Genomic DNA, 115,343 nt, shown 5'->3' with positions numbered 1-115,343 from the left:
AACCAGGCTCCATCGGATCGGGAGCGGTAGAATCAGCCGTCAAGCAGATAGGTACAAGGCTAAAAATTTCATTCTTCACAGTAGAAATCTGAAAGTGTTTCGCAAATGTTACAACTGCGTTGTGCCTACTTGAATGGTTAATTTGCAGTCTAATATTTTTGCAAAATCGGGATGCTCCCGCGAAGCCTTCTTGTTAGAAGGATTATAGAGCAATACGGTTCAGTTAAGGAAAATTGTAGCGAAAATGTTGGGCGGAGTGAAACGGAGGGTTCGTTCCACGGGCCCAACCTACGCACGATCTGTTTTTTAGCACTAACCCAAGCGTATTGGATTATAGAGAAAGTCTTCCACTTTGTCATATTCGCAAAGACATATCCATTCTAAACGATCGCCCCCACCCTCCAAACCCATCAAAAGCCCCTCTCCCCATTTGTCATCAAATCCTGACCTTTGCTTCAACACCGATCCCGCAAATCTCCCAAATGTCAAGATTCCCTGACAAAGTGATCCCCAAAATCACGAAAATGCGTATAAGTACCCAGGATTGAGGGAAAAGACCCCTTGACCCGATCGCAACTTGTCTGCAACATTAAGTCATGACAAAGCGATCCCAAAGAAATGCTTGGATTAAGCAGCCCTGGGAGTCGAATAGCGCGTGTGCTGCCAGCACAGCGTTGCTAGCAGCACCGGTCGCACTCACAAAATCGATCTTGTCAATCAAGAATCGACAGATAAAGCTTTATTTAGATCGAACGGTGCGCGCAGAAGCCCAGAAGTCACAACCCTCGATCGCATGGGGGATAAGACAAGCTAAAAACAAGCAAGGCTTCAAAGGTTGGAGAGATTTGGAAGCTCGATCATATTTGCATTTAAAAGAGTTTCTAACTCAAAAAATCAACACATTTGTGTTGAGAGGAAAAATCTAACCCGCCATCCCAAATTAGTGGAGAACAAACTCATGGCAAAAGAACGCCCACCATTAGAAGAGATGACTTTGCGACAACTCCGCAGAGTTGCTAGCGAATGTGGAGTCTCTCGCTACAGCCGGATGCGGAAATCGCAACTTCTGGCATCAATTCAAGAAATTCAGCGCACAAAATTTTCATACAGTCCATCTCGCAAACTAGAGGCACAAGAAGCAGTGGAAGCAGCAAAGTTTGAACTCGGCCAAGAAGATAGAACCGGCGGTTCTTTGTCATCTGTAGATGAAGGTTTAGCAGATTTGCCCAACGGCTACGGCGAAAGCCGGGTTGTTTTAATGCCCCGCGACCCAGAATGGGCCTACACTTACTGGGACATCCCCAACGATCGCAAAGAAGAATTGCGCCGCCAAGGAGGACAGCAACTCGCCCTGCGGATCTACGACGTTACAGATGTTAACCTCGACAACCAAAGCCCGCACAGCATTCAAGAATATCCCTGCGACGAACTGGCGCGGGAATGGTACGTGCCAATCCCCGTGAGCGATCGCGACTACGCGATCGACATCGGCTACCGCTGTGCAGACGGCCGCTGGCTGGTATTAGCTCGATCGGCCCAAGTTCGCGTTCCTCCCGTCTATCCCAGCGACTGGATTGAAGATCAATTCATCACCCTCGACTGGGAAGAAGAATTGCAAGGCAAAACCTTCGCGGAACTGGTTCCTCCGGCCAAGAAAGTCGCACAAGCAGCCAATGGCTTCGGTTACAGCACCAGCAACGCCATCTACGAACAAATCTTCGGCATGGCAGAATCTGCCGAATCCCTGCGGGTAGCGGGTTCTGTCTTCGGTTCCATGCAGCACGTCGCCGGTTCCGTCCAGCAAGTGGGCATCCACGAACAAGCTCTCAGTTCCTACGTGTTCCCCTCCGGCGTCGGAATGTGGGCGGCTCCCACCATGTCCGGCCTCACCGCGTCGGGTGTCGGTATGTCCGGCCTCACCGCGTCGGGTGTCGGTATGTCCGGCCTCACCATGTCGGGTGTCGGTATGTCCGGCCTCACGATGTCCGGTTTCGGTATGTCAGGTGTTGGTATGTCGGGAGTTGGCTTCGCCGCCCCGATGCGCCCCCGCCAGTTCTGGTTAGTTGCTGATGCCGAACTGATCGTTTACGGTGCCACCGAACCCGACGCTACCGTCTACGTAGGCGGACAGCCGATTAAACTCAATGCTGACGGCACTTTCCGCTTCCAGATGTCCTTCCAAGACGGCTTAATCGACTATCCGATTTTTGCAGTAGCAGCAGACGGCGAGCAAAACCGCGCCATCCACTTGAAATTCAACCGCGAAACCCCAGAACGGCGCACCAATACCAAGCAAGATGCCGTTGTGGAATGGTTGGGCTAATCCCAAAGGTCGATCGAGCGGCGGGCGCTCATGCAGGTTTGTGCCAATTTTTGAACCATCACAAGGCATAGCCCCAGCCGATCGTGATTTGTTAAGGTTAATCCCAGACAACAACCCATAACACCCCCTATACACCGTTCTCCTGTTTTGAGGAGCGGTGTTTTTTGTATTTAGAAGCAAGAAGGAAGAAGGAAGAAGGAAGAAGGAAGAAGGAAGAAGGAAGAAGGAAGGAGGAAGAGGGAAGAAGGAAGGAGGAAGAGGGAAGAAGGAAGAAGGAAGAAAATTTTAGTTATCTAGGAGAGAAGTTTTAGTTATCTAGGAGAGAAGGAAGAATCAATCTACTGCATGGGTTTTAGCAATTAAGAATGTCCTCACCATCAGGGCGGTTGCTATATGGCAAAATACCTGGCAAGTGGGCGATCGACCGAAGCTATACCAATTCTTAAAAGTAGGGATAAAGATAGATTGTATGCGAGCATTCGTAGAAAATTAGGCCTTGCCTAAGTCCCTACTTTATTTCATGCGATTGACAACGGCTATCTTACTTATATCGTTTCCGGTTGCATCAATATTGTTCAAATGTCCAAAAAGTCTGTTGGCGCGAAAGCATAATTTTAGTCAACAGCAAACAGTCAACAATCATGAGGAGGGCAACCGGAATTGATATCAGACAATTTTATTAATATCTATCTGTAGATAGATGTTTACTTAAATCCCGTTGTTGCTAGTTAAATCAAAATTTGCACTCTTCACTCAAGCATTATTAAGTAAGCTAAAGTTTACTTAAATTTTTATTGCACAAACTCGGTAAATCCAGCGAAACAAAAGAAAGCGAGTTATGAGAGAAAGAAGGCGATCGCACAGCCACTTCTCAAAAACAAATGCAAAAAATCAATTCCCCGCCGCAACGGAGGCAGAAGCCTCGCCTTTTAGCCTTATTCGCTGTCACATTAGCCACCGTCTTGCTTTTATTTATTCTGCCGGCACTGACTCAACAGCCAGTCGTGCTCACCATGTTAATGCAAGGCCAAGACATTGTTAACTGGAGACCCTTTGTCAAAGAATTTGAACAGAAAAACCCCGACATTCGCATCAACCTCATAGAAGGGCCTTTTGACACCAACCTCATAGAAAATCTTTACACATCTGCCTTTCTTTTAGGCGAATCGCCCTACGACATCATCAACATGGATATTGTCTGGGTTCCCAAATTTGCAGCCGCAGGTTGGGTAAGCGATTTGACAGACAGAATTTCCCCCGAACAACTATCAAAATTCATCCAAGGTAACGTCGAAGGCGGGCGGTATCGAGGCAAACTTTACCGAATTCCCCACGCTTCCGATGCCGGAATGCTTTACTACCGCAAAGACATTTTAGAACAAGCGAAAATTCCAGCGCCGAAAACCTTTGAAGAGATGGTAAAAATCTCTCAAAACTTGCAGAAACAGGGAAAAGCAACTTGGGGTTATCTGTGGCAAGGCAAACAATACGAGGGAGTATCTGCGATGTTTGTCGAGGTGCTCTCCGGTTTTGGCGGCTTTTGGGCAAACCCTCAAACTTTTGAAGTTGGGTTAGATAAACCCGAGGCAATTAAAGCAGTAGAATTTCTCAAAAAAACGATCGCCTCCGGCATTTCTCCTCCGGGTGTCACCACCTACGGCGAAGAAGAAACCCGGCTGTTGTTTCAAAATGGCAAAGCGCTGTTTTTGCGAAACTGGCCGTATGTTTGGAAGCTTGCAAATGCCGAAGGATCGAATGTTAGAGGCAAAATTGCGATCGAGCCAATGCTCAGCAGTACGGGTAAAACAGGCGGTTCCTGCTTGGGTGGCTGGGGCTGGGGAATTGCCAAAACCTCAAAACATCCAGAACAAGCCTGGAAAGCAATTCAGTATCTTACCAGCGAGGAAACCCAGCGCAAATTTATTTTAGAAACTGGTTTAATTCCCAGTTACAAATCGCTGTTTACCAACAAAGAAATAGTCGCCAAATATCCTCACTACCCGCAACTGCTAAAAGTAGTGGAACGGCCAGCTTTGCGGCCGCCCCTGGCACAATACGCTCAAGCTTCTGATATTTTGCAGCGCTATTTGAGTTCAGCTTTTACCGGGAGAATGAGTGCAGAACAAGCAATGAAAGCAGCAGCTAGCGAAACTCGTAATTTATTAGGCAGTTTAAAACAACCCCAAGCTTCGTAAAACTGACATCTTGGTTTTCTGTTAGAAACAGGCCAGATGCCTGTTCCACAAAGAGTTGGAAACAGGCAAGATGCCTGTTCCACAAAAAGTTAATTCAATTCTGGGGTGGGCTTCTATCCGGCCCAAAAATAAATTAAAGGTGAACAATATGCAATTAGACAAGATGCGACAGCGCGAACAAAAAACCGGATGGATATTAGTAGCACCAGCTTTGATAATTCTGATGCTAGTATTTGCTTACCCAATATTGCGCGCTTTTTGGCTGAGTTTATTCACCCAAAACCTCGGTACAGAATTAAAACTGGTTTTTTCCGGTTTTGCTAACTACAGTCGAATGTTAGGGGACGGGCGTTTCTGGCAAACTTTAGGCAACACCACTGTATTTACAGTCGTCTCTGTTTTGCTGGAATTAATTCTCGGTATGGGTATTGCCTTAGTCTTAAATCAATCTTTCACAGGGCGTGGCATTGTTCGCACAATTTCCCTCCTACCTTGGGCACTGCCCACTGCATTGATGGGAGTAGCTTGGGCGTGGATTTTTAACGACCAATACGGCGTAATTAACGACATTTTAAGGCGATTAGGATTGATTCAAAATAGCATTAGCTGGCTGGGAGATCCGACGTTGGCAATGATGGCAGTGATTACAGCAGATGTGTGGAAAACGACGCCCTTTGTCAGCTTGCTTTTGCTAGCGGGATTGCAGTCAATTCCAGGTGATTTGTACGAAGCCCACGCCATTGACGGCGCGAGTAGCTGGCAGAGTTTCCGTCAAGTTACTGTGCCCCTGCTGATGCCCCAAATTGTGATTGCTTTGCTGTTTCGATTTGCCCAGTCTTTCGGCATTTTTGACTTGATTCAGGTGATGACGGGAGGGGGGCCGGCGGGAGCAACGGAGACGGTTTCTATCTACATTTACAGCACGGTGATGAGGTATTTAGACTTTGGCTACGGGGCGGCTTTGGTGGTGTGTACTTTTTTGATGTTAGTGGCAGCAGTTGCGATCGCCGCTTACCTGTTATCGAGAGCCCGCACCAATGCAGCAGGAGGAAACTAAGATTATTTTAGATTTGGGATTTGAGATTTTAGATAACCAACAGTTGCACTTTTATTTCAGTGGTATAAATTATGTCGATCGCCCGCGAACAACCCACCAAAAAAACCTTTGACATCCGCCAATTAATCTTGCCAATCTCAGCACTCTTAATCGTCGCATATTTCCTCGCACCTATTATCTGGCAGGTGCTAACTTCTTTCAAAGTAAATGCAGATATTTCAGCGATTCCCAACGTCTACATTCCCAAACGAATTACTTTCGAGCATTACCTGTCCCTATTCCAGCGCCGCCCGTTTGCACTTTACATTTTAAATAGCGCTTTTGTTTCGATTACTTCCACATTGCTGTGTTTGGCTGTAGGAGCTCCCGCAGCTTACGCTTTAGCCCGGTTGCGGTTGTGGGGGGAGAGAATCATCCTGGCAACTGTGACGATAGTTACCCTATTTCCGGCGGTGCTGCTATTTTTAGGACTTCTAGAAATTGTCAAAGCTTTGGGTTTAGGGAATAATTATTTAGCATTAATTATTCCTTACACCGCTATCAATCTACCGCTGACAATTTTGGTGATGCGGAGTTTCTTTCAACAGTTGCCAAAAGATTTGGAAGATGCGGCTAAAGTAGACGGATACAACACTTTTCAAATGCTGTGGCAAATCGTGCTACCGATGACATTTCCAGCTTTAGTCACAACTGGAATTTTGACATTTATTTCAGCTTGGAACGAGTTTATATTTGCACTAACATTTATGACTCGCGAATCTCTAAAAACCATTCCCGTCGCAACGGCTCAACTTAGCGGGGTGTCAGTATTTGAGATTCCTTACGGCCCGATCGCCGCAGCCACCGTTTTGGGAACATTACCCTTAGTTTTCCTGGTTTTAGTATTCCAGCGGCGCATCGTTCAAGGTTTAACTGCGGGGGCGGTAAAAGGATAGTTTAGAACTCGTTCCTAGGCTCTGCCTCGGAACCGATATCTAGAGGCTCTGCCTCGCTTTTTAAACAGGAAAATTGGAGGCAGAGCCTCCGGATCTGCGTTACCAGGCAGAGCCTGGTAACGAGTAAACATCAACAGTCAACAGTCAACAGTCAACAGTTTAAAAATCATGGCAAAATTGCAACTCAAAAACCTCAATAAAACCTACAGCCCTAAAGTAGTTCCCGTAAAAGACATTAGTTTGGATGTCAGCGAAGGGGAATTTCTGACTTTGTTGGGGCCGTCGGGGTGCGGCAAATCTACGACGCTCAGGTTAATTGCAGGGTTGGAACAGCCGACTAGAGGCGAGATTAGAATTGGCGATCGCAATGTCACTTATCTCAGACCGGGCGATCGTGATATTGCAATGGTTTTTCAAAGTTACGCGCTTTATCCGCACATGACAGTATACGAGAATATGGCGTCGAGCCTGAAACTTCGCAAAATCCCCTCCAGCGAAATCAACCGATTAGTGACAGAAGTTGCAACATCCCTCGGATTGACGGAATTAATCGATCGCAAACCCGGAAAACTATCAGGCGGACAGCGGCAGCGAGTCGCCCTCGGCCGCGCATTAGTGCGCCAACCGGAAGTATTTTTGCTAGACGAACCTTTGAGCAATCTCGACGCATTATTGCGGGAAAAAGTTAGGGCCGAACTCAAACAATTATTTTCCTCCCAAAAAGCTCCTGTAGTTTACGTAACTCACGACCAAACCGAAGCAATGACGCTTTCTACAAAGGTCGCAGTTCTCAACAGCGGCAACGTGCAGCAACTAGACCCGCCACACTTAATTTATACTCGTCCTGCAAATCGGTTTGTAGCGGGTTTTGTGGGCAGCCCGCAAATGAATTTGCTCGAGCTTAAATGCCAGGGCAATTTTGCTGTGTTGGGGGATTTTCGAGTTCGACTACCATATATGCCGACTGTGCCGCCAGAAATTGTGTTGGGAATTCGCCCTGAACACGTCGGCTTGGCAGATGCTGAGGCCGGCAATATGCCGGGTCCAGACGCCATTAAAGGTGAGGTTTATTTAGTGGAAAACTTGGGAATGCAAAATTTAGTTAGCGTCCGAGTTAAAGGCGTGGACTCAGTAACGGTGCGGGCTTTGCTGCCCAATGACCGCCACTGGAATTCAGAAATTGTAGAGCTGGTTTTCCCGCCTCAGTTGCTGCACTGGTTTGACGTGAAAACGGGCGATCGCTTGCAATAAGAATTTGCCCTGCATAGCATGATTGATTAGAAATGGTCTAACCCTGTGCTGAAAAATATTTTTTTTGCTTATAACTAAGTTATGACTTTAGTTAGAGGTAGAACTCTTTGGCTGCTGTTAAGGTGATATTCATGTGTGAAAAAGCTAATTGGCTGACACATAGGTTGCGTGTTTACCAGATTTTATCGCTAACCTATAACTCTATTATTTAGGTGGTTAATGGCAAGTTGAAGCTAAGTTGGCTTTCCCTCGCGTTAGCTGCTGATTTTGGAGCAAGTCAATTAGTAGATGAAAAAATGTTGAAAATTATCACCAATCAACTTAGGGAGTATGACCGAGATGAATTTGATTTCCACAGCCATTGCTCGCATTAGTTCCCTGCTTAAGGGCTTTCAAATCAAGAGTTTTTTGAGTGTTGTCCTAGTCGGTTTTCTGCTTCTGACAACAAATGTTGATTCGGCGCGCAGTAACCAAGGTATTGGCGGGCAAGCCAGCTCAAAGGCCGATCTAAACAATTCTGAAAGACCCCAAACAACGCGGGAATGGAGGCAAGAAGCTCGCGAAACGTCAGACTCTCCGGGCGAACGAGTTCAGAAGATTGGTCAAGAGGCAGGAGCAGCCGTGAAAGAATTCGGTGAAATGTACCAAGACACTGCTAAGAGAAGTGTCCGCGAATTAAAGGATAAGTAGGTCCAGCTAAAAAAATCTAACACAGAGAAACCTGATTGCTGTAGGGGCAGCCTAAAGAGTGTTCGCCCTTGCGGGTTTCTCAACACCTGAACAGTTTGACGTTTAAATAGGTTGAGCTACTTAATACGGCAGAGAAAATCAAGTAGGCTAGCATAAATAAACTAAGACTGACGCTCATAAACCCGGTTTCTCTTATGAAACTGGGTTTTTGGCTTGGAAGCGCTTTATGTTAAATCAAATCTATTGTGACTTAGCTAGCCTCTGGAATACGAGTTCGAGGTCAAACTACGCAAACTTCGTCTCTTTCGCTTTAGACTAATAAATAAGCGGTAAGGCGCTTAGGTTGCACCTCACATCTTGCACCATTCTCAGGAACAGGCAAGATGCCTGTTCCACAAAGAGTGAATTTTCTTGTGGAACAGGCATCTTGCCTGTTCATACAAAGCTTATTGAGAATGGTGCAACATCTCAGTTGCACCCTACATATAGAAGTTCCAGGTAATTCCTGATGAATAAACATTTTAACAGTCTTTGCTTGACCGGCCTGCTGTTCATCCTGCCCGTTTGTCCGGCAACAATTGCCCGCGCTCAACTTCCCGAAACTTCGGATACTAACGCCAAGCAAACAAATCTCCTCAAAGATGAACTGTATTTTGGGTTAACTAAACCGGGAGGCGAGCCAGTTTCTGAAGCAGAATGGCAGGAGTTTGTCAGCGCAGTTATTACCCCTCGCTTTCGGGAAGGGCTAACGGTATTAGACGGATCGGGGCAATTTCTCAACAGTTCGGGAATTCTGATTCGAGAAAAATCTAAAATAGTTATTTTGATTTATGAAAGTAGCCAGGAAAAAAATCAAGCTATTAATGAAATTATCGAAACTTACAAGCGCACTTTCCAGCAAGAATCTGTGTTGCGGGCTACCAGCGAAGTTAAGGTTTCTTTCTGATGCGGTTATCCAATCAGTGTATTTATGATATTATTTGTGCTGAGCAAGGTCATACCCTCAAAGATGAGTAGGGTGCTGGTGCAAGAAAAATCATAATTTTTGGGTATCGATCGCACACTGCAACAAGTCGTTAGAAAAACCTGCCCGGGAGAAAACAAAAACATGACGAACGACGGCAACCCAAAAGCTGAACCGCCGGAAAGCGATGATTCAAAAGATTTGGACGGTATGGCGAAAGCTTTTCTTGTGAGCGTGGCTTGGTCTTACGCAGAGGCATTGGAGCGAACGAAACGATCGCAAAATCCACAGGAACCAGCGCCGGAATCTTCGACAGAACAAGTCGAACGCGATCCTGAAAAAAATTAATGAAAGACTATTAATGCGATCGATTGGCCCAACTATCTGTGCGATCGAATGCAATAGTCAGTTCGCTGTTTTGAGTTAAGAACAATCAACTCAGAACAGCGAACTGTGCAGCTAAAAGCTGATTTGTATTGGATTTTACAAGAAAAAACTGAAAGCTCCGTGACCCTTCAACAAGCTCAGGAAAAGCTTTAGTTCGGTGATGACAACTGCGTTGCAGGTGTGAACCTCAAGCTATATCTATTCTTAAAAGAGATTTAAACTAAACAAAGTACGGTTTTACCGCTACAGTGTACAAAACAAATAACTAATTTTTAGATCGGTCTCATGTCTAATTCAAAAATGATTGGCAAAGCGATCGCAGGTGGCCTTTGCTTCGGCATCCTCGCCAGCTTCAACGCTTCACACGGCCCCGCATCCGCAGCAGCACCAATAATTGCCCAAGAAACAGCAGCCCCGGCCGCTAGCAGCATCGACAAGCAACTCCTAGGCCAATGGCAAGGCACAGTCCCCTCCGGTCAGTCTTTCACCTTCGTCTTTGCCCCAGAAGGCAAATTGTTTCTCATGGCTAAAGGCCCGGACGGAGCAGCCCGGGCCAAAGAAATGAGGTACAAAGTTAATCTCGGTGAAAAACCGATGCACATTGATGTCGGTCTCAGCAGCACAGAAACCGTTCAGACTGTTTTTGAGTTGACTCCCGAAGGTCAAATGCGCCTTCAGTTGCAAGGCACCAATCCCGGAGAGGCGAGACCTAATTCCTTAAACGAACAGGCAACCGTGTTTAAAAAGGTCTCCGAGGCCACTGCACTGCCTGCTGACACTCAAGTCATCGGTTTTTGAGGAAAATTATTGGCAGCCAGAAGGCACTCCAGTAGTTCTGAGTTTTGAGTTTTAAGTTATAAACCATTTAAAATTCAAAACTCATCCACGGCGAAGCGTTGCGAAGAATGTTAGCTTTCGCCGTCGGTTATCCAAAGCAATCTTAAAATCTTCCTACTGCCTTCTGCCTTGAACAGGCCCTGCTACAATCCACTTAATCTCCATTTAACTGCCATAGACCTCCATGAGTGAAACCGTCCTAGAAGTTCGCAACCTGCGGGTTCAATTTCAATCTGCGGACGCAGGCGATGCGTCTGCAACTGTCAAAGCGGTTGACGGCATTTCGTTTGAGGTCAAGCGAGGGCAAACTCTGGGCATCGTGGGAGAGTCGGGGTCGGGAAAATCGGTAACATCCCTGGCTGTTATGGGTTTGCTTTCGAGTTCGTCAACGAAAATTGACGGCGAAATTTGGTTTTATTCGACAAAAGACGGTGCTAGCAAGGGGCCTGTGAATCTGCTGGAAATGCCGGACAGGGAAAAACAAACATACCGGGGCAGCCAGATTGCGACGATTTTTCAAGAGCCGATGAGTTCGCTAAATCCAGTTTATACGATCGGATTTCAACTCACAGAAGCCATTTGTTTGCACCAACAGGTGTCGCAGACAGAAGCGCGGCGCCAAGCTGCTTCTCTGCTGCAAGAAGTGAAGCTGCTACCGGGCGACGATGAGATCAGGCAGCGGTGTTTGGCTTTGCGGCAAGAGCATTCCCGGGCTGCTGGGGGGAATCAAGCAGTTATAGAGGACGATCGCGATTTGATGCAGCTCGTCAACGGCCAAAAACAAGCTATGCTCGATCGCTACCCCCACGAACTCTCAGGCGGTCAAATCCAGCGCGTGATGATTGCAATGGCCATTTCTTGCAATCCAACTTTATTAATTGCTGATGAACCTACCACGGCTTTGGACGTAACCGTGCAGGCAACAATCTTAGCTTTGCTGCGGGAGTTGCGGGACTCTAGAGGCATGGCAATGATTTTTATTACCCACGATTTGGGCGTCATTGCTGAAATTGGCGATAGGGTGGCGGTGATGTACCGAGGCAAGATTGTTGAGTGCGGTGCGATCGAACAAATTTTCAGCAATCCCCAACATCCTTACACAAAAGGTTTATTAGCTTGCCGCCCCACTCTCGATCGGCAACTGCGCCGCTTGCCGACAGTTTCCGATTTTATGGATGTCACCACAAATGCTAGCGGCGAATTAGTAATTGTCGAGAAAAATGCTGATTTAGACGGCGACAGCAGCGGGGGAAATCCTGCTTTTGCAACAGGAAAACCGCCTCGGCTGCCGCATATTTCCGGCCCTTTGCTAGCTGTTAATAACTTGCGAGTCGGTTTTCCGGTGCAGGGAATGTTTGGCGAAACTAAACGCTTGTTTATGGCGGTAAACGATATTTCTTTTGAGGTTTACCCGGGCGAGACTTTGGGTTTGGTGGGCGAGTCTGGCTGCGGCAAATCAACTTTGGCGAGAGCTTTGCTGCAATTAATTCCGGCGGCCAGCGGTAAAGTGTTTTTTGAAGGTCAAGAAATTACGCCTCCTGCGAAAGGTAGTTCGGCAGCGCAGTGGATGGCTAATTATCGGATGCAAAAAGAGTACGATCGCAAATTGCGGTGGCTGCGGCGCGATATGCAAATTATTTTTCAAGACCCTTTTAGTTCTCTCGATCCGCGCCTAAATGTTGGGGATGCGGTGATGGAACCGATGGTGATTCACCGCTTTGGTAAGAACCAGAAAGAACAGCGCGATCGCGCTGCTTATTTGTTGGATAGAGTGGGTTTAAACCCCGATTTTATGCGGCGCTACCCTCACGAGTTTTCAGGCGGACAGCGGCAGAGAATTTGTATTGCTAGAGCTTTGGCTTTGAATCCTAAGTTTATTATTTGCGATGAGTCCGTTTCCGCATTAGATGTGTCGGTGCAGGCGCAAGTTTTAAATTTGCTGAAGGAGTTGCAAACAGAGTTTGGACTAACTTATATTTTTATTTCTCACGATTTAAGCGTGGTCAAGTTTATGAGCGATCGCGCGATCGTCATGAACAAAGGTAAAATCGAGGAAATTGGCACTGCCGAGCGCATTTACCGCCAACCGCAGCAAGCTTACACGCGACAACTTATAGCTTCTATTCCAGCAGGGAATTTGGAGCGAATTCGGCAACAGCAACTAGGTCGCCAAGCTGCTTGGCCCCCATCGCCTGCAGATGAATCGAAACACGTTTGATCTCTAGTGTTTGATTTAAACTGGTATCAATTACCCATTGCCCGTTACCAATTACCCATTAGTAATTAGCCTTTACGCGCGAACCTCTCGGTCAACGAAAAACTGCTACGAAGATTTTTTTAATTTTATCTTCACAAATTAGCAGTTTATTTTTATTTTAAATTCATAATTTATGGTCAAATTCAACCTGCTTGAACTTGATTCATATTCCGGGTTTTTCAACCCACAGCCAGGGCGATCCGCGCAGTCTTTTCCTAAATCAAACCCAGTTATTTCTACACGAAAAAAGTGGGGTATAACACGCTAGTATAACGCGGTAAGCAGCTTCAGGGGCAGCCTACATAATTAGGTTGTGCACCTAGGAGTGCGAGTTTCTGCGCTCAGGACTAGCTAAATTAGGCCAAATGTCCAATGCCTAACAGCAATATCTAAGGCAGTATTATAGATAAACTCTCTCTCTGAGTCGGAAAAATTATAAAATGTGCACCCCAGCTAAAAAGAGATTGCTCGCTACTGCCGTAAATACACTTAGTTCTCGGGTGGTTTTGCGTAAATTTACGTATATTATTAAATGCTAGAGCTTGCCAAGAAGGAAATTTTTACAATATTTCAACCTGTTTATTGTAATTTTTAAATCAGGAAAAGTCAAAGTTAATATCGAGTCAAAAAATGAAACACTCACTTCAACTCGAAGCCTCAAAAAACGCTAAAGTGTTTAACTTACTGCCAGGGTTTTTAATAAAAATCCGAGAAGCCTTCACTAGAATACAAAAGGTAGAAAGCAGAAAGCAGGATGAAAAAACCAGATTAGCGACGATCGCCCCTGGCAGTGTCTTCTCAATTTTGATAATTGTACTGCTTGTCTTAAACGGGTTGCTCGTAGCTGGCAGCGCTGATAATTTCTACGATAGCCAACTCGCCCTGGGATTTTTGGGAGTAGCAAATATTGTCTTTTTGGGGGTATCGGCGCGCTCAAACGCCTCTTGGGTCCTAGCGCGCAACGATCGCCCTTCCAGCGAACCCAACGTAAGCGATAGCTTTTTTAGCCTCTCGCTAGATATGCTGTGCGTCCTTAGTTTTGACGGTTATGTAACACTCATCAACCCAGCAGCAGAAAAAATGCTCGGCTATGCACCAAGAGAAATGGTTGGCCAACTCTTCATTGAATTCGTGCATCCAGACGATCGCGAAGCTACTTTAAAAGAAGCTGAAAGTATTGCTGCGGGGAATAATACCGTTGGGTTTGAAAACCGCTGGCGCTGTCGAAACGGGTCTTACAGGTGGATAGCCTGGACTGCTACCCGTTTCTGCGAGGAAGAATTGATCTATGGTGTCGGCCGCGACATTACCGCTCAAAAACAAGCAGAAGCAGCGCTGCAAGAGAGCCAGCGTTTTGTTGAGCGAATTGCCAATACCAGTCCGAATCTTCTCTTTGTTTACGACGAAAGCGAGCAGCGAAATGTCTACAGCAACCGCGAAATCACTGACATCCTCGGCTATACCAGCGCAGAAGTTGAAAACATGGGCAGCAATCTGCTGCCCACCATCATCCACCCTGAGGACTTAGCTAAATTTCCCGAATATTTTCAGCAATTAGAAAATGCTCCCGACGGCGAGGTTGTTGAGTACGAATTTCGGGTACGCGATCGACAGAATTGTTGGCACTGGTTAGTCAGCCGGAATATTGTATTTAGCAGAACAGAGGAGGGAAAAATTCAGCAGCGTCTCGGTGCTGCTACGGACATTACAGAGCGCAAAAGAGCAGAACAAGCTTTAGCAGAACAATTGAAACTTTCTCTATTCACAGCAGATGTGGGAATTGCTCTAACTCAAAACCAGACTTTGCTTGCAACTTTGCAATATTGCACCGATGCAGTTGTGCGCCATTTGGATGCTGCCTTTGCTCGGATTTGGACGCTGAATGAAGAGGAGAATGTATTGGAACTGGAAGCAAGCGCGGGGATATATACTGGCATTGACGGCGCTCACACCCGCATTCCTGTCGGCGAGTTCAAGATTGGTTTAATCGCCCTGGAGCGAAAACCTTACATCACTAATTCTGTGCAAGAAGATCCCCGACTCCACGACAAAGAATGGGCCTCACGAGAAGGAATGGTGGCTTTTGCTGGATACCCGCTAATTGTTGACAATCAGTTGCTGGGAGTAATAGCGATGTTTGCTCGCCAGGAGTTGAATGAATCAACGCTGGTTGCTTTAGCCTCTGTAGCAGATGCGATCGCCCTGGGAATTAAGCGCAAACAAACAGAAGAAGCTCTCGCCAGACAAAAGCAAACTTTGAGGGCAATTATTGACAACGCTCCGATCTGGGTATGGATGGTAAATGCTAGCGGGCGGATGTTATTAGTTAACAAAACTTTCTGCGAAGATGTGGCTATTCCAGAGTCAAGATTTTTAGCAGCGTCTCACTATTCCGAAGTTTTGGGATTAGAACAATCTGCTAACTGCATGGCATCTGACGCGCAAGCGTGGAGCCAAGATATTCCATATTATTCTGAAGAAATTCTTCAGCTTACTGATGGTGAATATCACCAGTTGGACACAATTAAAACTCAGGTCAAAGATGATTGCGGTAACGCGATCGGCTTAATTGGCTTGGGTTTGGACGTTACACAACAAAAAGAAGCTCAACGAAAATTGCAAGCTTCGGAAGCGCGGTTCCGCAAGTTAGCGGAGCAGGAAGCGCTGCTGAACCAGCTAGCTAGCAATATCCGGGAATCTCTGGACTTAGATACTATTTTAGCCACAACCGTGCAGCAAATTCGCGAGTTGCTGCAACTCGATAGGTGTCTGTTTTTTTGGTATTTGCCCCACGAGTCATCACCAGTTTGGGATGTGATATCCGAGGCAAAAAATACCGATTTACACTCGCTCTTGGGTTTATATTCTGTCAATCCAACTGCTTCTCTCGCTCAGCAGATTTGGAATTTAGAAATAATTCGTATCGACGATGTTGAGGCATTAACCGATGCAGCAGAACGGGAATTTTTAAGGTATGTAGGCCTCAATTCTCTGCTGGACATTCCCGTTCAAACACAGTCGGGTAAAATTGGCGCAATCCTCTGCGGTGCTTGCAGCGGGGTGCGGCTGTGGAGAGACGAAGAAGTGGAATTATTAATGGCAGTAGGAACTCAATTGGCGATCGCAATTAATCAAGCCGAACTTTACGAAAAATCTCGCCTCGCCGCCGCCGAATCAAAAGCAGCAGCACTGCAGCAAAAATTGCTCAACCAGCTAGGCAGTCAAATCCGCGCTTCTCTCGATTTAGATACTATCTTGGCGACAACTGTGCAGCAGATTCGCCACTTGCTGCAACTCGATCGCTGTCTGTTTATGTGGTATACGTCCGATGCCGAGACGGCTGCTTGGGATGTCGTCCACGAAGCTAAAAATGATGACTTGCTCCCGCTTTTGGGTTATTACCCTGCTGAGGTAACGGGGACGCTGGCGCAAAAAATCGCTAATTTGGAAATCTATCAAATAGATGATGTTGCAGCTTTCAGCGATCCAGTAGAAAGGGAATTCTTTTTGCAGGTGGGTTACAAATCTGTCTTGAATTTGCCGGTTAAGAGTGCAGGGGGTTTAACTGGAGTTGTTGGCTGCACTTCTTGTCGCGAGGTGCACAGGTGGACAACAGACGAAGTGGATTTGCTATCGGCAATTTGCGATCAATTGTCGATCGCCATCAGTCAATCTGAACTTTACACTAAAAGCGTCGATTCAGCTCGGATAGCGCAAGAACAAGCTGCAAAACTCGAAGTAACTCTGTGCGAACTCCAGCAAGCTCAAACTCAGCTCGTGCAGGCAGAAAAAATGTCGAGTCTCGGTCAGATGGTAGCAGGAATTGCCCACGAAATCAATAACCCGGTCAGCTTTATTTTCGGCAATCTTACCTACACAGAAGAATACGCCAGAAACCTGATGAAACTGGTGAAAATGTATCGAGATGAATACCCGGAACCTTCTCCAGCGATTCAGGAGGAAATAGAAGTTTTAGAGCTGGATTTTGTGCTAGACGACTTGCCGAAAATGCTGTCTTCTATGCAGATGGGAGCTACTCGCATCCGGGATATCGTGCGGAGTTTGCGGAATTTCTCTCGCCTCGATGAATCTGACATGAAAAAGGTTGACATTCACGAAGGCATCGACAGCACATTGATGATTTTAGAACACCGCCTGAAAGTTCAGCCGGATCGCTCAGCAATTCAACTCGTTAAAGAATACGGAAAATTGCCACTGGTGGAGTGCTACGCTGGACTGTTGAATCAGGTGTTTATGAATATTATTGCTAACGCTATTGACGTTTTACAAGAATCGCTCGAAAATCCGGGAATTATCCGCATTCGTACAGAGGTAGAAGGTACTCTCGCTGTGATTAGAATTTCTGATAACGGTGCAGGTATGACCGATCAAGTCAAGCAGCGGATATTTGACCCGTTCTATACTACAAAACGGGTCGGTTCGGGAACGGGGATGGGTTTAGCGATTTCCCATTCAATTATTGTCGAAAAACATAAAGGTGAAATCAAGTGTTTCTCGGTGGTGGGGAAAGGCACTGAATTTATAATCGAGATTCCGATTAAAAGGAGAGAAAATTAAATTGGTTTGTTGGTCAAAATACTAAGGTGCGTCAGTTGGAAAAACCAGATTTTTTTGTACTAACCTTAAAACTGACGCACCCTACAGGGTACAAACAGAGAAAAGTTATTTTACCAGAAATTTGTCTGGTGCGTATTGCCTACCCTCCAACTAAAATTGATATGATATTAAAAATCTAAAATCTAAAATCTAAAATCTAAAATGGCATTACCTCCCGGCAGTTTCGGTTTACCCCTAATTGGCGATACCATCAACTTTTTGCAAGATGCCCAATTCGCCAAAAAACGCCACCAGCAATACGGGCCCATTTTCAAAAGCAGCATTTTCGGACAGCCTACCGTGTTTATGTCTGGCCAAGAGGCTAATTTGTTTGTTTTAAGCAATGACAACCAATATTTTGTTGCGACTTGGCCTGCCAGTACGAGAGCGCTTTTAGGGCCGCTTTCCTTGTCGCTGCAAACGGGTGCTAACCACCAAAATCGGCGCAAGTTGCTGTACCAAGCGTTTCAGCCGCGAGCTCTGGTCGGCTACGTCGGCGCGATGGAAAATATCACTCAGCGCTATTTGGATAAATGGGCAAAAATGGAAACCATGACTTGGTATCCTGAACTGAGAAATTATACTTTTGATGTGGCGGCTAAGTTGTTAGTTGGGATTGATAATGGTTCGGAAACGGCCCTAGGACATAATTTTGAAACTTGGTGCTATGGTTTATTTTCGATTGCTTTAGATCTGCCTTGGACAAGGTTTGGCAAAGCTAAAAAGGGCAGGAAATTACTGTTAGCAGAACTGGAAAATATTATTCGCGATCGCCAACAAGGAACCCCTAGTGGCAATGATGCTTTGAGTTTGCTGATTTCGGCTCGCGATGACGAGGGAAATAGTTTGAGTTTGGATGAGTTAAAAGATCAAGTGCTGTTGCTGCTGTTTGCGGGACACGACACTTTAACTTCGGCGATCGCCACTTTTTGCCTTCTCCTAGCTCAAAATCCCGATGTGATGGCAAAAGTGCGGGCAGAACAGCAGCAGTTCCCCGCAACTGAACCCCTAACATTGGAACAGCTCAAACAAATGACTTATTTAGAACAGGTTATGCGAGAAGTGCTGCGTTTAGTTCCACCGGTGGCAGTTATTTTTCGGACGGCAATTAATGCTTGTGAGTTCGGCGGTTATGAAATTCCCAAGGGTTGGAGCGTGCTTTCTGGGATTACTCAAACCCATCAGGATAGTCAACTTTATCCTGAACCCGATCGATTTGACCCCGAGCGATTTAGCTCCGAGCGATCGGCTAAACCTTTTAGTTACGTGCCCTTTGGCGGCGGTTTGCGAGAATGTTTGGGCAAAGAATTTGCCCGATTAGAGATGAAGTTGTTTGCGGCAAAGATTGTTCGGGAGTTGGAATGGGAGCTTTTACCCGATCAAGATTTGAATTTAATCGCAGTACCGACTCCGCGTCCCCGCGACGGTTTGCGAGTAAAATTTCGTCGCACAACAATGAAATAAGTAGAAGATTCAGTTCTACATCCTCCTGATTTTCCTCTTCTTCTTGAGAACAGGCAAGATGCCTGTTCCACAATAGGTAAATTTTTTTGTGGGGTGGGCTTCTAGCCCGCCCTGAAAGCTTGATTGATAATGGTGCAAGATCTCAGCCTCAATCAACATCCAATTGCATCGGCCCCAAATACTTAGTTAAATAAGGAGAAAAAACCTCATAAATCAGAGTCAATGGCTTCCCGTGATGCCAAAACAAATAGTGTCGCCCCCAAAAAGGGCCCGACTCTTCAAACGCTGATTCCAAAGCAGCCGAATCACCGCAATAAATGCCCTGCACATCGCGATACAATTCTGTCCGCAGTCTCGCTAAACTGGCCCAAATTGGCAAAGATTTATTTTGTAAATATTCGTCTACGTGGCTCGCTTCCCACCAAGAAGTTGCATAGGCTAAGCGCTGTCCCGAAGCAGTCCGCAGCCACACTTGGCGGCGCAGCCGCGGCCCCGGAACCGCGACAATTTGCTCTGGTGCGCCGTCTGCATCTTCACCGACTAAGGACATATCGATGACATCAACTTCTGTGGGTTCCCCTGTCAGCAGTTGCAGGTGACGGGTGGGGGAACCGTCGCCCAAGAGCAGTATTTGCCACGCCGGTGCGAGCTTGGTGTGGGGCAAACCCTTTTGTACTGCGTCTTCTGCTCCTTCCCACAGGGGGTTGAGAGCGTGCCAGGTTCGGCTGTTTTTAGGTGTGAATGTTGCAGTCAAGGGTCTTTACAAAACTTAATTTTTTGTTTATTATAACGCTTCTTCAATTATCCACTCAAAAATTAAAAATTGATCGACCGAGGACGATCGCCCATAGGATGTCCGGTTAAATAGTTATAATACTTCTGTTCGGGATTTTTATTCTTCCTTCTTCCTTCTTCCTTCTTCCTTCCACTATATGTTACGAATAACCGAAATAAAACTCCCCCTCGATCATCCTGAAGATGCGATCGCCAGTGCGATTCTCAAAAAGCTGCAAATTCCCCCCGAAGAATTGCTCAGCTATTCCATCTTCAAGCGCAGCTACGATGCTCGTAAAAAAGCAGAAATCCTCCTTGTCTATATTGTGGATGTAGAGACGACACAGGAAAAGCAACTTCTCCAACGCTTCAAAAAAGATCCTCATGTAATGGTGACACCAGACACGATTTATCGCTATGTAGCGCAAGCCCCCAACAATTTGACGATTCGCCCCATTGTGATTGGTACAGGGCCGTGCGGTATGTTTGCGGGTCTGATGCTGGCACAAATGGGGTTTCGCCCCATCCTTTTAGAACGCGGAAAAGCAGTGCGCGATCGCACGGTTGATACCTTTGGATTTTGGAAGAAAAAAACAGAATTCAACCCAGAATCTAACGCCCAGTTTGGCGAAGGTGGTGCGGGTACTTTTTCCGATGGCAAGCTCTACAGCCAAGTTAAAGATCCTCAGCATTATGGACGGAAGGTGCTGACGGAACTTGTGAATGCAGGAGCTTCACCGGAAATTTTATATATTAATAAACCGCATATTGGCACGTTCAAACTGGTGGGAATTGTCCAAAGCCTACGCGCCCAAATTGAAGCATTAGGCGGAGAAATTCGGTTTCAAAGTCGTGTGGAAGATATCCACATCGAAAATGGAAAAGTGCAGGGACTTACCCTCGCCAGCGGAGAATATATTGCTAGTAATTATATAGTTCTGGCGGTGGGACACAGCGCCCGCGATACTTTTGAAATGTTGTTTTCGCGCGGGGTTTACATCGAACCTAAACCTTTTTCCATTGGTTTTCGGGTGGAACATCCCCAAACTATTATCGATCGCTGTCGTTTTGGCGATCGGGCGGGCCATAAGCTTTTGGGCGCCGCCGATTACAAACTGGTTCACCATTGCCAAAACAATCGTTCTGTATATAGTTTCTGTATGTGTCCCGGTGGTTTGGTAGTGGCGGCTGCGTCAGAACCGGGGCGACTTGTCACTAATGGGATGAGTCAATATTCTCGCAATGAACGCAATGCTAACAGCGGGATTGTGGTGGGTATCACGCCGGAAGATTATCCGGGTCATCCCTTAGCCGGAATTGAGTTTCAACGTCGCTTAGAAGAACGGGCATTTGAGTTAGGAGGTAGCACTTACAACGCCCCGGGGCAGCTTGTGGGTGATTTTTTGGCGAATCGCCCTTCCAGGGCGCTAGGCAGTGTGCAGCCGTCTTATACGCCGGGAGTTGTGATGACTGATTTGAGCGAAAGTTTGCCAGATTATGCGATCGCAGCTATCCGCGAAGCACTTCCGGCTTTTGACAAGCAGATTAAAGGATTTGCGATGGATGATGCGGTTTTAACTGGGGTGGAAACGCGCACTTCTTCACCGATTCGGATTAAACGCAAGGAAGATTATCAGAGTTTGAATACAGAAGGCCTTTATCCTGCTGGGGAAGGTGCAGGATATGCGGGTGGAATCCTGTCGGCGGGGATTGATGGGATTAAGGTGGCGGAGGCGGTTGCTTTGAGTATATTGCAATCTTCAAACCACAAAATTTGAGGCTGGATTTGAGGATTTTTAGATGGTTTGAAGATTGCCGTCAACTGTCAACTGTCAACAGCCCACTCTGTTCAAACAGCAGCTAAACGCGATCGAATTTCCGTATCGGTATACTCCGGCGTCCAGCCTTCTTTGGTGGTAAAATAGCGCACCGCTTTAACTTTCCGGGCTGCTGTCAAATAAAACCAGTGTTCTGTATTCGCCGGCACGTTGATAAATTCTTCCGGCTGCACTGTGAGTTCGACTTGGCTGCCGTCGGGCCGCACGAAGCCGAAAATGCCCTCACCTGCTACGATATAGCGGACTTCATCATCGGCGTGGATGTGGCACTTGTTGAATTTGGACAGCATGGTGTCCAGGTTGGGAATGTCTGGGTGCAGTACAATTAAGTCGCGATCCTGATAGCCTGCACTTTCCGACAACTGGTGAAAGTAGCCGTCGAGGGCTTGCAGCACTTGCTCTTTTTGATTGTCGTCAAGAGCATCTTTAGCTAACAAATTTTGAATTTCAGCGCTGTCACCCACTGGCCAGCGGTTGAGTTGAATGTTTAAGGAAGCGAGTTCTCGGGTAATGTCGCTTTGTTGAGTGTAGGTTGTACCGTTTTCGAGTCGCAGGATAGCCATTTTTGCACGTTCCAATTTTTGGGTGAGGCGATACACAGGCACTGTGAAAGATGTTTGTCGATCGCGCCTGTACCAGAATCACAATTTTAACGCTAATTTGAACAGGCAAGGTGCCTGTTCCACAACAGTTCAATATTTGTCGCGATAACATTGATAAGTCAGGCGCCAGCTAGCACCAGCAGCGATCTGCAACACTGAAATATTTTAGATGTAATTTTTGCAACAACCATGCCTACTTATACTGGAATTTCTAGCGAAGCTTTTCAACATCCCCTCGATCGCCAAGCCGAGGCAGCATTGCGGAGCGTGCCTGGATTTGACTTAATTGCCAGCAAATTTGTAGAATTTGTCTACGAACGACCGCAATTCGTTTACCTAATGGGAAATAGCATTCAAGTCGGCCCACGCCAATATGCCAGCATTTATCATATATTTCGCGAGTGCGTGCAGGCTTTAGATGTTTTTCCAGAACCAGGTTTGTTTGTTTCTCAGAATCCCTCAGTTAACAGCTATGCCCTGGGAAAAAACCAGCCTTATGTAGTATTAAACACTGGTCTTTTAGACTTGTTGGACGAGGCGGAACTGCGGGTAGTCTTGGCTCACGAGTTGGGACACATTAAATGCGGCCATCCAACTTTAAATCAAATGGCGATGTGGGCGATGAGCGTCGCATCGACAATTGGCGAGATGACTTTCGGTTTAGGAAATATGGTCGGTAGCGGTTTAATTTTCGCTTTTTATGAGTGGCGGCGCAAGGCTGAATTGTCGGCGGATCGGGCGGCTTTGTTGGTGACAGATGACTTAAACAGTGTGATGAAGACGATGATGCAACTGGCGGGAGTTAGCAGTAAATATGCCGATCAATGCAGTTTGCAAGAATTTATCCGCCAGTCTGACAACTATCAAGAGCTCGATCGAGACAATCTCAACCAAGTGTATAAATTTTTACTTTACAACGGCGGCCAAGGCGTGATGCTGAGTCACCCTTTCCCGGTGGAACGCCTGCGGTATTTGCGAGACTGGGCAAGTTCCGAGGAATACCGCCAAATTAAGCTAGGGAACTACAAGCGGGCTGTAGCTGAGGGTGCGGTTGATGTGAAGTCGCAAACGCCTAACAGCGAGACGGAGGCTTTGCGCCGTCAGATTGAAGAGTTGCAGCGGGAGATCGATCGGCAAAAATCAAAGCGAAACTAAGTTTAAATTCCTCGTCCCCAGGCTGTGCCTGGGAACCAGCTAAATGTTTTGTTGAAGATTTACCGGATTTGAGGGAGGGGGAAACGTAAAAGGAAGGTAAACCAGTGAGAGACTTACTCGCAACTGGCCTCCAATCTAAAAACTGTCCCCTCCTTTCGGAAATCTGTTTCTGAGGAGGTGTAGTTTAAATCAAGAGAAGCTTATAAATCAACGGGGCTAAAAAAAATGAATATTGATAACGCAATGAATACTAACAAGCCAACTTCTAATTTTTTCGGCAATGTGGGAAAAGTCGCGATGGCTCTGACTCTTCTGGCGGCCGGCATGGCATTTACAAATCCTGGGAGAGACAAATACCTAACTTATGCTTCCGGCGTACTCCAAACCGAGTTGGAAAGCACTGTGTGCAAAGATTCTCGCGTGCCGAAAGCTTTGAGCGGCATTACAGATACTTTGATCGGCAGTTGCAAGAATTTGCTGACTTCGCAGCGGGACACGATAGAAAGCTTGCTCGACAATACAACGCAGCGTCAAAATTTAGGTGTGGTCAGTATTTACACAACTGAATTAGGTAAAAAAAGCTATCAAACGGTTGGAGCTTTTGGTAATTTTGTGACGCTGCCACCTAGTTCTGAAAATACTCAAAATTAGACTCTAATTAAGTTCAATTGTTGAAACCGGGTTTTGTAGAAAGCCCGGTTTTTGCTTACGTAATTCTCTCAGTAAATCTCAATAAATTCGGAGAGCGATAGCACCTATTTTTAATGAGGCCCGCTAATAGAGAGAAAATATTAAGTTTTATTAAATAAGAAAAGTTATTGTCTCACTTAATATTAACATAAACGCTATAGCAATCCTAAATCATTTGTGTAATTCTTGTAGGGGCAAACCCCCCGTGGTTGCCCCATGAAGCCGGGGTAGGCAAAGAAAGGCACTACCCCTACATCTTTTTACGATTCATTTAGGATTGCTATATAAAGTTTGATGTTTAACAAATAAGCAGATGGCAATGCAATTAAGTAAGGGTGAGAGATTTAATATCTCTAAAGAAGCGCCCGGTTTAAAAAAAATGGCGATCGCCCTAGGTTGGCAGGTGACAGGGGCAGGAGAAAGCTACGAGATTGATGTCTCTGCCTTTATGCTAGGTGCTGACGGCAAAATCCCTAACGATAAATATTTTATCTTTTACAATAATCTGCAATCCGGTGACAGTTCGGTACTGCAATTGATTCGGGATAAAAACAACCGAAGTCAAGAGAATAAAACGATTTACGGCGTTATCTTAAAAAGAGTTAATCCTGAAATTGAGGAAATAACTTTTGTTGTCACTATTGACGAAGCAGAAAAAATTAATGCAAATTTTAGCAATATAAAAAATGCTTTTATCAAGATTTACAATTTGGATACAGAAAAAGAACTTGTTCGTTATGAATTAAAAGAGAATTTTTCGCGAGAGACTGCTGTTGAATTTGGTCGCTTGTATAGAAAGAATGGAGAGTGGAGATTTCAAGCGGTAGGAGCAGGATATCAGGCAGGATTGCAGAGTTTTGTGGATAAGTATTGCAGCTAATGTAGTAATAATATTGCTCTAATTCCTCACGAGTTGGCCGCGGTAACTGCCGATGATTTGCAGTTTCCGGCTGGGGAGTTGGAGGTGGAGTCAGAACCGGAAGCGGAACAGTCTCGTCTGGAGGTTTTGGTAAATTTGTTACCTTGTTACCTAGTTCTTAAAATGCTCAAAAGTAGGGTCAAATTAAGTTTAATTGTAGAAACCGGTTTTGGAGAAAGCTAGGTTTTTAATTACGTAATTGTACTTAAGTAAATCTCAATAAATTTCAGATACAGGCAGCACATATTTTTAATCAAGCCCGCTATTAAAAGCAAAATATTAAGTTTTATTGAATAGCAAAAATTATCCGGGGACTTAATATTAACATGAACACTATAAAGTTTGATGTTTAACAAATAAGCAGATGGCAATGCAATTAAGTAAGGGTGAGAGATTTAATCTTTCTAAAGAAGCGCCCGGTTTGAAAAAAATCGCGATCGCCCTCGGTTGGCAGGTGACAGAGGCAGGACAAAGCTACGAGATTGATGTCTCTGCTTTTATGCTAAGTGCTGACGGCAAACTACCTAACGATAAATATTTTATCTTTTACAATAATCTTCAATCCTGTGACGGTTCGGTACTGCAATCGATTCCTGACAAAAACAACCGAGGTCAAGAAAAGAAGACTATTTACGGCGTTATTTTAGAAAAAATTAATGCTGAAATTGAGGAAATAACTTTTGCGGTCACTATTCACGAAGCAGATAAAATCAAGGCAAGTTTTAGCAATATCAAAAAGAGTTTTATCAAAATTACCAATTTGGATACGGGAAGCGAACTGGTTCGCTATGAATTAAAAGAGAATTTTTCGCTAGAGACTGCTGTAGAGTTTGGTCGTTTGTATAGAAAGAATGGAGAGTGGAGATTTCAGGCAGTAGGAGAAGGATATCAAGCCGGATTGCAGAGTTTGGTTGACAAGTATGACAGCGGAAATACCAATAATATTTCTCCAATTACTCACGAGTTGGCAGCGGGAACAGCAGCAGATGATTTGCAGTTACCGGCTTGGGAGTTGGAGGTGGAACCCGAACCGGAAGCGGAACAATCTCGTCAGACTCGAAGGGTACAGCCATCACGAATTAACAATCAAGTTAATAACTCGCGAAGCCGCAAAATACCCGCAGCTTTATTAGCAAGTTTAGGGGTTTTGATGTTGGGGGCAGGTGCAGGGATGAGCGCCTTTATGCGATCGGGAAATGAAACGCTCAAGCAAGCGCAAATACTGGCTGTTGAAACGCAGAATGCAGGGAAAGTGACCGATGTCAATTTGCTCAGAAGTTTCGATAAACGACTTAAAGAAACGATCGCCAATTTAGACAAAATTCCTAACTTCCCTGGCTTTGGGTATCAACAAGCTAGAGCTGATTTGCTGAAACTGCGCCCGAGCTTGGTTCCCGTAGCGCAAAATTTACAGGCCGCAGAAAGTCTAGAAAAAGCTCAACAATTGGCAATGGAAGCTGCTGTGGTTGTGCAAAAACCGCCTCATCCGATGGAAGTTTGGCATCAGTCGCAAAGTAAATGGCAACAGGCGATCGCACTTTTAGAAGCGATCGATTCACGTACACCTGTCTATAATCTAGCTCAAAATAAGTTATCTAATTACCGGACCAATCGCGCTGTTATCAGTCAAAGAGTGGCGATCGCTCAAAAAGCTGCAAATTTTAGCAACCAAGGTTCTTTGAAAGTTCAAAAAGGAGATGTTCCGGGGGCGATCGCCAATTTTACTCAGGCTTTAGCGCTGAATCCGAATATACCTCAAGCTTACCTCGGATTGGGTATTGCTACTGGCCAACAGGGAAACAAGCAGCAGGCAATTTACAATTACGATCGAGCGCTGCAATTTAATCCTAACTTGGCAGAAGCTTATTTCGGTCGCGGTCAAGCATACTATGAATTGGGAAACAAACAAAAGGCGATCGGGGATTACGAACAAGCTATTCGCGTTAATCCTAATTATGGTTTGGCTTATTTGGAACGAGGTGCTATTCGCTGTATGTTGGGAACAAAATCGCAAGCAGTAGCAGATTTTAACCAAGCTGGAGAACTTTTCTCAAAGCAGGGAGACGGCAAGAATTACCAATTAGCCCAAAGCTTTATTAATGATTGTCAAGAACCGATTGCAGAGGCTGCAATCTGCGATTATCGAAGGAAGATAGACTCCTTCGGCCGACCTTGCGGTCGCTCTCTTAATGTTCCGATTATAATTAGAAGAAAATCGGTCATTGATGCCTCAAACTCTGACTCTACTAATATTAAAAGCAATAGCAGCGTTGAAAAAATCTCACCTGCAAATTCTGATAGCAGCGGCACAATAACTCGCAGCAGGCGAAGAAGCAGAAGGTAAACTGCTGTGGCATTAGTTAGTAGACGACAAAATCTGCTGGTAAGCATCGATGGTTTGCTGGGCGATCGCATCCCAGTTATAATGCTTTTTGGCATACTCTTTGCCGTTCAATCCCCGCCGTTGGCGTTCCTGTGGATTCAGAAGTGCAGATTTAATTGAATCGGCGATCGCCCCTACTTCCAAAGGTTCCACCCAACCAGCTTCTGCTTGCTGTATGTCTTCCGCAATATGTATGCGATCGGAAATGGCGACAGGTACACCCGCGGCCATCGCTTCTGCTACAGCAATGCCAAAGTTTTCGTAATAAGAAGGCAAGACAAATAAGTCGGCGTTTGTCAACAGTTCACTTTTTAAATCGCCGCTCACAAAGCCAGTTATTGTTGTGTATTGTGCTAAGATTGAATTCTGAATTTGGACTTTGATTCTTGTTTCATAACCAGCATCTTGGGGATTTGAACCGGCTAAAATAAACTTAAAATTTATTCCCGATGCCAAAATACTTTCTAATGCTGTAATTAGCAAATCAAGCCCTTTTTTAGGTTCAATTCGCGACATAAATAAGATGATTGGCACTTGAGATTCTGGCAATCTCTTAGGAAACAAACCTGCTGTCACCCCCAATGGAATCACCAAATCCCGTGCCACAGGCATCTGGCCTGTGCAGTTCAAACCAAATCTTTCTGAGATTTTAGCTTCTTCTTTACTTGTGAAATGAATGGCGGCCGCCCCTGCTAAATTAGGGCGTTCTAAAACTGCTGCATAAATCTGTTTTAAGCGCTTTTTTTTCTGCAAATCGGCGGGGTCAAGCATACCGCAGGGACGGATAATATACGGTAAGTGGCGATATCTAGCAATTGTGGCAGCAAAGGTAGTTACCGGTGAGAAAAGAGCGTGAATGTGGGCCAGGTCAAATTGTCGCGCATTTTCATTCAACCACTGCAATAACGAGAATGAAAATTTATATCTGCGCCAGGGATAACAGCGGAAATAAATAATCTGATAGCCGTTTTGTTGTATTGGTTGATTTAAGGGGACATCTAAGGGATGTTGACCGATATCTCCGTTAGAATCTGTGGTGATAATTGTGAGCTCAATACCTCGGGAAGCGAGGGCGTCCGAAAGTCCGAGTACCATTTGACTCGGCCCGCCGTAGACGAGGGAAATGGAGGGGATAATTTGGAGAATTCGCATGGTTAGCACTTGGTGTTAGCTGAGGTAGCTGGTTGTGTTATCATAGAAAGAATTGCAAAATTTGCACGTTATACTAATTTAGGCGATCGGAGGCAAGTTATGCTGATTGGATTCAGCGTCGGCAACTACAAATCTTTTAAAGAAACTGTCACCCTTAGCATGGTAGCCTCGTCAATTAATGAGGAAGAAAAAGAGCTTAACGAAAATAATGTATTCCCAATTAATGATAAGTTAAGCTTACTCAAAAATGCTGCTATTTATGGAGCTAATGCAAGCGGCAAAAGCAATCTAATCGCTGCTATTAACTTTATGAAATGGTTTGTACTCAACTCATCCAAAGAAACGCAAGTTTCAGAGGCGATCGATATTGAAGCATTCAGGCTAAGTACGGAGACAGAAAAAGAGCCGTCTTTCTTTGAAATCGTTTTTCTACTTGAAGGCAAAACTTTTAGGTATGGTTTTGAGGTGAACGCGCGGGAAGTTGTTTCTGAGTGGCTATTTCAAGCTGATGACAGTGAAGAAAAAATGCTTTTTGAACGGGATTTTGATAATTATATATTAGATGATTTCCCAGAGGGACAAGGCATTAGCGATAAAACCCGAAGTAATGCTTTATTTCTTTCTGTAGTCGCACAATTTAATGGTAAAATTTCTGGTAAAATATTGCTGTGGTTCAGTAAAAATTTGCAATTGATATCAGGCTTGCAAGATACACAATACCGCAAGGAAACTTTAGAGTCTTTTGAGAACGATCGCCACAGACATGATATTATTGAATTTATCAAGAAATTAGACTTAGGGATTGCTGATATTCAAATCAAAAAGTATATTTCCCAGAAAACCGCTCTGTTCGGTATATATGAAGTAGGCGTGAAAACAGTTCACCGGAAATATGATGCTGATGGGAAACAGACTGCTATAGAATTATTTGATATCGAAACGCACGAATCCGAGGGAACAAACAAACTGTTTGCCTTAGCAGGCCTTCTTCTGGATACTTTAAGGACAGGAAAGATTTTATTAATTGATGAACTTGATGCCAGACTGCATCCACTGATTACTCGCGAATTAATCTGCTTATTCAATTCTAACGAGACTAATCCGCACAACGCACAGCTTATATTCACGACACACGACACAAACTTGCTCAGCAGCAAGACTTTTCGCAAGGATCAAATATGGTTTACCGAAAAGGACAACAAGGGCGCTACGGATTTGTACTCTTTGGTAGAGTATAAACTAGGAAAAGATGCCTCACTTGAGAGCGATTACATTATCGGCAAATATAGCGCTATCCCTTTTATTGGTAATTTCAAAGAACTAATAGGTGAACTTCATGAATAAAAAAAGTTCGTCTAGAAGAACAAATATTGATTACTACAATAGAAAGGTTAAAACTAGAAGATGGTTTTTAATCGTGTGTGAAGGCGAGAAAACTGAACCCAACTATTTTAGAAGTTTCCCGGTAGACACAAAGGTAATTAAGCTGGATATCAAAGGAGAAGGAAAAAATACGAAGAGTTTAGTAGAAAAAGCTATTGAGTTAAAAAACGACTCCGAATCCGACGAAACAGACCGATTTTGGTGTGTGTTCGATCGCGATAAAAACCCTAAAAATCCTAACGACTCGCCAAATTTTAATTCAGCCATAACTATGGCCAGAAATAACGGCATTGACGTAGCTTATTCAAATGATGCTTTTGAATTGTGGTATTTGCTGCACTTCCATTTTTATAATACGGGAATTTCTCGCCAGGATTATCAAAATATGCTAACCAAGTTATTGGGACACGAGTATAAGAAAAACAGCGAGACGATTTATGAGGAACTAAAAGACAAACAGCAGGATGCAATTAAACACGCAAAACGGCTTTTACAGGAATACGAACCCCCCAATCCTGAAACTGACAATCCTTCAACAACAGTACATTTGCTAGTCGAAGAACTTAACAGTTTTATTCCTGATTGATGAGGAATTTTGGCAGTACATACATCTGATAATCAAAAGACCTCAAACACCCGGTTTCTTCCTATATTTCTCCTGACTCGTCGCACAACTCGTAGAAAGGGGGTTTCTAGCCGCCCCATGCGTAAGCCCTGCAACTTTCACTGCAATAACCAGAGTGAAAATTTATATCTGCGCCAGGGATAACAGCGGAAATAAATAATCTGATAGCCGTTTTGTTGTATTGGTTGATTTAAGGGGACATCTAATACCAGTTTCCTAAAATAGTGCTACAGTTAATAGATGCACTATTTGTAAATGAACACTGAAATATAAGGAGGAAAAATGTCAGGAGTCGTTAAGATTGAGATTCAGGAAACAGCAGAAGAACTGAAAGCTCTTCTGGCTCAACAGAAAGATGCTGTGTGCCACGAAAAACTGCAAGCTCTGTATTGGCTCAAAACCAAAATGGCAGATAGCGTATTGTCTGTTGCGGTGCGGCTAGGTAAACATCGTACCACAATCCAAAGATGGTTGTCTAGTTATCGTTCGGGAGGCATCGCAGAATTGTTATATCAAAAACCCCGATCGGGAAGACCAAGAATTATGACAGCAGAAACTGTAGATAGATTATCAAAAGAATTGCTCGATCCCGAAGGATTCAGTAGTTACAAAGAAGTACATAAATGGCTGACAACCTGCTGCGAAGTTCCTGTGGCATATCGGACAGTACATCAATGGACAAAATCTCGTCTCAAAGGAAAATTAAAAGTGCCACGAAGGCGTGAGTGAAAAACAGAAAGCAGGGGCAGTAGAAGAGTTTAAAAAAAACTCCCAGTTCTCATCAAAGCCAGTCTGACACAAAGTGAGAGCTTTTTAAAACAGTGGAAAAAACTGCGCTATTGGAGTCAAGATGAAAGCCGGATGGGTTTGCATACAGTTCAAAGAAGAAAGTTAACTGGTTACGGAGTAAAACCACAAGGAAAAGTGCAATGGGAATTTACTTATTTGTGGCTTTATGGGGCAGTAGAACCGCTAACGGGAGCCAGCTTTTTTTATGAATTTACTCACTTAGACACAGTTTGCTTTGAGAAATTTTTAGAGCTATTTGCCAGTGAGTATCCGGAGGATTTACATATAATTCAACTAGATAATGGAGGATTTCATAACTCTTTAAATCTTAGCATACCAGAAAATGTTATTTTACTGTTTCAACCCGCATACAGTCCGGAAGTAAACCCAATAGAAAGACTGTGGGGATATATAAAAGAACAATTGAAATGGTTGAGATTTGATCAAATAGAAGAGTTGAGAGTGGCGGTGAAAAAAGAGTTAAATAAGTTGACGTTGGAAGTTATTAGTTCTTTGACGGGATGGAAATTTATTTTAGAGGCTCTATATGTAGCAGGACTTTAGGAAATTGGTATAAGGGATGTTGACCGATATCTCCGTTAGAATCTGTGGTGATAATTGTGAGCTCAATACCTCGCGAAGCGAGGGCGTCCGAAAGTCCGAGTACCATTTGACTCGGCCCGCCGTAGACGAGGGAAATGGAGGGGATAATTTGGAGAATTCGCATGGGGGATAGTTCTTTCAATCAAAATATCAACATCTCCCATGACAAATTTAATTATCTGGAAAAGGCTGCCCGTCTAGCTGTTCAGCTTCCTCTCTCTTTGTCGCTGTAATTTGGGTATTGTGAGCCATTGTCTTGGAAAATTCATACATTTCACTGGCTTTGGCTTCCGCAGCTTTCACAATTTCAAGGATTTCCAGGAGTTGGCTTTCATCTGGTAATTGTTTCATGGTAATGCTTCTAATCTCTCAATTACTTGGTCTATCATAATTCTCGCTTCAGGAGCCATACGTAGCAATGCTGCTAAATAATCTCCTGCTTTTTGAACATCTTCATCGGGCACACTAGCCATCAATACATTGCCCACAATGTGCTCTGCTTGTAAGCGAACACCTGATACGCAGAATTGAAAATTACTGATCGAAGAAAAGTATTGCATCAGTATTTCATTTTCTGGAAAAAGAGACATTGCTCTTCTAAGTGCAAAAAGTCCCTGGGTGGCTTGGCGTTCGGTCTCGTGTAGTACCTGGTAGAGTTCGTCAACCAAAGAGCGTAGGTCGGAAGGAATAGACATTTACTACAGCTTTTATTTAACACTTGCATTATACTGCTAAAAGTTACAACAATTCTTTGTAAAATTCCAACAACTGCTCAGCTAAAGCTTGATTGGTATAATTGCTCATCGCTCTCTGATAACCCCGATCGCCCAAATCAGCAGCCAACTGCCGCCGCTGCATCAATTGCTGCAAACACTCGCGCAAAACCCCTGCATTTCCCTCCGGGAATACTAACCCCGCATCGCCGATGACATGGGGAATTTCCCCGCAGTCGGAACCGATAACCGGAATTTTACAGGCCATCGCTTCAATTAAAACGTGACCGAATTGTTCTTTCCAGCCCACAGTGGTCAAAGTTTTGAATTTATAGCTCGTTTGCGAGGGCAATACCAAACAGTTCATTAAGTTAATGTAGGGGGGAATTTCTTCGTGGGAAACGCTTTCTACCCAGATTATTCGGTCGCTGATTCCCCATTCAATACATTTTTCGGCGAGGCGCGTCCGCAATTTTCCTTGTCCTACTAACAGCCACTTCCAAGGGATTTTTTTCAACCCTGCCAAAGCTTCAGCTAAAGTCAACAGTCCTTTTTCTTCTACAAATCGCCCTACAAATCCTACCACAAAATCGGTCGGCTCAATGCCGAACCTGCGCGAGAAATCAGCGTCTTTACCAGTGCGGCGAAACAAAGTTTCATCTACTCCGAGTTGTGGCATTACTTTTACCGCACCTTGATAGCCCCGCTGCCGCAAAATTTTAGCCCCATCTAAGTTGCCTGCAATAATTCCGTCGGTGTGCTGAAGATTGTAATTTTCTAAGACTGAAACAGGCCAATTCAATTGATAAGGCAGATTCCACCAAGTAAATAGTATATTTTTTGCTTTTAATTTGAGCAGTTTATTTAATAAAATTAATTGAGCGCAAGCAAGGGATTTTGAACCTTGTTCAACTTGGATGATCTGGGGTCTAAAGTTTTGCAAAACTTTAATTAAATCAAAACCAAAGGCTAGCAATCCTTGATTGTTTTGACTAAAGTTAGACACGGGGATTACTTTAAAGGAACCCTTTTGATAAAATTCCGTTTCTATAATTTTATTTTGAACCCCTCCGGGTTTCCAACGCTGCGGCACTACAACTGTTACTTCAATATCGGGTTCTAGGTTGGCTAATATCTTGAATTTTTCCCGGTTAATGTCCACAATATAGGTGTGACTGGCAACGAGAATTCTCATTTAGGGGAAGGGGGAAGGAATAGGGAATTATTGAGCGTTAATGTTGTCTTGATGGCTGTAAATTTGTCCATCATTCCACAGAGATTGAATTACTGTATTTATAGCACTGAGAAAACCCAAGATATAAAAAGCAAATCTAGTTATAATTTTAATGGGCGAGTGGCTTTTATAACAAGGCGGATTTCCCAAAACGTGGCAGTCAAAGAGTTTGGCAAAAAATCGCAGGCATTGAAAAGCTGTTAAATTTTTCAATCCCATTAGAAAGTGATTGTGATAAAATGTGATTTGATATTCGATCGATCGCGTGCTGACATCGTGACACCCGCCGCTCTCTTCCCCCAAGTGAACTAAACAGGCATTGGGATCGTACCAAATTTTCATGCCCGTCGATCGCAATCTCAAACAAAAATCCGACTCCTCCCGCACCGCACTCCCTGCAAACCGCTCGTCAAACCTCAGCCCCCATTCAGCAAAAACCTGCCTGCGAAATGACATATTGCAGCCTCTAGCCGAGAGCACCTGCTGCGGTTTTACTGTATGCACCAAATCGATAAAATACCAGGCAATGCCCGCATCCATCGCTTCTGAGGGCAAATATTCGATCGCCAAATCGCCTCCAGAATTATCCAGTTTCATTCTGTCAAAAACCCTGCCCGCCACACATCCCACATCGGGTTTTTCTAAATAATTGCCAGCGTGAGCCGCCAAAAAACCATCTGGCAATTGTACATCATCATCAATAAATAAAATAATCTCTCCAACCGCGCGCCGCACTGCATAATTTCGAGCACCAGGCAAACTCGCCCAATCTACCCGAAACCACCTAATTTTGTCAGCATTTGCCAATTCCTCTAAATAAACTTGAGTTTCCGAGTCGTGGGTGCGAGTTTGATCGATTACCAGCACTTCAAAATTCGGGTAATTTTGCCGAATCGCATCAGCCAATGTCTCTCGCAGAGATTGCTCGCGGTTGTAGGTAGGTATCACAACAGAAATCATCATTTGCAGTTGCCACTTTCATTATTTCTCTACACGCCAAAGCCAGACTTCGCCCGGTGTGTAAATTGGTGTGATTTTATATTTTTGCACTTTTTCTAGTTCAAATTGCAATGCTTCTGTAGCTCGGTAGAGAAATACATCGCTAAAACCGTCAGGAATTTTAACTCGATCGGGTTTTACTGCCAGCAAAAGCTGTACTTGCGGCTTCAGCAGATAGCTAAGAGACAGTATTTTTCCTGTGATGTTATTGCCTCCGTGACTAATTACTAAAGGTTTTTGGGCTTGATTGACAATCGCTGCTACTTGGGGATTGTATTGAGTGCTAGAAGGATACTTGTTCCACCAAAGTTGCGACTGTGAGCTGACGGCACAAGAAACTATTCCACTCGATATTAGGGCTATTAAACCGAGCTGCCACAGCTTTTGTTGTCGGGGATTGGTGGCGGCTGCTGTTTTAGCGGTGAATAGATAGGCAACAGCTATCTGGATTGCTAAAATATAGGGAACCAGATAGCGATCGGCAACTCCTCGCACTGCTATCAATACTATCGCTGTAATTCCGATCGCTGTCAATAGAAACAGCCAAACTCGTTTGGGAGTTGAGCAGCAGAGCGAGTATATTGAATGTGCGATCGCTAACAGCAATACGACCATTACAATCAGTCTGATTAAATCTGTAGCCATATTGCTCGCACCCCATTTGATAATCCCGCCCGCCCAATGCGTGTCGATAAACATTCTGCAGGTGATTATAATTAAAGGTTTAAGTGAAGATATGAAAGACAGGTAAATGTGGGGTAAGCCTACTGTAGCCTCGATTCTTTGCGCGTTATAAAATAATACCCAAATCCAAGGAGCAAAAATAATTATTGCAGCCGATGCAGCTAGTAAATAAGCAATTAATGTTTTGCTAAAACGCCAATTTTCTGTGATAAGTAGATAGATGCCGTGGGCGAATACTACTAAAAAAAATAATAAACTAGAATAGAGTCCGAAAGTCAGGGCGATCGCATAAATAAACCAAACAGCCTTGCTCAATTTAGATGTGGTGGGAGAATTTTGTAGGGCGAGCGCCCGCAGCAGAATTGCATTCGACAGCAAGACGAGGACTGCAAACATCATGTAGGGTCTTGCCTCTTGCGCGTACAAGACGTGAAAGGGTGAAACAGCAACGATTGTAACAGCCATCCATCCCACAGACGCCGAGCGAAATAATTCCCAGCACAGCCAATAAATGCTGGGAAAAACTAACAAACTAATCAAAGCTGAAAGACTTCTGACAGTCCCTACTTGCGGGCCGAACAACTGCACCCAAAATCTGGCTAAAATAAAATACAGCGGCGACAGTTGAGGTTCTTCTGTAGCTAAACCTTTAACAGTATCCAACCAAGTCTTTTCGGAATTTATCTGCTGGTATTTCCGCTGCAAATCTGCGAGGCTAATTGTTTGGCCTTGAAAATCTTGCTGCACCATTTCCGTCCAAGTGTAGCCCGAAATTCGCAGCGAGGTGATAGATTCGTCGAACGAGTAGACTTTGCGATCTAGGTTAGTAAAGCGAAAAAATATCCCCGTTATTAATATGACGACAATTAAAACTTTTAACGAAATTAGATGCAGGCGCCCATTTTGAATTGATTTGCTGTTCATACAATCAGAAATGGGGAAATGAAGAAAGAAGGATTTAGTTATTTAGGACAGAGGGAATAAGCAAGAGGGAATAAAGAATGAGAAATTGGTTTCAATAGCCCCTATATTTATCTAGAGGCTTCTTCCTTCTTCCTTCTTCCTTCTTCCTTCTTCCTTCTTCCTTCTTCCTTCAGATTAATTCCCCATTTCCATCAGATAGCTATGTGTTGCTGAACGGCTAAAACTAAATTTTCAGTCCAGAAATTAGCCAATTCGGCGCTGGCAGCTTCCACCATAACTCGGATTAGGGGTTCAGTGCCAGAAGCGCGCACCAAAACCCGTCCCTGTTCGCCCATTGCTGTTGTAGCACGTTCGATCGCCTTTTGCATTGCCTCGCACTCGTGCCATTTCAGGCGTTTTTCGCGATCGTCCACCCGAATATTTCGCAGCAACTGCGGATAAGTTTGGAAACTGCCACTTACCAATTGTGCCAAAGATTGCCCGGACTGGCGCACCAGCGAAGCCAAATGCAAAGCTGTCAGCAAACCGTCGCCGCTGACACCGTAATGCGGACAAAGAATGTGGCCCGACTGTTCGCCGCCCAACATCGCACCGGTGCGCTGCATTTCAGCGTGAACGTACTGATCTCCCACGTCGGTTCTAGTTAGTTTGCCCCCCAATTCTTCCCAAGCTCGCTCGAAGCCGAGGTTAGCCATTACAGTAGAAATAATTAAATTGGATGGTAACTGTTGGGAGTCGCGCAACTGCCGGCCCCACAGATAAAGAATGTAATCGCCGTCAATCGTTCGACCTTCGTTGTCAACACACAAAACTCGATCGGCATCGCCGTCAAAAGCAAATCCCAAATCGGCATTGTGTTCCAAAACTGCCGCTTGCAAACTGTCTAGATGAGTAGAACCGCAGTTAACATTAATGCGATCGCCATCCGGAGAGTCGTGCAAACAGATCACATCCGCCCCCATTTGCGCGAACACCGCCGGCCCCAAACCCGCGGCCGCCCCCCAAGCCAAATCCAAAACTATCCGCATTCCCTCCAAATTCATCTGTTGCAGCGAATCACAGAGCGAAGTGGCATAATCTTTAACCAACTCAGACCGATGGTAGTGGTGTCCCCAACCCAAGCTAGCAATTGGAACCTTTGCTCCCCGGATTCCCGCTTCGATTTGTTCCTGCAACTGCTGCGACAGCTTCGAGCCGTTTGAGCCGAAAAACTTAATGCCGTTGTCTTCTGGGGGATTGTGAGAAGCCGAAATCATCACTCCGCCGACCGACTCCGAAACGCTTGCCAGATAAGCAACGCAGGGAGTGGGACACAAGCCCAAATTCCAAACTTCTAACCCGGCGGCTGTCAAACCCGCTGACAGTGCCATTGCCAGCATATCGCTGGAATTCCTACTGTCTTGCCCCAAAATCACAGGCCCCTGGTTGGGGGAATGTTGCCGTAAAACTTGTCCAGCCCAGAAGCCCACTTGCAGGGCTAGGGGTGCATTCAGCAATTCTCCAACTTTCCCGCGAATGCCGTCTGTGCCGAAGAGTTTGGTATTTGGCAGGGAGAGGCTATTTCCCAGCAGAATCGTATCCAGTTTGGCTGGCTGTACCGAGTTAACAGCCGGAAACTCGCTGCCACGAGGGCGCGAAGGTGTCTGAACCATATTCACTCCTTTAGGAATATTCACACTCACACTTTGGGTTCATGTTACAACTGAAAGTATTTATTTTCAGCCTAAACTCCATTTATTTCGTCGATCGCTCAAGCAACTTGCTTTGACAACCTACGCACAAAGCTTAACTTCATCGGAAAAATTTGTATTGTACCCAAAGGAAAAACTTTTAGTCCCGGGGGCGCCAACGCCATGAAACCCGGTTTCTTTCTGCCTCCCGGAGTGACGCTGCTGCGGTTTGAGCCGATCAGTAACTGCGGGTATAGAAGGTTAATGCTGTATTGCCGTATACTTTGTGGCGGCAAATTTCTAGGCCGGAAATCGCTTGTGCCGATCGCTCCGGGCTGTGTTCGATCGCGATTTCGCCGTTTGGTGCTAGCATTTCTTGGCTGGCGATCGTGTTTAACACAGGTTCGTACAAGTCGCTGGCGTAGGGCGGATCGAAGTAAATGCGATCGAACTGCTGCCCCGCTAGTGCCGCCAATTTCGCCGTTGCGTTTCCCCGCAGTATTTGGAATGTTTGGGACGAGTCTGCTACTTGCTCCCAGTTTTCGCGGATAATCGCACAAGCTTTCGCCGACTGTTCGATGCCAGTGACACTCGCGGCTTGCCGACACAAAGCTTCTGCACCCATCGAACCGCTGCCGGTACAAATGTCAAGCCATCTGCAATCTGCGATCGTCCCTTGCCAAATATTAAATAAAGCTTCTCTGACTCGCGAAGGTGTAGGGCGAGTTGCGAGTCCCGGCAGGGTTTTTATTTGGCGGTTGCCAGAGATTCTTAAACTCATTTAGGAACAAAAAATAAGAAAGAAGGAATAAGGAATCAGACTGTTAAAAATGTCAAACCCGGTTTCGGCAATCTACCGGGTTTTTCAAGATTCATGCCACCTAAGCGGGTACTTTTTCCCTCACCAGACTGACAAAATTTGACAGCATTTGCAATCCCGTACTCGAAGACTTTTCCGGGTGAAACTGCACGGCCATCAGATTGTCTTTAGCTATTGCCGCCGTCACGTTTTGATTGCCGTGAGTCACCATTGCAGATCGCACTTCCCAATCAACGGGATCGACATAATAAGAATGCACGAAATAAACCCAAGGATCGGACGGTAAATTTTGCCACAGCGGCAAATTCTGCTGAGTAAGTTCCAATTGATTCCATCCCATGTGCGGAATTGTCAAACCCGGTTCCGAGCGAAATCGGCGCACTTTTCCGGCAATAACGCCCAATCCCGGTTCTACACCTTCTTCGGAACTTTCAAACAGAATTTGCAAACCCAAACAAATGCCTAAAAAAGGTTTCCCCGAGGCGATCGCCCTTTTTATCGGTTCTATCAAATTGCGCGATCGTAAATTCTGCATTGCCGGGTCAAACGAACCAACTCCCGGCAAAACCACCGCATCAGCCTGCTCGATTATAGCAGGAGAATCTGTAATTTTTGGCACTGCACCCACATTTTCCAAGCCTTTACAGACCGAGTGCAGATTGCCCATGTCATAGTCCACTACTGCAATGACAGACATTGACTTACTTGCCTTATATTATCAATATCAGTATTATTGCACAAATATGACGGCGAAAATCCTGCTAACCTCATTTGATACTTGGCTTCCCCATCAGAAATCCAACTCTTCGGACGACTTATTAGCCAAGATTTCTCAGATAAAATCTTTGCCTGATTCCCTGACTTTTTTGAGGAAACTGCCAGTAGATTTTCAGCTAGCACCTAATTTAGCGATCGCCAAAATCAACCAACTCCAACCCGATACTATTATCTGCTGCGGCATGGCTGAAAGTCGGCAAAAATTAACCGTAGAATCCTGCGCTTGCTGCGAGAGCGACATTCTGAAAACAGCAGTTAATCTCGAACCGCTAGTCGCTGATTTAGCTGCAACAGAAATCAGTCACGAAGCAGGAAAATTTGTTTGCGAAGCCCTATATTATGCGGTTTTAAAACATATTTGCGATTCTCAAATCGCCGCTCAATGTATTTTCGTCCACGTACCAATTTTAACTGATGAAAATCTTAACCAGATTGTCGCCGATTTTTTATTAGTTATGCGACGCCTAACTCTCGCAAGTAATAAATAGGTCGCTGGAATTCAACTTAAAAATGTGTTTAGTATTCAGAAACCCGGACTTTTAAAGAAACCGGGTTTCTCAGTGTTAGTTTTTTTTACTAACAACTGCCAATTGCCAAGTCTTTAGCCGCCGTAATTCCAACCCGTGCTTTCTAGCAGCAACGGATTGCCTTCTCGGTGGACGCCGGCCGCCAAAACTTCTCCCACATAAACCGTGTGATCCCCGTGTTCCACAGCACCGACAACTTTGCACTCGACGTAACCCAGAGAATCCGAGATAATCGGACAACCAGTTTCCGCGCCAGGATAAAATTCTACATCCTCAAATTTATTGCCAACGCGGCGCTGCTGCTTAAAGAATTTCTGGGCTAACTCTTTTTGCCCTGCTTCTAGGAAACTCAAAGCAAAGACACCGCTGGCTTTGATCATGCCGTGGGATTTGGAGTCTTGTTTGACGCAGTTGACAACTAAGGGAGGGGTAAAGGAAGATTGCATCACCCAGCTAGCGGTGAAACCGTTGACTTCCTCCCCGTCTTTTACACCGCAGATGTACAATCCATGAGGGATTTTCCGCAAAATGGTCTTTTTAGCTTGTTCGTCTAGCACGGGCTTACCTGTTCGATCGATAATTCTACACAGCCCAGTTTACCAATGTCGCGCCCCCAAACCCAACTGTCTTAAGGGCTATTCGCTAATATTGACTTTTTCCATCCCAAAATAGACACCAGTTTTAAGTGAAAATTAACAACTTACAACTATTATGAAACTCCATACTTTTTAAACCAATCTTGCATCCGTTTCCAAGCATCCTTAGCTTCTTTTTCCCGGTAACTGGGGCGATAGTCGGCGTTAAAAGCGTGCGGCGCATCTGGATAAAGCACAATTTCCGAACCACTGCTGCCAGTTTTGAGAACTTCCTGCATTTTCTCAACTGTATCGTTGGGAATTGACTGGTCTTTGCCTCCGTAAAGCCCCAATACAGGCACTTTCAAACTGGCTGCAATGTCGATCGGCTGTTTGGGAGTTAAATCCGTAGAATTGCCAACCACACGCCCGTACCAAGCCACTCCTGCTTTGACTTTCGGGTTGTGAGAAGAGTACAGCCAAACAATTCTGCCACCCCAGCAAAATCCTGTAATTCCCAACTTATTAGTATTGCCTTTTCCTGACTTTTGTGCCCACTCTACGGTAGCATCTAAATCAGACATAACTTGAGCGTCAGGAACTTTCGAGACAACTTTACTAATAATTTCTTGAACCTCGGTGAGTTTAGAAACATCACCTTGACGGGCAAACATTTCCGGGGCGATCGCTAAATAACCTAATTTGGCCAAACGGCGGCAAATATCTTGAAGGTGCGCGTGAACTCCGAAGATTTCTTGAATTACTAAAATTACTGGAAAATTGCTGCCGCTGGCTGGCATTGCTCTGTATGCTGGAATTGAGCCGTCTTTGACGGGAATTTTTACCTCACCTGCAACTAAACCAGCAGCATCCGTATTGATAACGGCAGCCGCAATAGGATGAACTGCTAAGGTAAATCCGGCGCTTAATGCGGTGACAATGATAAATTGTCTGCGAGTTAAATCAGTCATGGGGATTTTAGATTTTAGATTTTAGATTTTAGATTGGGGAATTGAGAATTGGGAATTGGTAATTGGTTATTTCATAATTGCTCCTTCTTCCCTCTTCCTTCTTGCATCGGACTGACATCCGTTACATCCGTTACATCCGTTACACAATCCGTTGCCGAACTTCCTTCGATGCTCGGAAAAGCCGATCGTGCTCTGGATGGTACAAGCGCGATCGTCCTTCTGCTGATTTTCCCAACGCCGGACTAATCACATACATTGTCGTTCTGATCAAATTATTTTCGCGCGTAGCAACGGCCATTTTGTCAAGGGGAACTAGCACAATTTTTTCATCCGGCCAGCCCAACCGATAACAAATCGCTACAGGCAAATCCGATGGGTAATATTCCATCAATTTAGCTTGAGCCTGTTCGACATGGCGGGCGCTCAAATACAGGCACAAACTCGCTTGATGAGCCGCTAAACTCGCCAATTCTTCGCGTTCTGGTACTTCTGTTCTGCCGCTAATTCGCGTCAAAATAATTGTCTGCACAACTCCCGGAACTGTCAACTCAATTTTAAGTTTAGCTGCGGCAAGTTGGAAAGCGCTAATTCCCGGGATTACCTCAAAAGCAATTCCCTCCGAGGCCAAAGCTTGCATTTGTTCGCCGACAGCCCCGTAGAGACAGGGATCACCCGAATGGAGACGGACGACGCTTTTCCCGCCGCGCACTCGCTCCACCATCAAAGGTACAATCTCTTCGAGGGTCTTATCCGCAGTTTGGATCACTTCAGCATCCGCGCGCACACCCTGCAAAATTTGCTCTGGAACTAGCGAATCAGCAAATAATATGACATCGGCCGCAGCCAGTAATTTTTGAGCCTTAACAGTCAACAAATCCGGGTCTCCCGGGCCTGCACCTACAATGTATACCCCTGGAATTAGGGCTTCAATCTCTGTCAAACTCATTGCTGCTAAAAAATTTGCTAAATTTACGGACGTTTCCGGATGTACCTATTTTGGTTGGAAGTAAGAGATGGTAGATGCACCCTGGTTTTGAACCCTAGAGACTAACCTCTCTGGGGTTTTTTATTGATCCTCTGGGGATTTATGAGTGATATGTGCCCGATCGTTATTGGGGGAGACAACATCGGGTAAAGGTCGATCGAGCAAATAAAGCCAAGCTAACCCACCCAAGCCTAAAACAATCCCAGTCAAGCTTACCATTTGTGCCGTCCGCAGCGGCCCCAACATCAAACTATCAGTCCGCAACCCTTCAATCCAGACTCGACCGGAACTGTAAGCTGCGATATAAACCAAAAATAAAGCACCAGTTTTTAAGCGAATTTTGCCCTGCAAATCTCGGAAAAATAAAGTCAGAAGCAACCCAAATACTGTCAAATTCCACAGAGATTCGTAGAGAAATGTGGGGTGGAAGTATTCAAAATTAGCGTAGGCGGGCGGGCGGCTGTTTGGCGGAATATAGAGTTTCCAAGGCAAATCCGTAGGACTGCCAAAAGCTTCCGAGTTAAAGAAATTTCCCCAGCGTCCGATCGCCTGACCGAGAATTGCCGAGGGCGCGATTAAATCTGCCAATTGCCAAAAAGAAACTCGCTGGATTTTCGCAAAAATTAAAGCTGCGATCGTGCCGCCCAAAATCGCCCCGTGAATGGCAATTCCGCCTTTCCAAATCGCAATAATATCTTCAGGCCTCTGGGCGTATTGCTGCCACTCGAAAGCCACGTAATAAATTCGAGCACAGGGAATAGCGCCCAGAACCAGCCAAATTGCCAAATCACCCAATAATTCCGGGTTGACGCGGCGTTTTTGGGCCAAGTATTGGGACAGACTGACCCCAATCAAGACGGCAGAAGCTATCAACAGCCCGTACCAGCGAATGGCTACGGGGCCGAGTTGAAAGATAATTGGGCCCGGCGATGTAAATTGAAACGCTAAGGGCAGCGCAAGAATATTTAGCACCATAAAAGTTGCATTAATTGTGATGGAAAGCTGTCAAATTTGCATACCCTTTAACAAACTCCAGAGTTTATTTTAGGTGGCTGCGGTCATTTACACGCAATATTTGGGGAATTTTACCAAAAATTAACTGGATTCTTGATTGTGCAGATTTCTGTTTTGAGTTTTCTTTGTGAGTCCACAATAAGAGCCCCCTAACCCCCCTTTTTAAAGGGGGGAACCGGATTATTCTTAAAGTCTCCCTGATTAAGGGGGATTTAGGGCGATCGAGATTCCGCCTTCTGCATAAGTACCTTCAGGAGGATTAACGGCAGCTTTGGTCGAGAAGTTTTAAGATAGAGGGTGGCTTTAAATTTTCTAATGACTTATGTCTCCTACTTCCGTTTCTCAGGTGTACTCTTCTGGTAATTCCAGGGGCGCGAATCAGTCTCGCAAGACTGCTGCTTTGGCTGTTGAGTCGGGTAAAATTCCGCCCTTGCTGGGGGCGAGTTTAGCTGAGTTAACGGAGTGGGTGCAGCAGCAGGGACAACCGGCTTATCGGGGAAAGCAGTTGTACCAGTGGATTTATGAGAAAGGTGCGCGATCGATCTCTGATATTTCTGTATTCTCGAAACAGTGGCGCGAGACTGTTGCTAAAATTCCGATCGGGCGATCGACCATTCACTATCGATCGGTCGCACCAGACGCCACCGTAAAATATCTCTTAAAATTGGCAGACGGTCAAATCATTGAAACAGTCGGCATTCCTACCGATAAACGGCTGACTGTGTGCGTCTCAGCCCAAGTTGGCTGCGCGATGGGCTGCGACTTTTGCGCTACTGGGAAAGGCGGTTTCAAGCGCAATTTAGAAAAACACGAAATCGTCGATCAAGTCTTGACAGTACAGCAAGATTTCGGCCGCCGAGTCAGCCACATCGTATTTATGGGCATGGGCGAACCCCTGCTGAATTTCGATAATGTTGTAGCTGCTGTCAAGTGTTTGAATCAAGACGTAGGGATTGGACAGCGAAACATCACCATTTCCACAGTAGGAATTCGCAATCGCATCAGCCAACTAGCCGAACATCAACTGCAAGTTACCCTCGCCGTCAGCCTCCACGCTTCCAATCAAAGATTGCGCGAAGAGTTAATTCCTAGCGCCCGCCCTTATCCTTTGGGTGAGTTAATCGCAGAATGTCGGGAATATGTGCGCTCGACGGGGCGCAGATTAAGTTTTGAATACGTGCTTTTAGCAGGTGTGAATGACTTGCCGGAACACGCAGCCGAGTTAGCAACTCACTTGCGCGGTTTTCAGTGTCACGTCAATTTGATTCCTTACAATCCGATTCAGGAAGCTGAATATAAGCGACCGACTCCCAATCGAATTAACAGTTTTGTATCGGTTTTGAAGGAAAAGAAAATTGCAGTTAGCGTCCGGTATTCTCGCGGGTTAGAGGCAGATGCAGCCTGCGGACAATTGCGGGCATCCGAGGTTTAGGATGGGATTTTAACCGCTAAAATTTGTTGTAGGGTGCGTTAGACCTGAGATGTTGCACCATTCTCAATTAGCCTTTTGCGGGCGGGCAGGATGCCCACCATACAAGAAAACTCCATCTTTGTGGAACAGGCATCTTGCCTGTTCTTGAGAATGGTGCAAGATGTGAGTTAGACCGCGTTATTTTATCAATCATCGATAAACTACTTTGTGACGCACCATACTAAACTCTTTAAGCTGTTCTGCCTTTAAATTGTCGGTCAAAAAAAAATCAAAGTCTTGTGGGGTGGGCGTCTCGCCCGCCCTGAATATACAATTTAAATGTGCGACAGCTTACAAGCGTTTAACAAGTATCCACCGCAACTCTAACGGCGGTGTTTGTTGCACAGAAAATAAATCGCGCCCGCTAGCCCAACTCACAAACCAAGGTGTCGGCGGCCACGCAGAATCAGGCAAATGTTTTGGTTCGTATTCAATCACAGATTCATCAGAAATAATTTCTAACGGCAAACCCTCTATTGCGGCTTGCAATTCTTCTCTGGTAATCAGATAAGACCAACACAATTCAGACATTTGTTTTGCCATCTCGTCGGGTTCGTACCCCTCTACAGCTAAGAAAGCACTGAATAATATAAACCCGCCGCTTAAAACAGCATCTGACATTTTGCCGAGGAAAAGACGAATTTGTTCGGGGTAGCGGAAATGAGAGAGAACTTCGGTAGCAATGGCTAATTTGTACCGATAAGTTTTCATCCTCAATAATGGGTCTAAAACGTCGCCTTGGGTGACATTTATCGGCAAGTTTTCGGCGGTTGCTGCAACTGATAGTTTTTCGGCAAATATCGGTGTTAGTTCGATCGCATCTACGGGATGACCTAACCTTGCTAAAGGCAGACTATTGCGCCCTGGGCCCGCACCAACATCTAAAATAGGTGCTTTTCCCGGTTCGCCTAAGTCGGCGGCAATGGCGATGACTTTGGCATCGGGATGGCTGCCGAATAAAGGTTCGGGGCGAATATCCGGCCAGCTATGATATTTCTGGGCCATCGATTCGACTTGAATCTTGGTATTCAGAGTAATGCCGCCGGCTAAACCGGTTTGGGAATTGGCGGGAAAGTATGAGACTATTAAATTAGCGTGGGGAGAATTTTTGAATCCTTCTGCTAAGGCGTTGGCAATTAATGTTCGCAAGTTTTCGGCTTGGGCAGCGTCGATGTTTTGTCCGAGAATGTTTAAGAAGTCGGACAGTAATTTAAGATAGTCGTCTAGCATCGATGGCAAGCAAGGGAGATAGAATTCTCCCTTGATGCCGATGTTCTTTTTGAGCCTTTCTTTGAGAATTAATTTCAGGCGATTCGAGTCTGTCAGCGGCGGGCTTGTTGCGGGTGATTCGCTGAGGGGCAATTGGGGGATAGATGCGGCACTGGTGAGGTTTTTAGTCACAATAGTTTCGATTAGATTCGGCAATAAGTGCGATCGCACCGAGCATAATCTTGTGCTCTTGCACCTGAATTCTCGCGTGCAGCGTTTCTGCGGTATCATCAGGCAATACCGGCACCGCAGCCTGCATTAAAATCGGCCCGCTGTCTACTTCTAAACGGGCGATATGCACCGTACATCCGGTGATTTTAACCTTAGCGGCCAGTGCTTGCTCGACGGCGCGAATTCCTGGGAAACTCGGCAGTAAGCTGGGGTGAATGTTAATTACTCGATCGGGAAAAGCATCAAACAAAACTTTGGTAACAATTCGCATCCAACCCGCCATCACTACCCATTCTACATCATATTCTTGAAAAGTTTTGACAATTTTTGTATCTAATTCTTCGCGACTTTTGCAGTCGCGGTGATTGAGAAGAATTGAGGGAATGCCGTATTTTTCGGCTCTGGCTGCCGCTTTGGCTTCGGGGTTGTTGTAAATTAATACTGGGATTTGAGCGTTGAGCTGTTGGTTTTGGATGGCTTGGGCAATTACCTCGAAGTTGCTGCCGCTTCCTGATGCTAAAACTCCTAATTTTAAGGGAGGATGGGCCGGAGCGATCCTCTTCGAGGGCTTCGCTAACGCACTTTTGCCAATCTCAGGAGAAATCAGGCAGGCATTGGAATTAACAGATACTGGATTAGCGGTCATAAAGATAAAAACTATTCACTCGTCTTCTACAATACAGGTAAAGGGTAAGGTGTGCTTCGGCGCACTCTACATGGAGATATTGCGTAAGTCGTAAGTATATTATTTTTTCCGCTGACCTACTGCTTCACTCCTATTCTACAATATTCTCAAAAAACTCTTCCCTGAGAATCGAATAAATTTTTAGATCCCAATATCTGTCTTTCACAAATAGGTGCTGTCGCAATATCCCTTCCCTTTGCATCCCCACTTTTTCCATCACCCGAGCCGAAGCAATATTGTTAACTTCACATCGAGCCATAATTCGATTCAGCGACATCTCCCGAAAGCCAAATTCAATAACTGCATTAACAGCCTCGCTCATGTATCCTTCTCCCCAATATCTCCTAGAAAGTGCGTAGCCAATTTCCGCGCGGCTGTGTGTCATGCTCCATTCCACAAATCCGCAAGTCCCGATAAACTTTTTCTCGGCTTTGTGGACGAGACCCCAATCTACAAGCTCTCGTCTTTTGTACATTTTTGTAAGGGACTGGAGAAAGTATTTAGTGTCTTCGATGGAGGTGTGAGTGGACCACATTGTGTATTGTGATACTTCGGGGTTTGAGGCATACTCAAACATATCGTTGGCATCGTTTAAAGTTATTTTTCGGAGCAGGAGCCTTTCAGTCTCTATAGTGGGTAAATGGGCTAATATATCGAGAAGATTCATTTTAAAATTGACCTATATTGTGATACCATTTAAAACTAAAAGCTAAAAATTACAAGCCAATGGTTCCGATTAAATTTGGGCGTTTTAACTGGTTGGACAATGAATCGATCGCAGCTTGGACTTTTCTGACCCCGGCTTTGCTGTTTTTGGGTACTTTTTTGATTTGGCCGATCGCCTATTTATTTTACCTCAGCTTTACCAGCGGCAGCTTTACCCAGTCGGGAGTGCGTTTGATTGGCTTCAACAACTACTGGCGCCTATTCACTAACCCGGATTTTTGGCAAGTTCTCCAAAACACGATCTATTTTACTACTGCTACAGTCATTCCCTGTTTAGTAATTCCTTTGGCTTTGGCAGTTTTGCTAAATCGCTCGTTTGCTTGGCGAGGAGCTCTCCGCACCGCTTATTTTATTCCTTCGATTACCTCTCTAGTTGCCGTTGGCTTGGGTTGGCGGTGGTTGTTTCAAACCGAAGGCCCGGTGAATAATGCGCTAATGGCGATCGGCTTAAATCAAATTCCTTGGCTTAGCAGCACAGTGTGGGCAATGCCAGTGATAATTCTGCTCAGTGTTTGGAAACAATTAGGCTTTAATATGGTAGTATTTTTAGCAGGATTGCAAGCAATTCCGGTAAATCGTTACGAAGCCGCAGAATTGGATGGAGCTAATGCTTGGCAGCAATTTTTGTACATCACTTTACCCGGTTTGCGGCCGACTTTAGTATTTGCTACTGTCACTACTGCTATTTTTACCCTGCGAAGTTTCGAGCAAGTTTACGTCATCACCGGCGGCGGCCCTTTGAACTCTACTAATTTGCTAGTTTATTATATTTACGAGCAAGCTTTTTCGCAATTTGATTTTGGCTATGCAGCCGCAGCAGCAACTTTCCTGATGGCTGTAGCTTTGATATTAGTTTATGTTCAGCTTCGAGTTTGGGGCGAAGATGCTTGATATCACATCCGGTAGCATCCTTCGTGTATGGGCTGGTTTACGGGATTGTTTGTTTTAGGCAATTATTATTGGTAAAGCCCGCCCATACGATCGCGCAAATTATACAATTAACCATCCCCAAGGGTAGGGAATCGCCCTTATTTAATTCTGATGTCACCGAAAACACTTCAAAAAAGCCTGCAAAGTCGAGTACCTCGACATCATCGAACATTAAAATAGCTACCTTCCTAGTTGCCATAAGACATATAAGCTGTTACGCATTTAAATTGAAAATTCGGGACAGGCTAGAAGCCCGTCCCACAAGAGTTTTATGGATTTTTGACACACAGTTTAAATGTAAAACAGCTTAGCAATCCTCCCATCATTTGTGAATTTGTTACTCCCTCCCCGAACTCGCGCGGAGGGTTGGGGTGGGGTAAAAATCTTTACGACTCCTGCAAGGATTGCTATACTTCTGATAGAGACCAAAAATATTGGCGATTTGTTATCGTAGAACTGGTATAATTTAAATCATTAAAGCTATGCCGAAAAATATTCGCCATCGCGCCCTGAAACTCTGTGTTTTGTGTCTGGCTTGTGCCTTAGCAATTGCTGTTGCGCCAATTTTTACGCCCGCTCAATCCACAAGTCAATTAGAATTTCGTATTACTCAATTAGAACGTCAAATTTCTGAACTCAGAGGACAAATCTACAGTTTGCAGAATCAAGGTTCTAGAGTTAACCGGCCTCAGTCTGCTTCCCCTTCAGGTTCTGATCGCAAAAATCCTAGAACGCAGTCGGGAGACCCAATGTTTGACAATTTAGCAACTTTGGCAATTGAAACTAAGCAAGATGTTATTAAAATTCAAGAGCGCTTGTCAAAGCTAGAAGCGTCGAGAAATCGGTAGAGAAGGAAGAAGGAAGGCACGACACGGATTTGGACACGGATACACGGATTAATTATTGAGCAAAAGTCGGGATTCAGGAGTCAGGAGTCAGAAGGAAGAGGGAAAAAGTCAGTAGTCATTCGTTAGAAGAATGAAGTCATATTCTCCCCTACTCACAACTCCAAACTCTTCCCCTCTCCCTCTCTGCCATTCTCCGACGTTGAGGTCGAGAACAGCAGGGTCTGCTAAAACTTAACTTGCAGAACTATTCAATGATATGGAAATAAAAGGCTGCAACCACAAAATTGATGGCTAACAACAACAGAAACCAGCCTGCGCGAAATGTGTAAGGGAATTTGCCCGTTTTCATCACGGAGTCGGATTTTAATTGGTTCTTCGCTATCTCTGGCATAGGTAAAGCTCCTAATTGATAATGTCACTCTCTTTACAAATAGCAGAGAGCGTCGCACTTATGCACAATCCTCTAGAGTTATTTTTTTTGACACTCCCCTGCCTGAAGGCGAGGGGATTCTTGGTTCTGCGACATACCTTAAAACTATCTATCCTTGCGGCAGTGTTTAAACCTGGTATCCGTTCAAAAGAACCAAATATCGAGCTTAATTTAGATAGCCTCGCGAGGGTTTGTCTCCCCAAGCTTTCGAGAATTGCTTCTCTTGTTTCTGTGTGCCCCACAGTACATTTTAGACAGTACATTTTAGAAATAAAAAGTTTAGTCTCTGATTTTGGCTTACATTAGTTAGCCCAGCTATGTTTTTCGTGGTTGTCGCTACCCACTAACCATTATTGTTTTCCGACCCGTCGTTTGAGCGTGGTGTCTCATGTGTATCGGCGGTTATTCTACCTGTAGTCTAGTTATTGTACTCTACAATGAACACAATGCAAGAAAGTTCAAGAAAACAATTAACAAAAGTTGATAATTAATTAAAGCCGTCCTAGAAGGACGGGGCTTTATACCCAATTTCTTGGTAACAAGTTTATACCGAGTTGAATTCAAATTAGTTTCAATCGCTCTCTCCGGCGTGGTAGGAACTGCGGACGAGAGGCCCCGATCGCACGCGCTCAAACCCCATCTCCCGCGCGATCGACCCAAAACGGTCAAATTCGGCCGGCGTCCAGTATTTACGCACTGGGAGGTGCTCTAGAGATGGTCTCATGTATTGACCGAGGGTGAGTCGATCGCACTTGGCGTCCCGCAAATCAGTCATCGCTTCGACTATCTCGGCTTCGGTTTCCCCGTGCCCCAACATCAAACCGGATTTGGTGGGAATAGTTGGGTCATATTGCTTAACAATACGCAGAACGTCGATCGAGCGATCGTACTTGGCCCCCCTCCGCACCGGCCCTTGCAACCGGCGCACCGTCTCAATATTGTGGTTGTAACAAGCAGGTTTAGCCTCCACCACAGTCCGAATCCGAGCTCGCTGCAACTCATCGATCCCGGAATTCTCCCCGTCGGGGGCGGGCACGGTTCGGGCGGGCACGGGGGCACCGCCCCTACCTGTTCCCCCCCAAAAATCCGGCGTCAGTACCTCAACTTCAGTATCCGGGTTTAGAAGGCGGATTTGGGCGATCGTCCTGGCAAACCAACCCGCACCCCCATCCGGCAAATCATCCCTCGCCACCGAAGTCAGCACCGCATAGCGCAAACCCAACAACTGCACAGCCTCTGCCACCTTTTGCGGTTCTTCCGGGTCGAGGGGCATCGGAGAATGACCTTTATCTACTTGACAAAAAGCACAAGCACGGGTGCAAGTCGGCCCCATCAACAAAAAAGTCGCCGTTTTTTGGGCGTAGCACTCGCCCCGGTTGGGACATCTCCCCTCCTCACAAATCGTGTGAATTTGCCGCTGTTTGATAATTTTTTGGACTTGGGAAAGTTCGCTAGCTTTGCCAACGGGCCTACGCAACCACTCCGGCATCGCCTCAATTTCACCCCGCATTTGGGCAGCAACTGCTGTGACAGTAGGAGTTTTAGGAGTTTGGGGCGACATAAAATTAAGTGGCGATTGAGTTAATTCCTTCGATCCTATCCGAAATCTCAGCCCCTGAACTTGTAGGAATATCACCCGAAATCAGGATCGCGCCGAGGTGCAACAAAACTAAACTCGCCCAGAATTATGGGTAGAATTCTGTTAGGGATATACTGAAGGTTGCAAATCATCACTCATTCATTACTGAAGGAGTCAGTCGTGGCTGGTCAAAAAATCTTGGTAATCGATGACAGTAAAGTCATCCGCGTCCGAGTCCGAGAGATGTTGCCTCAGGGTAACTTTGAAGTTCTAGAAGCAAAAGACGGCGAAGAGGGACTCAAACTGATCCGTCAAGCCCGGCCAAATCTAATTATGTTAGATTTCCTACTGCCCAAAGTCAGCGGTTGGGAAGTGTATCAAAAAGTGCAAGCCCATCCTGAGCTTTCTAAAATACCTTTGGTGATCATGTCGGGCCGCGAAGAAGAGGTGATGGAAAAAATTCCGAAACCCTTTGAGAAGCATTTTTTTGCATTCATCGCCAAACCGTTTGAGAAGAAGCAGCTAACCGAGGCAATCAAATCGGCGATGGTACTGGCCAAAAAGAAACCAGTGCCGGAAGCCCCAGCAGCCGCCGCTGCACCCAGCTCTGGAGCGGACGCCGCCGAAATTCAGGCGATGACTGCGAAAATGGCGAAAATGCAAGCGGAAATTGATGCACTCAAAAAACAAATGAGTCAGGTGATTACGATCATCAAGCAGAAATTGAAATAATTCTGCTGTTTTTTGAAGGCACTTATGTAGAAGGAAACTTCCACACCGTGCAACTTTCAGTTGAGTCTCAAGGGCGGCGATTTTATCGGCATTTTTTTGCCCAATTGTTTGAGCGAATGCGATCGCCAATAGCCTGCAACTGGTTTCTCAAAATCCCAGTGAGAAAATCAATTAAAAGTTAAAAATAAAACAAGGGAGGAAATTAATTATTAATTAATATTAGGATTTTTAATTCCCGCTCGTTCCACACTCAATTATTAACTCCTCAGTCTCATTTTTTTGGTTAATGACTAACGACTATTCCGATTTTTTGCCTCAACTGCGTGCCTCCACAGAGCAATTATTGAAAAGATTAGACTGCTTCGATCGAGCGCAGGTATTAGCGATCGGAGATTTGACCTTGGACGAGTTTCTTACCGGACAAGTAGAGCGAATTTCCCGCGAAGCACCTGTGTTGATTTTGCGCTACGAAAATACTCAGCAAGTACCCGGAGGTGGCGCAAATGCTGTCTATAATTTAGCCAAACTGGGAGGCAAAGTAAAAGTTGCTGGTTTGGTGGGAAAAGACGACCAGGGAAAGGCTTTGTGCGGTATTTTTGAGGCGGCGGGAATTGATACGGGTGGGATTTTAATCGATTCGCAGCGTCCAACTGTCACCAAAACTCGAATTTCCGGGCACGCGCGGCAGTCAGTGACTCAGCAAATTGTCCGAGTCGATCGCAAATCGGACGAGTTGCCGGATTTAGATTTGCAGTTGCAACTGGCAGACTACATCCGGCAGCAAATACCGACAGTAGATGCAGTGGTTTGTTCCGACTACGGCGACGGAGTTTTGACGAACTTGGCGATCGAATCGGCAGTGGTTCCCGGCAAAACAATTGTAGACGCTCAAACAAATTTGCAGCGATATTCTGGAGCAATGTTATTTACTCCCAACTTGCCAGAAGCCGAGCAAGCCGTCGGATATGCTATCAAAAACCCTCAAACTTTAATGCAAGCAGGACGCGATTTGTTGAACTTAACTCAAGCTCAAAAAATCCTGATTACTCGCGGCGAAGAAGGGATGACTTTGTTTGAAAGGGCGAACGGCGAAGAAATCAAAAATTCACCCCCTCCAACATCCATTTGTGAAAAGGGGGAATTTGCCATTCAAAGTTGGGATATTCCCCCTTTTAACAAGACTGATGTATTCGACGTAACCGGTGCTGGAGATACAGTTGTAGCAGCAATGACTTTAGCTTTGTGCGTCGGTGCATCTGGTTGGGAAGCGGCAGTTTTGGGCAATTTGGCGGCTAGTATTGTCGTGCGTCAGTTCGGTACGGCAACGACGACAGCAGACGAAATGAAAGAAGCTTTGAAAACGATGATTGCACTATAGGGGCGGCTAAGCTGTATAGCATTTAAATTGCATATTTCGGACGTTGATTAGAGCAACGGGCCACAATAGTTTTATTACTGGTTCCCAGCCCAAGCCTGGGAACCAGTTATTGTTGAGGGCGACACACCCTACTCACTTACTCTTTTTCAAAATTTGTCCCTTGTCATCAATTGTCAAACCGCTATTGGGAAAATCGCTCTTTGTCAAACGGTCAATTAACCCCACAGTCCTAAAATTGTTATCAACAGCCGGCACACCTCGCCCGTCAAGTTGGACGGGGATAATCTTACCAGAAACAAAATCCCCTTGCGGAGTCATTTTCACATCCAAAATTAGAGATTTACCGAGTGCTCCTGCTGAGGACAAAGTGCGATAACCCAAAAAATTGCCCAGCGAATAAGCAACCAATTTCCCTTTATAAAGTTCCATAGCTCTGGGAACGTGCGGGCCATGTCCCAAAATCAAATCTGCTCCCGCATCAATCATCGTCCGCGAAAACAAAACCATATTTCCCCGGTTTTCTCCGTAAAAGAACTCAGTTTTATTTCTCACATTCAGAGCTCCCGTTCCTTCAGAACCAGCATGAACTGATATCACTACAATATCAGCATTTTGTTTGGCTTTTTTGACAACTTCTGCTCCTGCTTTCAGTTCCAGCAAAGAATTGTGAACGTCGCCGTAGTTGCTGAAACCGATAAAGGCAAAATTCACGCCCTTGACATTTTTATAAACAATTTGATCTCTTTTACCAACAGCCTTCATGCCATTGCTGTCGATGTTTTTAATCGTGTCATTAAATCCCTGCTCGTGAAAATCGTAAGAGTGATTGTTGGCAATACTCAAAATATCAAAACCAACATCTTTGAAGATTTTGGCATAACTCGGAGGCGTCCGAAAGGCAATCAGCATTCGTCCGCCGCCTGCTTTGGAACTGTAAGGATAATCGGTCATCGTGCTTTCAAAATTGCCAAACAGAATATCAGCTCCTTTGAGGTACGGTTTTACCGACTCTAATAACATCTCTTTTTTTGCCGGCAGTTTGTTGTAGGGATAATTTGTACCGGGAACCATGTCGCCAACTGCTTTGATGCTGACAGTTGCGGGCACAGTGGCAGGTTTTTTGGCAGCCGGGGAGGGCGATTTTGGATCTGGAAGGGGTTTGGCTGCGGCTGCTGGTGCTGGTGTCGAGATCACTTCTTGTACCGCAGGCTTGGACGTTAGAGGGTTATTAGTAGCGGTGGTTGAGGGTTTGTAAAATTGAGAAGCCAGAACAAAGCCGCATATCGGCACGAGAATTAGACTCAGAGCACCGAGTGACAGCCCAGATTTTTTAGTTTTAGTGCGGGCTAACTCTGGCTGGGGTGATTGCTTTTGCTGCCTTTGATTTGGGGGTTTTGGAGTGGGGATTTTAGGGGGTTGGGGCGGAGATTTTTCTGGTGTTTGAGGGGGCGCAGTTGTGACATTTTGAGGTTTTTCTAGCTTGGGCAAAGTCACAGGAATGGGAGAAGCGGGTAGACTCGCGGCTACTGCTGCACTAGCGGCTACTGCTGCATTCACGGCAACTAATGGACTCACGGGTTCGGAAGTCAAGCGTTTTTTTAATTCTACCGTCTGAGTCCAAGCGGGTAATTGCTGGCCGCCCTGCCGCCCGTAAATTGTCACTGAGTAAAGGTTATTTGGTTGCAGCCGCTGCAACCCTTTGATTGTGACTCGGAGACAGGCTTCTTCTGCGGGCAATTGTTCTGCTTCCAGCAGCAGGTGCAGGGTGTCATTTTCCCGGCTGGCTTTAGCCGTGACGCCGAAGCTTTGGAGTGCTTGGCCGATCAGAAATGCGATCGCCCTAGCATCGCCTTCTTTTGCTAAATTTAAAATATCTTGTTGGCTCACAAACGCCTCTACTCTCACACTAAAAATTTAGTTCGATCTTATATCAAATTTGGCGGCACAGCATTAAATACCGATTGATTTAACTTAAATAAGTGGGTAGAAATAAACAAAACGTTGGCATAGGACGCCTGCGTGAAAGGGTCTACTCGCTGTCACTATAGCTCCTAACTAAATCCGACCCTACTTTTACAAGATAGTATGATTTTTGGCGCTGGCTAGCTGAATACAATATTTCCTAACGGTTATATTAGCCGATCGCCCAAACACTTCTATCCGGCATAATTGCCCCCTTCAAATTAACATCTGTCAAATCAGCGCTCTCTTTCTTACAGCATTTTTGGTAAATAAAACTGGTTTACGATCTCCAGAGTGCGTCCTTGAATGTACTGAAAATATGCGGTTTAGTAGCGAAGAATTAACGAAAAAACCAGGTTTCTCGTTTCCAGTGCCAATCCCCCTGTCCCACTTGGGCCCAAATTCAGATAAAAACGATCGACCCGCAGGCTCGGAAGCTTGTTAAACTCTTGGTCATACCACGCTATTAGTGAGAAATCGACGGCGAGCCACAATCGTCTGCTAGTGCCCCCGCAGTGCTGCGCTGCGGGGCCTGCACTGCACACTGCACGTAGGTGAGATTAGCTGCAATCAACTTTCGGGATGCCGCTGCTAAAGTCGCGGCCGCCGATGTAGTTGTTCGTTTTAAACTAATTAAACTAATGATTTAAAGGAGTTGCACGTCAATGACACAATTGTGGTTATGAGAGCTGGCTCGGTGCCCTCTCAAACCAGGGTTTTTCGTTAGTCTGGTGCTATTAGTGAGTTAGTTAAGTCCATAGCAGCTAGGATCGAGCTAACTCAAGGTTAAACTAAAGCTCGTCATGCGGCGTTGCCTCTCAAAACCCGGATTGAGTCTTATGGCGCATTACCGCTCCTCTGTATGTTTGTTCACCTGCATTGCCTGTCTGGGCGCTGCGTTCAGTCCAAGTGCGGACGGAAAGCACCAGGCTCTCAATGCTTCCTACCGGGCTGTTTCCCCAGAAATTGCTCAGGCGAACTCTCCCCCGGGCGATCGCCAGGATTCCAAGCCTTCAAAACCGTCTCCAGCGCCCGATAAAAACAAATCTCAGCCGTCCAAAACGTCCAAATCTAATTCTAAGATCCCGAAATCAGTATCCAATTTGATCGTCATTTTGTCTCGTCAGCGGGGGTTCTTAATGTTGGGTTTGGCAGCAGTTGTCGTCACGGCAGCGGCAGTATTTATCATGCTCAAATTAGTTAGCAGTGACGAGTCAAATTATTCTAAGCGAAGACGGGGAAGATTTGAGCGCCACAACCAAAGAAACTCTCAATTTACTAATTCCGATTCTCCTACAAACTCGCACGCAATTACACAGCAAGAAGCTTCTTTTGGGCTATCAAAACCGCTGTCAGCCTTGCCCTACCCTTTGGATTTGCCAAAAGACAACAGTCTCGACAGCAGCGATCGACCTTTTATCCTGGAATCCGGGGAATCAGAATCCGACGATGCAGCATTCGAGGGCGATGGAATTAATTCCGACACCTCGCCCTTGGAACATCACAGCAATGGGTACAGCAACACAGGTTTCAACATTCCCGAAACAACTAATCAAGGCGATTCCCTAGCGAGTCCCAAGAAAGATATTGCCCTTCCCGAAACGGATGGTAGACCTAAAGTTGATATTATTGAAGCACTGATTGAAGATTTGCAGCACCTAAATCCGGCAAAGAGGGGCAAAGCAATTTGGGAACTCGGCCAGCGGGGAGATTCCAGAGCAGTTGAGCCGTTGCTCGATTTGCTAGCAAATTCCGACTCCAAGCAGTACAGTTTAATTTTGGCAAGTCTCTCGGAAATTGGCATTCGCACGCTCAAACCCATGAATAATGCGTGGTCAATTTCGCTGCAAAATGAAAATCCCGAAGTGCGTAAAAATGCAATTCGCGACTTGACGCGGGTTTACGAATTGGTGAATCAAATCAGTTACTTGTTGCACCGTGCGACGGACGATCCAGATCCCGAAGTTCAGGAAGTTGCTCGCTGGGCAATCAATCAGTTGAATCGCCTCCGTCCGCGTTCTGGGAGAGATTAATAAAGGTAGCAATTTTAAAATTATTTGAAAATTGAGATTTGAGATGGGAGGATTTATAATTTAGATTATGTTAAAATTAGTGAATGCTGACTAATGATTAAGGATTAATGACTAATAACCATTTAAAACTATTGTTCCTGTCAACTTCGGTCGGTCAACTAGGTTCGGGGTTGGGTGGCGGTGTCGAACTTACAGTCCTTAACATTGCTAAAGAATTGCAGAGTCGCGGTCATAAAATAGCAGTTGTAGCGCCGATAGGTTCAGTCTTAGAATCAATTCCAGTAATCGAAATAACGGGCGATTTGCAAGTAACCGCCCAAACACAAGATTACAATGATCCTATTGTGATGCCCGCAGATTCTGTGCTGGCGAATATGTGGGAATATGCTCGCCAAGTTCAGGATGAATGGGATGTCATTGTTAACTTTGCCTACGATTGGCTGCCGTTTTATTTGACACCATTTTTTAGGACTCGGATCGCACATTTGATCAGCATGGGTTCCCTTTCCGCCGCCCTCGATCGCATCGCCGGACAAACCGCCCTCCAGTTTCCTGGTACGATCGGAGTTCACACCGCTTCTCAAGCCAAAACATTCGCCTTTGCCGATGAATGTCAGTTGTTGGGAAATGGCATAGATTTATCCCTGTACGAATTTTGCAACAAACCGCAGTCTAAATTAGCTTGGCTAGGCCGCATCGCCCCGGAGAAAGGCTTAGAAGATGCAGTAGCAGCAGCGAAAATTACAGGCATTCCCCTGAAAATTATGGGCAAAATGCAAGATGAGGATTATTGGCAAAAAATTTGTGCAGATTACCCGGATGCTCCGGTAGAATATTTAGGGTTTCTGACAACAACCCAAATGCAAGAGCAAGTCCGTCAGTGCCGAGCATTGTTGATGACACCACGTTGGGTGGAAGCTTTCGGAAATGTCGCGATCGAGGCTTTAGCGTGCGGTGTGCCCGTGATTGCTTACGAGCGCGGGGGGCCGGCAGAAATTGTTAGAGACGGACTGACGGGCTTTTTAGTGGAGCCTGATAGTGTAAATGGCTTGGTAGGTGCGATCGCCCACTTAGACCAAATTGACCGCAGCGCTTGCAGGCGACAAGCAGAGGTAGAATATTCTTTAGCAGCTTTGGGCGATCGTTGTGAACACTGGTTCAAATCTATCACTGCTAGTAGGGTGTGTAAGTAATAATACTGGCAAAATTTTACCAATATTCCCTGACGGACGCACCTTACAAGTTTATTGAACAGCAATTCAAATCTATTCTAAAATTGAGTTAAATTAACTCTTAAGCGACTACACAAAAAGACAAAAAAAAACCATGGCAACCGAACGTTTAGTGCTTTTATCCAGTAGAGAAATCGAAAAAATGCGCCAAGCAGGCCGTTTAGCGGCCGAACTTCTGCTACATCTAGAACCGATGGTTAAACCGGGAGTAAGCACTCTAGAAATTAACGATGAAGCCGAACGCTGGACTTTGGCACACGGAGCAAAAAGCGCTCCGCTAGGCTATAAAGGATTTCCCAAATCTCTGTGTGCTAGCGTCAATGAAGTAGTCTGTCACGGCATCCCCAATGCGAAACAAATTCTGAAAGAAGGTGACATTATTAATATTGATGTAACACCTTTAGTTGATGGTTATCATGGCGATACTTCCAAAACTTTTTTTGTGGGAAAACCTTCACCGGTAGCGAAAAAGTTAGTTGAAGTAACCGAGGAATGTTTAAGAAGAGGAATTGCGGAAGTCAAACCGGGTGCTCGTACCGGCGACATCGGTGCCGCGATTCAAGAATATGCTGAAGCACAGGGTTTTTCGGTAGTGCGAAATTTTGCGGGACACGGGATTCACCGAGTCTTTCACACTGAACCGGAAATTCTGCACTACGGCAAAAGGGGCACAGGAAAAAAGCTCAGACAAGGCATGGTTTTTACGATCGAGCCGATGATTAATGAGGGTACTTGGGAAGTGGAAATTCTCGCCGATGGTTGGACATCTATCACCAAGGATGGAAAGCTTTCGGCTCAATTTGAACACACTCTGGCTGTGACTGATTCTGGGGTGGAAATTCTGACTTTACCGTAGTAATGATTAACCAACAATCTGAAAAACTCACTCCTAAATCAATAATCAACCATATCCCCTAGGGGCGGGTTTCACAGACAATATCTAACGATTATCAACAATCTAGATAAACCCGCCCCGCCACAACCGATAACCTACATCAACCTGAAATTTGCATCGAATCCGAAAATGTAGGTTTGTATTTATAGATGGGGGGGCGGGTTTTCGAGATTGTCTGTTTCAGTCAGAAATTGTCTGTAAAACCCGCCCTTACAGAATTACGCTGATTCACCAAACACGATATAACTAATGACTGATATACAATTTCTGCAACCAGGAGATTTGCTCAAAGTAATTGCCCCTAGTGGCACTTTGCGAGAATCAACCAACTTTGAAAAGGGTGTAGAAATTTGGAAATCCCGCGGCTATCGAATTGAATTAACACCGGGTTTTGACGATCGCTGGGGCTATTTAGCCGGTTCCGACGAAAACCGCGTCCGACAGTTGGCAGATGCCCTAAATGACCCGGATTGTCGCGGTATTCTGTGTGTGCGAGGCGGTTTCGGCAGCACTCGGCTTTTGGAAAAAGGAAATGTGGGAAAGGCGGAAAATTCCCAATTTCCAACTCCCGATTCCCATTCCCCGAAATGGTTAATCGGCTTTTCCGACATTACTGCTTTGCTGTGGAATCAGGCTAAATTGGGCGTTTGGGGCGTTCACGGCCCGATGCTGACAACTTTGGCGGATGAACCGGATTGGTCTGTCGATCGACTTTTTGACTGCATAGAAGGTCGTCCCTTACAATCTTTGCAAGGTAAAGGATGGGGCAGCGGAAAAGCCACCGGGCGGCTGTTTCCTGCGAATCTGACGGTCGCTTCTCATTTGCTCGGAACCCCGTATCAACCGGATTTGACCGGGGTTATTCTCGCATTTGAGGATGTTTCCGAGGTTCCTTACAGGGTCGATCGAATGCTGACTCACTGGCGGATGGCGGGGGCTTTCGCTGGGGTGCGAGGCATTGCTTTGGGACGTTTCAGCCACTGCGAGATTGACCCGAGTATTCCCAGTTTTAGCATTGAAGAAGTTTTGCGCGATCGGCTGGGGGACTTGAATATTCCCATTGTCTCGGATTTGCCCTTCGGGCACGAGGGCGTTAACGCTGCTTTACCGATGGGGATTATGGCAAGTCTCGACGCTGAATCGGGATTGCTGATTTGCGGCGATAAATCGCAACTTTAGATAAGAGATCAACGTCTATAACTTTAACTTGAGATTTTCCACCAGCTAAATAGGGGGGTTAGGTGAGGTTGACACGGTTGGCAGAAATTACATTTAAAATGGATTGTGTATGCAAATGTCGGCGCCAAGAAAGCAAAAAGATTTTAAATTTTTCCAGAGGTTGATATGAGAACGCACAACTTGTTAAACAGTATTGCGGCCACTGTGCTAGTTGCAGGATTGGCACTCACTGGCATTTCGTCTAGTGCAGTTGGCGAACAGATAGGGAATAACGATCGCATAGATGGAGTAATTCGCCGCACTTCCCCGATTTACCGTTTCCGAAATATGTGGGTTCCGGGTTCTCCGACGGAAGAATTGCGCGGCCAAGAATACACATTCAGCGCTCGGGAAGGCGATAACATTGAAGTGTTTTTAGACACAGATACAAGGAGCGGTTTTGCTCCCGTCATGGTGCTGTTTTACGGGAACAACAAACAAGTCGCTTTTACGCAAGACCGTTCTTTTAATTATCAAATTCCCCGTAGTGGCGATTATAAACTGTTAGTGTTAGCAAAAGATGCAGCCAGAGGCGGTAACTACACGCTGGAAGTTGCGGGAATTGATGGGGGCGGCAGACAATCTCGCAATTCGCGGGACGATTGGTACACGAGGCGAGATGACGGTCGATATGACGGTCAATATGACAGAGCACAGCTTCTGCAAGATGATTTTGGCTTGCGGTCTGTTGATTGTCGCGAGAGACGTTCTATGGTGAGAGTAAGGTTTGATGATGGAAATCAAGACTCGACTTACTGCGCTGTCCCGACTAGAAACTTTCCGGCGGGAGATTATTATTACAATTCGCGGACTAGAGATTTAGATTCGGCGAGGCGGAATGATAGTAGATTCGATGCGGGCCGAGATCAATGTCGGGTAGTGGTGGGCGGAGTCTGCGTGACGAGGTAAGTACGTCAAACTGTAGCGCGGAATCAGAAACCGGGTTTCTACGAAGAAACCCGGTTTCTGAGCCTATACACAGGACTTATACACTCCTTTATATACGAGTCGATGTCTGGCTATCGCCTCACTTTCTGTGGCAGTGACAAAATACACATTTGTACACACAACGATTTTGTCAAAAAGGACGATCGCACAGTGGTAAGCTACCAAAGGCATTGAAATATCTAAGGTAGAGAAAAGTTAAAATGTCGGCATTAAATGAAGTTCCCTTGTTGTTGCGGGCAGCCCGCGGCGAAACCCTAGACCGCCCGCCCGTGTGGATGATGCGTCAAGCCGGCCGCTACATGAAGGCTTATCGAGATTTGCGAGAAAAGTATCCCTCGTTTCGCGAACGTTCCGAAATTCCCGAAGTTGCGATCGAAGTTTCCCTTCAGCCGTGGCGCGCGTTTCAACCCGACGGCGTAATTCTGTTTTCCGATATTGTCACACCCATGCCGGGTTTGGGTATTGACATGGACATCGCCGAAGGCAAAGGCCCGATTATCCACTCACCCATTCGCACTCAGCAGCAAATCGACAACCTGCAACCGCTGAACCCGGAAGAAAGCTTGCCGTTTATCAAAACTATCCTGAAATCCCTGCGCGAAGAAGTCGGCAACAAATCCACCGTGCTCGGCTTTGTGGGCGCGCCCTGGACGTTGGCGGCCTATGCCGTTGAGGGTAAAGGTTCTAAGGATTATGCCATCATCAAAAACATGGCATTTTCCGATCCAACTTTACTGCATCAGTTGCTGTCGAAATTCGCCGATGCGATCGCCGTTTACGTGCGCTATCAAATCGACTGCGGCGCGCAAGTAGTGCAAATGTTCGACTCCTGGGCCGGCCAACTCTCCCCGCAGGACTACGACACCTTCGCTTTACCTTACCAGAAGCAAGTATTCGAGCAAGTCAAAAAAACCCATCCCGACACACCGCTAATTCTGTTAGTCACTGGAAGTGCCGGCATCCTCGAACGTATGGCAACATCCGGCGCGGATATCGTCAGCGTCGATTGGACTGTTGACATGGCCGACGCGCGCCGACGTTTGGGCCCGAATATGAACGTTCAAGGAAATCTCGATCCGGGCGTGTTGTTTGGTTCTCAACCGTTTATTCGCGATCGAATTCTTGATACAATTCGCAAAGCCGGTCCTCGCGGACACATCCTCAACTTGGGACACGGCGTCTTACCGGGAACTCCCGAAGATAACGTGCGTTTCTTCTTTGAAACCGCAAAACAAGCCGACAAATTGCTTGCAGTTGCTGCTTAATTTGATTTCGATTGTAGAATTCGATCGAATCCGGTTAATTGCACCTGATATTGGTGGGGATACGGCAATGGCGTATCCCTACCGTGGAAAAAGATTATATAATCGGAGCGAATCCGGTTAATTGCACCTGATAGTTGTAGGACACTCCAAGAGTCCATTAGTGTCAACTTAACGTAAAACCGACCGTCTCTCTTGTTTGTATCAAAGTCTAGATCCCCCCTAACCCCCCTTAATAAGGGGGGGACATGAAGCACTCAAAGTCCCCCTTCTTAAGGGGGATTTAGGGGGATCTGGACTCGAATAAAAGGGATATTCCTCATGGACTTTAGGTTTAAGTTGACACTAATAGGCCATGCCGTCTCCCTACCGTCGAAAAAGCGTCAAATCCTCCCTCTTCCCCTGCGGCAAAATGAACTCCAAAAAAATTTTTGTGACGGGTGCAAGTGGCTGTATCGGTCACTACATGGCCGAAACTTTGATTCAAGAAACAAACCACGAACTTTACTTATTAGTTCGCAACCCAGAAAAATTAAAATTTGACTGGAAAGCCCGCCCCGGCATCCATATAATACAAGGCGATATGCGAGATATCGATCGACACGCCGAACTTCTGCAAACAATAAATGTCGCAATTTTAGCTGCCACTGCTTGGGGAGGGACTCAAGAAGTGTTTGACGTTAACGTAACCAAAACTCTCCGCCTAATTCAACTACTTTCGCCACAGACTTGCCAGCAAGTAATTTATTTTTCAACTGCCAGTATTCTCGGTCGAGACAACAATTTGCTCAAAGAAGCCGGGGAACTGGGGACAGATTATATTCGCTCAAAATACAACTGCATGGTGCATTTGTCAGCCTTGACAAATGTGCCTCCGATTACTGCACTTTACCCCACATTAGTATTGGGAGGAGACGCAGAAAAACCCGTCTCTCACTTGTCATCGGGCTTGCCACTTGTCGCAAAATGGATTGGTTTGATTCGCTGGTTTAAGGCAGATGGCAGTTTTCACTTCATCCACGGCGCAGATATTGCCAAAGTAGTTAATTATTTAGTTGAACATCCGCCGGCTTCCGAGGAACCGCGACATTTTGTGCTAGGAAATCCGGCGATTACAGCTAATGAAGTGGTAGAACAAGCTTGCCAGTATTTGAATAAAAATATATTTTTTCGCATTACTCTGTCACCTTGGCTGGCCGATTTCTTTATTTGGCTGTTCCGAATTCAGGTGGCTGCTTGGGATAGATTTTGCATCAGCTACCGCCATTTTACCTATCAAAATCTTGTGAATCCCGAAAGCATAGGAATGCCGAGTTACTGCGGCACAGTGGCCGATATGTTAAAAACTAGCGGGATTCCGGGCAAAGATTCAAATTAGGGGAGAAGGAAGAGGGAAGTTCGGCAACGGATTATGTAACGGATGTAACGGATGTAACGGATGTAACGGATGTCAGGAATAAGGAAGAGGTTCGAGGGAAGAAGGAATGGGCACCAAACGAGTAATGTAGGGTGATCCGTGCACACCAAATGACTAATTTACTGTTTCAAGTTCTTTTTTGCCTTAATCCTATGCTTTTTAAATGCGATTATCGTCAATTAAGGGTCAAATACGATAAGATATCAGCATTTGCAAACTTTAACAGGGAACTGCAAGCTAAAAATTGCGCTCATTGTGTGTGGCTTAGGGGGTGTCACCCCTCGCCAGATATTTGATCGAGTGCAAGATCGTAATTTTAGCCTTAACATTAAGTCTTGAGAGTCGATCGAACTCTCAAACACGCCAGCCCGATCGCAAGTTGTTTACTGATGTGAGGTTTAACATATAATGCGAGTTCTTCTAGTTTACCCGCTGTTTCCGAAAACATTTTGGTCTTACGAGAAAATTTTAGAATTAGTCGATCGTAAAGTGCTGCTACCACCGCTGGGTTTGGTAACGGTAGCAGCTATTTTACCCCAAGAATGGGAATTTAAGTTAGTCGATCGCAACATCAGACAAATCACCGAAGCAGAATGGGAATGGGCAGAGCTCGTTATTCTGTCCGCAATGATTGTCCAAAAAGAAGATTTGCTAGACATCATTCGCGAAGCAAAACGGCGCGGTAAATCCGTAGCTTGCGGCGGCCCCTACCCCACTTCCGTACCCGAAGAACCTCAAGCAGCGGGCATAGATTACCTGATTCTCGACGAAGGCGAAATCACCTTGCCGATGTTCGTCGAAGCCATAGGGCGTGGCGAAAAAAGCGGAATTTATCGATCGGACGGCGTAAAACCCGATGTTACCACAACCCCCGTTCCCCGCTTCGATTTGCTGGAATTAGACGCCTACGACTCGATGTCGATTCAATTTTCCCGAGGTTGTCCCTTCCAGTGCGAATTCTGCGACATCATCGTCCTCTACGGTCGCAAACCCCGCACCAAAAATCCCCAACAATTGATAGCAGAATTAGACTGTCTCTACAACTTGGGCTGGCGGCGCGGCGTGTTCATGGTAGACGACAACTTTATCGGCAACAAACGCAGCGTCAAACTGTTGCTAAAAGACTTAAAAGTTTGGCAAGAAGAACACAAATTCCCGTTTACTTTCAACACAGAAGCATCCATCGATTTAGCCCAAGACCAAGAATTGATGGACATGATGGTTGCTTGCAATTTCAATGCAGTCTTTCTAGGGATTGAAACTCCCGATGAAGAAAGCCTGCAAATGACGAAAAAATTCCAAAATACCCGCAATTCCCTGATCGAATCCGTAGAGTTAATTGCCAAATCCGGTTTGCGAGTAATGGCCGGATTCATCATCGGATTTGACGGCGAAAAACCCGGTGCCGGTCAGCGGATTGTCCAGTTTGCCGAAGCAGCCGCCATTCCGAGCACAACCTTTGGAATGCTGCAAGCTTTGCCGCACACTGCGTTGTCTCACAGACTAGCAAAAGAAGGGCGGTTGCGCGACAAATCTGGCAACCTCAACCAGACTACTTTGATGAACTTTATCCCGACGCGGCCTCTCGAAGATATTGCCCGCGAATATGTCGAGGCATTCTGCGAAGTGTACGATGCTGAGAAATATTTAGACCGGACTTATCGCCATTTCTTGATGTTGGGTGCACCTACAGCAAATATACCTGCAAGAATTCCCAGTTGGATCGATTTGCGAGCATTGCTAACTGTGGTTTGGCGGCAAGGAGTCAAGCGCAAAACTCGGTGGAAGTTCTGGCATCATTTGTTCAGCATTCTCAAGCGCAATCCTGCGGTTTGGGATCATTATTTAACAGTGTGTGCTCACAACGAGCATTTCCTGGAATACCGCCAGATTGTGCGGGATGAAATCGAAGCTCAATTAGCCGACTTTTTGGCTAATGAGTCTCAAACTGTATATCAAGAACCTGTTGCTGTTGAGGAAAAGCAAGTGCAAGCGGTTTAGGGTTGGAGAATTCCACCGCAGATAAACGCAGACAAACGCAGATGAATGTAAGATTGTCTGCGTTTATTTGGTTTTTAATCTCGTTTCCAGGTTCTGGCTGGAAATGTCATATCCTGCGGCTCAGCAACCTCTTGAGAGCAGGCGAGAGAGCCTCCCGAAGCATTCCCAGTTTCTGACTGAAAACTTGAAATACTACTATTGGCGGGAGCAGTTATTTCGGCAGATAGAGGCGCGATCGCCCGCAGTTATGAAAATCTAATTACAAGATAAAAAATATCAAAATAGCGATCGCCCTCAACCCGCCATGCTAGGAACCAATCAACTCAGAACAGCCGCTCTCTTAGGACTTCTAAGCGGCCTTCTCGTTTTAGGAAGTTATTATTTAATCGGCAACGAGCAAGGACTTTACATCGGTTTAGCGCTAGCCGCCTTCTCAAGTTTTAGCTCTTGGTACTATTCCGACACCGCCGCGTTAATGGCTTACCGCGCTCAGCCGATCGCCCGCAGCGAAGCACCAGAAATCTACGATATGGTAGCATCGCTGAGCGAAAAAGCCCAAATTCCGGTGCCGAAAATATTTCTAGTTCCCACTCAATCTCCGAACGCATTCGCAACAGGAAGAGACCCGGAACACGCGACAATAGCAGTTACTGAAGGCATCATCAAGCTGCTTTCCCGCGAAGAATTGGAAGGGGTTTTAGCGCACGAACTTACCCACATCCGCAACCGCGACACACTCACTCAAGCAGTTGCAGGCACAATTGCCGGTGCGATTACATTTGTCGGGCGAATTCTGACTTTTGGAGCGCTTTACGGCCCGGTAACGCGGGACAGCAGACAAGGCGCGAATCCGTTTGGTTTGCTGTTTTTAATCATTTTAGCACCGCTATCAGCAACCGTAATTCAATTGGCGATTTCTCGGACGAGGGAATTTGCAGCCGACAGCGGTGCGGTGGAAATTACCAATAACCCGATCGGCTTAGCAAACGCCCTGCAAAAATTGGAGAAACTGGGTCATGAAATTCCCATGCACGGCAATCCTGCGATGTCGCCGCTGCTGATTGTGAATCCTTTTTCGACTAAAGGTTTGCAGTCACTTTTCCGCACTCACCCGCCGACAGAGGAGCGGATTCAACGCCTTTTGGAAATCGCGCAGCAGCAGCAAGGTACTCCAGTTATGGCTTACGTGCCCGGAATTTAATCGGTCAAAAATGCAGCAACAATATTTAGAAACCCGGTGTTTTGAAGCAGCCGGGTTTATGTTTGTTTGTAATGCTCGCTGTATGAAGCGACTAATTCTTAGATTTCGATAGGTGAATGGCGATCGCTTTTTCCGTAAATATCGGACTGTGATTTCGATAGGTAAAGGGCGATCGTTTTGGCCGTAAATATCGCACAGTTTTGTCTTTACTATGAGGCGTGATGCCTTTATTGAAAGGATTTACCCCACGCAGCAATTCATCAGGCTTGTTCTTTAAGTCCGGTGATGCTAGTAGTGGTCTATAAACTTCAGCTTCATAGGGCTTCCAAACATATCCGAGACTGAACGATTGAAAAACCGAAGATGCTCCCGTTGCTTGCCAAACAGCTTCAGCTAAAACCAATCCAGGAAAAGCCAAGCCAGGCTCTTCAATCAATTCGCTGTAGGTTCTAAACTCATCTACTTCCATACCAACTAAAGCATACCGAAACGGTGGAGCAAACCGCAAACGTAGATACAGAAATCTACCTATTTCCGTCATTAAATAAGCACTTTCTGGAGTATCAATGCCAATCTCACTGATCCCACTTGGACAAACTCGACACCACCAATTTTCTTCTATATCCTGAAAAATTTCTGCCCGACATTGGGAAACTCTACCGTTTGAGAGCACGTAGAAACTTTTATTGAAATATTGAGCAAATTGCTGTGCTTCCGATTGCTTTGTGCCACATTCAGCCGATAAGCTAAACACCCATGCCATTGCTGTTCTCCCGTTGAGTAAATTAAACTATCAAACTTTCTTCCATTCGCTCTGTGTCTGGGCCAGGGCTGCTTCATATTTCTCTAAAAGCATTGTAGCGCTTGGCAAAATACTGACATGAGTTGGACTATCTTGCACAGCTTCAATATCTCCGACGATCTTGCTGTCGTCAATCTGCCAAAGAGGATCTTTTCCTGTTCCGCCAAATTTTGGGGGTTTGCGGGATTGTGGTAAGCCTTCGATAGAGAGGGATACAGACATTCCTTTTGTGTTTCTAATGGCTACAGTGACAGACTCCTCTGAAGACTTGCGTTCTGTTTCTGGTAGTAAATAACCTTGTTCATCCAACCAGCCTTTGGGCACTTGCTCAACCTCAATGTCACTACTGGGTCTGACTCCCAGTCGCCGGGCGTTGGGCCCAATTTTGGGTTTACCGTTTTCTTCTGTCATGCCTCGATAATAGAGTCTTGCCATTAGCCTTTTATCTGCCCAACTCGATCGCCAGACCAATCATAATGTAATTGCTGCATTGGTTGGATGCGATCACTCTTTGTTTTTGCAGCTAATTCGTGAGATGTCACTGCTCATTTATTTTGATTTGAGTATCAGGGAGAGCACCCTATGATTGCTCTCCCTTAATACGATTACTTGCGATCGCACAAACGCGGGTTTGTCCGTTTGCCGTTGTCTGTTTCAGTCGGCTCATTGTGGAGTGCGATCGCAAAACGCAGATGATTTGGAACCATCTGCGTTCATCTGCGGTTTAATTAAACCCTATTAAACTCAAGCCGCAACCTTATCTAAAGGCCGCACTTGACGGAGGAATTCGCGAAGTGCATCACCTTCCACCACCTCAGTTTCCAACAGTTTCTGCGTAATTGTTTCCAACAATTCCCGATTTGCTTTCAGAATATCCAAAGCTTGCTGATGTGCAGTTTCGACAATTTCCTTCACTTCTTGGTCGATCGCCTCAGCAGTCTGAGCACTTACCGCACGGCGGGCATTTCCCATACCATCGTTGAGGAACATTGATTGTTGACCTCGATCGTAAGCTAGAGGCCCCAACACCTTACTCATCCCGTAAGTTGTCACCATCCGTTCAGCTAAATCCGTCGCCCTTTGCAAGTCGTTGGAAGCGCCAGTAGTAATGCTACCAAACACCACTTCCTCAGCAGATCGCCCGCCCAACAAAGTCGCAATTTGACCCCGCAACTCCGACTCATCTAACAAGAAACGGTCTTCAGTCGGTAACTGCAAAGTATAACCCAAAGCAGCCATACCGCGAGGGACGATCGAGATTTTCGCAACTTCGCCATTACCAGTCATCAGAGCACCCACCATTGCGTGTCCGACTTCGTGATAAGCAACGATCGTTTTCTCTTTTTCATTGAGCACGCGGCTTTTCTTTTCCAAGCCAGCCACGATGCGTTCAATCGCCTCTGCAAAGTCTTCCTGTGCTACAGTTAGGCGTTTGTTGCGTGCCGCCAACAAAGCAGCTTCATTCACCAAATTTGCCAAATCTGCGCCGGAAAAACCGGGGGTACGAGTGGCGATCGCCTTCAAATTAATATCCGGGCCCAACTTCACTTTTTGAGCGTGAATGTTCAAAATTTCTTCGCGGCCAGATAAATCCGGGCGATCGACTAAAACTTGGCGATCGAAACGGCCAGGGCGCAACAAAGCAGCATCCAAACTTTCTGGGCGGTTCGTTGCAGCCAGCACAATTACCGTAGTATTGCCCGCCGCAAAACCGTCCATTTCAGTTAATAATTGATTGAGAGTTTGTTCGCGTTCGTCATTCCCGCCGAAGCTAGCGTTACTGCTACGAGATTTGCCGATCGCGTCCAATTCATCAATGAAAATAATACAAGGAGCCTGTTTCTTAGCCTGCTCGAATAAATCTCTAACTCTTGCAGAACCAACACCTACAAACAGTTCCACAAACTCCGAACCGGAGATGCTAAAAAACGGTACGCCAGCTTCACCAGCCACTGCTTTTGCTAACAGAGTTTTGCCAGTTCCCGGAGGCCCGACTAACAGCACGCCTTTCGGAATTCGCGCGCCAATTGCCGTAAATCTGTCAGGGGTTTTCAGGAATTCAACAACTTCGACTAATTCAGTTTTAGCTTCTTCTACTCCAGCCACATCAGCAAAAGTAATTTTCGCCGATTCGCCTTCTACATAGACCTTAGCTTTGCTTTTGCCGAGGGAGAGCGCACCCTGAGGCCCGCCACCCTGCCTGTTCATGAAAAATTGAAAAATCGCCACAAAAATCAGCGGCGGAACCACCCAGCTTAAAACACTCCCGATCCAGCCATTTTTGGCAGGGGGAGTTGCCGCAAATTCAACGCCTTTTTCTTGCAAAAGTTTAGGAAGTTCCAGGTCAAAAATCGGCGTAGTTGACAGCACTTGACCGGGTTGGTCTCCTTCGCCTTTTAGTTGGTAGCGAATTTCATTTTGGCCTACCGAAGCTCGGACTACATCTTGTTCTTGAACCTGATGGACGAACAAGCTGTAAGGCACTTGGGGAATTTGGGGGCCGAACAAATTCGGTAAAAAGATGTTTGCCAACAGGAACAAACTTGAGAGCAATAACAAGACATTGCTAATTTGTCGAAAACGAGGTGGTTGGGGCTGGTCTTTAATGGCCATTGATAGCTGTCATCCTTTGATTTAAAGCAGTTTTATTCATCTATTTTCTCATTAACTAGGCAGACAATGTTAAGCGGATTTCCTCACTTTCTCGGGTGGGTTAACCCGCTAGCACGGATTTGCTATTATTAACAATGCTTTTTTTAACGAACCGCGAAGATGCTACGGACACGAAGGAAGAGAAGAGCGTTATAGTATGTAGGGTGCGCCGAAGATCACCGAATATTTATGCCGCTTCTGGGTTTAATTGAATCATTTCCCAAGTAGTATAAGTGCCGATCGCACCCCAAATCACGTAAGGCAAAAGTAACAAAGCCGCGGTTTGAGAAATCGGCAACACAGCCAACGTCAACACAGATCCCACAATCTCGCCAGCCCCTCCCAAAATTGTCCCTACTTTGAGACTTTTGGCTCTGAGAGTAGCAGGAATATAAGCAACTGTGACAATTTCTAAAAGCAAGTACAAAGCCATCAGCAGCCAAGTTTTAACGCTCCCTGGCTCCTGTTCCCACACGAAAGTAGCGCTGCCGGCCCCGCAAGCAAAAATCACCGTCCAAATTAATGGAATAGCAGGCTCAAAAAACATCCAATCCGGTCTTTGAAGTTTGACGGCCCAGTTAATATCGCGGAGTTTAAAAAACAGAGTGCCGAAGGCGACTGAGAAAGTCACGCCGCCGATAATCATCCAAGATTCGATCATGGTTTTCAACTTTCAAATTGCTCGATCGCTCATTAACTTGATCGTGTCAAATCCAAGCCGAACTTAGATCCGCCTTTAGTAATAACTTTTGTAAAGCCCGATGCAATTATCGCTAACCGCCAGACAAATTCTTAGCAAACTCTTCACGTCCAGACACCAAATTAGCTGGAATTCCGTTCGGGTAATTTTGCGCGATTAAAGCTTGCAACTTTTCAACTCGGTTTTCAGGGTTGGGGTGAGAACTCAAAAACTCCGGTGGCGCTTCGCCCTTCCTAGCGGCACCGAGAATTTGCATCACCTCAACAATAGCTCTAGGATCGTAACCCGCCTCCGTCATAAACCGAAAACCGAGCCGATCGCTCTCAAGTTCATCAGACCTACCGTACCGCAAACCGACAACTTGATTGACAGCTTGAGCAATTAATGCTGCCTGCTGGCCGCCCCCGCGCTCGTCGCTAGTAGCCACCCCAACCGCCGTTACCAAAGCCCTGCCCAACTGCTGCTTTGCCAAGTGTTCCGCACCGTGCCGGCCCACCACGTGACCGGCCTCGTGCCCCAGTACAGCAGCCAACTGAGCCTCGGAATTCAGGCGCTGCAGAAGTGCGGCGGTAATGAAAACTTGTCCCCCCGGTAAAGCAAAAGCATTGACAGTTTGGGGGTCTCGCAGCAGGTGGAATTCAAACGGATAACCCGCTTGTTTCGCCGCCGAACTGTTGACAACTCGTTCGCCGACTCGATCGATATACTGCTGAATACTCTCGCTGGGATAAAGCCCCCCGTGCTTGGCGGCCATTTGATCTCGCGCCTGCAATCCCAAAACTATCTCTTGGCGGGGAGAAAGCTGCACCCGCTGTCTCTCTCCAGTTACCGGATTTTGTACGTCGTTTGTAAAATAGGTAATTGCCCCAAAAAATGCCATTAACAGCCCGATCGCGGCCCTGAATAAAAATTTTGTCACAGACTTTTACCTAAAAAGTTTCGCGATTAGAATACTAGGGTGACAGCTACCTCCACATCTGTCTGAAGTATCAAGAATGGAAAGTTGTTAGAGTTTTTTGAGATAATTTGCCAACAAAGCTTTTTTTAACGAACCGCGAAGGCGCGAAGGGCACGAAGGAAGAGAAGAAGAGAAGAAGATAATAGAAGAAGGTTATAGTTATTAAATCGGTTAAATCTGTTGAATCGATTACACAATCCGTTGCCGAACTTCTTTCGCAATATGTTTCAAGCTACCCGCCGCCGCCTCGCTATTTGGTACACTGCCGTTACTGCTGTATTGTTACTTGTATTCGCCACTGGTTTCTATTTCTACGTCCGCACTACTTTGATCGATCGCATTGATGACACCCTCAATCATGTTGTCGAAGTAATAGAGCGAACTCTCGTTATCGAACCGCTAAGTTTCCCTACTATCAAAGATAAAAATAAGTGGCAAGTTAATATTCAAGCCAGTTTTCCAGATAGCACCGATGCAGTAGAAGACGACCACATTGATTTAGAATGGTTCAGTCCTACGGGCGAATTGCTGTGGTCTACATTATTGGAACCGTTGAATATTCCCATTCACGCTAACCGCACCGGCGAAACAGTTTGGATAATTAATAATAAGTTGCAGTCCGATCAAAACTACTCCCTCAGACAAGTAACGCAGCGAGTACAAATCGGACGCCAAGTTCTGGGATATTTGCGAGTCAGCCATCCTTGGTTTGAAGTGACAAAACCCATCCGCCAATTAATTCTCGATTTGATTTTGGGCGCGAGTTTAACTCTAATTTGCGTTGCAGCTATTGGCTGGCTGCTGTCGGGATTGGCGATGGCACCCGTGCGAGAGTCTTACGGGCGTCTCAAACAGTTTACCGCTGATGCTTCTCACGAACTCCGAAATCCGATCGCCACTATTCAAACTAACGTCCAAGTAGCTTTAGCGGAACCGGATATCGAACCGCAGCAGCATCAACAACTACAAGTTATCGAACGCCTCACCCGCCGTTTGGGGCGCTTGGTTGAGGATTTGTTGTTTTTAGCCAGACAAGATAGCGGTATCGTGCAGCAGCAGTGGATTGAGGTTCCTCTCGATGCTTTGCTGATGGAGGTAATTGAAGAACAACAGGCGATCGCCACTACCCAAAATCTCTCTCTTTCTTTGGAAATTGTCGATCTGCCCAACGCTGAGGACAACTTTACACTGTTGGGAGACTGGGATCAATTAGCCCGACTTTTTACCAATCTCGTCAGCAACGCCGTGCAGTACACCCCCTCTGGCGGTCAAATTCAAGTAGAATTGCAGCTTGCAGCTAAAAACAAAAGAAATTCGGCGATGTTAAATCCAGCGCTGCAAATAAAAGTAACAGACACCGGCATCGGAATTTCCGCAGAAGCCCTGCCGCATTTGTTCGATCGATTCTACCGCGCAGATCCCGCCCGCACCCACCGCAGCGCCGCCGGTTCCGGTTTAGGATTAGCCATCGCCAAAGCAATTGTCGAAAATCACCGCGGCCAAATCCGCATTGACAGCCAAGTCGATCGAGGTACCGCCGTTACCGTCACCCTCCCCGCCCACAAATCAGAAGCATCTCACCTCTAAAAATTCCTCTCTTCCCCTCCTCCTCTGCGCCCTCTGCGCCCTCTGCGGTTAAAAAAAAATCTACCCCTCAAGCCTGATTCTTCTTACCTCTGGCCCAAACCCACCTATTAAAATTCAATTCACGCATAGATTAACATGAACTTTGTTGGAAAACCTCGATCGAACTTGTGAGGAGTTATTTATGTTTCGCCACAATCTACCGTTAAAAAAAATCAGCTTGCTAGCAGCCACCTGCGGAGGTTTACTCGTTAGTCTCGCAACACTTTCCCAGGCCGGCGGCCCACCGCCCCAACAAGGAAAACCCGTTTCCCAACCCGCAGAGACTCCCTCAGAGACTCCCGCAGCCACTGAAGAACCCGTCAGCCAACCAACTCCGGCTGCGAGTCCGGGCCTCAGCGGGATGCCATCTACACCCACAGACGCGCCTCCCCGCTTTCCCCTGCCCAGTGCGCGAGTTACGCCTGCCGAAGGCGGGATAGTAATTAAACTGGTGAATACCACCAATGCTGTCATCAATTATCAAATCGTAGGCGTTACCCAGCCGCGCACTCTGGGCGAACAATCGGAAATTTTGCTTCAAACCCTCCCAGTGCCAATCACCCTCACTTACCAGCGCCCAGACGGCGGATTGGTGCTGGTTCGCCCCCAAGCAACCGCGATGCCGGGAATGTTGCAAGTCAGTTTCGGCGCGACAACTGAGGTGGCCGCTGATACAAAATCCCTGGAAATTCAGGAAGATGGGAGAGTATTTGTGAATTAGGTTAATTGGTTGACGGTTGACGGTTGACGGTTGACGGTTGACTGTTGACTGTTGACGGTTGACTGTTATCATTCGTGTCAACTTAAGACTAAAATCCATAATAAATATCGTTTATAGTTGAGTTTCGATCCCCCCTAACCCCCCTTAATAAGGGGGGGAAATAGTGTTCTTACGTCCCCTCTAACTCCCATTAATAAAGGGGAAGAGCATTCAAAGTCCCCCTTAAGAAGGGGAATTTAGGGGGATAGAAACTTCGATACAAACGAGAGATTATACACAGGGTTTTAGTATTATGTTGACACCGATGGGCTGTTAGTAATTCCCAATTTCCAATTCCAAATTCCCAGTCAACCGTCAATCGCCGAGTAACAACGGAGGTAACTTAGTAAAAGGTAAATCCTCGTTGATTGCATCAATTTCTTCTTGTTCTCTTTCGTTGATTTGACCGATATAAGACTTGAGAATTTGGGCCAGACGGTTGTTATAAAATCGGTGCAAACTATAATTTGGCGTAGCTGGAAAGCCGCGCCGTTTTTTGTGCCGCCCGCCGGCACCGGGATCGAAGCTTTGGATGCCCCGATCGATCGCCCATTCGATCGGCGTATAGTAACAAGCATCGAAGTGCAAGCAGTCGATTTCCTGCAAACTGCCCCAATAACGCCCGTACAGTCGATCGCCCTTATACAAACAAAAAGACATACCCACCGGCTGTCTCTCATCTTCCTTGTCGTAGGCGGCTACAAATAAAACTCGATCGCGATAATTGTGGTGCAACTGTTCAAAAAATCGCTTAGTCAGATACTTGCTTCCCCACCAACCAAATTTGTCGCAAGTATTCTCATAAAAAGCATACATTTGACCAAACATGGCTTGGGGAATTTCATCGCCCGTGAGCGTTTTTATCAACAACCCAGCTTGATCGACTGCTTTGCGTTCGCGCTTGATATTGCGGCGCTGGTTGGCATTAAATGCGCCTAAATAATTGTCAAAATTTTGATAGCCTTGATTTTGCCAAATATAGCTGTGGTGCAGCCAACTGCTGAAACCGTGGCGTTCCATTCTTTCTCGCCATTCTGGATCGACATAAAGGAAATTGCAGCCGGAGATATTGTGGCGATCGCAAAAATGGTCGATCGCGCTTACCATTACTCCGGTTAACTCGTCTTCATCTTCTCCCTCGGCAATCAAAAACCGATAGCCTTCAGCCGGAGTAAACGGCGTCATTCCCATCAATTTGGGATAATAGTGAACACCCAAACGTTGGGCTAAATCCGCCCACTGATTATCGAATACAAATTCCCCGTAACTGTGACTTTTGACATAAAGTGGCGCGCAAGCAATCAACTGTTTGTCTCGCCACACAGTCAAGTGATGCGGCAGCCAACCGGTTTTACCTGTCGCACTGCCCGAGATTTCGAGATTGTTAAGCCAATCCCATTCCAGAAAAGGAGTTTTTAGTGGCATCGCCAGGGCATCCCACGACGCCTGCGGGATTTCGCCTATTTTGCTAATCCAGGCTACAGAATATTCAGGTTTTGGCTGTTTCAGCATAGGGAGATTTGAGCGTAGAGCGATCGAACTTCATTTAAGTTAATACAATTATTCGATCGCTGGGAAAGCTGAATGGCAACTGGTGTCAACTGAACCTTGAAACCTCACAAATCTCGCTTTTGTCCGAAACCCGATCCCCCTAAATCCCCCTGGTTGTTGGGGGACTTTGAGTGCCTCCGGTTCCCCCCTTCGTAGGGGCGGTGCCCCCGTGCCCGCCCTTGGCTAGGGGGGATCGGAGGGCTTAATCGTCAAACCCTAGTCTCGGAGTACGTTTGAGCTTCAGTTAGTTCGATCGACCCGATAATGCAAAAATACCTCTTGTCCCACCTGTTTAACCGCCAACAGTTCCAATTTCGGCGCTACATCCGCCAAAAAACCCTCTCCCTCAACAGCCGTCGGTGCATCCGCGCCGCCCAAAATTAACGGGCACACCGTCAGCCAAAGTTCGTCTACCAAGCCTGCAGCCAGCACAGAGGCTACCAGTTTTCCTCCGCCCAGAATCGCCAAGCGTGTGATACCGAAGCTTGCTAGCTGTTGAAACGCATCAATCCAATCAATCTCTCCACCTGCGGTTTTTGCATAGATAATTCGATCGAATTGAGATGTTGCACCATTCTCAATAAGCCTTTTATGAACAGGCAAGATGCCTGTTCCACAAGAAAACTCATCTTTTGTGGAACGGGCATCTTGCCCGTTCTTGAGAATGGTGCCAGATGTGCGATCGAACTTACTGTCTTTTGTCGGGTACGGAGACGGCATTGCCGTTTCCCTAATGTCTTGCCCCGTCAGCAGCCACCGAGGCACCGGTTGCTGGAAAAATCGCAAGTTTGGGTCAAATTGGGACGATCGCGAACATACAATTTGCACAGGTTGTGGGGGCTTCCCTTGCAGTTCCCTCTGTTTGACCAATTCCGGCGAAATCACTCTCATCGTCGTCCCATAAGCCTGTAACGTGCCGTTGCCGAACAAAACCGCGTCGCTTGCTGCTACTTGCTGTTCGAGGTGAGCTTTGTCGTTGGCAGAACCGAATCTCGCGGGCGATCGTACTGCATCTGCAATTTTACCGTCTGCGCTGATCGCGAGTATTACTGTTGCGTGAGGTTCAGTCATGACTTATCAGAATTTCGCAGAACATTTAACTGTAGCAATTCACAACTATTTGTAAAGTTTGTTTTCAACTCGATCGTACTGGTTTTATTTGACGGATAATGTGGGTTTATTTATTTTGCAACCTCAGCGATCGCTCTACCAAAGTATTTACTTTTCTTTACAAACAGCCGACAAAAAACGGCGCGGGAAGTAAAAAATCCGTTGCAGACTTTAAATGCGCCGCGCGATCGACTAGAGTAAAAAAAATGGCTTGATCCGTTTATTCATCGCAAAGGAAAAAAAGCTCATGGTTCAACGCGGTTCTACAGTCCGGATTCTCCGCAAAGAATCCTACTGGTATCAAGAAGTGGGCACCGTTGCTACGGTAGACCAAAGCGGCATTAAATACCCAGTTATCGTTCGCTTTAACAGCGTAAATTATGCAGGCGTCAACACCAACAACTACGCCGAAAGCGAATTAGTGGAAGTGGCAGCACCCAAAGCAAAAGCGAAAACAGGGACTCCAGTAGCTTCCGGCGGCAAACAAACCACGCTCGACGAGAAAACTCGGCAAACCGGCCAGGGTAGCCCCTCGCAGCAGCCGAAAACTACCGCCGACAGCAAAGCGGGCTCCGAAACCCCCGGCACCGTCCAAGGTTCGCCTCAAGGTCAAGGAACAGAACAACGCTAATTGTGCCAGAACTGCCAGAAGTTGAAACTATTTGCCGGGGTTTGAATCAAGCAACCCTCGATCGAGAAATGTTGGGCGGGGACGTGCTGTTAAACAGCACCATCGCCCGCTCAATATCTGCGACCGATTTTTTGACAAAACTCAAAGGAAAGTCGATCGCCCGCTGGTACAGACGCGGCAAATATCTACTGGCAGAACTATCTCAATTCCCTGAAGGAGAAAGGGAGAAAGGGAAAGGGGGAGAATTTAGGGATCGAACTCCAAGCTCTTCCGCTCTTCCTTCTTCCTTCCTCCTTCCTTCAAAAGCCGGCTGGTTGGGCGTTCACCTGCGGATGACCGGGCAACTGCTGTGGGTGAACAGATCCGAACCCCTGCAAAAACACGCGCGAGTGCGGCTATTCTTTGAAGGAAACCAAGAATTGCGGTTTGTAGACCAGCGCACCTTCGGGCAAATGTGGTATGTGCCAGCAGAAACCGAGGTTTCCAGCACAGTCATCGGCCTCAAACTCTTAGGCCCCGAACCGTTTTCCGACGAGTTTACAACAGAATATTTGGCCCGCAAGCTGCACCGGCGGGCGCGACCCATTAAAACAGCTTTGCTAGACCAGGCACTGATAGCTGGTTTGGGCAATATTTACGCAGACGAAACTTTGTTTTTGTCGGGAGTGATGCCTACAACTCTGTGCGCGGATTTGACCGCAGAGCAAATTGGGCGCATCCATACAGCTATTATTCAAGTTTTACAGAAGGCGATCGAATCCGGCGGCACGACTTTTAGCAATTTTCTCAACGTCCAAGGTATCAACGGCAACTACGGCGGCGTCGCTTGGGTGTACAATCGCGCCGGTCAACCCTGTCGCACTTGCTCGACAACCATCGAACGTATAAAATTAGCAGGGCGATCGACTCATTTTTGCCCCGCGTGCCAGCAATAAGCGGAAGACAGAAGGAAGAAGGAAGAAGGAAGAAGGAAGAAGGAAGAACTGATATCTTGCACCATTGTCCATAAGGCTGTCAGGGGCGGGCGGGGCACCCAGCGCCCAAGAATATTGAACTATGGTAGAACAGGTGGGAAATCCTGTTAAGCGAGAATGGTGCCAGATGTCAGAAGAAAGAAGAAGTCCTTTCCAGCCAAATCTAGATTAAAATTTGTATAGTTTTTTAAACTAAACAAAGCAAGTTATGGCAATCAAGAAAGGCAGTATAGTTCGCGCTGTACGCGAAAAATTGGAAAACAGTCTAGAAGCCAAAGCCAGCGACCAGCGCTTTTCCTCGTATATATTTGAAACAAAGGGCGAAGTGATGGATGTTCGCGGCGACTACGCCTTCGTCAAATTTGGCAAAGTACCCACCCCCAATATTTGGCTGCGGGTAGACCAACTCGAAGATTTTAACTAACTCACCAAAACTAAACATCACTGTTCTTAATGTAGCGAAGGGTGCACACCGCGCACCTTTCCCCAATTAAGCTCATTGCTCAAATCTAAAATCTAAAATCTAAAATCTAAAATCTAAAATCCAATGAATTCTCCATCAAACCGCGTATCAATTATTGGTGCAGGCAAAGTCGGCAGTACGTTAGCCCAGCGAATTGCTGAGAAAAATCTGGCAGATGTAGTATTGCTAGATATTGTGGAGGGTTGGCCGCAGGGCGTTGCTTTGGATTTGATGGAAGCCAGGGGAGTGGAACGCCACGATCGCCAAATTGTCGGTACAAATGATTATAGAGATACCACCAACTCAAATATTATAGTAATTGCCGCCGGAGTGCCGCGCAAACCCGGTATCAATCGGGAAGATTTAATTAAAATCAATGCTCGAATTGTCACCGAAGCCACAAAACAGGCGATCGAGCATTCTCCCGAAGCAATCTTAATCACAGTCACAAATCCCCTAGATATCATGACTTATTTAGCTTGGGAAGCAGCGGATTTGCCCAAACACCGAGTCATGGGTATGGGGGGAGTTCTCGACTCCGCCCGCTTTGAAACTTTTATAGCAATGGAATTGGGCGTTTCAATTGCTGAAATCAATGCAACTGTCATCGGTTCTCACGGCGATTTGATGGTTCCTTTACCCCGCTATTCTACTGTCAACGGTATTCCCATCAATCAACTTATGGATGCTGGGGCGATCGATCGACTCGTACAGCGAACTCGCCACGGCGGCGCAGAAATTGTAGAATTGATGAAGACTGGTAGTGCTTATTTTGCACCCGCATCTGCTGTCTGTTTGATGGTAGAATCTATTTTATTTAATCAGTCGCGACTCTTGCCTTGCTGCGTTTATTTGCACGGCGAATACGGCCTGCAAGATATCTTTTTAGGAGTGCCCTGCCGCTTGGGATCTCAGGGAGTCGAACAAATAGTGGAACTCGAACTCAGCGATACTGAAAGAGCAGCCTTTATCGAGTCGGGCAAATTGGTTGCCCAAAATATTGAGGAAGCCAGGGCCATACTGAAAAAGGCTTCTTAAGTTTGTAGCAGTTCGTCGCTCAAAGCAGCCTGATCGCCACTTCAATATAATAACTTATATTGAGTATGACAGTGCGCTCGCTCGGTCTGAAATAGGCTTATTGGCTCTCAATCGCGATTTTATAAATATCATTGAAAATGCTTTTTATGCTGCATTTTAAAAGCAGAAAAATGGCAGCAAGGAACCGAGCGCTAAACTGAAAGTTTTATATCAACTCCGGTAGCATCGGAATTAATATTACCTGCAGTCAGGAGACGGCTTGGCCTAAGTCCCTACAATTAATCGGGGTAGGGACGGCCAAGCCGTCTCCTCGGTATCATTCCGATACAACCGGAAACGATATTATCCAAAATTTGGTAAAAATGCCAAAACTGGCAAAAGCACTTGAACTTTTTCTCCGCGAAAACAACCTCGGAATTTCTCTAAAAAGCCAAGAAAAAATTTAGCCTTTCTTTACTACTAAACCGACAGCAGAAGCCCTCGGTTTTAGATTGTCTCTGACTCGCGATATTATTGTCCGACAGCAGGGTGGCACTTTAAATATACAAAGCGCAATGCGAGTTTATACGCAATTTATCATTACTTCGCCCAAACTTTAATCCTCGCGATCCCCATTTCTGTTCATCAAGCTTGAAAGACCTTGACTTTAGTCAAAAATGTGATACCCTAAATCTTAGTATTATCTAAAAATTTCTACACTTCTCAAAAAATGCAAAAATTGGGTAAAAACTGTTCGTAAAGCGAAGCTATCCCGAACCCGGGTGCGTTCGGTGAAGGGTAGGGAATCGCCCTTGAGTTCAGCCAATTTAACCATACTCTGCAACTACCTCAAGTGTTTAACTTAAAACTGATCTCTGCTGCGGTGGATTTTAATAAGTTTAAAAAATCAAATCGATAGCATAAAACAATTAGAAAGCCAGTAAAATTCTCTAAAATATCGGATTGCCCGAAAGTCTGTATTAAATTTAATTTAGGACAGATAAATCGAGAATTAGCGAAAACCATAGAAAAGGCGAGCGCCTAACTTTAAACAAATTTTCATACAGGCGCTCCCAACAGGATATTCGATCGCCCAACCAAGGAAACCATAGATCGAGTTGGCCGTAATAATAAAAAGGTGACAATTGCAACCGAAGGCGAGCGAAAAAAATGTCAAAATTAGTCAGGATGCTCCCCAGGAGCCTGGCATGAAAGGCTGTTTCTTGTTTCCACTTTCGGAACTTCCCTGACTTAATTACCTTAAGAAACCGGGTTTATGTTTAAGCTTGGTTGCCATTCTTCTCAATAATTGCCAATTTATTAAGTAACAAATTATGCCATTTTTTAAGTAAAAATACAGGAGCTAACATGGTCAATTGACCATTCAATCTAGAAAAAATACGGAAATGCAGCGTGAGTAGCTGCTAAGTGCTAGCAGAAGGAGGAGAATATGTTCTTTGCCTTTTTGAGTTACCAGGCTCAACTTGCAGAGCGCTATTGAGATGCCATCAACCTTGATAACAAACCGCAAAATAACTAAAGAAAAAGCATTATGTTTCATGAATACCTGTATCACGAAGTCAGCAACCTGCGCGAGAAACTAGCTCACCTAGAAAGAGAAACGCAGTCTCAAACCTGGTTCAAAAAGCTGCAAGCGCTGATGGGAGTTATTAGCAAAATTCGTGAATCCCTAGACTTAGAAACAATATTCAAAATCACAGCCACCGAAGTTCGGCAACTCCTAAATGCCGATCGAGTCGCCGTCTACCGCTTTCTTCCCGAATCCGAATGGAATGAGGGCGAAGTAGTGTCCGAAGACGTACTGCCCCAATACAGCCCATCTTTGGGAGCAAGAGTCAGCGACTACTGTTTCGGCGAACAATTTGCCGCCAACTATGCCAAAGGATACGTTCAAGCAGTCACGGACATTTACAAAGCCCGGTTGAGTCCTTGTCACCTCAAAATCCTCAAGCGATTTCAAATCCGAGCCAACTTAGTCGTACCGCTGCTGCAAGGGCAACACCTGTGGGGATTGCTGTGCATTCACTCCTGCGGTCAACCCCGCCAGTGGCAAGAAGACGAAATCGAATTTGCCAGACAAGTAGGCGACCATTTAGCAGTTGCCATCCACCAAGCCGAACTGCACTTGCAAACCCAGAGGCAAATAGCAGAAATCGAAGCGGCACAGCAGAAACTCCGCGACAGCGAGGAAAAATATCACCAAATTCTCGATTCGATCGGCGATATGGTATTAGTCAAAGGCCCCAAATCCAAAATTGTTTGGGCAAATCAAGCGTTCCGCGACTATTACGGCATGACTGAAGAGGAACTTCAAGACATAGTAGACGCACCTTTCGCCGATACCGACAATACTCTCCAGTACATCAAAGATGACGCCTTCGTATTTGAAACCGGACAGACTCTGCAAATTTCCGAAGAACCGGTGACGCGCTACGACGGAGAAGTGCGGCTGTTCAGCACCGTCAAAACACCGATTCGCAACGCAGACGGCCAAATCGTCATGACTGTCGGCGTCTCCCGCGACATGACGGAACGCAAAAAAACAGAAGAAGCCGTCAAAGCCAGCGAAACCAAATACCGCAGCCTGGTAGAAACATCTCAAGACATGATTTGGTCGGTCGATGCTTTAGGACGCTATACCTTCGTCAACCCAGCAGTTAAGTACATCTACGGTTACGAACCAGAAGAAATGATCGGTAGGCCCTTCTCCGACTTTGCGACACCAGAACAAAGCCAGAAAGATTTAGAAGTTTTCGCCCGCCTGTTTGCCGGAGAATCAGTTTTCCAGTACGAAAGCACCCACATCGCCAAAGACGGTAGCATGAAACATTTGATGTTTAACGCGATCGCCCTGTATGACGAAACCGGAAACTTCCTCGGCACCACCGGCACAGCCACGGACATTACCGATCGCAAGCGCGCAGAAGCAGCATTGCAACACGCCAACGCAGAACTAGAACGCAGAGTAGAAGCACGCACGGCAGAACTGCGCCAGACTTTTGCCGCCCTCACGGCTAGCGAAACCAAGTTTCGGACGATCGCGGCCACCATGCCCGGAGCCCTGTTCCAGTTTTGCAACCGTGACGGAGTTTGGCGCATTGACTACATGAGCGATCACATCGAACATCTCATCGGCATCACAGCAGCAGAAATGATGCGAGACATGAATACATTCATTTCCCGCGTCCACCCCGAAGACTTGGAAGGCTACATCGCTTCGGTGAACAAGGCCATAGAAAACCTCTCCCTGTGGCACTACGAAGGGCGGTTAGTCAAGCCCGACGGTGAGATTCGCTGGTGGCAGGGCGACTCCATGCCCACCCGCAGCGAGAACGGCGAAATCGTATTTTGCGGCGTATTGTTCGACATTACCGATCGCAAAGTTGCCGAAACCGCCATCCGCAACAGCCAGCGGCAGCTCAAAGAAGCCCAGAGACTCGCCCACGTCGGCAATTGGGAACTCGACGCATCCACCGAAACCCTCACTTGGTCGGAAGAACTCTTTCGCATCTTCGGGCTCGAACCGGCCCCCATCGCGCCCAACATAGCCGAACAGGTAGCTCTGATTCATCCAGAAGATTTGGAATTGTGGCAAACTCAAGTGCAGCAGGGGCTCGCAACAGGCATCCCTTTTGAGTTTGACTTTCGCCTTTACCGTCCCGACGGCATCTTGCGACACGTGAACGCCGTAGGCAGAGCCGAAACCGATGTGAACGGCAATGTGGTAAAACTGTTCGGTACGGTGATCGACATTACCGATCGCAAAGCCGCCGAAGCAGCCCTGCGACAAGCAGCCGCCGAGTTGGAAGACAGAGTGAGCGATCGTACGGCCGAACTTTCCCAAGCAGTCACCCAATTAGAGCAAGAAATTGGCGATCGCAAACAGGCAGAAGCAGCGCTGCAAGTTTCCGAGCAAAACCTGCGAACCATATTTAACAATGTCTACGATGCTATCTTCATTCACGATTTAGAAGGAAACATTCTCGATGTCAATAATCGAATGTTAGAAATGTACGGAGTTACCCCCGAACAAGCAACAAAATTATCAACTAAAAATGACTATTCAAGTGGCGACAATCCCATTGAACAAATGGGAGAACTTTGGGAAAGAGTATTAGCCGGCGAAACAGGTCGCGTGGAATGGAAAGCGAGGCGTCCCAACGACGGTTCAACTTTTGATGCAGAAATTGCCCTGTCCCGAATTCATCTCAACGGCAATCTCAGGGTCATTGCCAACGTCCGAGATATTAGCGATCGCAAACAGGCAGAAGCAGAACTGCAACAGGCTCAACAGTTTATGGAATCAGTGCTCAACACCATACCCGTCGCAGTAGTTGTCAAGGAGGCCCAAGAACTGCGGTTTGTACTGTGGAACCCAGTCGCCGAACAGGTGCTCGGTTACAGTTCAGCAGAAGTTATGGGCAAAAAGGACTCCGACGTTTTGCCCAGAGAACAAGGCGATTTTGTCACCGCCAAAAACCGGGAAGCGCTCGCCAGCGGGCAAATTGTAGACATTCCCGAAGAACTGATTCAAACAAGAGAAGGCGATACTCGCATATTTCATACGAAGAAAACCGCAATTCTCGATGCGGATGGCAAACCGCAATATCTATTAGTTGTCACTGAAGACATTACCGATCGCAAGCAGGGAGAAATTGCCTTGAGGCAATCGGAAGCCCGACTCAGACAGCAGGCCGATCGAGAAAAATTGCTCAACAACCTCACGGCTCAAATCCGCAATTCCCTCGACTTCGACAGCATCGTTACAGTCGCAGTTAAGGAAATTCGCGCTTTCCTGCAGATCGATCGTTGCAATTTTGCCTGGTATCGCGACGACGGAGAGGAGCCTTTCTGGGAAATTATTAAAGAATCTCGCCTTCGGGAACTTCCCGATTTAACAGGTAGCTATCAAGCTTCCGACTTCGGTCCTGTGGGAGAAAAAGTATTGCAGATGGAAATGCTGCGGGTGGATGATGTCGAAACAGTCGCAGATCCTGTTTGGAAACAAATCGTTCGATCGATGGGCTACCAATCTGTATTAATCATTCCCATGCAGGCACTTTCTGGGGTAATAAGTGCAGTTAGCTGCTGCTCCTGCTGTTCTGTGCGGCCCTGGAGCGACAGCGAAGTAGAATTGTTGCAAGCGATTACAGTTCAATTGGCGATCGCTCTCAACCAAGCCGATCTTTACGCTCAAACTCGCAATAAAGCTCTCGAATTAGAACAAACCTTGCAGCAATTAACTAGCACTCAATCGCAGTTAATTCAAAATGAAAAAATGTCGAGTCTCGGTCAACTTGTGGCAGGAGTCGCTCACGAAATTAACAACCCAGTTAACTTTATTTACGGCAATCTCACCCACGCTAACGACTATACTCAAGACTTACTACACCTGATCGAACTTTACCAAAATCACTATCCCGATCCAGTCCCGGAAATTCAAGAGGAAGTAGACACTATTGAACTCGACTTTCTGATGGAAGACCTGCCAAAGTTGCTTTCTTCAATGAAAGTCGGTGCAGACAGAATTCAACAAATTGTTGCTTCTCTCCGCACATTTTCCCGCATGGACGAAGCGGAAATGAAAGCAGTCAACATCCACGACGGCATAGATAGCACCCTGATGATTTTGCAGCACCGGCTCAAAGCTAAACACAATCATCCAGAAATTGAGGTGATTAAAGAATACGGTCAACTGCCCTTAGTAGAATGTTATGCCGGACAGTTAAATCAAGTATTTATGAACATCTTGAGCAATGCTTTGGATGCTTTGGAAGAACGGGATCTGCGCCGTTCTGCTGAGGAAATGCGGGAACAGCCGAGCCACATCCGCATCCGCACTGAAATATCGCCAGCGGGCAAGGTAATTATTCGGATTGCTGACAACGGGCCGGGAATACCGGAGGCGGTCGGCACTCGCCTTTTTGACCCGTTTTTTACCACTAAACCTGTGGGTAAAGGCACTGGGATGGGCTTGTCAATTAGCTATCAAATTGTTACAGACAGACACAATGGGTCGCTGAAATGCAGTTCTTCACCGGGAAAGGGTACAGAATTGACGATCGAGATTCCCCTCAAAGCTAATTGTTAATGGGGAATTGGTAAGTTGTAATATCAAATCCGTTAGCATCGGAATGGTAAATTCGAGTTGACGGTTGACTGTTGACTGTTCACTGTTCACGGCGTCAACAGTCAACCGTCAACAGTCAACATCATGTATGAGTGTAACCGGAAATGATATAATTGGCAATTGGCAATTGCGAAAGCGTTACTGTGCGTCAGTTTTGTAATTGTCAACCATATCAAATCCGGTAGCATCGTCCTGATAAAATCCAGTCCACAGTCAACAATTACCGACAATGCAACCGGAATGGATCTAATTCATCTGCGTTAATCTGTGTTTATCTGCCATCATCTGCGGTTTTAAAAAGAGAATTTCTCGGGCCGGTGCATCAGTTTTGAGATTGTGAGTTTGTAGCAAAAAGGTCTTCACGGGGTGACGCACCATTGACCAATCTGTACCTCACTCAGTCCATAATTTCTATTTTACCGAGATTTATCAGCATTTCGGTCACGGTGGAACTGTCCAAAGGTTTAGAAAACCAATATCCCTGAGCTAATTCGCAGTCGAGTTCTCGAAGCTGTGCTAACTGTTCGCCTGTCTCTACACCTTCGGCGATCGCATTCAATCCCAAGTTGTGAGCCAAAGTTACGATCGCCCGCACAATCTGCAAAGGCTGACCCCCGTCGTCACCATTTTCGCCAGCCCCCAAGCGGCTCACAAAAGATCGATCGATCTTCAGTGTATCCAGCGGAAAACGGTGCAAGTAACTCAAAGACGAATAGCCAGTACCGAAATCGTCGATCGACAATCGAATATTTCTAGCTTTTAATTCGGCTAGCACAATATTGGCTTTCTTCACATTTTCCACGATCGCGCTTTCAGTAATCTCCAATTTTAAACAGCTCGGATTGCAGCCCGTTTCTGCTAAAATTTCATCGATTTCCTCGATTAAATTCGGCATACCTAACTGTTTAGGAGAGAGATTGACGCTCATTGTTAATTGCGAAGGAGCAATAATTGGTAATTTAAAATTCGGAATTGGTACCTGGGAAGCTGTACTGAACGTAGCCGAAGTATTGGTAATTGGGAATTGGGAACTGGTAATAGAGGAGTGGAAATCGGTAATCGGGAATTGGTAACTGGGAAGTGGTAATTTTTTACCGATTCTTTCTTCCCTGTGACCAATACTGGGGCTACGCTCACTAAAAGTTCCGTGTTGTTCATTCCCTGTAACAGATACATCAGTTAAATCCCCTACATTGCCCGTTGCCATCTTCCCTGTTGTTACCGTGACCGAAGTCGAAGCGCCTTCTTCCTTATGGTTACGCTGAGCGACTTGCCCTGAGTGAAGCCAAAGGGAGTCGAAGGACCTTATTCCGACTTCCATTGGACTTCTTCTCTGTTGCTCCGTTAACATTTCTTGCCAAATCCGCAATTGCTGACAAGCTTCCCGCAACACCCAGGCTCCCAGAGGCACGATCAAACCTGTTTCTTCAGCTACAGGGATAAAAGTAGACGGCGGCACTAGACCCCGAACTGGGTGGTGCCAGCGCACTAAGGCCTCAAAACCTTCGAGCGCACCGCTGGCGATCGAAACAATCGGTTGGTAGTGCACAATAAAGTGCGAACCTTGATCCTTGCTCTGTCCTAATTCCTCCTTCCCCAAAATAGCCAACCGCAGGTCAGTTTCTAACTGCAACAGCGACATAGTGTGGTCGTGCATCGCCAAATTAAAGACTTCGTGGCGGGCCTTACCCAAAGCTTTAGCGCGGTACATAGCGATGTCAGCATCGCGTAGGAATTCTTCCGGGTGAGTGTACGAATTTGATTCGCCACTGGCGGTGGCGTCGCCTCGACTGAAAACAATGCCAATGCTAGCCGTGGTAAATACTTCGTGCCCTTCAAGATGAAACGGCTTCGTCAGTTCTGTTTGTATCTTTTTAGCTGCGAGGGTGGCGTCGCTGAGGCTCTGAATGTGGTCTAGCAGGATGGTGAATTCGTCTCCCCCCAGCCGGGCGACGGTATCAGAAACCCGGACGCAGGTTTGCAGTCGCTGCGCGAGGGCAATTAGCAGTTTGTCTCCTAAAACGTGTCCTAAAGAATCATTAACTACTTTGAAGCGGTCTAAATCTAGGAAAAGTAAACCAAATTTGTAATCGGGGGACTGATTGGATCGGCGGATGGCTTGTCCTAGCCTGTCTAGGAACAAAAGGCGGTTGGGCAAACCTGTCAGCGCATCGTGAAAAGCGCCGTGCAGCAGTTCCCGTTCTACTCGCTTGCGCTCGGTGACATCTCGGATAATAATCTGGGCGGCGGTCAAGCCTTGATAAGTAGCGGGGATGCCGGCAACTTCAACGTCTATTATTTGTCCATCGAACCGAATCAGTTTTTGTTCGGCAAGGTCGAGCGGCTGATTTTCTGTCTCGACTAGCCGAATGCGCTCTCTGGCTGTTTCCACATAGTTTGGATGGACGAAATGCAATACCGGAAAGCCGATTAGCGCCTCGGGAGAACTCGCACCGAGGAGTTTAGCGCCGGCAGCATTGATGTAGGCGATTTTCCCTTGGCTGTGAACGGCGATCGCTTCGGGAGATAGTTCTACTAAACGGCGATAGCGTTCTTCACTTTCTTTGAGAGATACTATCAACTCGCATCGCTCTTTTTCAGCTTGCTGGCGTTCGACTTCCATTTGGTGAACCGCCAGAATTTTGCCAATACTTTGAGCCATCAGTTCTATAATTTCTATCTCCTCGTACTGAAACTTTTTTTTCTTTATTTCTCTAGAGCTAAAACTCAAAGTGCCGTAAGTTTTGTTATTAACAAATATCGGCGTCCCGATGTAAGATTCCGAGGGGCATTTTTGATAAGCTGGATGTTGGCGCATCTCAGGCTCTGCTCCTATATGAGAATACGCAACTGTTTTGTTAAGTTGAATGACGGCAGCGCAGTAAGTATCGTTGAGGTTCAATTCACAGCCTCGCACTAAGTATTCTAAATCAGTTTTCGCTGCTCGTACAATAAAAGTCTCGCGGTCAACTTCAGCCATGATGCCCCTAGAAAGTCCAAACATCAAACAGCCTGCTGTTAGATAATCGTCAACCAGTTCTTCAAAGTTTTGATAATGATAAGTTGTAATCCGGTGCAAGTGTTTGAGATTAGCGCTAAAAGCTGCTAAAGCTTGAGAATTTAAAAATAATTCTTCTTCCGAGCGCTGGCGGTCGGTAATGTCTGTTTGTACTCCAATAAAGTGGGTTAAGTGTCGCCGCGAGTTGTAAACCGGAGCGATCGACAGTTCGTGCCAAAAAGGCGTGCCGTCTTTCCGAAAATTGCGTAATATAACTTGAGATTCTCTGCCTTCTTCAATCGCAATTCGCAATTGTTTGGCAGCGGCGGTGTCCGTGTCTGTGCCCTGCAAAAATCGGCAATTTTTCCCCATTAACTCGTCTCTGCGATAACCAGTAATCCGCTCAAAACTGGGATTGACATAAATAATCGGATTATCTGCAACGGTTGCGTCGGTGATTGCAATGCCGTTGCTGCAACTTTCGATCGCCCGTTCCATCATTTGTAAGCGCTCTTGCGATAGAATGCGCTCGATCGCCGCAGCTAACAAGTTGGCGATGGCTTCTACAAAATAAACGTCATCTTGGCTGAAAACCCGCCTTTGGCTGGTATGAACCCCCAAAATGCCCCAGGCCTGCGAGGAGGAACTGTTCGTTGGTTCTGCTTGTCCCCAGTTGCTTCCCAGTTTTCGATTGCCGGGAATAATTACAGTAACGCCGCTGACCGCCCGGTGGTTGTGCAGTAGCGGCAACTCGCTAAAGCGCGTTTCCACCCGCAAATCTTCGACGATAGTCGGTTCGCCCGCTAGCAATGTGTAACCTGCTTGCGATCGGGCAGAAGCGACAACAGTAGCGCTGCCGACGAGGCCCTGCTGCCAGCCCACCCCCGCTCGCAGCAGAAAAGCATGACCGGAGGGCAACAGTTCTAACAACTGGCAATAATCAACGTCCAGGGTTTGAGCAATTAAAACCGCAGCTTTGTCCATCAGTGCAGACAAATCTGTTTCGGCCAGGGCCTGCTGCCCCAAGTAAGCGACGGCCGCTTGCTGGCGGGCCCGCGAGTGGATTGACGCGAGCAATTCCTGCTCCTTCGCGGCCGCTCGTTTCCGAGCCGTAATGTCGCTGAACACCGACAGAACAGCTTTCCCCGACACCAATGTCAGATACCGCATCGATACACTTGCCCAAAACAGCGTGCCGTCAGCTTTTTTAAGCCGGACTTCTCTCTCGCAGACGTGTTCGTTGCGGGCGAGCCGCAACAGCAATTCCTGGCGATCTGCAGGGTTGCGGTAGAGTATTTCGGCTTTTTGGCCGTCGATCGACTTGAAGGCTGTGAACCCGAAAGCCTGACGGCATAAATCGTTACTATAAAGAATTGTGCTGTCCGCCAGACTGCTGACGATCAGTGGCATTGGCATCGAGTGGGCGATCGTCAGCAGTAATTCTTTGGTTCCTTGCAGCTCTTTGTACAAGTCTGGCTGGGAGGCCCAGCCGTGACAGTTTTCAGAGTTTTTAGGGATAAAACTTTCCATTGTTTAATTGATCCATTAGCAGGACAACTTTTTTAAACTTGTGGTAAATGACGATTTCCGATGCAGAGCATTGGTAACAACTGAAGGACTTAATTTCATTTGTCAATCAGTAAGATTACTCAAAAAAACTGCTTTTCTAGGAGTAGAAAATTCGCGATTTGGGAGTGGGTGAGCCTAAATATGGCACTCGGCATGATTCCTCGATCGCGCCAATCTGAGTTTTGTACCCACAATCCGAGTAAATTCTGAGCATAATTGCTCACTGACAAATGCTTCCCTAGCTTTAGCTGTTAGGGATGGATGCAGAGGACGATCGATCGTAGCCCACTACACATTAATCTTAACCACAACAATGCAACTGACGGCCTCTACACTGCTCGGCTGGAGTGCGATCTCGTACACTCGGAATGGAGAACACATCTATCTTTGGTATGGCAATCTACTGTTTTTAAAGTTGCGTTAAGTTTTTATAAGAGCGAGGTACTTTACTCTATGTGCAGCGGAAGCTCCTAATCTAAAAAGTAAAGTCACCTGCTGGCCAACCACTGAATACTATCCGAGGAGAGAGGAGAAATGCTTGAATCTTACCGCCGTACCGCTGCCGAACGGGCCGCTTTGGGAATTCCACCGCTGCCGCTGGACGCCCAGCAAACATCGGAACTGTGTGAACTGCTGAAAAATCCGCCGGCTGGAGAAGAAGAAACCTTAATAGAATTATTGCGCGATCGCGTCCCGCCCGGAGTAGACAGCGCCGCCTACGTCAAAGCTGGTTTTCTAACTGGCATTGCTAAAGGTGAAATCCACAGCCCCCTAATTGCTCCCAAATGGGCAGTTTACCTGCTGGGGACAATGATGGGCGGTTACAACGTCCAATCTTTAATCGATTTGCTCAACCCCACTGCCGAGGTCGCCATTCCCGCCACCGCAGCCCGGGCACTGAGCAAAACGTTGTTAGTATTCGACGCTTTCCACGACGTTATAGCTTTGTCGGATACAAATCCCTACGCCAAGCAGGTAGTCGATTCTTGGGCGGATGCCGAGTGGTTTACGGGTCGTCCTGTGTTGCCAGAAGCGATTACCGTTACAGTCTTCAAAGTTCCTGGAGAAACGAATACTGACGACTTGTCGCCAGCACCTCATGCTACCACGCGGCCCGATATTCCCCTGCACGCTTTGGCGATGCTGGAAAGTAAGATGCCTGGGGGTTTGCAAACCATTGCAGAATTGAAGCAAAAAGGCCATCCGGTAGCCTATGTTGGTGATGTTGTCGGTACCGGTTCGTCGCGGAAATCGGCGATTAATTCCGTGCTCTGGCACATTGGCAATGATATTCCGTTTGTGCCCAACAAGCGCAGTGGCGGTTATATTTTAGGAAGTGCGATCGCCCCGATTTTCTTCAATACCGCTGAAGATTCCGGTGCATTGCCGATCGAATGTGATGTCTCCCAAATGGAAACAGGAATGGTAATTACCATCCATCCCTACAAAGGCGAAATCACTAACGAAGCCGGAGAAATTATCTCCACCTTCACTCTCAAACCCGACACAATTCTAGACGAAGTTCGCGCAGGCGGTCGAATTCCGCTATTAATTGGACGGACTTTAACCGACAAAACCCGCGCAGCTTTAGGACTAGAACCCAGCACTATTTTTACCCGTCCTACAATCCCAGTAGATACGGGCAAAGGCTTCACTTTAGCACAAAAAATGGTAGGCAAAGCTTGCGGTTTGTCCGGCGTTCGTCCCGGTACATCTTGCGAACCAGCCATGACAACAGTCGGCTCGCAAGATACCACCGGGCCGATGACTCGGGACGAATTGAAAGAACTTGCTTGTTTGGGATTTAGCGCCGATTTGGTAATTCAAAGTTTCTGCCACACCGCCGCTTATCCGAAACCAGTTGATGTCAAAACTCACCATGAATTACCCGATTTCATATCACAGCGTGGCGGCATAGCTTTGCGCCCGGGAGACGGCATTATTCACTCCTGGCTGAATCGAATGTTATTGCCGGATACAGTGGGAACAGGCGGCGATTCTCACACTCGTTTTCCTTTGGGAATTTCCTTTCCTGCGGGATCGGGATTGGTGGCCTTTGCTGCTGCCTTGGGGGTTATGCCTTTGGATATGCCGGAATCGGTTTTAGTGCGGTTTAAAGGTGAATTGCAGCCGGGAGTAACGCTCAGGGATGTTGTAAATGCCATTCCCTATGTAGCAATTCAAAAAGGCTTGCTAACCGTCGAGAAACAGAACAAGAAAAATATCTTTTCTGGGCGGATTATGGAGATTGAAGGTTTGCCGAATTTGAAGGTCGAGCAGGCTTTTGAATTGACCGATGCGACGGCCGAGCGTTCTTGCGCCGGATGCACGATTAAACTGAGCGTGGAGACTGTTTCCGAGTACATTCGTTCCAATGTCGCGCTGCTCAAAAACATGGTAGCGCGGGGCTATCAAGATGCGCGGACGATGATGCGCCGGGTAGCGAAGATGGAGGAATGGCTGGCAAATCCGGTACTGCTGGAGGCTGATGCTGATGCGGAATACGTTGAAATCATCGAAATCGATTTGAACGAGATTAAAGAGCCAATTGTGGCTGCCCCCAATGACCCGGATAATGTTAAGTTGTTGAGTGAGGTTGCGGGCGATCGCGTTGACGAAGTATTTGTCGGTTCTTGCATGACAAATATCGGTCACTACCGCGCCACTGCGAAGGTGTTGGAAGGTGCAGGGGAAGTGAAAACTCGCCTGTGGATTTGTCCGCCCACTCGCATGGACGAACAGCAACTCAAAGAAGAAGGTTTCTACAGCATTTTTGGAGCCGCTGGAGCTCGCACAGAAATGCCGGGTTGCAGTCTTTGTATGGGCAATCAAGCGCGGGTTAAAGATGCGACAACGGTTTTTTCCACTTCTACTCGCAACTTTAACAACCGCATGGGCAAAGATGCACAAGTTTATCTCGGTTCAGCGGAATTGGCTGCCGTTTGTTCGCTGTTAGGTCGCATTCCTACAGTCGAAGAATACAATGACATTGTGTCGAAGAGAATCGATCCTTTTGCTGGCGATTTGTATCGGTATTTGAATTTCGATCAAATTGCTGGTTTTGAGGATGAAGGGCGAGTGATTGCTTTGGAAGATATGCCTCGCATTGAGGATATTTTGGGGATTCCCGATGGTGTGTTGAGCAAGTAAAAAGTGTGGCGGGCTACGGCCCGCCTTTTGTTTATAATAGGAGTAGGCGTGAACGCCTGCATCTCTAATTCACGTCCACGATATTGATCGACCCGCCCCCCTCCCCTTTTCGTAAATCAATTGAACTTCATATAAATCTGAGAAAGGAGAAAAGTGATTATGCCTGAGCAAGCTTTAATCAGCGAAAGCCAAGCGACAGCAACTTCAGCGCCAGAAACTCGCATAGGCGAAGAAATTGTAGATTTTTTGCGGGAGATTCAGCAAACTCCGAGAGAATATTGGCCAAACTTACTTCAGATGATTCGGCTATTTCGCGAAACAGTAGAAATGAAGCCAGGAACCCCCGATACTTCGATAAAAGCTACAGACGAAATTAAGACCATCGATCCCCTACAGCAGCACGAAGCTCTGAGCAAATTGCTACAGTCTTGGGTTGACGATGGAGATGAACAGGAGCAAACAGAAACCGCTGAAGTTCTCCGCAAGGCACTAGAAGAAAATCCCGTGCATATATAAGAGCATTCCATGAGCAGAATAGTGTTCTTAGATTCTGGGCCGTTAGGAATTGTTACCAATCCCAAAGCCACCTCTCCTTTATATCAAGAGGGCAAACTTTGGCTGCAATCTTTGCCCATGAAAGGTTACATTGTAATGCTCCCTGAAATTGCTGACTATGAGGTGAGGCGCGAATTAATTCGTGCAGGTAAGGCGGCAGGCATTAGACGACTTGATGAACTTAAATCGCAACTCCCCTACCGTCATTTGACTACAGAAGTAATGCTTTTAGCAGCTCAGTTGTGGGCTGATTCGAGAAGGAGAGGAAGACCAACAGCCGAACCTAATGCACTTGACGGAGATGTGATTTTGGCGGCTCAAGCAATATTGGAGGCCAGTGAAGGCAATGAGGTGATAATTGCGACAACAAATGTGGGGCATTTGTCGCAATTTGTTGATGCTCGCCAATGGCGACTAATTCAGTAATCTTTAAATCGATCGCACTTACCTAATCCCTGCTATACTTTCAACTACAGATATTTTTGCAGACACCGTTAGCGAGATAAACAGCATGGTGGAAACAGTGGACACAATCGAAAAAATTGACGATCGCACGCAAACCCGCTACTGGGGTCAAGTTACAGTCATAGACGCGGGCGATCGTTATAAGATCAATCGCATTGAAGTCAAGCCGGGGCATCACATCAGCACCCAAATGCACTATCACCGCAGCGAACACTGGGTTGTCGTCTCCGGTACCGCTAAAGTTATCTGCGACGACAAAGAGACGATTCTCATGCAGAAACAGTCAACCTATGTTCCCATGAATACTGCTCACCGCGTAGAAAATCCAGGCGTTATTCCCCTGGTGATGATTGAAATCCAAAATGGTGAATACCTCGGCGATGATGACATTATCCGCTTCGCCCAAGATAGTCACGAGGAAGATTGATCCTAGATCCAAATATGAAGCAATCCCAGACGCCAGGGAAAAGCTTCGCACACCGAACAATGATCGAAAGCATCCAGGATACAAGCCCCCGGATTAATACGTGGGGTCAATGCTTCAATCTAAAATCTAAAATCTAAAATCGATTGACCTACGCAGCGATCGGAAACAAGATAAATCCTACAATTAAAACTGTAGGGGCAATTTCAGAATTGCCCCTACGTTGTTATATTAAGTTTCTTAAGGACTAGAATTTGATATAGCAATTGGCGATCGTCCTACGGCAAAGAAGCGTTTTTCAAATCTACATTTGCCATATTGGCATTCTTTAAATTAGCACCTGTCAAGTCCGAACCGTTCAAATTTGCACCATTCAAATTTGCATTGGTCAAATTTGCATCCCGCAAGTTGACTCCCTGTACGTCCATTCCCGACAAACTGCCACCTCTGAGGCTAACATTCGCTAAATTCGCTACAGACTGGCGAGCATTTCTCAGGTTTGCACCCGCCAAATTGGCGCTTTCTAAATTAGCGCCGATTAAATTAGCGCTGGTAAGGTTGGTATTTTTCAAACTCGCAATCACTAAACCCGCCATACTTAGATTAGCACGGCTCAAATCCGCACCCTCCAAATTAGCCCCGTGCATTTTAGCCGCAATTAAACTCGCACCTTGCAATTTAGCTTGTTTCAAATTGGCTTCGTTCAGTTTGGCTTCGTCCAAATTTGCACCGTTCAAATTTGCACCTCTGAGATTCGCACCGCTCAAATCTGCCCCGCTCAGATTCATACCAGCAAGTTGCGCTCCCGTCAAGTCACATTGGCTACATTTTTTAGTTTCTAATAGTTGCTTGACGTGGGATAAGTTTTCTGCCTTTACTCCCGAGGCCCAGCCCATCGCAATCAGCAGCCCTGTTGTTGTTAAAATTCCAAGTTTCATATACCCACCCTCAGCAAAATCTCTCTTTTAATAATATCCCACATTATTAAAGAGGTTAGGGTGATCAGTCTCTTTGAGAAACTGTGACAATCATCACCCTGTTGTGCACAAAATATGCAATAATTATTGACGTTTCAACACCCCCCAATTATTGTAACGAATTATTGCTTCTTCAGGAACCAAAAAGGAAAAGATTGCGTCGGTTCGAGACGAACCCCAGCGATGGTGTTCTGAGCAAATGTATAGTCCTTATCCTGCCAAAGAGGGATGAAAGGTACATCTTTACCCAGTATGTCTTGAATTTCGGCAAATATGCCTTTGCGGGTTTCAGGGTTTGTTTCTTTGCGCTGCTGGTCGATCAGTTGATTTACCCGATCGCTATAATAAAACGAACCCTGACTTTGACTTGCACCCTTGGAGCAGCCCCCAGCCTCCGAACCTGTGGCACAATCTAAAAACGGCTGAATGTAATTGTCAGCGTCAAAAAAGTCGGCGGACCAATCCACTAAAACCGCAGGATAAATTCCCTTCTCGATGTTTTGAAACAAAGTCGGAGATTCAACGCTGTTAATTTCTACCTGCATTATCCCGTCCATTTTGAGTTTAGTTTGCGCCTCGATCGTACTGGCGACTAAAGCTCTTTTTCTGGAAGCCGAAGCATACCAAATTGGCAGAACAAAAGGATTTGTAGCCGAGTATCCCGCTTTCGTTAAAAGTTCCTTAGCTTTTGCGGTGTTGGCGTCGCCGTACAGTTCTTTGAAAACCGGTTTTTGAACGTCCAAGGTTGTGGGAATCAGACTGTAAAGCGGTTGTGCTTGTCCCTGCAGTACGCGCTCGTTAATCAGGGGGCGATCCATCACTGATGCGATCGCTTGTCTCACTTCTAACTTATCCAGCGGTTTAGACTGCATATTCAGCGTCATGTAATTAACCGTACTGCTTTCCCCCGCGATTTCCTGCCATTTACCTTTTTTTGCTCCCTCGTCCAAGCTGCGAACTTGGTCTGCATCCAGAGACAAATAAGCCACATCGACTGCACCAGTCTGAAAAGTATTGAACAAATTTGACGAACTAGAAAGCAGCAAAATGTCAATTCCTTGATTAACCGGCTTTTCCCCCCAATACTTGTCAAACACGTCAAACTTGAGAGAATCGCTGCCGTACTTCGCCAGCTTGTAACGTCCAGTTCCCACAAAGGTATCGGGTTTAAATTTACCCTGCCCAATCTCGTAAGCTTTTGGAGAAACGGCACACATACCGGAAAATGTCAACAGGGAAGGAAAAGCAGCAAAAGGCTTTTTGAGTTGAAAAGTTAATTCGTATTCGCCCGTCGCTTTCACCGATTCCACTGTATCGCTCAACAACAAAGCCGGACTGCCGCCATTTTGGATAAACCGCTGCAAGGAAAATTCCATTGCTGCGGCGTTAAACGGTGTGTCGTCGTGAAAAATAACTCCTTGACGCAAGGGGACTGTATATGTCAATCCGTCAGGGCTAACTTTTGGCATTGCTGTCGCTAAGTGGGGGATTAACTCTGTAGTTCCCGACTTGTAAGTGTAGAGAGTGTCGCCCAAATTTCGCAGCAATTGTCCTGATAAGGTTTCGTAACCGTCCGCAGGGTCGATCGTCCGCAATTTCAAGGTTGTGCCAATAGTAACGCGGTTATTAGCATTTTCGCCGCTCGCAGTGACCGATGGACGTGTTCTTTGTCCACAACTTGCAGTTAAAAAGCAGCACAGAAAGAACAGAGCTATTGCTTTAATCACTGAAGGTTTTATACGTATTCTAGGCTGCTGCTTGTTAATTCCCATCGTCTTTTTTTGACACTCCAAATTATTGATTATATTATCAGGACTTACGCACTGTTAGACTAGAAACCGGATTTATTTGTAGATTCTCCTGCAATACAAATATCGCTGCCTAACCACAGCAACTTAAAAGCTTGGTGATGTTCGATCGGTTTGAGATCCTTCGGCTCAATTTTTAGAGCTTCCTGGGTCATGAGTGTTCTTGCTAAGAAGTGCGGCGATCGTCTTAATTAATTCATCCGGTGCGATCGGCTTTGCCAGATGTCGGTGGAATCCAGCTTGCAAAGCTTGCTGTTTATTAAACTCGCCCGCATAGGCAGTCAGGGCGATCGCGGGAATCAGCCCACCCCGTTCTGGCGGTAAGGCTCGCACTTGCCGCAACAGCATATAGCCATCCATCCCCGGCATTCCAATGTCGCTCAACAGGACATCTGGCTGGAAATTAGTCAACGCTGTGACGGCTTCTTGAGGAACAGCCACAGTCAGTACCTCTGCACCTGCATCTTCTAGCAAAAAGGAAATCAACTCTCGCATATCCGGCTCATCATCTACAACCAGTATCCGCATCCCGGATAACGGTTCATCCGCAGTCGATCGTTCCGAAAGTCCTGCAAGAGAGTTTTCTTGTCCCTTTACCTTCCCTGATAGGGGCAGTCTTACGGTAAAGGTAGCTCCTAGCCCTTCACCCGGGCTATCTGCGACAACGGTGCCGCCGTGCAGTTCGACTAGATGGCGCACGATCGCCAGCCCCAATCCCAAGCCACCAAAATTGCGGGTTGTGGCGCCATCTTTTTGCCGGAAGTAGTCAAACACGTAGGGTAAAAACTCGCGCGCGATGCCAATCCCTGTATCCGCCACAGTAATTTGAGCGTGATTGCCAACACGAGTCAAATTCACCTCAACGCGCCCTCCGGCTGAGGTGAATTTGACCGCATTAGAAACAAGATTCCAAACAATCTGCTGCAAACGGCCCGAATCCCCCAAAATCTGTCCCACCTGAGGATCTAACACAGTCCGAATATCAATGGATTTGGCAACTGAAGCCAAATTGACGGTTTCGATCGCCGATTCCACCGTTAAAGCTAAATCGACTGGACGCATATTAAGACTGAGCTTGCCTTGAAGAATTTTCGAGACATCGAGCAAATCTTCAATCAGTTCACTTTGCAGCCTGGCGTTGCGTTCGATCGTCGCTAACGCCTGTGCAGTTTTCGCCGCATCCAGCTTGCCAGTTTGCAGCAGCTTTGACCAGCCCAGGATGGGATTGAGGGGCGATCGCAATTCATGGGATAGTACCGCTAAAAACTCATCCTTGATCCGATTTGCCTGTTTTAGCTGTTCCGCTTGTTGCTGGAGTGAATCGTTCAGGCTTGCCCGTTCCAGAGCGATCGCAATTTGGTCACAGGTCGATCGCAGCAGCTCGATTTCTGCAGGCGTGAAGTGCGTCCGAGTCCGACTGGCAAATGAGAGCGTTCCTAATAACCGCCCTTGAGCGATTAACGGTTGACCCGCGTAAGCCGTGATGCCCATTTCAAAGAGGGCTTTAGCATTTGGATGAGTGGAAATTTGGGCTTGATTCAAGATTAGTTGCTGCTGCGTTTGGGCAACGACTCCACAGAGATATTCACCTAATTCGATCCATGCGATCGCCTGCACCCTTTCTTCAGAGAGGCCATCATAGTTTCTCAAATGCAGCATCCGGCGGTTGTCTTTTTCTTCCACCATGAAGTTGTAGTAACAGTGCAGATCGAGTTGCAGAGCAAGTTTGCGGAATAGCGTGTGCATCAAAGCCAGAGGCTGTTCTGTCTTCAACAGATCGCGGGTAGTTTCATAAAGCAATTGCAGTCGCTCACTTGCTTGCCGTTGTGCGGTCTTGTCCTGCATGATTTTGACAAATCCCTGCGGACAATCGGCTTCATTAAGCAGGGGCATCATCAATCCACTGGCCCAAAAGCGATTCCCATCTTTGCGGACGTGCCAGCGTTCGTCTTCGGCCCGTCCTTGGGTTAGAGCCGTTTGCATTTCGTCCTCGGCTTGTCCTTGTTCGTTATCTTCGGGCGTGAAGATCATCCGAATCGAGCAACCAATTGCTTCTGTCTCGGTATAGCCCAACAACCTTTCTGCCCCTGAGTTCCAACTGGCAATAATGCCGTTAAGGTCGAGGGTGAAGATGGCATAATCTTTGGCGCTTTCAAAGATCAGACGGAGGCGGGATTCACTCTGGCGCAGGGATTCCTCAGCTTGTTTGTGGTCTTCAATATCAACACAAGAGCCTATGTAGCCCAAGAACTCACCTTCCCATCCGTACCGAGGAACAGCTTCATCCATAATCCAACGGTATATGCCATCAAAGCGTTTCAAACGATATTCCATCTTGAACGGTTGACGGGCATCAAAGGCAGTCACATAGGTGTGTAAACACCGATCGAGGTCGTCGGGGTGGACTCCTTGTGTCCAACCATTGTCCCTTTCTTGTTCGATCGTCCGTCCCGTAAAGTTTAGCCACGGAAGGTTGAAGTAATAACAGAGTTTATCGGTGCCAGCCATCCAAATCAGCACAGGGGCGGCATCTGCCATCAGCCGGAACCTTTCCTCACTCTCCCGTAGTGTGGCTTCGGCTTGTTTGCGAGCGGTGATATCGTTGACCAGTGCTACAAACCCTTCAACTTTTCCCTGGCTATTGAAGCGGGGAACATAGGTTGCATTGACATAACGGGTTACACCATTTTTGTAGGGAATTTGGGTTTCAAAGGTCACTTCCTCTCCTGCCAAGACTTGCTCAACATAAGGACGAATCCCTTCATAGCCAGTTTCGCCTAAAACCTCTGGGAGATGCTTGCCATAGATTTCCGTTGCCGGATGCCCAAACCATTCTTCATATGCTCGATTGTTGAAGCGGTAGCGTTGGTCTGAGTCTACAAAGGAGATCAAGGCAGGCACGGCATTGGTGACTAAACGAAGTTCTGCTTCTCGTTGTTGCAATACCTCCTCGGCAAGTTTTCGATCGGTGACATTTCGGAAATAAATGGTAATCCCGTTAGCGGCCGGGTAGGTGCGAACGTCATACCACCGATCGTGATCGGGATAAAACGCCGTGACTGATAAAGCCACGCGCTCGTTGGCCACGCGCCGATAAACCCGCTCAAACTCGCTGCCATCGAATCCTGGAAATTCTTCCCACAAATTCTTCCCTATCAGATCGCCCGAAGTGCGGTCTAGCAGAAGTTCCGCTGACCGATTCAGGTAAGTGAAACGCCAATTCTCATCCAGGGAAAAGAATCCATCATCAATGCTTTCCAGAATGTTCCGACTCTGCTCTTCGCTTTGACGCAACGCTTCTTCGGCTTGTTTGCGATCGCTGATGTCGATGAATACGCCCCGCGTCGAAATTAGGATGCCCTCAGCGTTGTAGGCGCAATCGCCCTTTGCCAAAATCCAACGAACGGTGCCATCTGCCCAAAGCGTCCGATATTCTATTTCATTATGCGCTTGATTCGCTTTTAGCTCACTGATGACGGTGTGAACGAATGGGCGATCGTCGGGATGCACGGCTTCTAAAAACACCTGCACCGACATTGCTGTATTGACGGGTAAACCCAACATCGCTTTGGCTATGTCCGTAAAACTCAGCGTGTCTGTTTCTATATCCCAATACCACAAACCCAAATTGCCGCCTTCGGAAGCGAGTCGGAGCTGTTCTTCGCTCTCGCGCAACGCTTGGAACGATCGATCGCGCTCGAAGGCGATGCTGGCAACTTGCGTGCCGAACTCGGCGAGTTTATATTCCCAATCCGTCGGCCTCCGCGTCTCGCTAAAGCAAAGCATCAGCCACCCCAGAGCTAGATTGTCCTGCCCGAGCACGGGCTGAGAATGACACCCTAGAATGCCATGAGCCACGCATAAATTTCGCCATGCTTGCGACCAGCGATCGTCGTTGGCCATGTCGGCGCAGGTCACGGGCTGACCGCAATACACTGCTTCGCCGCAGGTTTCAATGCACAAATCGTTAATCGGAGCATCCTTGAGTCCTTCACCAAAAGACGGTGGAAAGTCTGGAGTAATGGAAGCGTTAAACGTCAGCCGCTGAGCATCTGCTAGCAGGAAGCAGGCGCGGGTACCCGGATTTAGCCTGGATACTGAGCCACACACGGCTGCCAGACAGTCGTCTAGTGGCTGTCCGAATGCGATCGACTCCAGCAGTCGTTTCTGCTCGATTAGGATGAGTTCCGCCTGTTTGCGATCGGTGATGTCAGCAAGCAAAACGGTCAGTCCACTGGGCGAAGGGTAAATTCGATGGTCGTGCCAACCATTCCAAGGAGAGTAGAGATAATCAAACTGGAGTGGCGTTTGTTCGCGCATTGCCCGATGAAACTGCACATAAGCATCGGTGTCAACGGCAGCGGGAAATAGCTCCCAAACGTTCTGACCCAGAATCGCTGACCGCGGCATTCCAACCATTTCACAGTAGCGATCGTTGGCATAGGTGTAGCGCCAATCGCGATCGAGAATGTAAAACCCATCGTTGATGCTAGAAAGTACCGTTTCTAGCTGTTCTTTTGCCTCAGTCGCCGCAGCTTCTGCGGCTTCGCCCTGCAACTGCTGTTCTAGTTCCATTGCCTCCTGTAAATTTTGCAAGGCTGCTTTCGCGTTTTTTATAGCAGTGCGCCACGATAGATTGAGTGAAGCGATCAATCCTGCCGCGATCGAAAACATACCCAACCGAACTATTGTCTGTAGATTAGCGATCTGTAACGAATAGAACGGCTCAATAAAAAAATAGTTGATTGCCAGGGTGGATAAAATTGTTGCCAGCAACCCAGCCCCGAAACTGCCATACCAGGTACTCACTATCACCGCGATGAAAAACAGGGGCGTCGTGGTTGGGTAGATCCACGGTAAAAGCGATTGCGTTAGCCCCAGTGCCAGAGCCACAGAGAGGGTCGCCACACCATAGGGAAGTAGTCGAATATTTCTGAAAATGCTGTTGATTCCCTCTAAACTCACCCTTTGTACTCCTTATCCGAAAAATATCTTGCTCGGAGCGCCTTAATGTATTCGCGAAGCGTTGCATCTGGCGAATTACCTAACTCATCCAGCAATATCTAAATTTGCTTGAGTGTCCAGCGAGAAGGGGTAGCGTGTCCGTTTTCCCAACGATTAATCGTGGGAATGGTCATCCCTCATTCATCCGCCAACTTTTTCTGAGACAGCTTCAGCGCTTGCCCCAGTTCTCGCCCCCAATTATCGATCGCTGGTTGTTCCGCCCTAAGGCGTTCTATTTTGAGAGCCCTCAGAAGTAACAGGTATAAAGCTATTTATATTTTACACCTTTGACAGATTCCGGAGCTCAGTCATCACTCTCCAGATATATTTTAGTTGTAGTGGCTTGAAAATATAAAGGCTTCACCTTAAAAACCCGGAGTATCTTAATTTTTCTAAAAACACTTCTTCTGCCTCCTGCCTCAAAACTCCAATTTCTAGCTTGGCTGCAAAAGTGAGATACTCCCTAAAAACCAGTGTGGTACCGGGGACGATCCGGATTTTCTTGAAAGTCTCTAGGTTGTGCCTAAAAGCTCGATTGTTAATGCTGTTGTGGCTGATTTTAAACACGGGACAGGCTTCTGTTTTCTTCATCCCAGAAAGCTCTCCGGGCTTGGATGACTTGGTGACTTACCTGTCGCACAGAATCTCTTCTGGATTCTGGCTAGTGAATCCTGAATTATTGTGCGGTAAGCAGCTCAAAATTTTAGATCAAACTTCAATCTCCCAGATTCCTCTGTGGAGTAAATCTAAAATCTAAAATTAAAAATCTAAAATCGAGTAACTTGCTTTAAATTCCTTTGAGGAGCGATCGCCAATCCCGACAGCGTTTCAGGTAAATGCGAGCTACCCGATCGCTCGGATTTGTCCGCAAACATTCTTCAAACAATTTCCCCGCTTCTCGGAAATCCTTGCGATCGCACAGTAACATAGCTTCATTATATACAGGCAAATTTGCTAGCTTTGCCGACAGAATTTCCGGCGGATCTGCATCAAATACCTCATAGACTACGACATATTGAGATTTTCCTTTTACCTGTACTTTATCCACAATCCTAATAGCATAATCGTTCGGATTTCGCAACCGTTCCAAAGTCTGCTGAGAAATTAACAGAGGTACGCCGTAATCTTTGGTCAATCCTTCAATGCGAGATGCTAGATTAACAGCATCGCTAATCACAGTGCTGTCCATTCGGCTTTTACCCCCGACTGTCCCCAGCATCAAAGAACCCGAATTGATGCCAATTCCAATTTGAATCGGGATGTAGCCGACGCCTTGACGGTATTCGTTGTAATTTTTTAGGAGATTTAGCATTGCAATACCCGCTTTCACTGCATCATCTGCAAAGTCACTAAACAAAGCCATAATTGCATCGCCGATGTATTTGTCAATAAACCCGTTATTGCTAGTAATGGCAGGCTCCATCCGCGAAAGATAAGCATTGATAAATTTAAAATTTTGTTGGGGAGTCATAGTTTCTGAAAGCGTGGTGAAATCGCGAATATCCGAAAATAGCACCGACATTTCCTGCTGCACTTGGTCGCCTAGATTGACATCTATAATACTTTCATATCCCAACAAATTTAAAAATTGGTGCGGCACAAATCTACCGTAGGCATCCGTTAACTCTGATTCGGCATCCAGGGATTTTTCTAAATTTTGATTAAGGTCAAATAGTTTCTTAATAAATAAATGGCGATCGGCTTCAGCTTCTTTGCGTTCCGTAACATCTTGAAAAACTGCGATTGCAAAAGCAACTTTGCCACCCTCGTCAAAAATTGGCGTTCCCCAAATCTCAAGGGGAACTTTCTTGTGGGGTTGATGAATTTCCACATCCTCAGCCGTCGCGTTTTCGCCCCTCAAAGCTCGGACGATCGGCAACTTCTCGAAAGGATAAATAGTGTCAGTTCCCGCAATATAAATTTGATAACTTTCTGACAAATCCTCAACTGCATTTAATGGCAAAACTCCTTGACCGAGTAACTGCTGTCCGGCGTGATTTACGTAGTAAGGTCTGCCTTGAGAATCCAGCACGAGCACACCTATGGGAATCGCTTCGAGAAATTGAGCCAGCTTGACTTCGCCTTCGCGCACCGCCTCGAATGCACGAGATCGCAACTCAGTTTCAACCGTATCGGAATGTTCAGCAGTAGTTTCCAGCAAGATCTCCAGATCCGCTTTTTCCTCCTTCAAGTCTTCCACTTGCTGGCGCAATCTTTCTATCTCTAAAAGTAGCTGTTCTCTAGATGGTTGTTCTTCCAGCATAACTCGAGAATTGGCGCCTCGACTAACAAAAAATTGCTCAACAGCTCGCACCCTAAAAGTAATCGTGTTTCTAGAAAAATTCCAACTCCAAACCAGGCATCAGGCGCTGGAAATTCTTCAAAGATTTACCGTGCCAAGCTATGCTTTGAGAACCTTGTACCGCCATTTGCACCCTGGCTGTTTTGCGAACCTCGATAATAAACTTCGATAGCATATTGATGCCAGAACTGTTCAAAAATTCTAACTGCTGCAAATTGAGGGTAATTTTCGTCGGTTCCACGTCGGCAACCTTCGCCAGCAACTCCGCTATCGGCGTGTACTCTGCAGGCCCGCTCAGCCTTAGAGATCCAAGAAAACTCACGGTTGCCGTTGCTGGATCGTAACAGATTTGGTAATCTCGTGTATTAATTTCCATAGCCACAAAAAAAAGTCCCTTAGATATTATCGATCGCCAGCGTTGCTTATACTGTTAATTGCACCATAGTTGTCACCGCAATTACTTCCGGGTCTTGGTGCACGGTCTGGAATTTCCAGCCAAGTTTAGCAGTATAATCGGTGAGCATGGTCAACAAACCCAATCCAGAATTGGTACAGCTTTCGTCAGCAGCATTTTTTTCCAGCCGCTGAATGTAAAGTTCGGTTGGCTCCGAGGACAGCAACTGCTGAATATAAGCCTGAAACTTGTCCACAGCTTGCGGAGAGATGCTGTTAGCAACTGAGAAAATCACACCGTCGCTCTCTAATAGCAGTTTAATATCGATCGGGTACTCCGAGGTTTCATCATTAAACTTCATGGCATTTTCTAATAACTCGTTGGCAATGTAGCTAACAGCGCTTTTTATTTCAGCTTGTCTTTCAATTGTCGAGGGATCGTCTTCGTTGCGCGGAAAAAAAGTCGTCAGGTAGTCAGCGAGAAAATCCGCCGACAAACCGTTGTTTCGCCACCGCTGCTTGAGAGGAACCGAACTCGGAGAAAATCCCATTATTAAGTATTCTTGGCTAGCAGGCTGCTCGATGAAATGGCCGAAAATCTGGGTCATATCGGTGTAAGAGCTAAAGTTTGAGATGAGGGGCATCACTAAATATATTTTAAACTTTAGAAGGGATATCCAAGTAGTTATTTTTGTTTGAGTACCAGCAATGTGATGTCATCAAAAACTTTTTGTTCGCCGATGTGCGATCGCACGTCGTTAATTACAGCCTGCCTGATTTCGGCAGCCGAACGCTGCGAATTAATCTCTATTACTTCAATTAACCGCTCTAAACCATAAAGCAGTTTATCCATATTTTTAGCTTCCGTAATCCCGTCAGTGTACAGCACTACCACATCTCCTGAATACAACTGCACAATTGTTTCAGCAACAAATTCAGCAATATCTGCATCCAGTCCGATCGGAAAACCCAAATCGATCGTATCAAACCGCTCTACACAACCGTTAGACCGCACTACAATCATTTCTTCGTGCTGGCCGCTCAACTTCAGCATTCCCTCCTGATAGTCGAGCAAGGCAAGGCTAGCGTTTCTGTCGCATTTCATCCGCTGGATGTTATCGTAAATTACACTGTTAATAGCGCTTAAAAATTTAACCGGGTCTGATTCATTGTAAGCGAGCAAAGTTCGGACTGCCGTTTGAACCATAATCATTACAACGCCGCTCTCCAATCCATGTCCCGTCACGTCGCCAATGCCAATTTTCACTCTACCTTTGTGCTGGAGTACGTCGTAATAGTCGCCGCCTACTTCATCGGCAGCTTCCATAAATCCCGCAATATCTAAGCCCGTAACTTCCTTGAGTTCTCGGTCTTTCGGCAGCAGCATCTGCTGAATCTTGCGAGTAACGTCTAGTTCTGTGCTCATTCGGAGATTTTCAGCTTTTAAGCGATCGTTGAGAACAGTAATTTATTGATTAGCAGCAACTAAGGCATCGGCAATTTTGTTAAACGCAGCCACAAGTTGCCCCAGTTCATCTCTGTTATCCAAAATAATTTTGTGATCGACATTGCCACTTGCCATCTTTTTTGAGGCTTCGTCTAGGACAAATACAGTTTGCATAACGCTTCTGTAAAAAGCTACAAATAAATAAATAACTATTAGTAAAGTTATTAAGACCAAAACCGAAATAAGAATTTTTTCTGTAATAAAACTCTCAATACGTTTGTGCAGTAAGAAGTCTAATTCCTTAGAAGTTTCGTCCCATAGTTCAAAACTAGAATCCAGAACTCTATCGCTTCCATCAAGATAGGCATAATATTCCACTAAGGCTGTGGGATTAATCAGTTTATCTAGTTGCGCGGTTAGCAGATCTACTACCGAGTTAAATTTTGTCAATTTATCGCTTAATTTCGATCGCAGATTCCCGTGACGATTATTGCTAAATCCTACCTCCATATTGATTGCTAAATCCTGATTAAGTTCTCTCAATTTGCCAGCCAAAGTAATCAGTTTTGCTCTTGTTTCAGGTTTGGCATAGGAAAGCAAGCTGTTTTTTTGAGAAATGAGTCTAATTTCTGATAAAAATTTTTGCATTTATGGAATCTTCAGCAAAGTTGCATCCATTAAATAATAGGTATCTAAATCAGGGTCTAATATGAGATTGGAAATATCGCCGACGTGAGCGCTCAATCTATTAATATCTTCTGTTAAACTTTGACATACAAAATCGTAAGTTTCTCTACTCCAATGGCTGCGACGAAGTTTAAAATTTTGCCAATTGTGATAGATTTTCTTAAAATACTCGCTAGAAACTAATTCTTTTCCTAACTGACGATCTGTATATAGCAGGGATTGAAAGTTCGCGTCAATCTTAGCTTCTAAATCTACTATCGTATCTTGCGGGCTTAAATTTGTATTTAAAGGCTGATAATTTAACAGTTGAAGTTTAGGTATGTATTGCCTCAACTGGCGGAGCGGGCGCAGGTATTCATTACCGTATATTTCTTTTTGGGCAAAATCAACCCTGCTATTAATTTCTGAAATCAGCAGGTACATGACTAAGGTTAACGGTATTGCAAATAAAAAACCGATTAGGGTAAATTTTTGAGGATAGCTCAACCGATTCATTAAATGGATTCCCAGGGATTTTCTACTCATAATCGATAGATTTCCAAAAAATTGAACTAAAAAACTAACGTTTGCTACTAAAGTATTTCCCGGGACTATCGCTATAAAAAACAATAATGCTAATACAATTAATCAGCGATAGCTAGCTTAGTTTATAATGCGTTTCCGTCCTGTTGCAACAAGTTTTGTGGCATCCCTTTCATCTCGTCGGCTCAGCTCGCCTACCACAGTCTAAAACACCTTTAGCAGTTTTGGAACGATGAAAAGTCATTCGTACTGAGATTGTGGGACACAATTAGAGGATTTTAAGAATATTTACTTAAGCATAAATTTTTCTTAATACCGCGAGACAAAAAGTAAAAATTAAGTGATAACTGGGTAGTGCAAGTTTCCTGAAACACAACTGCCGGCCGCGAGTAGGAAATACTTGGGCCGCACCAGCAGTCAAGTTAGTTCTGCACAAAGGAACTAGCCGCATCAGCAAAAGTGTCTAAATAAGTATCTGCAGTTGAGTGTTCAGGAGCGATCGCGCATTGTGTAAAGTGAGGCAGAGGGCGTATGATGAAAAGAATCTCCACAAATAAATTTCCCCAGAATAAAAACCGAGACCAAAAGCAGCCCAATCCTGTAATCTTGGCTTTGGTGCTGACAGGAATTCTGGTATGGGAAATGTATCCGGCGCTAAGACACACCGCTGCGGCGAACGCGGGCGCTCTCAAAGATTCCCTTGCCCAGTTGGAAAAGCAACAGCAGCAAACCGCGCAGCAATTTTCCTCAGCAGCGCTGCCCCCAAAAATCAGCTATTCGGTATTGGCACTTAATACTCTAATTTCCGAACCGGGCAATTTGGCCGAGGCTACACGCCAAAATCCCCCGAACACATTGCCCGCAACCGTAGCAGCAGCAGTTCGCCGAGAGTTGTCGGACTCCACTGGCATTGCTGCTGACAAGTTGAAAGTAACTGAATCGAGCGGACAAAGTTGGCCGAATACTTGTTTAGGACTCTCGAAAGCAGATGAAATGTGCGGTCAAATGATTGTCGAAGGTTGGCGGGTTGTGGTTTCTGATGGTACGCAAACTTGGGTTTACCGTACTAATGCTAGGGGAAATATCTTGCGTTTGGAAAAAAAGTCCGCTAGGTAAATGTACCCCTGTGAAATGAAATATAAGTTTCATTTTGGGACAGGCTTTTGGGCCTGTTCCACAAAGAGTGAATTTTCTGGTGGGAAGTTTGTTGTGAGCTTCTGGGAACAGGCAAGATGCCTGTTCCACAAAGAGTGAATTTTCTTGTTGGAAGTGTCTTGTGGGGTGAGCTTCTGGGAACAGGCAAGATGCCTGTTCCACAAAGAGTTTGTTTTTTGGTGGGTGGTTTCTTGTGGGGTGGGCTTCTAGCCCGCCCCTTGCCTTAATTTGGGAGTTGGTTTCTTTCGATGATGCCGCCGCCCAACAGCACGTCTCCGTCATACCAAACAGCCGCTTGTCCGGGGGTAATGCTCAACTGCGGTTCGTCAAAAATCAACTTAACTCTTGTACCGCCGGCTTTTTCCTCTGCTTGGGAAGCTTCCACAGGAATAATTGTAGCCGGGACGGGTTGCGATCGATATCGAATCTGTACCTGAGCCCGAATTGGAGCCGTCGGCGCAGCGACAGAAACCCAATTCACTTTCTGGACTGTACATTCAGATTCTACTGCCAACTGTCGATCGCCCACAATTACCCGATTGCCAGCAGCATCGAGTTCAATCACGTACAGCGGTTCCGGTGCAGCAATACCGAGTCCCTTCCGCTGGCCGATGGTGTAGTGGTGTACGCCGTCGTGCTGTCCGAGCACCCGCCCTGACTTGTCCACAATGTCACCCTTTTGCGGCGCAATGTACTTGTCCAGAAAAGCCCGCATCGAACCGTTACTTTCCACCAAGCACAAATCCTGACTTTCCGGCTTATCAGCAGTTTTCAGACCAAATTCCGCCGCAATTCTACGAGTTTCCGTCTTGGTAATTCCCCCCAAAGGAAACTCCGTACCCGCCAACAAATCCTGTGTTAGATCGTACAAGAAATAAGACTGATCTTTCGCAGGGTCGATCGCCCGCAGCAACTGATAGCGACCTGTAGCAGCATCGTAAGTAATCCGAGCGTAGTGCCCTGTAGCGATTTTTTCAATTCCGAGTTCTTCGCGAGCATACTTAAGCATTGGCCCGAACTTCACAGTTTTATTGCACTGCGAACAAGGCAAAGGCGTAACTCCTGCACTGTAACCCTCCACCAAATAATCGACAATACTTGCCTGAAAGACCTCGCGGCTGTCCACAATGTGGTGGGGAACGCCCAAATCTTCGCAAATTTTAGCTGCATCGACCATTCCCTCAGAGCAGCACTGACCTTTGCCCTTCATCAACCACAGCGTTAAACCCACCACTTCATATCCCTGATGGTGTAAAATTGCGGCTGCTGCGGAACTATCGACCCCGCCGGAGAGGCCTACAACAATCTTGTTCATGGTTGGAGAGAAATTGCTATTTTACTGTTACTTTGTTCGATCGAGCTAATTTATTATACCACAAGTATACTACAACTTGCCACTGCTGCTGTTAGCTGAAATTTTAGCACTAATATGACTATTCAAAAATTTGTTGTCACCGCCGACCAAATGCGGCAAATAGAAACCCGAATCTTTGCTGCTGGAATGCCAGTCGCAGCTTTAATGGAAAAAGTCGCGGGACTGATTGCTAGACGCATTCAGGCGCTTTTGAAAGCGGAAGGAAGTTCGGCAACGGGCAGTATACGGGATTTAACGGATAGGAGGAAAAGGGAAGAAGGAAAAAATCTTGTTAATTCTCAATGGCCAGTTATCGGCGTATTGGTTGGGCCGGGACACAACGGCGGCGATGCTTTGGTTGTTGCCCGCGAATTGCACTTTCAAGGATTCCAAGTAGTTATTTACTGCCCGTTTTCTAAACTAAAAGAACTCACAAAAAATCACGCTGATTATGCGCGTTGTTTAAATATTCCATTTCTTGACAAAATTGAACCGCTGAAAAACTGTGATTTGCTCGTAGATGGTTTATTTGGATTTGGGTTAGAACGAGAAATTATTAACGCCACGGCCGCAGCCATTGACGAAATAAATAACTTAAATATACCAATTTTAAGTATAGATATTCCCTCGGGACTTCATACAGATACCGGAGCAGTTTTGGGAACGGCAATACGGGCAAAATATACATTATGTTTGGGTTTGTGGAAAATGGCATTTCTGCAAGACAGAGCGTTAGAATATATCGGCATTTCCGAATTAATTGATTTTGATATTCCCGCAGCAGATATTGCAGCAATATTGGGGGACACGCCAGCACTCCAACGCATTACAACAGCCTCGGCAACTCAGCATTTGCCGTTACCCCGATCGCCCATTTCGCACAAATACACCAACGGTCACTTACTAATTATTGCAGGTTCCCGCCGCTACACCGGAGCAGCAATTTTGGCAGCATTGGGAGCAAGAGCTAGCGGCATCGGAATGCTGTCAATTGCTGTTCCTGAGTCGATTAAACCGATGTTGATCGGTCAGTTGCCAGAGGCATTAGTTATAGGATGTCCCGAAACCCAAAGCGGTGCAATTAGCGAGTTGCCAGTAGCAATTGATTTGAATTCTTATGATGCGATCGCCGCAGGGCCAGGTCTGACATTGGAAGCGGCAATAGCTGTAGAATCTGTACTGGAGAGCGATCGACCTCTGGTTTTAGATGCTGACGGTTTAAATATCCTCGCTCAACTCGGCACAGTACCGATTTTGTCCGAACGTTCAGCACTGACAATTATCACGCCTCACCCGGGCGAATTCAAGCGTTTATTTCCCGACTTAGCGGATCTAACGGGCGAGGATCGAATTGCCGCAAGTCAAGCAGCAGCTCAGCTTTGCGGCGCAACTATATTGCTCAAGGGAGCAAGAGTTTGCATAAGTTGGAAGGAGGAGGGCGATTCCCTACCGGATAGCTACGCTTCACGTACCATCACCTACCTCAATCCCGAAAGCACCCCAGCCCTCGCCAGAGGCGGCAGCGGCGACGTTCTCACAGGCTTGTTAGGGGGACTATTAGCAACTGCGATCGCCCGCAAATCCCCCCTCCAATCAGTTGCTGCAACAGCAGCTTGGTGGCACGCCCAAGCCGGAATCATGGCTGCCAAAGAACGGACGGAATTAGGAGTAGATGCCTTTACTTTGACACAGTATTTAATTCCAACATTGCGAGAATTTGCTGAGTAAACAATCAACATGAGTTGGTAGGGTGCGTATCCCGCATCTTTGTATTGGGTAGGTGTCCACCGCGCAGCTTACCCCTTGGTTTGTATTGACAACGAAAGCCCTCATAAAAATATTACAACTTGCATTCCTTACGACAAACCAACGGGTAACTCAAACGAGTGACACTCACATGAGTGACACTCCAAGAAGTGACTGTGCATCCACAAATCCCACCAGTTATACCTGAAATATCAAAGACCAAAACTTAAATGTTGAGAGGAACCACATTATGTACACCGAAGAAAGAAGCTTGAACAATGAAACTATGGCTCTCGTCGCCGATACTACTGCTCAATCAAGTCTTGCATTTGCTGAAACCACGGGAGTAAACAAACCCACTTTACAAATGGGTTCAACAGGTCAAGCTGTCAAGGAACTACAACAGCTTCTATATCATTGGGCATATTATTTCGGGCCGATTGACGGTATTTTCGGCGTCCAAGTTCAAAACGCCGTCAAAGGCTATCAACACCGCGTCTTTTTAAAAGGAGATGGGATTGTGGGTTCTATCACTTGGGAAGCACTATACTCTGGTGCACCTGTGAATATGCCGATCGTCATGAAGGGCAGTTCTGGTAATGCTGTTAAAATTGTTCAGAATGTCTTGAAAATCAATGGATACTATTTCGGTTACATTGACGGATTCTTCGGGGCGATGACAGATGTAGCAGTGCGGCAATTACAACTGAGCAACGCTTTACCGCAAGATGGAATTGTCGGCTATAGAACTTGGCACGCCCTCAGCAAGTTACCGCACTAATGACTGGTTGGATTAATATCTATTCCGGTTACACGAGCGAGATGATGGTTGACTTTTGACGGTTGACTGGGGGTCTAAAAACTGAATGGTTGAGTGTTGACTGTTGACTCGATTTTATTATTCCGATGCAACGGGAAACGATATTACTTTCAGTGAGCGCCCAAAATCGGTAGATAAATTAGGGATTTAGGCTTTGCCTAAGTCCCTAATTCTCGTTAAGGGGAAGGCAGCGCGCGGGAAGGGCGATCGCCAATTATATTACCGTTCCCCGCGATGAAAAATATTCTTAATCTTGCCGTGTTTTTTGTTAGTATACCCTAGGAAATTGGGAATCACAATCCGGTTTATTTCCCTTCTAATTTAGGGCTTGCTGAATAAGTTAAGAAAAATCACGATAGCAATTGAGGAATGATTCAAGTTCAGCGACACATAATTTTTTG

92 protein-coding genes and 2 pseudogenes are annotated in these 115,343 nt (G+C 46.2%); 52 read left to right on the top strand and 42 right to left on the bottom strand.

Annotation, left to right across the window (positions count from 1 at the left end):
• Positions 1-8: 8 nt before the first annotated feature.
• The 14 genes and pseudogenes from QUB14_RS01495 to QUB14_RS01430 form a co-directional block, all read left to right on the top strand.
• Positions 9-141, top strand: a pseudogene (locus QUB14_RS01495) (ISKra4 family transposase); the annotation flags it as partial.
• A gap of 817 nt (positions 142-958) precedes the next feature.
• Positions 959-2,323, top strand: a complete 1,365-nt coding sequence (locus tag QUB14_RS01490) for a DUF4912 domain-containing protein (protein WP_333214390.1) — start codon at positions 959-961, stop codon at positions 2,321-2,323.
• A 164-nt stretch (positions 2,324-2,487) separates the two neighbouring features.
• Complete coding sequence (locus QUB14_RS01485; protein WP_333214388.1) at positions 2,488-2,634, top strand: hypothetical protein; 147 nt, start codon at positions 2,488-2,490, stop codon at positions 2,632-2,634.
• 570 nt (positions 2,635-3,204) lie between these two features.
• On the top strand, positions 3,205-4,518 hold the full coding sequence (locus tag QUB14_RS01480) for an ABC transporter substrate-binding protein (protein WP_333214386.1): 1,314 nt from the start codon (positions 3,205-3,207) through the stop codon (positions 4,516-4,518).
• A gap of 148 nt (positions 4,519-4,666) precedes the next feature.
• Complete coding sequence (locus QUB14_RS01475; RefSeq protein WP_333214478.1) at positions 4,667-5,575, top strand: sugar ABC transporter permease; 909 nt, start codon at positions 4,667-4,669, stop codon at positions 5,573-5,575.
• A 71-nt stretch (positions 5,576-5,646) separates the two neighbouring features.
• Positions 5,647-6,510 carry a carbohydrate ABC transporter permease gene (locus QUB14_RS01470; RefSeq protein ID WP_333214384.1) on the top strand — a complete coding sequence of 288 codons (864 nt, stop codon included), beginning with the start codon at positions 5,647-5,649 and terminating at the stop codon, positions 6,508-6,510.
• 168 nt (positions 6,511-6,678) lie between these two features.
• Entirely contained in the window at positions 6,679-7,761 is a 1,083-nt protein-coding gene (locus QUB14_RS01465; RefSeq protein ID WP_333214382.1) for an ABC transporter ATP-binding protein, read from the top strand.
• Positions 7,762-8,100: 339 nt separating this feature from the next.
• Positions 8,101-8,451 (top strand): hypothetical protein, encoded by a 351-nt coding sequence (locus QUB14_RS01460; RefSeq protein WP_190658513.1) that lies wholly within the window; start codon positions 8,101-8,103, stop codon positions 8,449-8,451.
• 508 nt (positions 8,452-8,959) lie between these two features.
• Positions 8,960-9,397 (top strand): DUF3574 domain-containing protein, encoded by a 438-nt coding sequence (locus QUB14_RS01455; RefSeq protein WP_333214378.1) that lies wholly within the window; start codon positions 8,960-8,962, stop codon positions 9,395-9,397.
• A 162-nt stretch (positions 9,398-9,559) separates the two neighbouring features.
• On the top strand, positions 9,560-9,763 hold the full coding sequence (locus QUB14_RS01450) for a hypothetical protein (protein ID WP_333214376.1): 204 nt from the start codon (positions 9,560-9,562) through the stop codon (positions 9,761-9,763).
• Positions 9,764-10,087: 324 nt separating this feature from the next.
• The gene (locus tag QUB14_RS01445; RefSeq protein WP_333214374.1) at positions 10,088-10,600 is read left to right on the top strand and encodes a hypothetical protein; all 513 of its coding nucleotides are present in this window, start codon (positions 10,088-10,090) and stop codon (positions 10,598-10,600) included.
• A gap of 223 nt (positions 10,601-10,823) precedes the next feature.
• A complete protein-coding gene (locus tag QUB14_RS01440) occupies positions 10,824-12,857 on the top strand; it encodes an ABC transporter ATP-binding protein (RefSeq protein ID WP_333214372.1) in 2,034 nt (677 codons plus the stop codon).
• A gap of 669 nt (positions 12,858-13,526) precedes the next feature.
• Positions 13,527-17,474 (top strand): GAF domain-containing protein, encoded by a 3,948-nt coding sequence (locus QUB14_RS01435; protein WP_333214370.1) that lies wholly within the window; start codon positions 13,527-13,529, stop codon positions 17,472-17,474.
• Positions 17,475-17,675: 201 nt separating this feature from the next.
• Positions 17,676-18,977: a cytochrome P450 gene (locus QUB14_RS01430; RefSeq protein ID WP_333214368.1), complete on the top strand. Its 1,302-nt coding sequence runs from the start codon at positions 17,676-17,678 to the stop codon at positions 18,975-18,977.
• 148 nt (positions 18,978-19,125) lie between these two features.
• On the opposite strand, the gene QUB14_RS01425 is transcribed toward QUB14_RS01430, so the two are convergent.
• Entirely contained in the window at positions 19,126-19,731 is a 606-nt protein-coding gene (locus tag QUB14_RS01425) for a chorismate lyase (protein ID WP_333214366.1), read from the bottom strand.
• A gap of 178 nt (positions 19,732-19,909) precedes the next feature.
• Between QUB14_RS01425 and QUB14_RS01420 the strand changes: the two genes are divergently transcribed.
• Entirely contained in the window at positions 19,910-21,529 is a 1,620-nt protein-coding gene (locus QUB14_RS01420; protein ID WP_333214364.1) for an NAD(P)/FAD-dependent oxidoreductase, read from the top strand.
• 71 nt (positions 21,530-21,600) lie between these two features.
• Here the strand turns inward: QUB14_RS01420 and QUB14_RS01415 are convergent, their stop codons facing one another.
• A complete protein-coding gene (locus QUB14_RS01415) occupies positions 21,601-22,152 on the bottom strand; it encodes an acireductone dioxygenase (protein WP_333214362.1) in 552 nt (183 codons plus the stop codon).
• Between the two features lie 228 nt (positions 22,153-22,380).
• Here QUB14_RS01415 and QUB14_RS01410 point away from each other — a divergent pair, with 228 nt between their 5' ends.
• From QUB14_RS01410 to QUB14_RS01395, 4 genes are all read left to right on the top strand, one after another.
• Positions 22,381-23,346, top strand: coding sequence for a M48 family metallopeptidase (locus QUB14_RS01410; protein WP_333214360.1), 966 nt, complete (start codon positions 22,381-22,383; stop codon positions 23,344-23,346).
• A gap of 225 nt (positions 23,347-23,571) precedes the next feature.
• On the top strand, positions 23,572-23,997 hold the full coding sequence (locus tag QUB14_RS01405; RefSeq protein WP_333214358.1) for a DUF4359 domain-containing protein: 426 nt from the start codon (positions 23,572-23,574) through the stop codon (positions 23,995-23,997).
• 352 nt (positions 23,998-24,349) lie between these two features.
• Complete coding sequence (locus tag QUB14_RS01400; protein WP_190738642.1) at positions 24,350-24,916, top strand: TerD family protein; 567 nt, start codon at positions 24,350-24,352, stop codon at positions 24,914-24,916.
• 409 nt (positions 24,917-25,325) lie between these two features.
• Positions 25,326-27,299: a TerD family protein gene (locus tag QUB14_RS01395; RefSeq protein ID WP_333214352.1), complete on the top strand. Its 1,974-nt coding sequence runs from the start codon at positions 25,326-25,328 to the stop codon at positions 27,297-27,299.
• A gap of 12 nt (positions 27,300-27,311) precedes the next feature.
• Here the strand turns inward: QUB14_RS01395 and hpsP are convergent, their stop codons facing one another.
• Positions 27,312-28,490, bottom strand: a complete 1,179-nt coding sequence (gene hpsP, locus QUB14_RS01390; protein ID WP_333214350.1) for a hormogonium polysaccharide biosynthesis glycosyltransferase HpsP — start codon at positions 28,488-28,490, stop codon at positions 27,312-27,314.
• A 12-nt stretch (positions 28,491-28,502) separates the two neighbouring features.
• Between hpsP and QUB14_RS01385 the strand changes: the two genes are divergently transcribed.
• From QUB14_RS01385 to QUB14_RS01370, 4 genes are all read left to right on the top strand, one after another.
• Positions 28,503-29,834, top strand: a complete 1,332-nt coding sequence (locus tag QUB14_RS01385) for an ATP-binding protein (protein ID WP_333214348.1) — start codon at positions 28,503-28,505, stop codon at positions 29,832-29,834.
• The gene (locus QUB14_RS01380; protein ID WP_333214346.1) at positions 29,827-30,459 is read left to right on the top strand and encodes an RloB family protein; all 633 of its coding nucleotides are present in this window, start codon (positions 29,827-29,829) and stop codon (positions 30,457-30,459) included. The genes QUB14_RS01385 and QUB14_RS01380 overlap by 8 nt, the downstream gene beginning before the upstream one ends.
• Positions 30,460-30,780: 321 nt before the next feature.
• Positions 30,781-31,227 (top strand): helix-turn-helix domain-containing protein, encoded by a 447-nt coding sequence (locus QUB14_RS01375; protein WP_333214344.1) that lies wholly within the window; start codon positions 30,781-30,783, stop codon positions 31,225-31,227.
• Between the two features lie 51 nt (positions 31,228-31,278).
• On the top strand, positions 31,279-31,851 hold the full coding sequence (locus QUB14_RS01370) for an IS630 family transposase (RefSeq protein ID WP_333214476.1): 573 nt from the start codon (positions 31,279-31,281) through the stop codon (positions 31,849-31,851).
• Here QUB14_RS01370 and QUB14_RS01365 read toward each other — a convergent pair.
• From QUB14_RS01365 to hisH, 9 genes are all read right to left on the bottom strand, one after another.
• On the bottom strand, positions 31,817-32,014 hold the full coding sequence (locus tag QUB14_RS01365) for a hypothetical protein (protein WP_333214342.1): 198 nt from the start codon (positions 32,012-32,014) through the stop codon (positions 31,817-31,819). The two genes, QUB14_RS01370 and QUB14_RS01365, sit on opposite strands and share 35 nt — an antisense overlap.
• Positions 32,015-32,061: 47 nt before the next feature.
• Positions 32,062-32,241 (bottom strand): hypothetical protein, encoded by a 180-nt coding sequence (locus QUB14_RS01360; RefSeq protein ID WP_190738631.1) that lies wholly within the window; start codon positions 32,239-32,241, stop codon positions 32,062-32,064.
• Positions 32,238-32,585 (bottom strand): hypothetical protein, encoded by a 348-nt coding sequence (locus tag QUB14_RS01355; protein WP_006635155.1) that lies wholly within the window; start codon positions 32,583-32,585, stop codon positions 32,238-32,240. Before QUB14_RS01355 ends, QUB14_RS01360 begins: the two co-directional genes overlap by 4 nt.
• 43 nt (positions 32,586-32,628) lie before the next feature.
• Positions 32,629-33,798: a hormogonium polysaccharide biosynthesis glycosyltransferase HpsO gene (hpsO, locus tag QUB14_RS01350; RefSeq protein WP_333214339.1), complete on the bottom strand. Its 1,170-nt coding sequence runs from the start codon at positions 33,796-33,798 to the stop codon at positions 32,629-32,631.
• Positions 33,799-33,825: 27 nt separating this feature from the next.
• The gene (gene hpsN / locus QUB14_RS01345) at positions 33,826-34,800 is read right to left on the bottom strand and encodes a hormogonium polysaccharide biosynthesis glycosyltransferase HpsN (protein ID WP_333214337.1); all 975 of its coding nucleotides are present in this window, start codon (positions 34,798-34,800) and stop codon (positions 33,826-33,828) included.
• Between the two features lie 18 nt (positions 34,801-34,818).
• Positions 34,819-36,444, bottom strand: a complete 1,626-nt coding sequence (locus QUB14_RS01340; protein ID WP_333214335.1) for a glycosyltransferase family 39 protein — start codon at positions 36,442-36,444, stop codon at positions 34,819-34,821.
• Between the two features lie 191 nt (positions 36,445-36,635).
• On the bottom strand, positions 36,636-38,096 hold the full coding sequence (gene glmM / locus QUB14_RS01335; protein ID WP_333214474.1) for a phosphoglucosamine mutase: 1,461 nt from the start codon (positions 38,094-38,096) through the stop codon (positions 36,636-36,638).
• A gap of 256 nt (positions 38,097-38,352) precedes the next feature.
• Positions 38,353-38,895: a 16S rRNA (guanine(966)-N(2))-methyltransferase RsmD gene (gene rsmD / locus QUB14_RS01330; RefSeq protein ID WP_333214333.1), complete on the bottom strand. Its 543-nt coding sequence runs from the start codon at positions 38,893-38,895 to the stop codon at positions 38,353-38,355.
• 100 nt (positions 38,896-38,995) lie between these two features.
• Positions 38,996-39,631, bottom strand: a complete 636-nt coding sequence (hisH, locus tag QUB14_RS01325) for an imidazole glycerol phosphate synthase subunit HisH (RefSeq protein ID WP_333214331.1) — start codon at positions 39,629-39,631, stop codon at positions 38,996-38,998.
• 46 nt (positions 39,632-39,677) lie between these two features.
• On the opposite strand from hisH, the gene QUB14_RS01320 reads away from it, so the two are divergent.
• Positions 39,678-40,199, top strand: coding sequence for a pyroglutamyl-peptidase I family protein (locus tag QUB14_RS01320; protein WP_333214472.1), 522 nt, complete (start codon positions 39,678-39,680; stop codon positions 40,197-40,199).
• A 113-nt stretch (positions 40,200-40,312) separates the two neighbouring features.
• On the opposite strand, the gene QUB14_RS01315 is transcribed toward QUB14_RS01320, so the two are convergent.
• The 4 genes from QUB14_RS01315 to lgt all read right to left on the bottom strand — a co-directional run bounded on the left by QUB14_RS01315 (position 40,313) and on the right by lgt (position 43,744).
• Positions 40,313-40,795, bottom strand: coding sequence for a flavin reductase family protein (locus QUB14_RS01315; protein WP_006635163.1), 483 nt, complete (start codon positions 40,793-40,795; stop codon positions 40,313-40,315).
• A 152-nt stretch (positions 40,796-40,947) separates the two neighbouring features.
• Positions 40,948-41,784, bottom strand: coding sequence for a dienelactone hydrolase family protein (locus QUB14_RS01310; protein ID WP_333214327.1), 837 nt, complete (start codon positions 41,782-41,784; stop codon positions 40,948-40,950).
• A gap of 139 nt (positions 41,785-41,923) precedes the next feature.
• Entirely contained in the window at positions 41,924-42,730 is an 807-nt protein-coding gene (gene cobM, locus QUB14_RS01305; RefSeq protein ID WP_333214325.1) for a precorrin-4 C(11)-methyltransferase, read from the bottom strand.
• Positions 42,731-42,850: 120 nt separating this feature from the next.
• Positions 42,851-43,744, bottom strand: coding sequence for a prolipoprotein diacylglyceryl transferase (lgt, locus tag QUB14_RS01300; RefSeq protein ID WP_333214323.1), 894 nt, complete (start codon positions 43,742-43,744; stop codon positions 42,851-42,853).
• Between the two features lie 361 nt (positions 43,745-44,105).
• Here lgt and rlmN point away from each other — a divergent pair, with 361 nt between their 5' ends.
• Positions 44,106-45,215: a 23S rRNA (adenine(2503)-C(2))-methyltransferase RlmN gene (gene rlmN / locus QUB14_RS01295; protein ID WP_333214321.1), complete on the top strand. Its 1,110-nt coding sequence runs from the start codon at positions 44,106-44,108 to the stop codon at positions 45,213-45,215.
• A 330-nt stretch (positions 45,216-45,545) separates the two neighbouring features.
• Here rlmN and QUB14_RS01290 read toward each other — a convergent pair whose 3' ends face one another.
• The 3 genes from QUB14_RS01290 to QUB14_RS01280 all read right to left on the bottom strand — a co-directional run bounded on the left by QUB14_RS01290 (position 45,546) and on the right by QUB14_RS01280 (position 48,046).
• Positions 45,546-46,655 carry a class I SAM-dependent methyltransferase gene (locus tag QUB14_RS01290; RefSeq protein WP_333214319.1) on the bottom strand — a complete coding sequence of 370 codons (1,110 nt, stop codon included), beginning with the start codon at positions 46,653-46,655 and terminating at the stop codon, positions 45,546-45,548.
• Complete coding sequence (gene purN, locus QUB14_RS01285) at positions 46,648-47,340, bottom strand: phosphoribosylglycinamide formyltransferase (protein WP_333214317.1); 693 nt, start codon at positions 47,338-47,340, stop codon at positions 46,648-46,650. Before purN ends, QUB14_RS01290 begins: the two co-directional genes overlap by 8 nt.
• Before the next feature lie 130 nt (positions 47,341-47,470).
• The gene (locus QUB14_RS01280; RefSeq protein WP_333214315.1) at positions 47,471-48,046 is read right to left on the bottom strand and encodes a GNAT family protein; all 576 of its coding nucleotides are present in this window, start codon (positions 48,044-48,046) and stop codon (positions 47,471-47,473) included.
• A 59-nt stretch (positions 48,047-48,105) separates the two neighbouring features.
• Between QUB14_RS01280 and QUB14_RS01275 the strand changes: the two genes are divergently transcribed.
• The gene (locus QUB14_RS01275) at positions 48,106-48,996 is read left to right on the top strand and encodes a sugar ABC transporter permease (protein WP_333214313.1); all 891 of its coding nucleotides are present in this window, start codon (positions 48,106-48,108) and stop codon (positions 48,994-48,996) included.
• Between the two features lie 521 nt (positions 48,997-49,517).
• The gene (locus QUB14_RS01270; protein ID WP_333214311.1) at positions 49,518-49,883 is read left to right on the top strand and encodes a hypothetical protein; all 366 of its coding nucleotides are present in this window, start codon (positions 49,518-49,520) and stop codon (positions 49,881-49,883) included.
• Between the two features lie 244 nt (positions 49,884-50,127).
• Here QUB14_RS01270 and psaX read toward each other — a convergent pair whose 3' ends face one another.
• Positions 50,128-50,232, bottom strand: coding sequence for a photosystem I protein PsaX (psaX, locus tag QUB14_RS01265; RefSeq protein WP_333214470.1), 105 nt, complete (start codon positions 50,230-50,232; stop codon positions 50,128-50,130).
• A gap of 652 nt (positions 50,233-50,884) precedes the next feature.
• Entirely contained in the window at positions 50,885-51,874 is a 990-nt protein-coding gene (locus tag QUB14_RS01260; RefSeq protein WP_333214309.1) for a lipoyl synthase, read from the bottom strand.
• Between the two features lie 198 nt (positions 51,875-52,072).
• Here QUB14_RS01260 and QUB14_RS01255 point away from each other — a divergent pair, with 198 nt between their 5' ends.
• Positions 52,073-52,624 carry a response regulator gene (locus QUB14_RS01255; RefSeq protein WP_333214307.1) on the top strand — a complete coding sequence of 184 codons (552 nt, stop codon included), beginning with the start codon at positions 52,073-52,075 and terminating at the stop codon, positions 52,622-52,624.
• A 286-nt stretch (positions 52,625-52,910) separates the two neighbouring features.
• The gene (locus tag QUB14_RS01250; RefSeq protein WP_190659697.1) at positions 52,911-54,002 is read left to right on the top strand and encodes a PfkB family carbohydrate kinase; all 1,092 of its coding nucleotides are present in this window, start codon (positions 52,911-52,913) and stop codon (positions 54,000-54,002) included.
• A 132-nt stretch (positions 54,003-54,134) separates the two neighbouring features.
• On the opposite strand, the gene QUB14_RS01245 is transcribed toward QUB14_RS01250, so the two are convergent.
• Positions 54,135-55,889 (bottom strand): CapA family protein, encoded by a 1,755-nt coding sequence (locus QUB14_RS01245; RefSeq protein ID WP_333214305.1) that lies wholly within the window; start codon positions 55,887-55,889, stop codon positions 54,135-54,137.
• Positions 55,890-56,803: 914 nt separating this feature from the next.
• On the opposite strand from QUB14_RS01245, the gene QUB14_RS01240 reads away from it, so the two are divergent.
• The 9 genes from QUB14_RS01240 (at position 56,804) to QUB14_RS01200 (ending at position 68,171) form a co-directional block, all read left to right on the top strand.
• A complete protein-coding gene (locus tag QUB14_RS01240) occupies positions 56,804-57,997 on the top strand; it encodes a HEAT repeat domain-containing protein (RefSeq protein ID WP_333214303.1) in 1,194 nt (397 codons plus the stop codon).
• Between the two features lie 107 nt (positions 57,998-58,104).
• Positions 58,105-59,190 carry a glycosyltransferase family 4 protein gene (locus QUB14_RS01235; RefSeq protein WP_333214301.1) on the top strand — a complete coding sequence of 362 codons (1,086 nt, stop codon included), beginning with the start codon at positions 58,105-58,107 and terminating at the stop codon, positions 59,188-59,190.
• A 133-nt stretch (positions 59,191-59,323) separates the two neighbouring features.
• On the top strand, positions 59,324-60,085 hold the full coding sequence (gene map, locus QUB14_RS01230) for a type I methionyl aminopeptidase (RefSeq protein WP_190659689.1): 762 nt from the start codon (positions 59,324-59,326) through the stop codon (positions 60,083-60,085).
• Between the two features lie 288 nt (positions 60,086-60,373).
• On the top strand, positions 60,374-61,303 hold the full coding sequence (locus QUB14_RS01225) for an LD-carboxypeptidase (RefSeq protein WP_333214299.1): 930 nt from the start codon (positions 60,374-60,376) through the stop codon (positions 61,301-61,303).
• Positions 61,304-61,468: 165 nt separating this feature from the next.
• Positions 61,469-62,251, top strand: coding sequence for a hypothetical protein (locus tag QUB14_RS01220; RefSeq protein ID WP_333214297.1), 783 nt, complete (start codon positions 61,469-61,471; stop codon positions 62,249-62,251).
• A gap of 239 nt (positions 62,252-62,490) precedes the next feature.
• A complete protein-coding gene (gene hemE, locus QUB14_RS01215) occupies positions 62,491-63,555 on the top strand; it encodes a uroporphyrinogen decarboxylase (RefSeq protein ID WP_190659684.1) in 1,065 nt (354 codons plus the stop codon).
• A gap of 409 nt (positions 63,556-63,964) precedes the next feature.
• Positions 63,965-64,930, top strand: a complete 966-nt coding sequence (locus tag QUB14_RS01210) for an NAD(P)-dependent oxidoreductase (protein WP_333214295.1) — start codon at positions 63,965-63,967, stop codon at positions 64,928-64,930.
• A gap of 447 nt (positions 64,931-65,377) precedes the next feature.
• On the top strand, positions 65,378-66,970 hold the full coding sequence (locus QUB14_RS01205) for a B12-binding domain-containing radical SAM protein (protein ID WP_333214293.1): 1,593 nt from the start codon (positions 65,378-65,380) through the stop codon (positions 66,968-66,970).
• A gap of 304 nt (positions 66,971-67,274) precedes the next feature.
• Complete coding sequence (locus tag QUB14_RS01200; protein ID WP_333214291.1) at positions 67,275-68,171, top strand: M48 family metalloprotease; 897 nt, start codon at positions 67,275-67,277, stop codon at positions 68,169-68,171.
• Between the two features lie 91 nt (positions 68,172-68,262).
• Here the strand turns inward: QUB14_RS01200 and QUB14_RS01195 are convergent, their stop codons facing one another.
• The 5 genes from QUB14_RS01195 to QUB14_RS01175 all read right to left on the bottom strand — a co-directional run bounded on the left by QUB14_RS01195 (position 68,263) and on the right by QUB14_RS01175 (position 73,244).
• The gene (locus QUB14_RS01195) at positions 68,263-68,934 is read right to left on the bottom strand and encodes a hypothetical protein (RefSeq protein WP_333214289.1); all 672 of its coding nucleotides are present in this window, start codon (positions 68,932-68,934) and stop codon (positions 68,263-68,265) included.
• Between the two features lie 30 nt (positions 68,935-68,964).
• Entirely contained in the window at positions 68,965-69,408 is a 444-nt protein-coding gene (locus tag QUB14_RS01190; protein WP_333214287.1) for a Tse2 family ADP-ribosyltransferase toxin, read from the bottom strand.
• Between the two features lie 309 nt (positions 69,409-69,717).
• Entirely contained in the window at positions 69,718-71,586 is a 1,869-nt protein-coding gene (gene ftsH4 / locus QUB14_RS01185) for an ATP-dependent zinc metalloprotease FtsH4 (protein ID WP_333214285.1), read from the bottom strand.
• Positions 71,587-71,812: 226 nt separating this feature from the next.
• A complete protein-coding gene (locus QUB14_RS01180; RefSeq protein WP_333214283.1) occupies positions 71,813-72,286 on the bottom strand; it encodes a tryptophan-rich sensory protein in 474 nt (157 codons plus the stop codon).
• A gap of 112 nt (positions 72,287-72,398) precedes the next feature.
• Positions 72,399-73,244, bottom strand: a complete 846-nt coding sequence (locus tag QUB14_RS01175; RefSeq protein WP_190659666.1) for a M48 family metalloprotease — start codon at positions 73,242-73,244, stop codon at positions 72,399-72,401.
• A 261-nt stretch (positions 73,245-73,505) separates the two neighbouring features.
• Here QUB14_RS01175 and QUB14_RS01170 point away from each other — a divergent pair, with 261 nt between their 5' ends.
• Together QUB14_RS01170 and QUB14_RS01165 are read left to right on the top strand one after the other, a co-directional pair.
• Positions 73,506-74,870, top strand: coding sequence for an ATP-binding protein (locus QUB14_RS01170; protein WP_333214281.1), 1,365 nt, complete (start codon positions 73,506-73,508; stop codon positions 74,868-74,870).
• 181 nt (positions 74,871-75,051) lie between these two features.
• Complete coding sequence (locus QUB14_RS01165; RefSeq protein ID WP_333214279.1) at positions 75,052-75,630, top strand: hypothetical protein; 579 nt, start codon at positions 75,052-75,054, stop codon at positions 75,628-75,630.
• 354 nt (positions 75,631-75,984) lie between these two features.
• Here the strand turns inward: QUB14_RS01165 and QUB14_RS01160 are convergent, their stop codons facing one another.
• Positions 75,985-77,181: a GNAT family N-acetyltransferase gene (locus QUB14_RS01160; protein WP_333214277.1), complete on the bottom strand. Its 1,197-nt coding sequence runs from the start codon at positions 77,179-77,181 to the stop codon at positions 75,985-75,987.
• A gap of 279 nt (positions 77,182-77,460) precedes the next feature.
• Complete coding sequence (locus tag QUB14_RS01155) at positions 77,461-78,291, bottom strand: dihydrofolate reductase family protein (protein WP_333214275.1); 831 nt, start codon at positions 78,289-78,291, stop codon at positions 77,461-77,463.
• Between the two features lie 286 nt (positions 78,292-78,577).
• Between QUB14_RS01155 and QUB14_RS01150 the strand changes: the two genes are divergently transcribed.
• From QUB14_RS01150 to QUB14_RS01130, 5 genes are all read left to right on the top strand, one after another.
• On the top strand, positions 78,578-78,961 hold the full coding sequence (locus QUB14_RS01150) for a photosystem I reaction center subunit IV (RefSeq protein ID WP_190738280.1): 384 nt from the start codon (positions 78,578-78,580) through the stop codon (positions 78,959-78,961).
• Between the two features lie 2 nt (positions 78,962-78,963).
• The gene (locus QUB14_RS01145; protein ID WP_333214272.1) at positions 78,964-79,896 is read left to right on the top strand and encodes a DNA-formamidopyrimidine glycosylase; all 933 of its coding nucleotides are present in this window, start codon (positions 78,964-78,966) and stop codon (positions 79,894-79,896) included.
• Between the two features lie 247 nt (positions 79,897-80,143).
• Entirely contained in the window at positions 80,144-80,359 is a 216-nt protein-coding gene (locus QUB14_RS01140; protein ID WP_006635201.1) for an NAD(P)H-quinone oxidoreductase subunit O, read from the top strand.
• Between the two features lie 123 nt (positions 80,360-80,482).
• On the top strand, positions 80,483-81,436 hold the full coding sequence (gene mdh / locus QUB14_RS01135) for a malate dehydrogenase (RefSeq protein ID WP_333214270.1): 954 nt from the start codon (positions 80,483-80,485) through the stop codon (positions 81,434-81,436).
• Between the two features lie 1,531 nt (positions 81,437-82,967).
• Positions 82,968-87,527, top strand: coding sequence for a PAS domain S-box protein (locus tag QUB14_RS01130; RefSeq protein ID WP_333214268.1), 4,560 nt, complete (start codon positions 82,968-82,970; stop codon positions 87,525-87,527).
• A 436-nt stretch (positions 87,528-87,963) separates the two neighbouring features.
• On the opposite strand, the gene QUB14_RS01125 is transcribed toward QUB14_RS01130, so the two are convergent.
• Positions 87,964-92,094, bottom strand: a complete 4,131-nt coding sequence (locus QUB14_RS01125; protein ID WP_333214266.1) for an EAL domain-containing protein — start codon at positions 92,092-92,094, stop codon at positions 87,964-87,966.
• 573 nt (positions 92,095-92,667) lie between these two features.
• On the opposite strand from QUB14_RS01125, the gene acnB reads away from it, so the two are divergent.
• The 4 genes from acnB to QUB14_RS01105 all read left to right on the top strand — a co-directional run bounded on the left by acnB (position 92,668) and on the right by QUB14_RS01105 (position 96,730).
• Positions 92,668-95,283 (top strand): bifunctional aconitate hydratase 2/2-methylisocitrate dehydratase, encoded by a 2,616-nt coding sequence (gene acnB / locus QUB14_RS01120; protein WP_333214264.1) that lies wholly within the window; start codon positions 92,668-92,670, stop codon positions 95,281-95,283.
• Positions 95,284-95,442: 159 nt separating this feature from the next.
• Positions 95,443-95,799 (top strand): hypothetical protein, encoded by a 357-nt coding sequence (locus tag QUB14_RS01115; protein ID WP_333214262.1) that lies wholly within the window; start codon positions 95,443-95,445, stop codon positions 95,797-95,799.
• A gap of 9 nt (positions 95,800-95,808) precedes the next feature.
• Positions 95,809-96,264, top strand: coding sequence for a nucleic acid-binding protein (locus QUB14_RS01110; protein ID WP_333214260.1), 456 nt, complete (start codon positions 95,809-95,811; stop codon positions 96,262-96,264).
• 85 nt (positions 96,265-96,349) lie between these two features.
• Positions 96,350-96,730 (top strand): cupin domain-containing protein, encoded by a 381-nt coding sequence (locus QUB14_RS01105; RefSeq protein ID WP_333165736.1) that lies wholly within the window; start codon positions 96,350-96,352, stop codon positions 96,728-96,730.
• Positions 96,731-97,005: 275 nt separating this feature from the next.
• Here QUB14_RS01105 and QUB14_RS01100 read toward each other — a convergent pair whose 3' ends face one another.
• The 11 genes and pseudogenes from QUB14_RS01100 to QUB14_RS01055 form a co-directional block, all read right to left on the bottom strand.
• Positions 97,006-97,665, bottom strand: a complete 660-nt coding sequence (locus QUB14_RS01100; RefSeq protein WP_333214258.1) for a pentapeptide repeat-containing protein — start codon at positions 97,663-97,665, stop codon at positions 97,006-97,008.
• A 161-nt stretch (positions 97,666-97,826) separates the two neighbouring features.
• Positions 97,827-99,476 (bottom strand): ABC transporter substrate-binding protein, encoded by a 1,650-nt coding sequence (locus QUB14_RS01095; protein ID WP_333214256.1) that lies wholly within the window; start codon positions 99,474-99,476, stop codon positions 97,827-97,829.
• A gap of 59 nt (positions 99,477-99,535) precedes the next feature.
• Positions 99,536-99,667, bottom strand: a complete 132-nt coding sequence (locus QUB14_RS01090) for a hypothetical protein (protein WP_333214254.1) — start codon at positions 99,665-99,667, stop codon at positions 99,536-99,538.
• Positions 99,642-104,477, bottom strand: coding sequence for a PAS domain S-box protein (locus QUB14_RS01085; protein WP_333214252.1), 4,836 nt, complete (start codon positions 104,475-104,477; stop codon positions 99,642-99,644). The genes QUB14_RS01090 and QUB14_RS01085 overlap by 26 nt, the downstream gene beginning before the upstream one ends.
• Positions 104,478-104,876: 399 nt before the next feature.
• Positions 104,877-105,107: a hypothetical protein gene (locus QUB14_RS01080; RefSeq protein ID WP_333214250.1), complete on the bottom strand. Its 231-nt coding sequence runs from the start codon at positions 105,105-105,107 to the stop codon at positions 104,877-104,879.
• 196 nt (positions 105,108-105,303) lie between these two features.
• On the bottom strand, positions 105,304-106,779 hold the full coding sequence (locus QUB14_RS01075; protein ID WP_333214248.1) for an adenylate/guanylate cyclase domain-containing protein: 1,476 nt from the start codon (positions 106,777-106,779) through the stop codon (positions 105,304-105,306).
• A gap of 70 nt (positions 106,780-106,849) precedes the next feature.
• Positions 106,850-107,194 (bottom strand): slr1659 superfamily regulator, encoded by a 345-nt coding sequence (locus QUB14_RS01070; RefSeq protein WP_190659765.1) that lies wholly within the window; start codon positions 107,192-107,194, stop codon positions 106,850-106,852.
• Between the two features lie 46 nt (positions 107,195-107,240).
• Positions 107,241-107,819, bottom strand: coding sequence for a DUF6272 family protein (locus QUB14_RS01065; RefSeq protein WP_333214245.1), 579 nt, complete (start codon positions 107,817-107,819; stop codon positions 107,241-107,243).
• Between the two features lie 77 nt (positions 107,820-107,896).
• Positions 107,897-108,679: pseudogene (locus QUB14_RS01060) on the bottom strand (PP2C family protein-serine/threonine phosphatase); the annotation flags it as partial.
• Positions 108,680-109,306 (bottom strand): HAMP domain-containing protein, encoded by a 627-nt coding sequence (locus tag QUB14_RS28675; protein WP_445251807.1) that lies wholly within the window; start codon positions 109,304-109,306, stop codon positions 108,680-108,682. It abuts the pseudogene before it with no gap.
• Positions 109,307-109,870 carry a hypothetical protein gene (locus QUB14_RS01055; protein ID WP_333214243.1) on the bottom strand — a complete coding sequence of 188 codons (564 nt, stop codon included), beginning with the start codon at positions 109,868-109,870 and terminating at the stop codon, positions 109,307-109,309.
• Between the two features lie 528 nt (positions 109,871-110,398).
• Between QUB14_RS01055 and QUB14_RS01050 the strand changes: the two genes are divergently transcribed.
• Positions 110,399-110,983: a hypothetical protein gene (locus QUB14_RS01050; protein WP_333214241.1), complete on the top strand. Its 585-nt coding sequence runs from the start codon at positions 110,399-110,401 to the stop codon at positions 110,981-110,983.
• Positions 110,984-111,245: 262 nt separating this feature from the next.
• On the opposite strand, the gene mnmA is transcribed toward QUB14_RS01050, so the two are convergent.
• Positions 111,246-112,337: a tRNA 2-thiouridine(34) synthase MnmA gene (gene mnmA / locus QUB14_RS01045; RefSeq protein ID WP_333214239.1), complete on the bottom strand. Its 1,092-nt coding sequence runs from the start codon at positions 112,335-112,337 to the stop codon at positions 111,246-111,248.
• A 114-nt stretch (positions 112,338-112,451) separates the two neighbouring features.
• Between mnmA and QUB14_RS01040 the strand changes: the two genes are divergently transcribed.
• Positions 112,452-114,104 (top strand): NAD(P)H-hydrate dehydratase, encoded by a 1,653-nt coding sequence (locus tag QUB14_RS01040; RefSeq protein WP_333214237.1) that lies wholly within the window; start codon positions 112,452-112,454, stop codon positions 114,102-114,104.
• 268 nt (positions 114,105-114,372) lie between these two features.
• A complete protein-coding gene (locus QUB14_RS01035) occupies positions 114,373-114,903 on the top strand; it encodes a peptidoglycan-binding protein (RefSeq protein WP_333214235.1) in 531 nt (176 codons plus the stop codon).
• Positions 114,904-115,343 lie beyond the last annotated feature (440 nt).

Origin of the sequence: Microcoleus sp. B3-D2 (assembly GCF_036705345.1) — a bacterium.
Classification (GTDB): domain Bacteria; phylum Cyanobacteriota; class Cyanobacteriia; order Cyanobacteriales; family Microcoleaceae; genus Microcoleus.
This window is presented reverse-complemented; position numbering and strand designations above follow the sequence as displayed.

What these genes read in the sequence shown, in the direction of transcription:
- QUB14_RS01490 (WP_333214390.1), top strand. Translation starts at nt 959, where the DNA reads ATGGCAAAAGAACGCCCACCATTAGAAGAGATGACTTTGCGACAACTC.
- QUB14_RS01480 (WP_333214386.1), top strand. Translation starts at nt 3,205, where the DNA reads ATGCAAAAAATCAATTCCCCGCCGCAACGGAGGCAGAAGCCTCGCCTT.
- QUB14_RS01475 (WP_333214478.1), top strand. Translation starts at nt 4,667, where the DNA reads ATGCAATTAGACAAGATGCGACAGCGCGAACAAAAAACCGGATGGATA.
- QUB14_RS01470 (WP_333214384.1), top strand. Translation starts at nt 5,647, where the DNA reads ATGTCGATCGCCCGCGAACAACCCACCAAAAAAACCTTTGACATCCGC.
- QUB14_RS01465 (WP_333214382.1), top strand. Translation starts at nt 6,679, where the DNA reads ATGGCAAAATTGCAACTCAAAAACCTCAATAAAACCTACAGCCCTAAA.
- QUB14_RS01460 (WP_190658513.1), top strand. Translation starts at nt 8,101, where the DNA reads ATGAATTTGATTTCCACAGCCATTGCTCGCATTAGTTCCCTGCTTAAG.
- QUB14_RS01455 (WP_333214378.1), top strand. Translation starts at nt 8,960, where the DNA reads ATGAATAAACATTTTAACAGTCTTTGCTTGACCGGCCTGCTGTTCATC.
- QUB14_RS01450 (WP_333214376.1), top strand. Translation starts at nt 9,560, where the DNA reads ATGACGAACGACGGCAACCCAAAAGCTGAACCGCCGGAAAGCGATGAT.
- QUB14_RS01445 (WP_333214374.1), top strand. Translation starts at nt 10,088, where the DNA reads ATGTCTAATTCAAAAATGATTGGCAAAGCGATCGCAGGTGGCCTTTGC.
- QUB14_RS01440 (WP_333214372.1), top strand. Translation starts at nt 10,824, where the DNA reads ATGAGTGAAACCGTCCTAGAAGTTCGCAACCTGCGGGTTCAATTTCAA.
- QUB14_RS01435 (WP_333214370.1), top strand. Translation starts at nt 13,527, where the DNA reads ATGAAACACTCACTTCAACTCGAAGCCTCAAAAAACGCTAAAGTGTTT.
- QUB14_RS01430 (WP_333214368.1), top strand. Translation starts at nt 17,676, where the DNA reads ATGGCATTACCTCCCGGCAGTTTCGGTTTACCCCTAATTGGCGATACC.
- QUB14_RS01420 (WP_333214364.1), top strand. Translation starts at nt 19,910, where the DNA reads ATGTTACGAATAACCGAAATAAAACTCCCCCTCGATCATCCTGAAGAT.
- QUB14_RS01415 (WP_333214362.1), bottom strand. Translation starts at nt 22,152, where the DNA reads ATGGCTATCCTGCGACTCGAAAACGGTACAACCTACACTCAACAAAGC.
- QUB14_RS01410 (WP_333214360.1), top strand. Translation starts at nt 22,381, where the DNA reads ATGCCTACTTATACTGGAATTTCTAGCGAAGCTTTTCAACATCCCCTC.
- QUB14_RS01405 (WP_333214358.1), top strand. Translation starts at nt 23,572, where the DNA reads ATGAATATTGATAACGCAATGAATACTAACAAGCCAACTTCTAATTTT.
- QUB14_RS01400 (WP_190738642.1), top strand. Translation starts at nt 24,350, where the DNA reads ATGGCAATGCAATTAAGTAAGGGTGAGAGATTTAATATCTCTAAAGAA.
- QUB14_RS01395 (WP_333214352.1), top strand. Translation starts at nt 25,326, where the DNA reads ATGCAATTAAGTAAGGGTGAGAGATTTAATCTTTCTAAAGAAGCGCCC.
- hpsP (WP_333214350.1), bottom strand. Translation starts at nt 28,490, where the DNA reads ATGCGAATTCTCCAAATTATCCCCTCCATTTCCCTCGTCTACGGCGGG.
- QUB14_RS01380 (WP_333214346.1), top strand. Translation starts at nt 29,827, where the DNA reads ATGAATAAAAAAAGTTCGTCTAGAAGAACAAATATTGATTACTACAAT.
- QUB14_RS01375 (WP_333214344.1), top strand. Translation starts at nt 30,781, where the DNA reads ATGTCAGGAGTCGTTAAGATTGAGATTCAGGAAACAGCAGAAGAACTG.
- QUB14_RS01365 (WP_333214342.1), bottom strand. Translation starts at nt 32,014, where the DNA reads ATGCGAATTCTCCAAATTATCCCCTCCATTTCCCTCGTCTACGGCGGG.
- QUB14_RS01360 (WP_190738631.1), bottom strand. Translation starts at nt 32,241, where the DNA reads ATGAAACAATTACCAGATGAAAGCCAACTCCTGGAAATCCTTGAAATT.
- QUB14_RS01355 (WP_006635155.1), bottom strand. Translation starts at nt 32,585, where the DNA reads ATGTCTATTCCTTCCGACCTACGCTCTTTGGTTGACGAACTCTACCAG.
- hpsO (WP_333214339.1), bottom strand. Translation starts at nt 33,798, where the DNA reads ATGAGAATTCTCGTTGCCAGTCACACCTATATTGTGGACATTAACCGG.
- hpsN (WP_333214337.1), bottom strand. Translation starts at nt 34,800, where the DNA reads ATGATGATTTCTGTTGTGATACCTACCTACAACCGCGAGCAATCTCTG.
- QUB14_RS01340 (WP_333214335.1), bottom strand. Translation starts at nt 36,444, where the DNA reads ATGAACAGCAAATCAATTCAAAATGGGCGCCTGCATCTAATTTCGTTA.
- glmM (WP_333214474.1), bottom strand. Translation starts at nt 38,096, where the DNA reads ATGGTTCAGACACCTTCGCGCCCTCGTGGCAGCGAGTTTCCGGCTGTT.
- rsmD (WP_333214333.1), bottom strand. Translation starts at nt 38,895, where the DNA reads ATGAGTTTAAGAATCTCTGGCAACCGCCAAATAAAAACCCTGCCGGGA.
- hisH (WP_333214331.1), bottom strand. Translation starts at nt 39,631, where the DNA reads ATGTCTGTCATTGCAGTAGTGGACTATGACATGGGCAATCTGCACTCG.
- QUB14_RS01320 (WP_333214472.1), top strand. Translation starts at nt 39,678, where the DNA reads ATGACGGCGAAAATCCTGCTAACCTCATTTGATACTTGGCTTCCCCAT.
- QUB14_RS01310 (WP_333214327.1), bottom strand. Translation starts at nt 41,784, where the DNA reads ATGACTGATTTAACTCGCAGACAATTTATCATTGTCACCGCATTAAGC.
- cobM (WP_333214325.1), bottom strand. Translation starts at nt 42,730, where the DNA reads ATGAGTTTGACAGAGATTGAAGCCCTAATTCCAGGGGTATACATTGTA.
- lgt (WP_333214323.1), bottom strand. Translation starts at nt 43,744, where the DNA reads ATGGTGCTAAATATTCTTGCGCTGCCCTTAGCGTTTCAATTTACATCG.
- rlmN (WP_333214321.1), top strand. Translation starts at nt 44,106, where the DNA reads ATGTCTCCTACTTCCGTTTCTCAGGTGTACTCTTCTGGTAATTCCAGG.
- purN (WP_333214317.1), bottom strand. Translation starts at nt 47,340, where the DNA reads ATGACCGCTAATCCAGTATCTGTTAATTCCAATGCCTGCCTGATTTCT.
- QUB14_RS01280 (WP_333214315.1), bottom strand. Translation starts at nt 48,046, where the DNA reads ATGAATCTTCTCGATATATTAGCCCATTTACCCACTATAGAGACTGAA.
- QUB14_RS01275 (WP_333214313.1), top strand. Translation starts at nt 48,106, where the DNA reads ATGGTTCCGATTAAATTTGGGCGTTTTAACTGGTTGGACAATGAATCG.
- QUB14_RS01270 (WP_333214311.1), top strand. Translation starts at nt 49,518, where the DNA reads ATGCCGAAAAATATTCGCCATCGCGCCCTGAAACTCTGTGTTTTGTGT.
- psaX (WP_333214470.1), bottom strand. Translation starts at nt 50,232, where the DNA reads ATGAAAACGGGCAAATTCCCTTACACATTTCGCGCAGGCTGGTTTCTG.
- QUB14_RS01260 (WP_333214309.1), bottom strand. Translation starts at nt 51,874, where the DNA reads ATGTCGCCCCAAACTCCTAAAACTCCTACTGTCACAGCAGTTGCTGCC.
- QUB14_RS01250 (WP_190659697.1), top strand. Translation starts at nt 52,911, where the DNA reads ATGACTAACGACTATTCCGATTTTTTGCCTCAACTGCGTGCCTCCACA.
- QUB14_RS01240 (WP_333214303.1), top strand. Translation starts at nt 56,804, where the DNA reads ATGGCGCATTACCGCTCCTCTGTATGTTTGTTCACCTGCATTGCCTGT.
- QUB14_RS01235 (WP_333214301.1), top strand. Translation starts at nt 58,105, where the DNA reads ATGACTAATAACCATTTAAAACTATTGTTCCTGTCAACTTCGGTCGGT.
- map (WP_190659689.1), top strand. Translation starts at nt 59,324, where the DNA reads ATGGCAACCGAACGTTTAGTGCTTTTATCCAGTAGAGAAATCGAAAAA.
- QUB14_RS01225 (WP_333214299.1), top strand. Translation starts at nt 60,374, where the DNA reads ATGACTGATATACAATTTCTGCAACCAGGAGATTTGCTCAAAGTAATT.
- QUB14_RS01220 (WP_333214297.1), top strand. Translation starts at nt 61,469, where the DNA reads ATGAGAACGCACAACTTGTTAAACAGTATTGCGGCCACTGTGCTAGTT.
- hemE (WP_190659684.1), top strand. Translation starts at nt 62,491, where the DNA reads ATGTCGGCATTAAATGAAGTTCCCTTGTTGTTGCGGGCAGCCCGCGGC.
- QUB14_RS01210 (WP_333214295.1), top strand. Translation starts at nt 63,965, where the DNA reads ATGAACTCCAAAAAAATTTTTGTGACGGGTGCAAGTGGCTGTATCGGT.
- QUB14_RS01205 (WP_333214293.1), top strand. Translation starts at nt 65,378, where the DNA reads ATGCGAGTTCTTCTAGTTTACCCGCTGTTTCCGAAAACATTTTGGTCT.
- QUB14_RS01200 (WP_333214291.1), top strand. Translation starts at nt 67,275, where the DNA reads ATGCTAGGAACCAATCAACTCAGAACAGCCGCTCTCTTAGGACTTCTA.
- QUB14_RS01195 (WP_333214289.1), bottom strand. Translation starts at nt 68,934, where the DNA reads ATGGCATGGGTGTTTAGCTTATCGGCTGAATGTGGCACAAAGCAATCG.
- QUB14_RS01190 (WP_333214287.1), bottom strand. Translation starts at nt 69,408, where the DNA reads ATGGCAAGACTCTATTATCGAGGCATGACAGAAGAAAACGGTAAACCC.
- ftsH4 (WP_333214285.1), bottom strand. Translation starts at nt 71,586, where the DNA reads ATGGCCATTAAAGACCAGCCCCAACCACCTCGTTTTCGACAAATTAGC.
- QUB14_RS01180 (WP_333214283.1), bottom strand. Translation starts at nt 72,286, where the DNA reads ATGATCGAATCTTGGATGATTATCGGCGGCGTGACTTTCTCAGTCGCC.
- QUB14_RS01170 (WP_333214281.1), top strand. Translation starts at nt 73,506, where the DNA reads ATGTTTCAAGCTACCCGCCGCCGCCTCGCTATTTGGTACACTGCCGTT.
- QUB14_RS01165 (WP_333214279.1), top strand. Translation starts at nt 75,052, where the DNA reads ATGTTTCGCCACAATCTACCGTTAAAAAAAATCAGCTTGCTAGCAGCC.
- QUB14_RS01160 (WP_333214277.1), bottom strand. Translation starts at nt 77,181, where the DNA reads ATGCTGAAACAGCCAAAACCTGAATATTCTGTAGCCTGGATTAGCAAA.
- QUB14_RS01155 (WP_333214275.1), bottom strand. Translation starts at nt 78,291, where the DNA reads ATGACTGAACCTCACGCAACAGTAATACTCGCGATCAGCGCAGACGGT.
- QUB14_RS01150 (WP_190738280.1), top strand. Translation starts at nt 78,578, where the DNA reads ATGGTTCAACGCGGTTCTACAGTCCGGATTCTCCGCAAAGAATCCTAC.
- QUB14_RS01140 (WP_006635201.1), top strand. Translation starts at nt 80,144, where the DNA reads ATGGCAATCAAGAAAGGCAGTATAGTTCGCGCTGTACGCGAAAAATTG.
- mdh (WP_333214270.1), top strand. Translation starts at nt 80,483, where the DNA reads ATGAATTCTCCATCAAACCGCGTATCAATTATTGGTGCAGGCAAAGTC.
- QUB14_RS01130 (WP_333214268.1), top strand. Translation starts at nt 82,968, where the DNA reads ATGTTTCATGAATACCTGTATCACGAAGTCAGCAACCTGCGCGAGAAA.
- QUB14_RS01125 (WP_333214266.1), bottom strand. Translation starts at nt 92,094, where the DNA reads ATGGAAAGTTTTATCCCTAAAAACTCTGAAAACTGTCACGGCTGGGCC.
- acnB (WP_333214264.1), top strand. Translation starts at nt 92,668, where the DNA reads ATGCTTGAATCTTACCGCCGTACCGCTGCCGAACGGGCCGCTTTGGGA.
- QUB14_RS01115 (WP_333214262.1), top strand. Translation starts at nt 95,443, where the DNA reads ATGCCTGAGCAAGCTTTAATCAGCGAAAGCCAAGCGACAGCAACTTCA.
- QUB14_RS01110 (WP_333214260.1), top strand. Translation starts at nt 95,809, where the DNA reads ATGAGCAGAATAGTGTTCTTAGATTCTGGGCCGTTAGGAATTGTTACC.
- QUB14_RS01105 (WP_333165736.1), top strand. Translation starts at nt 96,350, where the DNA reads ATGGTGGAAACAGTGGACACAATCGAAAAAATTGACGATCGCACGCAA.
- QUB14_RS01100 (WP_333214258.1), bottom strand. Translation starts at nt 97,665, where the DNA reads ATGAAACTTGGAATTTTAACAACAACAGGGCTGCTGATTGCGATGGGC.
- QUB14_RS01095 (WP_333214256.1), bottom strand. Translation starts at nt 99,476, where the DNA reads ATGGGAATTAACAAGCAGCAGCCTAGAATACGTATAAAACCTTCAGTG.
- QUB14_RS01090 (WP_333214254.1), bottom strand. Translation starts at nt 99,667, where the DNA reads ATGACCCAGGAAGCTCTAAAAATTGAGCCGAAGGATCTCAAACCGATC.
- QUB14_RS01080 (WP_333214250.1), bottom strand. Translation starts at nt 105,107, where the DNA reads ATGAAGAAAACAGAAGCCTGTCCCGTGTTTAAAATCAGCCACAACAGC.
- QUB14_RS01075 (WP_333214248.1), bottom strand. Translation starts at nt 106,779, where the DNA reads ATGCTGGAAGAACAACCATCTAGAGAACAGCTACTTTTAGAGATAGAA.
- QUB14_RS01070 (WP_190659765.1), bottom strand. Translation starts at nt 107,194, where the DNA reads ATGGAAATTAATACACGAGATTACCAAATCTGTTACGATCCAGCAACG.
- QUB14_RS01065 (WP_333214245.1), bottom strand. Translation starts at nt 107,819, where the DNA reads ATGACCCAGATTTTCGGCCATTTCATCGAGCAGCCTGCTAGCCAAGAA.
- QUB14_RS28675 (WP_445251807.1), bottom strand. Translation starts at nt 109,306, where the DNA reads ATGCAAAAATTTTTATCAGAAATTAGACTCATTTCTCAAAAAAACAGC.
- QUB14_RS01055 (WP_333214243.1), bottom strand. Translation starts at nt 109,870, where the DNA reads ATGAGTAGAAAATCCCTGGGAATCCATTTAATGAATCGGTTGAGCTAT.
- QUB14_RS01050 (WP_333214241.1), top strand. Translation starts at nt 110,399, where the DNA reads ATGATGAAAAGAATCTCCACAAATAAATTTCCCCAGAATAAAAACCGA.
- mnmA (WP_333214239.1), bottom strand. Translation starts at nt 112,337, where the DNA reads ATGAACAAGATTGTTGTAGGCCTCTCCGGCGGGGTCGATAGTTCCGCA.
- QUB14_RS01040 (WP_333214237.1), top strand. Translation starts at nt 112,452, where the DNA reads ATGACTATTCAAAAATTTGTTGTCACCGCCGACCAAATGCGGCAAATA.
- QUB14_RS01035 (WP_333214235.1), top strand. Translation starts at nt 114,373, where the DNA reads ATGTACACCGAAGAAAGAAGCTTGAACAATGAAACTATGGCTCTCGTC.